A 115,343-nucleotide genomic window follows, 5' to 3' on the forward strand; every position below is an offset into this window, starting at 1 on the left:
GGAGCTTCGCCTGTTCCGCTACGAGCGGGCCCCGTTCTGCCGCGAGGCCGCAGGCATGTGGGTCAAGGGCCTTGCGGACGGAACGTGCGGGGAAGGTGCAGACCTCGCCCTCACAGCGGTTCAGTGTGAAGAGGGCGACACCCTCGTCATGCCGATGTGGCGCCAGGCCCGCGCGACCCCCGTGGACGAGTGGGGCCCCTGGCAGCAGATCGATGCCGGCGGCTGCGGCGTCGACCTGCTGCCCGTGCTCACCGAGGCCGACTTCCGCCGCCTCCCGCTCCCCGCACCCGTACTCACCCTGCAACCCGACCGCGGCTGGGTCCTGATCAACATCGAGACCATCGTCTCGACCGACCCCACCCCGGTCACCCTGCGCACCGAGCTGCTCGGCTACGGCATCACCGTGGAGGCCACCCCCACTCGCTGGACCTACGACTTCGGCGACGGCCACACCCTGAGCACCCGATCACCGGGCCACCCCTACCCCCACCACGACGTCTTCCACGAGTACGAGAACCCCGGCACCACCACCATCACCCTGAACGCCGAATGGACCGGCCGCTACCAGATCGACGGCTCACCCATCTGGCGCGACATCAACGGCACCGCCAACACCACCACCACCTCCCCACCCTTCACCGTCGAAGAACGCACCAGCCGCCTCGTCGCCGACCTGTGCACCGACAGACCCAAGCCACCCGACTGCTGACGCAGTAACCGGAGGAGGTCGTTGCACTCGCTGGACGGGATCGGCGGCGTGCTTATGGCCTGCTCGACGGTGCGAGATCCTGGCCGTCAGACGGCACGCATGGCGATGCCCGTGTCGGTGGACCCCCAGATCTGGTCGGTCGACCGGGCGTCGTGCGCGAGCGCACCCGCCCCGTCGGCCAACGCTTGGTCCAGCACCGTCAGCACCAGGGAGACGTTGCCCAAGGCGTCCTGGACGATCCCAGACCCGAGGGCATCACCAGCGGCGGTGCACTCGGCCCCCGCGACTCCGGCATGAACACCGACCGCGGCGGCGAACGAGGCAACGGCACCGTCGTCGACCCTCAGATCAACCACGGCTACACCACTGAACCCGAGTTGAGTGGGTCATCTGGGCACCTCGACCGCAAACGTCGGACTCGGTTCGGCCGGAGCCACGAGATCACGGCCGCGCAGTTCCCCCAGGGCTCGGGGATCGGGCTGCGGATTGAATGTGCCGCGTGCGATCGGCACCGAACCGCAGTACTCGTCGGTGAGTGCCTCTCCCGTGGACAGCGTGTACGGCTCCTTCAGCCCCGCGGCGCCCGTGATTCGCCGCTGGCCGTCCGGTCCCTGCTCAAGCCGGAACTCGAAGGCCTGCGGCCATGGCTCCGGGTACTCGTCGTCAGCTGTGGGACTGATCGCCAAGTCGTCGGCACAGCCGACCACCATGGCCTTTGTCCCGGACGGTTCGACGTCGACAGCGAGCGGTGTGAAGGGCCGCGGTCCGAGCACGACGAAGGCCCGGCCCTCATCGAGACGCCGCGAGGCTGCGTGAGCGAACCAACGCACGTGGTCCTCGCGCCAGGTGCCGGCCATTGACCGATCGGTGAAGTTGGAGCTGTTGACCGCGGTCGCGTAGGCGAGCTCGCCTGCTCTGACTGCGCGAACCCAGGGATCCTCCTCGATGGTTCCCGACGGAGCACTCTGCGCCCATCGGACATCGGCGGTCGTCACCGGTGTCGGGCTGTCCTCACCGCAGCCGGACGCCGTGATGGGAACTACGACTGCCAGGGCCAGCGCCGCAGCCAGACGCTGCGTGCGTGACGTCGTCTGGTTCTTCACGTGGTATCTCCCTTGACGCCGTCCGCCGCGCTCGATCGCATGGCGCCGACGATGAGGTCGTAGTCGGACACGAGCTCACGAGCGACGTCGTCCGCTGGTTCTGATGAGACGTCCCCGGCATGTCCACTGGACTTGTCCCACAGACCGAGGCGGCGGTACTCGGCCACAGACGTGCTGAAGAACTCCTCGAGCGATCCCACCCCATGCGGCACCGCCGAGTCGGTGCCGCTCGGCAGCGCACCACCGGTGAGCGCGGCCTCACCCAGCTTCTGCAGGGTGTCGAGCCCCGCATCCACACCGATCGACGTCAGGGGGCCGACGGGCGAAAGCGCGACGCCCACGTCGACCACGTGGCGGCCGGCGTCGAACGCTGCTCGGGTCTGCTGGTCCTGGAGGTACTGCTTGACCTCGGTCGCTGAGTAGGTCGCTCCATCGATACCACCCCACACCGCGACCAGAGCGTCCAGCCCTGCCGCAGCAGATGCGGGGCCGTGGGTGATTCCTGCCTGGACTCGCACCTGGTAGTCCAGGGCAGCGCCATGCAGGGCGAGACGACCTTCGACCTCGCCGGCCACAGCTGTGAGCACGGGGCGGAGCCAGTCCCGAGAGATGCGCGCGGTCGGGACGGTCGCTTCGAGATACGGCACCGTGACGTCATGCCATCGCAGGCTGATCTCATCCCCGGAGAAGCCGCTCTCGAAGCCCACTTCGACGAGGCCAGGAAGCTGCCCCGCGATAGCGGTCGCGAGGGTCTCCGCACCGTGCGCGGACAGGCGGCCGGGCACCAGCGCTCGGTTGGTGCTGAGTTCGTAGAGGACGTGGGTGTTGATCGCAGCGACCTGGCGGTTCACTGCGAGGTTGCCGGGTTCTGCCTGGACCCCAGCCCACAGTGCACCGATCCCGGCGAATCCGTCGGACGCACCCACGGCCCAGCCTCGGTCATGGAACCAGTACGTGATGCGGTCAACGGCAAAGGCTTGGTCCGGAGCTGACCAGTCGATTCCCTCTCCCGTCAGCCAGTGCCGCGCCGCCTGCGGGTACGCCCCGAGCGTCTCGAAGACCCTCGCCGCGGCATCGTGCGCCGCACCTCCGTCGAGCGACAGCATCCCGGCGGTGTCGAGCGCGTGGCCGGGAGCTCCCGGTCCGTCGCGCCACGGCCCGCCGTTGCCTCGCTCGATGGCATCCAGCAGGTTGGCCATCGCCACGGTGAACGTCTCGCTCATCCGTGCGCTCTGCGGGTCCGCGAAGACGTAGCCGATCGCGGAGAGCGTGCCGTTCATGCTCGACGCGGCCCGCACCATGTCGCCCGCGTACGCCGCAGCCTCGGCAGACGACCACGTCGACGACGCTGACGCCAGACCGGAGCGCAGCGCACCCCCGGCGGCCGCGAGCGAGGAGTTCCGGTCCGTCGCCCCGACGACCATCTGCTCGCCCAGCATCGTCAGCAATCGCACCACCCCGGCGCCGCCGATCGCGACGAAGACCCCGGACATCAGCTCACCGTCCGCGCCCCATGCCTCGAGGAAACCTGTGAGCGCCGCGAGCGTCCGGGTGTCCGCGGGGTGGTTGCTCACCTGCTCGGCAGCCTCCGCGAACCACTGCGCCATCACCCGCCGCTGCGCCGCGCTCACCGTCCCCGCCGCGCTCGCCGCAAGCGCCTGTACCAACGGCACGTCGACGATCGCGTCGACGCCCGTCCCGGGCGCGTAGGCGGCCATCACCTCGACGCCCACGAGCCGTGCCGCGGTCTCCCGGTCGAGCTCCTCGCGCTCGTCGCAGCACCTGGCGAACACCCGCAACCCCTCTGCCGCGTCCCCCACCGCTGCCCGCCACACCCGCAGCTCGTAAGCAGCGTCCGGCACAGCCGCGAACGCCGGGACGTCCGTCCACGCCCACGGCACGGCCGCCACCCCACCGGCCAGCGCCGCCACCGCGTACCGCTCCCGCGCCGCCACCGCGCGCACCCGCGCCGTCTCCACCTCGTGCCGGGCTGCCATCACCCGACGCTCCAGCCCCCGCAACGCCGCCCCGTACCCGGCCAGCACCCCGGCCACCTGCCGGCATCCACCAGCGGCGTCGTCCCACCCCGACGCGAGCCGCCCCGACCGCTCCCCCAAGGCCGAGGCCCACTCCCCGACCGACGCCCCCACCAACCCGTCCCCAGCAGCCCGCACGGCGACCGCACGAGCCGCGAACCGCTCCGCGCGCGCGAGGTAGCCCACGACCAACCCGTCGACGGCCTCGACGTCACCCGCTTCCGGCGAACGCTCCAGCACCCCGAGATCCACGCACACCCCCTGGCGACAACCGGACGAACCGGGCACACCGTAGCGACACCCCGGCCCCGTCGCTCGGGTCATCCACAGGAACCCAGCCCATCTCCACATCCGCCCCGAACCGCGGTGACCCTCAGCCCAGCGCCACCGACGGCGTCGTTCCGCCGGCCAGGCCGTCGCACCGACGCGGACGGCCCGCACGCGGCCGGAAGATCCGGCGGCGTGCGGGCCGTCCCTGCGCGACGACGCGCGCACCGGCAGGCGAGGTCAGCCCACGTGCGAGCCACGTCGGCGGCGCACCGTCACCAGGACGGCTCCGCCGAGCAGCAGCAGCAGGGCTGCGGCACCGAGTCCAGCGACCTGCGCACCGGTGACGGCCAGTGGGCCCCCTGCCGCGACCGGCGGGGCTGCCGCGACACGGACCGTGACCGTCGTGGTCGTACGTGCCCCGGTCGCGTCGGTGGCGGTGTAGGTGAACGTCGCCTCACCGACGAACCCCGGCGCCGGGGTGTAGACGAGCTTGCCGTCCACGATCTCGACGGTGCCGGACTCCGGCTGAGTGACCTCGACGATCGTCAGCGGACCGCCCTCGGGGTCGGAGTCGTTGGCCAGCACGTCGATCGTCACGGGCGAGCCCGCCGTGCCGTCGGCGGAGTCCGGCGTGACGACCGGTGCGCCGTTGCCGACGGTGACGGACGCGGTGCCGGCGGTGGTGTCGGTGCCGTCGGAGACGTCGTACTCGAACGTGACCGTGCCGGACCACCCCGCCGGCGGGGTATAGGTCACCACACCGTCGACGAGCGTGACGGTGCCGCGCGGCGTGCCGTCCGCGTCGACAGGGGCCCGGACCTCGACGACCTCGAGGGGGTCGCCGTTGGCGTCGGTCGCGGGCGTCAGGACGTCGACCACCACGGGCGTGCCGTACGGCGTGCTGACGGTGTCGAGTGACGGGACGACCGGTGCGGCGTTGGCCACGGTGACCACGAGCGTGCCCTCGTCACTGCCGCCAGCACCGTCGGTGACGGTGTAGGTGACGGTGACGTCGCCCTTGAAGCCGGTGGCCGGGGTGACGGTCAGGCGGCCGTCGTCCTCGACGGTGACGGTCGCGCCCTGGTCGGCCGTCGCACCGGTGACCTGCAGGCGCTGGTCGGTGCCGGGGATGTTCGGGTCGGTGTCGTTGCCGAGCACGTCCACCGTGATGGGGGTGTCCGTGGCGGTCGTGGCCGTGTCGTCAACGGCGACCGGGGCGGCGTTGGCCACGGTCACGCTGACCGTGCCGGTCGTCGTGCTGGTCGCGTCGGTGACGTCGTACTCGAACGTGACCGTGCCCGCGAAGCCGGGCGCCGGGACGTACCGGACCTGACCGTCCTCGACCGTGACGGTGCCCTGCGCCGTGCCGCCCCCGTCCACCGGCGCGGTCAGCGAGCCGGGCACGACGCTCAGCGGGTCACCGTTCGCGTCGGCGTCGTTGGCGAGCACGTCGATGAGCACGGACGTGTCGGTCGGTGTCGTCACCGGGCCGTCGTCGCCCACCACGGGGCTCGCGTTGGCCACCGACACCACGAGGATGCCGGTGTCCTGCCCGCCCGCACTGTCGGAGACCGTGTAGGTGACGGTGACGTCGCCCTTGAAACCGGTGGCCAGCGTCACGGTGACGCGACCGTCCTCCCCGATCCCCGCGGTGGCGCCGTTGTCGGCGGTGACGGTCGTGACCGTCAGCTCCTGCGTCGAGCCGGGGATGTTCGGGTCGGTGTCGTTGGCCAGCACGTCCACCGTGATGGGGGTGTCCGTGGCGGTCGTGGCCGTGTCGTCAACGGCGACCGGGGCGTCGTTCGCGACGACCACGGTGACGGTGGCCGTGTCGGCGGCCGTCGCGTCGCTGACGGCGTACGTGAACGTCACGGTGCCGGCGAACCCGGGAGTCGGGCTGAACCGCACCTGGCCGTCCTCGATCGCCGCGGAGCCGCGCACGACCCCGTCGGCGTCCCGCGGCACGGACAGCGACGCCGGGACGACGGCCAGCACGTCGGCAGAGTTCGCGTCGATGTCGTTGGCGAGCACGTCGATGAGGGTGCTCGTGCTCGAGGCGATCGTGACGGGGCCGTCGTCGCCCGCGACCGGTGCCGCGTTGGCCACCGACACCACGAGCGTGCCCGTCGCCGTGCCCGCACCGTCGGGGCCGTCGGTGATCGTGTACGTGACCGTGACGTCGCCGCGGAAGCCCGCGGCCGGGGTCACTGTGACGCGACCGTCCGGCCCGATCCCCGCGGTGGCGCCGTTGTCGGCCGTGACGGTCGTAACCGTCAGCTCCTGCGACGAGCCGGGGATGTTCGCGTCGGTGTCGTTGGCCAGCACGTCCACCGTGATGGGGGTGTCCGTGGCGGTCGTGGCCGCGTCGTCGACCGCGACCGGGGCCGCGTTGGCCACGGTCACGCTGACCGTGCCGGTCGTCGTGCTGGTCCCGTCGGTGACGTCGTACTCGAACGTGACCGTGCCCGCGAAGCCGGGCGCCGGGACGTACCGGACCTGACCGTCCTCGACCGTGACGGTGCCCTGCGCCGTGCCGTCCCCGTCCACCGGCGGGGTCAGGGAGCCCGGCACGACGCTCAGCGGGTCACCGTTCGCGTCGGAGTCGTTGGCGAGCACGTCGACGAGCACGGACGTGTCGGTCGGTGTCGTCACCGGGCCGTCGTCGCCCACCACGGGGCTCGCGTTGGCGACCGACACCACGAGGATGCCGGTGTCCTCGCCGCCCGCACCGTCGGACACCGTGTAGGTGACGGTGACGTCGCCCCTGAAACCGGTGGCCAGCGTCACGGTGACGCGACCGTCCTCCCCGATCCCCGCGGTGGCGCCGTTGTCGGCCGTGACGGTCGTGACCGTCAGCTCCTGCGTCGAGCCGGGGATGTTCGCGTCGGTGTCGTTGGCCAGCACGTCCACCGTGATGGGGGTGTCCGTGGCGGTCGTGGCCGCGTCGTCAACGGCGACAGGTGCGTCGTTCGCGACGACCACGGTGACGGTGGCCGTGTCGGCGGCCGTCGCGTCGCTGACGGCGTACGTGAACGTCACGGTGCCGGCGAACCCGGGAGTCGGGCTGAACCGCACCTGGCCGCCCTCGATCGCCGCGGAGCCGCGCACGACCCCGTCGGCGTCCCGCGGCACGGACAGCGACGCCGGGACGACGGCCAGCACGTCGGCAGGGTTCGCGTCGACGTCGTTGGCGAGCACGTCGATGAGGGTGCTCGTGCTCGAGGCGATCGTGACGGGGCCGTCGTCGCCCGCGACCGGTGCCGCGTTGGCCACCGACACCACGAGCGTGCCCGTCGCCGTGCCCGCACCGTCGGGGCCGTCGGCGATCGTGTACGTGACCGTGACGTCACCGCGGAAGCCCGCGGCCGGCGTCACGGTCAGACGCCCGTCGTCCTCGACGAGGACGTTCGCACCGAAGTCGGCGCTCGCACCGGTGACCTGCAGGCGCTGGTCCGTGACGGGGATGTTCGGGTCCGTGTCGTTGGCCAGCACGTCCACCGTGATGGGGGCGTCCGTCGCGGTCGTGGCCGTGTCGTCGACCGCGACCGGGTTCGCGTTGGCGACCTCGACGGTGATGGTGCCGGTCGCGGTGTCCGTGCCGTCGCTGACCACGTACGGGAACGTCACCGTGCCGGAGAAGCCGTCCTGCGAGGTGAACGTCGCGACGCCGCCGGTGAGGGTGACGGCCCCGCGCAGGTTGCCGTCACCGTCCACGGGCGTGCCCGCGCTGATGACGACGAGCGTGTCGCCCGGGTTGGCGTCCGACGCCAGTGCCGGCAGGTCGACGTCCACGGGGGTGCCGTAGGCCGTGGTGACGGAGTCGTCGTCGGCCACGGGTGCCGCGTTGGCGACCGTCACGGTGATCGTGCCCGTGTCCTCGCCGCCGGCGCGGTCGACGACCGTGTAGGTCACGGTCACGTCACCCTCGAAGCCCGGCGCGGGGGTCAGGGTGAGGGTCCCGTCGTTGTTGAGGACGACGTCCGCGCCCTGGTCCGCGACCGCGCCCGTGACGGTGAGCTGCTGGTCGGTGCCGGGGATGTTCGCGTCGCTCGCGTTGCCGATGGCGTCGAGGACCACCGGGGTCCCGGACGCGGTGGTCTCGGTGAAGTCACCGGCGACCGGTACGGCGTTCGCGACCACGACCGTGGCGGACCCGGCCACGGTCACGTCGCCGTCGGTGACCTCGTAGGTGAACGTGACCGTCCCCGCCCAGCCCGTCGGGGGCGTGTAGCGGACCTGGCCGTTCTCGATGGTGACGGTGCCGCGGGCGGTGCCGTCGCCGTCGACCGGCGTGCCGAGGCCGTCCGGGACCAGCGTGAGCGTGTCGCCGTTCGGGTCGGTGTCGTTGGCGAGGACGTCGACGAGGACCGAGGTGCCGGTCGCGAGGCTGACCGGGCCGTCCGGCAGCGCCGACGGCGCACCGTTCGCGACCTCGACCGTCAAGGTGCCGACGTCCGTGCCGCCGGCGCCGTCCGTCACCGTGTAGGTGACGGTGACCGTGCCGACGAAGCCGGTGGCCGGGGTCACGTCGAGCGTGCTGTTCGCGTGAGGGTTCACCGTCGCGCCGTTGTCCGCGGACGCGGCGGTGACCGTCAGCGCCTGGCCGGGGACACCCGCCGCGACGTTCACGTCGGTGTCGTTCGCCAGCACCGGCACCCCGCTCAGGACACCGTTCTTCGCGACGGACGCGACGTCGTCGACCGCGACCGGCGCCGTGTTGGCGGTGGTGACCGTCACCGTGGCCGTCGAGCTCAGGCCACCGGCGTCGGTGACGCGGTAGGTCAATTCGTCCTCCCCGGCCCAGCCGGCGGCCGGGGTGTAGCGGACCGTGCCGTCGTCGAGCGCCACCGCGCTCCCCTGACCGGGCTGGGTCACCACGGTCACCGTCAGGTCACCGTTCTCGGGGTCGGTGTCGTTGTCGAGCACGGGCACGACCACGTCCGACGAGCCCGTGGGCACGTTGGCGGTGTCGCCGTTCGCGACGGGCCGGCCGTTGACGATGATGGTGACCGTCACCGGGGAGGACACCCCGGCCGGGGACTGGTCGTCCCGCACCCGGTACACGAAGATGTCGGTGCCCACGAAGCCTAGGTACGGGGTGTAGCTGCCCGTGCCGGACGCCGCCATGCTGTACGCCCCGTGGCTCGGCGCCGGCAAGATCCCGGCGATCTGGATCGCGTCGCCGTCGGGGTCGGAGTCGTTGGCCAGGAGATCCAGTGCGACCGTCCCACCGGCGTTCACGGTGTAGGTGTCCGGCTGCGCGACGGGGAGCCCGTTCGCGACCGTGACGGTCACCGTGGCGGTGTCCGAGCCGCCGCGGGTGTCCTGGACGACGTAGTCGAACGTGTCCGTGCCACGGAAGCCGGGGCGCGGCGTGTACACGACCGAGCCGTCGTCAGGGGCGATCGTGACGGTCCCGCCCTGCGTGCTGGTCGGCGTGACGGACCGGACGCTGATCTGGTCGCCGTTCGCGTCGGTGTCGACGTCGAGGACGTCGATCGTCACCGGCGTGCCACCGGTCGTGGTCGCGGTGTCGTCGTGGGCGACGGGGGCGTCGTTGACGACGACGACCTGCACCGACGCCGTCGACCGCAGGCCCGTGCTGTCCTCGATCGTGTACGTGAACACGTCGCGGCCCGCGAAGTCGTCGCGCGGGGCGTAGGTGACGGTGCCGTCGGCGTTGACGGTGAGGGCGCCGCCCGCGGCGTCGGTGACGGCCTTGACGCTGAACGTGTCGCCGTCGGCGTCGCGGTCACCGTCGAGCACGGCGATGTCCAGCGTCCGCTCGATGGGACGCGGCCGGAACGTCAGCACGTGCGGGGTGGCGACCGGCGGGTTCTCGCCCGCGTCCGGCGTGGCCGTGACGACGTCGGTGACGACGTTGGAGACCGACGACGCGGACGCGTAGGTCGTCTTGCCGCGGTACGTCATCGCCGCGCCGTTGACGATCTGCGCACCGTGAGGGATGTCCGCGTCGACGACGACGCTGAAGGACACCGTGTGCGGGGCGTCGGCCAGCTCCGGGGTGATCGGGATGTCTCCCCCGCCGCCGGCCGACGCGCCCGCGCCCAGGTGCGCGACGACGTGACCGCGCGGTGCGGCGTCGTAGTACCCGGCGTCGTCGTCCTGCGCGTCGGTGACGGGGACCCCGTCGATGGCCAGGGACTCCGGCACGTAGGACGTGCCCGTGGGGATCGCGTCGAAGAAGCGGCTGTCGGCTGCCGTGTCCAGGCCGATGTTGCTGACCGGCACGGTGTACCGCAGGACGTCCCCCGGCCGCAGCGGGCCGTCGTTGACGTCCGTGACCGACTTGTTGCCCAGCAGGGTCGGGTCGTACAGGTCGGTGGCGAAGGTGACGACACCGGGGAAGTACTGGTCGAGGGACGTCGTCAGCGTGATCGTCGCGCTCGTGTCGCCGTTGTTGACGACCGGGCGAGCGACGCGGAAGACGTCGGCGTCGAACCCGAGCTGGTTGACGAACGCGGGGTTGCGGCGGCCGTCGTCCACACCGAAGCGGCTGATCGAGGAGTTGAACGAGTTGCCGACCGGGTTGCTGAGGTCGCTGAGGTCGGTGCCGTTGAGCTGCAGCTGGTCACCCGTGTAGCCGCGGTCGCCCTCGTACGCCACGACGCCGACCGACGTGCGGATGTCACCGTTCGGGGGCGTGATGAATCCGCTCACCGTGAACGTCGGCAGGGCGTCGCCGATGCTGACGGAGCCGAAGCCGTCGAAGATCGTCAGGTTGCGCGCCGGCGCCGCGGGGTCGGAGACCGCGACGACCAGCGCCCACCCGGCGTACTGGTTGGTGCCATCGGAGGACGACTGGACGTTGCCGACCGTGTACGTGCCCGAGCCGGCCGCCTGCACGATCGCGGTGACGTCCAGGTGTGCCTGGTACGCGGTGCCGTAGTCGTCCTTGACCGCGACGTCCACCGCGTCGACGTCGGCGGTGACCTCTCGGTAGCCCGCGGCGCCGGGGACGCGGAGCACCGCCTCGTCGCGCAGCGCCACGCTCTGGTTCGGCCCGCCCGAGCCCGTGCGACCCGCCCAGTACAGGCGCGCCCACAGCACGCTGCCGCCGTCCGGAACCGTGAGGTCCGCCGAGGAGGAGTTGAACGTGTCCGCGGAGGCGTCGACGTCGACGAACTGCATCGACGTGAAGTCGTTGTTGTTCAGGTCCGAGCCGGTGCCGGCGCGTGCTTCCGCGCACGTGCGCCTCGTCGCGCCCGTCGCGGCGTTGCACGTCATGAGCGTGTTCGCCGCCATGAGGATCTCGCCGTTGGTGTTCGTGGTGAACACCTGCTTGAACTGGCGGTACTCCGCCGCCGCCGCGGGCGACGCGATGCCGACGAGGGTGAGCGGCGCCGCGACGAGCGCACCGGCGAGGAGGGCTGCGACGCGTGCGACGAAGCGTCCCCGTCGCCGAGAGCCGTCGTGAGTCGTGCTCTGCCGACGCGCGCGTGCCGCTGCCATCTGTCGCCCTCCGGCGCACCCGAGAACGGGCGCGTGCTGGTCAGTTGTCCAGGTCAAAGAACCGACGGTAAAGGGTTCGCCGGGCGGGCGTGCGGCAGGAGACGGCAATTGCGGCGAACGCGGCGGGTGAGATTTCGGCGGCGGATTGGTCCGCGCATTTGCCGCGTCGTTCCGGAGCGGCCTGACCGGACTCCACGACGTCGACTCCGCACCGCTGCGGGCCCACGCCGAGCAACGCGTCCGCTACGGCCTCGACGGCGATCCACTCACCATCCGCCTCGGCGTGGCAGCGGCCGCGCGTGCCCGCCTCGCGGCCTTCGACGCTTGACGGGGCCACTCGGTGAGCGCCAGCCCCAGGACGTGGAGCCCCGCACCCCCACCCCTCAGTCCAGCGGCGCCGACCACCGCAGCAGCGCCCCGCGCCCCGACGCGGGCCGCAGCAGCGCGAACGACCCGCCCGACTCCTCGGCGCGCTGCGCGAGGTTGCGGGTACCCGACGAGCGCGTGCGCGTGGGCGGCACGCCGACCCCGTCGTCCTCGACCTCGACGACCACCTGCCCGGGGTCCCCGGTCGTGACGGCCAGCCGCACGGACACCGCGTGCGAGCGCGCGTGGCGCGCCACGTTCGACAGCCCCTCCCGCACGACCGCGACGACGTTGTTGGCGCGGCCGGGCGCGACGACCTCGTCGATGCCGCCGGTCACCACCCGGTCCCCGGCGAGGGGGTCCACGGAGACCCCGTCCACGTGCACGCTGAGGTGCGGGGCGAACCCGAGGGAGGACCGCGCGAGCTCGACCTCGGCGACCACGCGCTCGACGAGCGGGATGGTGGCGCCGGGGTCGTCGAGGGTCCGCACGATGACGCGGATCTGCCGAATGCCGGCGTCGACGTGCCCGACGACCTGCTCCAGCACCTGCGACGCCTCCGCGGAGACGGGCCCGGACGGGTCGGAGCGCAGCGCCTCGACCTGCATCCCGGCGGCGAAGAGCTGCTGGATGGCGAGGTCGTGCAGGTCGCGCGCGATGCGCGTGCGCTCGTCGCGCACGGCGGCGTGACCGCGCAGCCGCTGGGCCTCACCGAGCACGAACGCGAGCGCGGCCTGCCGCGCGAACGACTGCGCGAGGGTGAGGTCCTCGTCGGTGAAGGGTGCGGCGCCCGTCCGCCGCAGGAGCACGAGCACCCCCATCCCCTCGCCGTGGGCGTGCAGGGGTGCGAGGAGCGACGGCCCGTACCCGACGAGCGCCGGTGAGTCACCGGCGTCGGCGACGAGGCACCCCGTGCCGTCGTCGAACGCGGCGCGCACGCGCTCCTCGGTGCTCATGTCCGCACCCAGCAGGGACCTGCCCGCGGGGGTGACGATCTCGACGAGCAGCTCGTCCTCGTCGGCCCCGGGCAGGACGATCGCGGCGACGTCCGCGTCGGCGACCTGCACCGCGGCGGCGGCGACGCGCTCGAGGACGTCCTCGGCGTCGGCGCCCTCGAGGAGCATCGTGGTGATGTCCTGCGCGGCGGTCAGCCACTGCTGGCGGCGGACCTCCAGCGCGTACGACTGGGAGTTGAGGACGGCCACGGCGGCAGCGGCGGCCAGCGACAGCACCACCGCCTCGTCGTCGGGGCCGAACCCGCCGGCCTTCTCCGACAGGTACAGGGTGCCGAAGCGTTCGCCCCGCACGCGCACGGCGGCACCGAGGAACGACCCCATCGGCGGGTGCCCGGCGGGCAGACCGCGGAAGTCGGGGTGCTGCGTGAGGTCGTCGAGCCGAAGGACCCCCTCGTCGGGGATCGCGCCGAGCACCCCCCAGGCGTGCGGCGGGTGCCCGAGCGCCGCGACGACCGAGTCCGTGAAGCCGCTCTGCACGAACTCGACCGACGCGCCGTCCTCGTCGACGATGTTGATCGCCCCGTACCGCGCGCCGGTCAGGCTGGTGCTCGCGGCCACGAACCGCTCCAGCAGGCTGCGGGTGTCGAGGTCGCCCGCCATGTCGAGGATCGCCGAGAGCAGCGCTGACGCGACGTCGTGCTGCGGGGCGGGGCGGGCGACTGCCTCGGTCAAGGACTACCTCCTGGTGACGGACGAGCCACACGATAGGCAGTCATGGGACCAAGGTCCCAACGTGCACGGCTGCGGCACGTCACCCGCACCGCTCGCACCCGGCGCACGGCACGTGCGCCGGCCGCGCGGCGTCGTACCGCTGCGCCGTCCAGCACCCGCAGGACCAGGACAGCTCCCCACACGACCGCCACCTGGAGGAACGCGGGGTTCCAGTACTCCGCGCGGCCGGCCCGCCCGGTGAACACCGTGGACCGCCCGAAGTACCGGCGGATCGACTCCCCGAACCCGGCGCCGGGCAGCGGGGTGTCGTCGAAGGGGACGGGCCTCGGGGTGGCGTGTGATCGTCATGCCCGGGACGCTAGGGGTGGCCGATCACCCTTTGGTCCGGTTTCTCCCCATCTGTGGATAACCCTGTGGTCAAGGGTGAGACCCGTGCCCCCTCCCCCAGCACGGCGTGCGCCAGCAGCGTCGCCCCGGCGACCGCCGCGGGCATGGTCACCACGGCCCCGCCGGGCACCAGGAAGCACAGCTGCGTCGCCGCGCCGAACCCGATCGTCTGGCGCCGGTGCGCCCGCAGCAGCCGGTTGCGCTCGCGCCGCGGCACGCCGCGGGACACGAGCGCGCGCGACGTCAGCTCGTGCGCCAGCACCCAGCCGGTGAGCAGGAGCCCGCCGACCCACCCGAGCGCGGTCCCGACGACCGGCACGATCCCCACGGTCCCGGCGAGCACCGCGACGACGAGCCCGCGTCCCATGAGTGCGAGCCCGTCCTCCGCACCGCGCCAGAACCCCGTGTCCCCGGCCGGCACCGTCCCGGTCTCGGTGACCTCGACGGCCCGCCAGATCCGGTCGTAGAACGGCTCGCCGACGGTCAGCGTCAGCGCCGTGAACGTCACGACGACGAGCACGACCGCGGCCGCGAGCACGACGGCCTGCGCGGCGACCTCGGCGGTCCGCTCCCACGTCGGCGACCAGTCGTCGGCGAACGGCGTCAGCCACTCCGCGACCGTCCCCAGGTGCATCACCAGCAGGACGATCGCAGCGAGCACGACGAGGCCGACCACCGCCGCGGGCACCAGGCCGAGCGCCATGACCCGCGGCTGCCGCCGCCAGTAGCCCCACCCGCGCAGCAGCAGCCGGGCACCGTCGAGCACCTCACGCATCGCCCACCTCACGCATCTCCCACCTCACGCATGGTGTCGCGGCGGAGGGCCGTCACCCCTCGGCCGTCCCGCGCGCCACCGCCGACGCCCGCGACGACTTCCGCGTCAGCAGGTGCAGCACGACCCCCACCGCCAGCAGCACGCCCGCGAGCGCCCAGTGCTGCGGCTCCTGCCGCGTGAGCAGGACGAGGCACGAGATCACGGCGAGCACGGGCACGAACGTCGGCGCCCGGAAGTGGTCGTGGTCGACCTGGTCGCGGCGCAGCACCAGCACCGCGATGTTGGTGGAGAGGAAGACGAAGAGCAGCAGCAGCACGACGGTCGACGCGAGGTCGACGAGCTCACCGGTGACGGCCAGCAGGATCGCGACGAGCGTCGTGACGACGATCGCGATGCCGGGCGTGCGGCGCTTGGACAGCACGCGCGCGAGCGGCCCGGGCAGCAGCCCGCGCTCGGCCATGCCGTACGCGAGGCGGCTGGCCATGATCATGGTCAGCAGCGCGCCGTTGGCCACGGCGATGAGCGCGACGACGGCGAACACCCCCGGCGGGACGAGACCCGCGACCCGGACCACCTCGAGGAGCGGGCCCGTGGACTCGGCGAGGCGGTCCGGTGCGACGACGGCCGGCGCGACGAACCCCAGCAGCAGGTAGACCACGCCCGCGGTGAGCAGCGACCCGAACAGCGCGCGGGGGTAGACGCGCGAGACGTCCGTGATCTCCTCGGCCAGGTTCGCCGACGTCTCGAACCCGACGAACGAGTAGTAGGCGATGAGCGCGGACGCGAGCACCGCGGTGGCCACGCCGGTCTCGGCGGGCGGCGCGAACGCGCCGCTCAGGTCGGCGTCGCCGCGGCCGATCACCCAGGCGCCCAGCAGGATGACGACGACGAGCCCGGTGGTCTCGATCAGGGTCATGACGATGTTGGCGCGCAGCGACTCCTTGATGCCCCACGCGTTGACGAGCGCGACGAGCACGAGGAACACCACGGCCGCGGGCACCTGCGGCACGTCGACGAACGCGGTGAGGTACTCCCCGGTGAACGCGAGCGACAGCCCCGCGGCGCTGACGACGCCCGCGGACAGCATGCAGAACCCGACGAGGAACGCGACGAGCGGGCTGCGGTACGCCTTCTCGGCGAACACCGCGGACCCGCCGGCCTTCGGGTACTTGGTGACGAGCTCGGCGTAGGAGAACGCCGTGAGCAGCGCCATGACGAGCGCGATCCCGAACGCCAGCCACACGAGCCCGCCGGCCTGCCCGGCCATCTCACCGATGAGCGCGTACACCCCGGCGCCGAGCACGTCGCCGAGGATGAACAGGAACAGCAGCGGGCCCGTGATCGCCCGGCGCAGCCTGGGAGCGCCTGCGGTCGTCTCGTCCGTCGTCTCGCCGGTCACGCGCCCGATTCTGCGGCAGCCCCTCTCGACGCGCGCGCCGAACGCCGCCGCAGGGCCTGCGACACGGCGTAGATCCCCACCACGACGGCCACCAGCCCGGCCGTCGCCGCGAGCTGGGCGCGCGCCGCGTCGTCGGTGAGCATGAGCACGACGACCCCCGCGAGCGCGACCAGCGTCGCCCCCGTCAGCCACGGGTAGCCCCACATGCGCAGCGGCAGCCCCTCGGGGCCGGCGGCGGCCTCCAGGCGGGGCCGCAGCCGCAGCTGCGACACGGCGACCAGCACCCACACCACGAGCAGCGACGACCCCGCGGCGTTGAGCAGGATGCCGAGCAGCGCGTCGGGCAGCAGCCGGTTGAGCGCGACGGCGACGAGCGCCAGCACCACCGACACCACGACCGCGACCCACGGCACGTCGCGCCGCGACACGCGTTGCAGCACGCGCGGCCCGTCGCCGCGCCCGGCCAGGGAGTACGCCATGCGGGACGTCGCGTAGATGTTGGCGTTGAACGCGGACAGCAGCGCCAGGACGACGACGACCTCCATGAGGCGCGCGGCCCCGGGCAGCCCGGCGAGCTCGAGGACGGCCACGAACGGCCCGTCGACGAGCTGCGGGGCGTCCCACGGCAGGACGAGCACCATGACGGCGACCGCGCCGACGTAGAACAGCAGGATCCGCCACACGATCGACCGGGTGGCGCGCGCGACGGCCCGCTGCGGGTCGCGCGCCTCGGCGGACGCGATGGTGACGATCTCGATGCCACCGAACGCGAACACGACGACGAGCAGCCCGGCCGCGATCCCGGCGGCGCCGGTGGGCGCGAACCCGCCGTGGCCCAGCAGGTTCGACGTCCCGACGGGGTCGGTGCCCGGCAGCCACCCGAGGGCCAGCGCGACGCCCACGACGAGGAACGCGACGATCGCGACGACCTTGACGAGCGCGAACCAGAACTCGAACTCCCCGAACTGCCGCACGCCGACGAGGTTGACGACCGCGAACACCGCGACGGCCGCGAGCGCGACGCCCCACTGCGGCACGCCCGGCACCCACCCGGTGACGATGCGGGCGACGCCCGTGATCTCGACGCCCAGCACCATGACGAGCGTGAACCAGTAGACCCAGCCGAGCGTGAACCCGGCCCAGCGGCCCAGCGCACGCTCGGCGTACACGGAGAACGACCCGCTCGCGGGGACGGCCGACGCCATCTCGGCCAGCATCCGCATGACGAGCACGACGAGCAGCCCGGCGACGGCGTACGACACGAGCACGGCCGGCCCGGCCACGGCGATCCCGACGCCGCTGCCGAGGAACAGCCCGGCGCCGATCGCGGACCCCAGGCCCATCATCGTCAGGTGCCGCGCCCGCAGGCCGTGGCCGAGGGCGCGGTCGGGGGCGCGGTCGGGGGACGACGGGTCGACGGCGGCGTCCGCCTGGAGGACACCGCCGCCCGGCGGGTCGGAGGGTGCGGACGTCATGCGGTGGGGACCTCGGGTCGTGGGGACGCGGCCGGCGGGGCCGCACCTCCACGGTAGCCGCGGCGCGGGCGAGCACGGCGGCACCGTCGGCACGCCGACGGCCGCGGCTGTTCCACCGCGCACGCACGGCCCCCTAGTGTGGCAAGGATCACCCCGGGGGCCGGGGGGCGACGCCGGGGGGCGGCCGCATGACCAGCACGCAGGAGACCGTCGCACCGGCCGCCGCGCCGGCGCGGATGTCGCTGCCGACGCTCACCGCCATGGTCGTCGGCGGCATGGTGGGGGCGGGCGTGTTCTCGTTGCCCGCGCGGTTCGGCGTCGCGACCGGCGTGCTGGGCGCGCTCATCGCGTGGGCCATCGCGGGCGCGGGCATGCTCATGCTCGCGTTCGTCTTCCAGAACCTCGCCGTGCGCAAGCCGGACCTCGACTCGGGCGTCTTCATCTACGCCAAGGCGGGGTTCGGGGACTACGTCGGCTTCAGCTCGGCGATCGGGTTCTGGGCGTCGACCGTTGCGGGCAACACCTTCTACTGGGTGTTCATCACCGCGACGCTCGGCACGTTCGTCGACGCGTTCGGCGACGGCGACACGCTGCCGGCCGTCGCCCTGTCGACCGTCGGCGTGTGGCTGTTCCACTACCTCGTCGCACGCGGCGTGCGGGACGCGGCGGTCATCAACCGCATCGTCACGGTGTTCAAGGTGCTGCCGATCCTCACGTTCGTCGTCGTGCTGCTCCTCTCCTTCGACGCCGGGGTCTTCGCGGACAACTTCTTCGCGTACGACGACCTGGGCACCATGGGCGAGCAGGTCAGGAACACGATGATCATCACGACGTTCGTCTTCCTCGGCATCGAGGGCGCGAGCGTGTACTCGCGGTACGCCCGGCGGCGCGAGGACGTGGGCCGCGCCACCGTCCTGGGCTTCCTGTCCGTGCTGTCGGTCTTCGCGCTCGTCACGCTGTCGTCGTACGCGGTGCTGCCCCGCGCGCAGATCGCCGCCACGCGCCAGCCGTCGATGATCGGGGTGTTCGAGTCCGTCGTGGGCCCGTGGGGCGCGACGTTCATCTCGGTCGCCGTCGTCGTGTCCGTGCTGGGCGCGTACCTGGCGTGGACGCTCATGGCCGCCGAGGTCATGTACCACCCGGCGCGCAACGACGACCTGCCGGAGCTGCTGGGCCGCGAGAACCGCGTCGGCACGCCCATCATGGCGCTCGTCGCGACGTCCATCGCGGTGCAGGCGCTGCTGCTGCTCACGCTGCTCGTGTCCGACGCGCTGAACTTCATGCTCGACCTGTGCACGAGCCTCGCGCTCATCCCGTACCTCCTCGCGGCGGCGTACGCGCTGAAGATCGCCATGACCGGCGAGGGCTACGAGGGGGTCGACCCGCGCACGCGGCGCACGCACACGATCGTCGCGGGCGTCGCGACCGGCTACACGCTGCTCCTGTTCGTCGCCGCCGGGCTGGAGTTCCTGCTGCTGTCGACCGTGATCCTCGCGCCGCTGACCCTGCTGTACGTCCGGGCGCGCAGGGAGCACCGGCGGCGGCTGTTCACGCCGCCCGAGGCGGTGCTGTGCGCCGTGGTCGTCGCCGGGGCGGTCGTCGGCGTCCTGGGCCTGGCGACGGGCCGGATCGAGCTGTGAGGCGCACGTGACGTCACCCGACGGAAGGACGAGCATGAGCCAGACCGTGTCCGCGGGCTACGGCGTCCACTCGGAGGTGGGCCGGCTCCGCAAGGTGATGGTCTGCCGCCCGGGGCTGGCGCACCGCCGGCTCACGCCGACCAACAGCGACGAGCTGCTGTTCGACGACGTGCTGTGGGTCGAGAACGCGCAGCGCGACCACGCGGACTTCGTCAACAAGCTGACGACCCGCGGCGTCGAGGTCGTCGAGCTGCACGACGTGCTCGCGCAGACCCTGCAGGTGCCCGGCGCCCGCGACTGGCTGCTGGACCGCAAGATCGTGCCGAACCGCGTCGGCCTGGGCCTGGTCGACAGCACCCGCGCCTACCTCGAGGAGCTGGCGCCGGCGCGCCTGGCGGAGCTCCTCATCGGCGGCCTGGCGACCATCGACCTGCCCCCGGAGCACCGCCCGCCCGCGATCGGCCTGGCCCGCGAGTCCACCGGCGCGCGCGAGTACCTCATGCCGCCGCTGCCCAACACGCTCTACACGCGCGACACGACGTGCTGGCTGTACGGCGGCCTGACCCTCAACCCCCTGTACTGGCCGGCACGGCACGACGAGACGCTCATCTACCAGGCGATCTACCTGCACCACCCGGACTACGTCGGCTCGCGCGTCTGGTGGGGCGACCCCGGCAAGGAGTGGGGGCAGGCGACGTTCGAGGGCGGCGACATCATGCCCGTCGGCAACGGCGTGGTCCTCATGGGCATGAGCGAGCGGACGTCCCGCCAGGCGATCACGCAGGTCAGCGCCGCGCTGTTCGCGCAGGGGGCGGCCGAGCGCGTCGTGGTCGCCGGCATGCCGAAGCTGCGCGCGGCGATGCACCTCGACACCGTGTTCACGTTCGTCGACCGGGACGTCGTCACGCTGTACCCGACGATCACGGACGCGGTGCACACGTTCACGCTGCGGCCGTCGGACGCCCGCCCAGGATTCGACGTCGTCGACGAGGGGTCCGCCGCGTTCACCGACGTGGTGGCCCGCGCCATGGGCCTGGACGCGCTGCGGACCATCGACACCGGCGGCGACGTCTACGAGTCGGAGCGCCAGCAGTGGGACTCGGGGAACAACGCCGTCGCGCTCGAGCCGGGCGTCGTGTTCACCTACGACCGCAACACCCTGACCAACACGCTGCTGCGCAAGGCGGGCATCGAGGTCATCACGATCGTCGGCGCGGAGCTGGGCCGTGGCCGCGGCGGCGGGCACTGCATGACGTGCCCGATCGTGCGGGACCCGGTGGAGTGGTGAGGCGCGCCGCGCATCGCCGCTGCCTGGGCCGCGGTGCCTGCACTTTGCATGCAAACACAGTAATATGACGGCATGAGCGTGTCCCTCACCGTCCGCGACGTGCCCGACGACGTCCGCGACGAGCTCGCCGCGCGCGCCGCGCGCAGCGGCCGGTCCCTGCAGGAGTACCTGCGCGCGACGCTGACCGAGCTCGCGGCCCGGCCGACGGCGGCCGACGCCGTCGCGCAGGCCCGCGGCCGTGCGCTCGCGTACCCCGACGTCAGCGCCGAGCAGATCCTCGACGACCTCGACGCAGGGCGGCGGTGACCGCCGCCCTGGTCGTGGACGCGTCAGCCGTCCTGGCGGTGCTCATCGACCCGGGCCCCCGGGGCGAGCGGGCCGCGGCCCACATGGCCGGCGCTCAGCTCGCCGCGCCCGACCTGCTCGGCTACGAGGTCCTGAACGTCCTGCGCCGACGCCGGGCGGCGGGCCACCTCACCGAGAACCAGGCGACGCTCGCCGTGCGCACGTGGTCGCAGCTGCCGGTCGACCTCTGGCCCCTCGCCCCGCTGCAGCCGGACGTCTGGCGGCTCACGCACAACCTCTCCGCCTACGACGCCGCCCACGTCGCCCTCGCCGCCCACCTCGAAGCACCGCTGCTCACGGGCGACCGCCGGCTCGCGGGCGCACCTGGCGTGACCTGCGAGGTCGTCGCGATCTGACGCGGCCGGCCGACGGTGGGACGCAGGTGCGGTCGTCAGGGCGTCGGGTCGTCGCCCGTCGGGTCCGACGGGTACAGACGACGGGCGCCGGTGTCCTGGTTGTCGCCCGGGGGCGGCTGGGTGTCGGGGCCGGTGGCGCCGGGCAGCGGCTGGTTCTCCGCGTCCTGCGTCTCGGGTCGCTGCGATGCCGGGTGGACCGTCTCCTCGCTCATGGCTCCACCCTGCGGCCGTCGTCCGGGCACCGCCACCCGAGGGCGGCGGGACCCGGCGACGTGCCTGCGGGTGTCCTCCGCCGCGCGTCAGCCGCCGACGACCCCGCACGCGATGCGGTCACCGGAGTCACCGGTCTTGAGCGTGTCCGCGTCCGGGCCGTTCGGCGCGTACCGCTCGGGGATGTTCGCGAAGTTGTCCGGACCGGCGTGCACCATGACCGCCGTGCCGTCGTCGTCCATGAGCTCCTCGAGCGTCACGGCGTCCGTGGACGCGGTCAGGCGCCCCGCACCCGTGGAGTCGACGAGCAGCGACGGCAGGTCCCCCTGGTGCGCGGCGTGGTCTGCCACGTCCGCGCCGAGGTGGCCACCGGCGGACAGGAAGTCCCCGACCTTCGCCGGGTCGGTCGGGTCCGGGCTGTCCGGCTCGCACACGCCGATCGTGTGCAGGTGGAAGCCGTGGAAGCCGGGCGGCAGGTCACCGGCGGCGACCTCGATCTCGAGCGCGCCGTCGTCGTCGTCGAGCCACACCGTGCCGACCTCGCCGCCGTCCGGGTCGACGAGCATCACCTCGGTGCCGTCGTCGTCCTCGTCGGTCATGGCCGGCGTCGTCGCCTCCTGCTGGTTCATCACCGGGTCGTCCTGCTCCTCGCCTGACGCGCTGCAGGCCGCGAGCGCCGCGGCCGCGGCGACGGCGACGGTCGCCGCCCTGAGAGTCCCTCGCATCGTGCCCCCCGGATGTCGGTGCTCGGTCCTCCTCCACGGTACGAAACGTCCGGAGCGGGCGCCCGGCGAGCGCGGGACGCCTCGCGCCCCGGGGGCCGCGCACGTCAGCGGAAGCGTGCCGCAAACTGGCCCGGCGTGAGCCCCGTGACCCGGCGGAAGTCGCGCGTGAAGTGCGGCTGGTCGGCGTAGCCGAGCTGCGCGGCGACCTGCGCCAGCGACACCTCCCCGTCCCGCAGCCGTTCGGCCGCCTCCTGCAGCCGGCGCCGCTGGATCAGCCACTTGGGGCTCAGCCCGGTCCGGCGGCGCACGAGCCGCTGCAGCGCGCGCTCGGCGATGCCGAACCGGTCGCACAGCTCCTCGACGCGCAGCAGCGCGGGGTCGTCCTCGACGGCCGCGACGAGCCGGTTGACGAGCAGCCCCTCGTCGTCGACGGGCAGGTGGGCGCGCAGCAGACCGGCGAACGCGTCCATCGCCTCCCGCTGGGCACCTGGCCGTTCTGGGCCCGCCGCCATCGCCGCCCTCACCTGCTCCGCGAGCCGGTCACCGGCCGCCCCGAGCACGTCGCCGAGCTCCTCCGCCCGGTCGGTCCACCGGTCGACCGGGCCGCCCGTCAGCAGCGCACCCGCCGCGGGCTGCAGCATCAGCCCGACCGCCCAGCCCGACCCGCTCAACGTCGTCGTCGCCAGCCCCGACACCACCCCGGAGAAGCGCGCGTAGTGCGGCGCGACGACCATGAGGCACACCGGGTACTGCAGCACCTGCTGGTGCGACTCCGCCCCGGCCGGGACGTCCCAGACCGGGATCCAGAACCGGCGCGCGAGGTCCGCCAGGTCGTCCGGCACCGCGTGCCGGTGGATCCGCCACGTCCGGTCCGTGGGGTCGACGAGGTGCGCACGCTCGACGGGGTCGAGCCCCGTGACGGCTTTCATCAATCCCCGCCTCCCCCACCGCACCTACCGTCGGAGGATGACGACCTCCACGACCCACCCTGCACCCGACCTCCGACAGCTCACCGCGGCGTTCGGCGCCGTGTGCGACCGGCTCCCCGCGGACGCCTGGGCCCGCCCGTCCCCGTGCGAGGGCTGGACCGCGCGCGACGTCGTGCGCCACGTGGTCGACACCGAGCGCGACTTCCTCGACCAGCGCGGCGTCCCGCTCGCCCCGATCGACCTCGGCGGGGACCCGGCCGCCGTGTGGCGGACGCACGCCGCGGCGCTCGCCGACGCGCTGGCCGACCCGGCCGTCGGCGGGCTCGAGTACGACGGGCACTTCGGGCGCACCACCGTCGCGGAGTCCCTGCTGCGGTTCTACGGCTTCGACCTCGTCGTGCACCGCTGGGACGTCGCCACCGCGGCGGGCCTCGACGAGCGGTTCACCGACCAGGAGCTGGCCTTCGTGGAGGCGTGCGCCGCGGGCTTCGGCGAGACGCTGTACACCGAGGGCATCTGCCGCCCCGCGCTCGACGTGCCGGCGGACACCGACCGGCAGACCCGCGTGCTGGCGCTCGTGGGGCGGCGCGCGGCAGGCTGAGGCGCTGCCGACGTCGCCACCCGGGAGGACCACGATGCCGTCACCCGCCGACGAGGTGCCGATCACCCCCGACGTCGTCGCCGCGCTGCTCGCCGAGCAGCACCCGGACCTGGCGCACCTGCCGCTGGGACGTCGGTACGCAGGCTGGGACATGGCGATGTACCGGCTGGGCGAGGACCTCGCTGTCCGGCTGCCGCGCCGGGCGGCCGCGGTCGGGTCGATGGCGACCGAGCTGCGGTGGGTGCGGGAGCTGGGGACGGCATGGACGTTCCCGACCCAGCAGGTCGTGCGGGCCGGTGAGCCCGGAGCCGCGTACCCGTGGCCCTGGGCCGTCGTGACCTGGCTGCCGGGCGCGACCGCCGCCGAGGTGCCGCTGGACGCGTCCGCCGGCGCGGACCTGGGGCGCGCCCTCACGCAGGTCCACGTGCCGGCCGCGCCCGACGCGCCGTACAACGACGAGCAGTCGGTCCCGCTGTCCGCGCGGGTCCACGTCGTGCTGCGGTCGCTCGCGCACGTCGAGGAGCACGCACCCGCCCGTGGCCTGCGCCTGGACCGCGAGCGCGCCGAGCGCCTGTGGGCCGACGCCCTGGCCGCGCCCGTCGACGTGCCGCGCACGTGGATCCACGCGGACCTGCACCCGTACAACCTGCTGAGCGTCGAAGGTCGCTTCGCCGGCGTCCTCGACTGGGCGGACATCGCCGAGGGCGACCGCGCCACGGACCTCGGGTTCCTGTGGCTCGTGCTGCCGGCGGCCGGGGTGCGGGCGGCGTTCGACGCGTACGGCGGGCTGTCCGACGCCACGACCGCGCGGGCGCACGGCACAGGGCTCGCGCTGGCCGCAGGCTGGGTCCAGTGGGACGAGACGACGACGCGCGAGATCGGCTGGCGCGCGCTCACGGAGCTGGGCGTCCTGCGCCCGGCCTGACGACAGGACTGGATCACTCTCTCACGGGAGGGTGAGCACCCCTCCCTGGGGGCGAGAGAGCAATCCAGCACCCCCCGGCCCGCCGGCCGCGGCGGCGGCTGACGCGTCGACGTCCCCCAAGAGCCTCGTCCCGGGACGGTCGTGCTGCCAGGATCGAGCGCATGACGACCGACGACTGCATCTTCTGCCGCATCGCCGAGCACCCGCTCGACTCCTCGGTCGTGCACGAGTCCGTTACGGTCCTGGCGATCATGGACATCGACCCGGTGACGCCGGGGCACGTCCTGGTCCTGCCCCGCGCGCACCTGCCGGCGCTCGCGGACCTCGACGACGACCTCGGGGCGGAGATGTTCGCCGTCGCGCGGTCCGTCGCCGCCGCGCTGCGACGCTCGCCGCTGCGGTCCGAGGGCGTGAACCTGTTCTACGCCGACGGCGAGGCCGCGTTCCAGGAGGTCTTCCACTCCCACCTGCACGTGTTCCCGCGGTTCGCCGACGACGGCTTCACCCTCGGGGCCCGATGGGGCTCGCACCCCTCACGCGCGGAGCTCGACGCGAACGCCGCGACCCTGCGTGCGGAGCTCGCCCGGCCCCGCCCGGCCGAAGCGTGACCTGCCCGCAACACGCCTGACACACCCGCCTCGTAACGTCACCGCACCGCACCCGTGGACACGGCGCGCGCACGGCGTCACGCTGTGTCCACCCGGCTCACGAGGCCGCGCGATTCGCCGCACCGACAGGCGCACGGCAGGACGGACGCACGCGAGGAGGCCGGGATGTTCGACCACGTCGACCCGTTCATCGGCACCGACGCGACCGACCTGCCCACGCCCGGCGGCCTCGCGGCGACGTGGTGGTCGCCCAAGCCGCAGGTGGGCAACACGCACCCGGGCGCGACGTACCCGTTCGGGATGGTGTCGGCGTGCGCGTACTCGGGGGCGTATCCGACGGGCTACGGCCGGTACGACCTGTCGACCGAGGGCCTGCCACCGGTCCTGCACGACCGGCTCGTGGCCAGCGGGTTCACGCACTTCCAGCAGTCCGGCACGGGCGCAATCCGCAAGTACTACAACTACTTCCGCGTCACGCCGATGATCTCGCCGCTCGACGACCTCGGCCGCACCTGGGAGATCGTCGACGAGGAGGCGCAGCCCGGGTACTACGCGGCGACGCTCGAGTCCGGCATCCGCGCCGAGATCACGGTCGGCCCGAAGTCCGCGGTCCACCGGTACACGTTCCCCGCCCACCACGACGCCCGGCTCGTCATCGACTTCTCGCTCGGTGGGCTCGACATCCCGTACGGGCGGACCATCCCCCTGCGCGCCCACCTGGGCTCGGTGAGCCCCGGGTGCGCGGAGGGCGAGATCGTCGTCGAGGGCGCGCCGCTGGCCGTGCGCGTCGAGTGCGACGCGCAGCACTGGCGGCAGCTGCTCTGGTACGACCGGCGCCTCATGCCCGGCGGCACGCGCCTCGACTTCGACCGCATCCGGCCCACGACCCTGCGGCCGTTCGGCCTCATGTGGGCGGGGCCGACCGAGCCGGGGCAGGTCGTCGAGCTGCGGTTCGGGTTCTCCCTGCGTGGCGTCGACCAGGCGGCCGAGACCCTCGAGCGCGAGTGCGGCCCGGACCCGCGGCGGTCCTTCGAGCGGCGGCGCGACACGACGCAGGCCGTGTGGCGCGAGCACCTCGGCAAGGTGCAGGTCGACACCCCGTCGTCGGACAAGGCGACGGTGTTCGGCACCGCGCTCTACCACTCCCTCATCAAGCCGTGCCTCGCGCCCGACGAGTCCCCGTTCTGGCCCACGCCCGGCCCGTTCGCGTTCGACCTGTCGACCATGTGGGACATCTACCGCACGCACCTGCCGCTCATGACGGCGCTGTTCCCGGACCGGGCCGTCGAGCTCGCGAACGCGCTGCTGCAGATCGCCGAGGAGGAGGGCAACCTGCCCATCGGCTACCGCATGGCGCGCGGCGCCGACCGCTTCAGCCGGCAGGGCTCGGCGCTCGCGCACACGTTCCTCGCCGACCTGTGCGCACTGGGCCTGCCCGGCATCGACTGGGACTGGGCGCTCGTGCACATGAACGACGACCTGCGCCGCACGTACGGCGAGGAGTTCCTGCTGCACGGCCGCACGCACCCCATCAGCCACACGCTCGACCTCGCGTTCGGGTACTGGTGCACCGCGATCGTCGCCGGACGCGTGGGCGACCTGACGCTCGTCGAGCAGTTCGGCCCGCTGGCCGCGCGCTGGCGCAACGCCTACGACCCGGCGACGGGGCTGCTCGTCGACTCGACGTACTACGAGGGCGGACGCTGGAACTACTCGTTCCGGCTGATGCACGACATGGCCTCGCGCATCGCGCTGACCGGCGGGGACGACGCGTTCACGACCATGCTGGACGAGTTCTTCGGGTTCGGCGCCGACCCCGTCAAGCAGCCGGGGCTGCACCCCGACGTCGACGAGATGGCCGCGGGCTACGGGCTGCACCGGTTCGAGGGGCTCAACAACGAGCCCGACATGGAGGCGCCCTGGGCCTACATGTACGCGGGCCGTCCCGACCGCACCGCGCAGGTCGTCCACGACGTCGTCCAGCAGCAGTTCGGGACGGGCCGCGGCGGGCTGCCCGGCAACGACGACTCGGGCGGGCTGTCGTCCTGGTACGTGTGGGCGACGCTCGGGCTCTTCCCCGTCGCGGGGCAGAACCTGTACCTGCTCAACGCGCCCGCGTGGCGTGAGGCACGCATCGACGTGGGCGGCCGGCCGCTCACGGTGGAGACGACCGGCTTCGCCGAGCCCGAGCCCGGCGGTCCGGCCCAGCACGTGCAGTCCGTCCACCTCGACGGTGTCCCGCTCGACCGCCCGTTCCTCACGGGCGGCGAGCTGCACTCCGGGGGGCGGCTGCTCATCGGCCTCGGCCCGGAACCCTCCGGGTGGGGCACCCAGCACCGACCACCCAGCGCGCCCGCGCCGCACGTCGACGTCCCGCTCCCCCGCCTCACCCGCCCCTGACGACAACTGGATCGCTCTCTCACGCCCAAAGGGGAAGGCCACCCCACCCCCGGGCGGGAGAGAGCAATCGAGCCCCCCTCTCCCGCGAGAGAGCGATCCGGTCACCCCGATCCACCGAGAGGACGACGCCGTGGACCCGATCTCCGCCGCACGCCCCGACCGCCGCCTCGTCATCGTCGTGCGCGCCGACCCGGTGATCTGCGGTCACTCGGGCGAGGCCCGCAACCTCGCCGAGGCCGCGCTGCAGCGGGGCTTCGACGAGGTCCGGATCGTCACCTGGCCGGTCGAGCGGCTGCAGGAGGCGGGCCTGCCGCTCAAGCCCCTGGACGGCGTCATGCCGTACTCGCCGGGGATCGTCGTGGACCGTCCCGAGCCCGTCGGTGACTACAAGGTCCCCGACGGCCGGTACCTCGCGGGGCTCACCGGGCGGCTCGTCGAGCTGTTCACCGACGGCGTCCCGACCGTCGCGATGTCGCTGTACCTGTCGCCGCACGCCACGGCGGTCGCCGACGCGGTCGCGGTCGCGCGCCGCACGGGGCTGCCGGTGGACGTCGTGACCGTCGCCGAGGCCGTCGGGTCCGACGTCACCAACGTCGTGCGCGAGTGCGTCCAGCAGGACCGGTTCGGTGCCGCGGCGCACGTGCTCGCGCAGTACCTGTCGCACGACGTCGTGCTCGCGGTCTCGCAGTACACCCGGGACCTCGTGGTCACCGAGGCCGCGGCGATCGACGCGCGCCACGGCACCCGGTTCGCGCAGCAGTGCGACGAGCGCGTCGCCGTCTCCTACCCCGCGATCGACGTGGGCACGTACCTCGCGCGCGACGAGGACGAGACCGACCGCGTGCTCGCCGACCGGGGCCTGACGCGCGACGGGTACGTGCTGTTCCTGTCGCGGCTCGCGCACGCCAAGGGCGTCGACGACCTCATCGACGGCTACGCGCGCTCGGGCGCGCCGAGCGCCGGACGCCGCCTGGTGATCGCGGGCAACGGCCCGCAGGCCGCCGAGCTGCGTGCGCACGCCGCCCGCACGCCCGTGGCCGGCCTCATCACGTTCCTCGACGACGTCCCCGACGACGAGAAGGGCCACCTCATGGCCGGCTGCACGGCGTTCGTGCTGCCGTCCAAGCCGCGCCCCGAGTTCGTCGAGACGTTCGGCATCGCGCTGGTCGAGAAGATGCTGTCCGGCGGTGGACCTGTCATCACGACCGCGACGGGCGGCATCGGCGAGGCCGTGGGCGACACCGCGATCATCGTGCCCGTCGACGCCCCCGACGCGATCGCCGCGGCGCTCGACGACGTCCTGGCGATGGACCGCGCCGAGCGTGCCGCGTGGTCCGAGCGTGCGCGGGAGTACGCGCTGCGGTTCGACCGCGGCGTGGTGCTCGACCGGATCCTCGACCGGGTGGACGCGCTGACCCGGTCGCCGGTGCCGGCGTGAGGTGAGGCACCGACGCCCCCTGTCAGCCGAGGGTGTCGGCCCTCAGGACCCGACCGCTGCGAGCACCCCACGCTCCTCGTCCGGCGTGAGCCCCGCGCGTCGCGGCCGGTCGACGCCGCGCGCGACCTCGTCCGCCAGGACGCGCGAGATCGTGTCGCGCAGCGGCCGCAGCGTGCCGCCGGCGGCCAGGTACGCCGACCCGTCGCGGAGCGCGAACCCGGTGTGCTCGGCGGGCAGCCACAGCGGCAGCGACCGCGGGCCCGCCCAGTACCGCACGTCGTGCGCGAGGAGGGTCGCGTCGTCGACCGGGACCACCTCGGCGTCCGACGCCGCCGCGTCGCGGACCTCGGCGAGGACGTCGGCGAGCGGGACGGGCCGGCCGACCGCGTCGACCGCGCCCGTGGTCCGGTCGCGGCCGGCCGCGACCAGCCAGGCCGCGAGGTCGTCGACGTCGATCACCTGGACGTGCCGACCCTCGGGCGTCGGCACGAGGACGCGCCCGCCGCGGCGCAGCCGGGCCGGCCAGTAGCCGAACCGGTCGGACGGGTCACCGGGCCCCACGATCAGGCCGGGCCGCGCGAGCAGCAGCCGGTCGCCGAGCCGTGCGGTGCTCGCCCGCTCGGCGGCGACCTTGGCGTCCGGGTACGCGGTCAGGTCCCGCGGCTCGACGAGGGCTGCGGACTCGTCGGCGCCCGGCTCGTCGGCGCGCGCGTACACCGACACGGACGACACGAGCGTCCAGTGCTGCGCCCGCTCCGCGAGCGCGTCCAGCGCCCCGGTCACGAGCGCCGGGTCGTACGCGATCTCGACGACGTCGTCCCAGTCGCCGGCCAGGGCGTCGTACGCACCGGGTTCCCGCCGGTCGGCGCGCACGAGCCGCGCCCCGGCGGGCACGTCACCGGACTCGCCCCGCGCGAGGCACACGACCTGCGCGCCGTCCGCGAGCGCGGCCCTCGCGACCGCCGAGCCGAGCCATCCCGTCCCTCCGAGCACCAGCACGCGTCGCATGCGCCCAGTCAACCGCGCCGACGCGCCGCGGGGGCGCCGGGGCTCACCGGACCCGGGCGAGCGCCTCGAGCGCCGCGACCGGGTCCGGGCCCGTGGGGAACAGCACGCACGACGTCGCTCCGGCCGCGCCGCGAGCGGCGATGCGCTCGCGGACGTCGTCGGGCGTGCCGGCGAGCGCGAGCTCGCGCACCCAGGCGTCGGGCAGGGCGGCGGCGAACGCGGCGGGCGACGCGCTGCGGGCGCGCAGCGCCGCCAGGTCCGCCGCGAACGGCAGCGGCGCGACGTGGGGCGACCAGTCGGGCTCACCGACCCACGCGAGGCCGGGCCGCGCGACGTCGAGGGCGCGGGCCCGGTCGTCGTCGACGGCCGCGACGTCGTAGGTCACGACGCGGGTGCCCGGGGCCGCGACGTGCTCGACCGCCGCGCGCACGTACGCGGGCGCGCACGGTTCGGCGAGCACGACGCCGTCGGCGACGCGGCCCGCAGCCGCGAGCGACCGCGGGCCGCGCACGCCCAGCAGCACGTCGGGCACGACGTCCGGGACGGACGACGGATCGAGCGCGACCCCGTCGAGCACGACCGGCGCATCGGATGCGGTTGTCACCCGCTCACCGCGCAGCAGGGCCCGCAGTGCGCGCGTGTACGCCTCGAGGTACGTCAGCGGACGCGCGGGCCACGCACCGACCGACCGCATCCAGTCCGGCATGCCGTGCCCGACGCCGAACGTCACGCGCCCGGGGAACAGCCGCGCGAGGGTCGCGGCGTCCATCGCGGCGAACGCGACGTCGCGCGCGGCCGCCGGGACGATGCCGATGCCCACGTGGATCCGCTCAGTGGCCGCCAGGACGGCTGCGGCCTGCGCGGCACCACCGCGGAAGCCGAGGTCCTCGACGACCCACAGCTCGTCGAAACCGAGCGCCTCGGCGCGGCGGGCGTGCTCGAGGACGCGGTGGGCGGGCAGGTCACGGGGCAGCAGGACCCCGACGGACGGCGGCGGCATGGTGCCATCCTCCCCTGCAACCTCCGCCCTCCGTCCGCGGCGGGGTGTGCGCTGCACGGCGCCGCCTGACGCGTACCCAGGTAAACCGGTCATCGCAGGACCTAGGTCCCGGCAACCCCCTCGACCTCCTGGGGCAAGGCGTCGATCCTGAGCGGCGGCGCCGTTCCGTGGACGCCAGTGACCACCAGGAGGACACGCCCATGCGCGTGCGCAAGATCGCCTCGACCACGACAGCGCTCGCCCTGGTGGCAGGAGGTGCCCTGTGGTCGGCCGCCCCGGCGTCGGCAGCGACGGCGTCCGCGTTGGCGTCCGCGATCTTCGCGACGCCCTCGGTGGTGAGGTCGGCGACCCTCAGCACGGTGAACGCCGCGACGACGGCGGTCCGGAGCAACAACCTCGCGGGCTTCCCGAGCCGCGCCGGGGGGTCGTACGCGGTGCTCTCGACAGGAGCGGCGAGCGCCCTCAGCGGAACCACGCAGTCGACCTCGCCGAACACGCCGTACGTGATGACCCCCGTGCGTGGCGGCGCCCACGACGTGACGACCCTGGAGGTCACGATCGACGTCCCGACCGGCATGAACTGTCTCCTGGGCGTCACCTTCCGCTTCCTCACGGACGAGTTCCCCGAGGAGGTCGGCAAGGAGTTCAACGACGCGTTCATCGCCGAGGTCGGGGCCAGCACGTGGTCGGTCAACCCGGACTCGTCGATCAACGCGCCGAACAACTTCGCCTTCGACACGATGGGCCGCCCCATCAGCCTCAACGCGGGCCTGTTCGCGTCCAGCACCGCGGCGCGTGAGGCCGCCCGGACGGTCTTCGACGGCGCCACACCGCAGCTGACGGCCCAGGTCCCGCTCACCGGCGGCAGCCAGGAGAAGCTGTACTTCTCGATCTTCGACATGGGGGACGCGGCCGTCGACTCGGCGGTCCTCATCGACAACCTGCGCATCGGCACCGTCGACGACCCGGCCACGCAGTGCCGCAAAGGCGCGACGACCAACCCGACGGAGATCCGCGTCTCGGCGACCGCACCCACCCAGGTCGACGACTTCGGCACCGCCGACGACACGTACACGATCCCGGCCACCGACGGCGTCACGTACAGGGTCGGCGGCACCACGGTCGCTGCCGGGACGTACCCCGGCAGGGGGACCGTCGTCGTCACCGCGACCGCCAAGACCGGCTACGTGCTGTCGGGCCCGACGCAGTTCGCCCTGGTGTTCACGGACCTCAGGGAGGCCACCGCCACGGAGCCGACCTGGACCGACACCTGGGGCACCGCGAACGACACGTTCCGGATCCCGTCGGTCCCGGGCGTGCGGTACGCCGTGGGCGGCATCGCCCGCGCCGCGGGGACCTACCCCGCCGTCGGCACGGTCACCGTCGACGCCACCGCGACCACCGGGTACGGCCTGAGCGGCCCGACGCAGTTCACGCACACCTTCACCGACATCCGCCAGGTCACGGCCGCCGAGCCCACCTGGCACGACACCTACGGCACGGCCGAGGACACCTTCACGATCCCCTCGGTCACGGGCGTGCAGTACGCCGTCGACGGCACGCCCCTCGCCGCGGGTGCCTACCCGGCCACCAACACCGTCACGATCGACGCGACCGCGACCGCGGGCTACGTCCTCGTCGGCCCCTCGCAGTTCACGCGCACGTTCACCGACATCCGCCAGGTCACCGCCGCCGAGCCCACCTGGCACGACACCTACGGCACCGCCGAGGACACCTTCACGATCCCCTCGGTCACGGGCGTGCAGTACGCCGCCGACGGCGCGCCCCTCGCCGCAGGCGCGTACCCGGCCACCGGCACCGTCACCATCGACGCGACGCCGACCGCGGGCTACGTCCTCGTCGGCCCCTCGCAGTTCACGCGCACCTTCACCGACATCCGCCAGGTCAGCGCCACCGCGCCCACGCACGTGGACACCTACGGCACGGCCGAGGACACCTACACGATCCCGTCGGTCACCGGCGTCGAGTACGCCGTCGACGGCGCCCCCGTCCCCGCGGGCAGCCACCCGGGCTCGGGCACGGTCGTCGTCACCGCCACGGCCACCCCCGGTTACGAGCTCACCGGCCCCTCGCAGTTCACGTTCACGTTCACGGACGTCGTCCTGGCCACGGCCGTCGAGCCCACCTGGTACGACACGTACGGCACGGCCGACGACACGGTCACGATCCCGTCCGTGAGGGGTGTGGAGTACGCGGTCGACGGCGTCCCCGTCGCCGCCGGTGCGCACGCCGCGAGCGGCACGGTCGCCGTCACGGCCACCGCGACCGCCGGGTACGAGCTGACGGGTCCGTCGCAGTTCTCCTACGCCTTCACCGACATCCGCCTCGTCACGGCCGTCGAGCCGACCTGGGCCGACACGTACGGCACCGACGACGACACCTACACGATCCCGAGCGTCACGGGCGTGCAGTACGCGGTCGACGGCGACCCCGTCGCCCCCGGCACGTACCCGGCGAGCGGCACGGTCGTCGTCACGGCCACCGCGACCGCCGGGTACGAGCTGACAGGTCCGTCGCAGTTCTCCTACGCCTTCACCGACATCCGCCTCGTCACGGCCGTCGAGCCGACCTGGGCCGACACGTACGGCACCGACGACGACACCTACACGATCCCGAGCGTCACGGGCGTGCAGTACGCGGTCGACGGCGACCCCGTCGCCCCCGGCACGTACCCGGCGAGCGGCACGGTCGTCGTCACCGCGACCGCCACCACCGGCCACGAGCTGACCGGGGCGTCGGAGTTCACGCGCACCTTCACCGACATCCGGCTGGTCACCGCCGCCGAGCCGACCTCGGTCGACACCTACGGCACCGACGACGACACCTACACGATCCCGAGCGTCACGGGCGTGCAGTACGCGGTCGACGGCAGCCCGGTCGCCGCCGGCACCTACCCCGCCACCGGGACCGTCGTCGTGACGGCCACGGCCACGACGGGCCACGAGCTGACCGGGCCCTCGCAGTTCACGCTCGTGTTCACCGACATCACCCTCACCACGGTCGTCGCACCCACGTGGCACGACGTCGACGGCACCGCGGACGACACGTTCACGCTGCCCGTGGTCGACGGCGTCGTGTGGACGCGGGACGGTGACGTGCTGACCCCCGGCACGCACCCCGGCAGCGGCACGGTGACCCTGGTCGCGACCGCGGCACTCGGGCACGAGCTGACGGGCACCACGACGCACTCCTTCACGTTCACGGACCTGGAGCACGTGACGGTGCCGGCCCCGACCGCGACGGACCACCCGGGCACCGCGCGGGACGTCGTCACCGTCCCCGCGGCCACCGGTGTGACCTACCTGCTCGACGGCGTGCCGCTCGCCCCCGGCGACCACGCGCTCACGGGTGACGTCGTCCTGGAGGCCGTGGCATCGGCACCGCGGTACGTGCTGGTCGGCACCACGACGTTCCCGCTGCACCTGTCCGGCACGGACGTCCCCGGCGCGCCGACGATCACGCAGGTCACCGCGGGCAGCCGCAGCGTGAACATCGAGTTCGCGGCTCCCGACGCGACGGGTGGCACCCCCGTGACGGGCTACGAGTACTCGCTCGACGGCGGCACCACGTGGCTCCCGGTCGACCGCTCGCCGCTCGTCGTCACGGGTCTCGTCAACGGGACGCAGTACCGCGTCGCGGTACGGGCGGACAACGCGCTCGGCGCGGGCGACGCGTCCACGGTCGTCACGGTGACCCCGGTGCCGGCCCCGCTGGAGGTGCCCGACGCCGACGGGACGCTCGGCCTGCCCGCGCTGACGCCCGACGAGGCGGCGGTCTGGTTCGACGGCGTCCGCGAGCCGAGCACGGTGACGACCGAGGCCGGCACGCGCACGGTCACCGCGGACGGCGTCCGCGTGACGCTGACGGGCCTCGACGCCGCGGGCCGACCGGGCGCTGCGGCCGGCCGGGTCGTCATCGCACCGGACGGCTCGGTGACCGTCACGGGGTCCGGGTTCGCCCCCGGCGAGCTGGTCGACGTGTGGCTGTTCTCCACGCCCGTCCTGCTCGGCACGGTGCGCGTCGGGGACGACGGCACCTTCGCGGCGCGGTTCGCGCTCCCCGCGGGCGTCGCGGCCGGGCAGCACACGCTGCAGCTCAACGGGACCACCGCCGACGGCGCGCTCGCGAGCGTCGCCTCGGGCGTCCTCGTCGAGGCGGCACCGGTCGCGGCGCCGGTGCCGGCACCCGCGTCGGGCGCCCCCGCGGGCGCCGCGCTGGCGGTCACCGGCAGCTCGGTCACGGCGGGCACGCTGCTCGCGACGGCCCTGCTGGTCGGCGGCGGGCTCGCCGTCGCGTTCGCCGCGCGCCGGCGGCGCAGCGCCTGACGGGCACGCCCGAGCCGACGGGCCGCCGCGACCTCGCGGCGGCCCGTCGTGCGTCCGGCGACCGCGGCGCGTCGGCGCGGCACGTCAGCGCCCCGGTGCCTCCGCCGCCTTGACCGCGAGCACCGGGCACCGCGCGTCGAGCAGGATGCGCTGCGCGGTCGACCCGAGAAGGAGCTTGCCGACGGGCGAGCGGTGCCGGATGCCGATGACGAGCAGCGACGCGCCGACCTCGTCGGCGACCGCGACCAGCTCCCCGGGGACGTCGCGCACGACGGCCTGCCGGACCTGCGCCTCGACGCCCAACGACTCGAGCAGCGCCTGCACGTCGGTGACGTCGGAGGCGGCGGCGAACCGGTCGTCCACGGCGGCGGTGCCGGTCGTCGCGTTGACCACGAGCAGGTCCTCGCGGTGCGCGAGCGCCTCGCGCGCGCCCCGCAGGAGGGCCGCGTGGCCCCGGGCGTCGGGCGTCCAGCCCACGACGACGGTCATCGCCTCACCTCTTCCTCGAGCTCGTCGACCTCGTCCGCGAGCCGTTCGGGTCCCTGCCGGCCGGGGATCAGCCGCAGCACGAGCGGCCAGAGCAGCAGGGCCGCGACGACGACGTAGACGACCACCGCGACGGGCTCGCTCCACAGCGCGGACACGTCCCCGCGCGACAGCTGCAGCGCCTGGCCCAGCTGCTCCTCCAGGCGCGGCCCGAGGATCACGCCCACGATGAGCGGCAGCACCGGCAGCCCGAACCGTCGCATCGCGAAGCCGAGGACCCCGAACAGGACGAGCAGCGCGACGTCGAACCACTGGAAGTTCACGCTGTACGCGCCGAGCACCGCGAAGAACAGGATGCCCGCGTACAGGTAGGGCCGCGGGGTGCGCAGCAGCCGCGCCCACAGCGGCGCGAGCGGCAGGTTGATGACGAGCAGCAGGGTGTTGGCGACGAACAGGCTGGCCAGGAGCGTCCACACCAGCTCCGGCTCGGCCTCGAAGAGCTGGGGGCCGGGCTGCAGCCCGTAGCCCTGCATCGCGGCGAGGATGACGGCGGCCGTCGCGGTGGTCGGCAGGCCGATCGCCAGCAGCGGCACGAGCGTGCCGGCGGCGGACGCGTTGTTCGCGGCCTCCGGCCCGGCGACCCCCTCGATCGCGCCCTTGCCGAACTCGTCCCGGTGCTTGCCCGCCAGCCGCCGCTCGGTGACGTACGACAGGAACGTCGGCATCTCGGCACCGCCCGCGGGCAGCGCCCCGAACGGGAAGCCGAACGCGGTGCCCCGCAGCCACGGCTTCCACGACCGCCGCCAGTCCGCACGGTCCATCCACGGGCGTCCCACGGGGATGATCTCGAGCGGGCGCCGACGCAGGTGGGCCGCGACCCACAGCGCCTCCCCGACGGCGAAGATCGCGACCGCGACGACGACGATGTCGATGCCGTCGGCCAGCAGCGGGTTGCCGAACGTGAGGCGTGGCTGCCCGGTCGCGGTGCCGACGAGCCCGATCGTCAGGCCCAGCGTCAGCGCGATGAACCCGCGCAGCCGCGAGCTGCCCAGGACGGTCGTCACCGCGATGAGCGCGAGCACCATGAACGCGAAGTAGGACGGCGCCCCCAGGACGACGACCCACTCGGCGACCGTCGGCGCGAGCGCCACCAGCAGGACCGTGCCGATGGTCCCGGCGACGAACGAGCCGATCGCCGCGGTCGCGAGCGCCTGCGCCGCACGCCCCGCCTTGGCCATCTTGTTGCCCTCGAGCGCCGTGATGACCGAGGAGGACTCCCCCGGCGTGTTCAGCAGGATCGACGTCGTCGACCCGCCGTACATGCCGCCGTAGTAGATGCCGGCGAACAGGATGAGCGCCGCGCTCGGCTCGACGTTGTACGTGACCGGCAGCAGGAGCGCGACGGTCATGGCCGGGCCGATGCCCGGCAGCACGCCCACCGCGGTGCCGAGCAGCACACCGACCACGGCGTACAGCAGGTTCTCCGGGGTGACGGCCAGGCTCAGGCCCGTGAGCAGCGCGTCCATCACAGGATCCCGTCCAGCACACCCGCCGGGATGGGGATGCCCAGCCCGACGTAGAACCCGTACCAGGACCCCACCGACATGACCGCGCCGATCAGCAGGTTGCGCAGCCAGTGCCGGTTGCCGAGCACGGTCGCGGCCCCGGCGAACAGCAGCGCACCGACGATCGCCCAGCCCAGGACGTCGAGCAGCGCGATGGTCGCGACGAGCACGCCCGCGAGCCCGGCGAGCGTGCGCCAGTCCGTGCCCTGGTCGAGGTCGACGTCCTCGCCCGCCTCGCCCTCGGCACGGTCGCCCCGGGCCGTCGCCACCACGAGCAGGACTGCGAGCACGACGAGCGCGGACCCGATGACGTAGCCGAACGCGGCGGGCCGCACCACCTGGTCGGCGAAGCCGGGGCCGAGGCCTGCGGAGTCGACGACCGTCCCGACCCCGACGACCGCGAGCACCGCGGCGAGGCCGTACTGCGCGCGGTCCACGGTCGGCGCCGGGGCGTCCTCACCGGGCGCGGTGGCGGCGCGACCCGCGTCGTCGGCCGCGCTCACAGCAGGCCCAGCTCGTCGAGGGTGCTGGACACCCGCTCGTCCTGCTCCTCGAGGAACTCCTCGAACTCGTCACCCGTCACGAACGCGTCGACCCAGCCGTTGGTCTCCAGCGCCTCCTGCCACGCGTCGGTCCCGTGCATCTCCTCGAGCAGCGCGATGTGCGCGTCGCGGACCTCGTCGGGGATGCCCGGGGGTGCGAGCACCCCGCGCCAGTTGGTGAAGACGAGGTCGATGCCGGACTCCACGAGCGTGGGGGCGTCGACGGCCGCGAGCCGCTCGTCGCCGGAGACGGCGAGCACGCGCAGCGACCCGTCGGCGATCTGCCCCTCGAACTCCGCCAGGCCCGACGTGCCGACGTCGATCTTGCTGCCCAGCAGCGCCGTCGTCAGCGGGCCGCCGCCGTCGTAGACGATGTAGTTGACCTGCGTCGGGTCGACGCCGACGGCGTCGGCGAGCTGCATGGGGAACAGGTGGTCCGGCCCGCCCGGGCTCGACCCGCCGCCGATCCGCACACCGCCCGGGTCGGCGCGCCACGCCGTGACCAGGTCGTCCACCGTCTCGAACGGCGAGTCGGCCGGGACCAGCAGCCCCTCCTGCTCCTCGATGAGCTGCGCGATGGGAGTCGCCCCGCTCACGCGCGCGTCGGACCCGTTCGTGTACGTCGCGCCCACCACGCCCAGGCCCATCGTCATGAGCAGGTCCTGCGCGCCACGCTCGTTGACCAGCCGCTGCATGGCGACCGTCCCGCTCGCACCCGTGACGTTGCTGACCTCGAACCGGCCGGTCAGGCCCGCGGTCTCCATGACGCGCGTCGCGGCGCGACCCGTCTGGTCGTACCCGCCGCCGGGCGCGTTGGGGATCATCATGCGCAGCCGGCGGTTCTCGCCGCCGTCGTCACCGCGCGTGACGCCGCAGCCGGCGAGCGTCAGCACCGCGACGAGGACCGCCGCCAGCAACGCCACCCCACGCCCGGCCCGCCCCGCCCGGTCCGTGACGACCCCCATGCAGAACACCCCCTCGTGCCTGCGTCGATCCTCATCCCTGCGGGGCAGACCGGCACGTCGAGGGGCGGGTTCCTCGTGTCCGGCTCGGCCTCAGCCGTCGAGTCGCGGCACCGTGAACGTCCACCCGTCCGCGCGTAGGCGCGGGATCACGCGCCGGACCGCCTCGACGGTCGCGCTGCGGTCGCCGCCGCCGTCGTGCAGCAGGACGACGCCGCCGGGCTCGATGCCACCGAGCCGCTCGACGAGCACGTCGGCGGGCGGGGCCGGGTCCCAGTCCTCGACGGCCAGCTGCCAGTCGAGCGTGCGCATGCCGAGCTCGGCGGCGACGACGATCGCCTGCCCGTAGTGCCCGAACGGTGCCCGGAAGAACGGGACGGGTGCGTCGGGCACGACCGCGTGGATCGCGTCGAGCGTGCGCTGCAGGTCCGCGCGGACGGCATCGGGCGAGAGCTGCGCGAGGTCGTCGTGGCGCCACGAGTGGTTGGCCAGCACGTGCCCGTCGTCGACGATGCGCCGCACCAGGTCCGGGTGCGCCGCCACCTGCACGCCGACCAGGCAGAACACGGCCGGGACCTGCTCACGCGCCAGCAGGTCGAGCAGCTCGACCGTGTCCGGCGGGTTCGGGCCGTCGTCGAAGGTGAGCGCCACGGTGCGCGCCGTCGCGGGGGCGGCGACGAACCGGATGACGTCGGCGAGGCCGGGTGCGTTCTCCACGCAGGCATCCTGCCCGAGCGGCCTACCGGTGTGCGGGACCCTCGCCCGGGGCGGCGTCTCAGCCCGCGACGTCCGCCTCCGTGAGCACGACGCGCTCGACGTCGTCGTCCGTGGCGCGGACCTCGAACGAGCCGTCGGCGACGTCGAACGTGAGCGTCGCGCGGGCGTCACCGGCGGTCCGCACGAGCGTCCCGCGCGTCCCGTCGAGGTCCCACGCGAAGTCACCGCCGAACGCCGGGTGCGTCGCGCGCAGCCGCAGCCCGGCGAGCTGCCCGCGGACCGCGGGGTGCGTCAGCGCGTCCTCGACCTCGCCCGCGGTGAAGTGGTGGCGGTTGACGTCGCGGCCGACGCCGGTGACCGCCAGCAGGTCCATGTCGTTGGACCCGGCCAGCAGGCCCACGTAGTAGACCTGCGGGATGCCGGGCACGAACAGCTGCAGCAGGCGCGCCAGCACGTAGCGTCGGTCGTCGCGGGCCAGGGCGTCGTAGAACGTGCAGTTGACCTGGTAGAGGTCGAGGTTCGACGCGGCCGCACCGGTCGCCTGGCGGGACGTGCCGCCGCTGTTGTCGTGGATCCGCTCGACGAGCGCGTCGATCTTCTCCGGCGCCAGCAGGCCCGGCTCGCCGGGGCGCAGGTCGGACGGGCCGACGTCGACGATGCCGATGCCGTCGTGCGTGTCGAGGACCGTCACCGTGTTGGCCGGGCGGATCCGCAGCCAGCCCGCCAGCGGCTCCAGGTCCGCGGCCGTCAGCGCGTGCAGCACGAGCGGGGGCAGCGCGAAGTCGTAGACCAGGTCGACCTTGCGGGCGATCTCGATCTGCTGCGTGTGGTGCCCGTGCACCTCGACCAGCACCTGCGCGCCGCGCTCGCGCGCCTGCTCGACGATGCGCTCGGTGTACGCGTCGGTCGCGGGCGTCATGAAGCAGTCGGTGCCCGCCTCCTTGCCCGTGTACCCCACGGCGTCCAGGCGCAGCATCGTCACGCCGCCCGCCGTGAGCGCGTCGACGACCGACGTCAGGTAGTCCCAGGCCTCGGGGGTGCGCAGGTCGATGTCGACCTGGTCGGGCGTGAACGTCGTCCACACCAGGCGCCGCTGCCCGCCGAGCGTCATGGCCGTGAACGGCAGGCCCGGACGCGGGCGGTAGATGCGCGCGAGGTCCTCCTCGGACGCGCCGTCGGGGAACACCGCGCCGAGGGTGAGGAACATCGGTGCGTGCGGCGAGGCGTCGCCGTGCTCGCGCACGTCCCGGAAGCGAGCGGACTCTCCCGACACGTGGTTGACGATGACGTCGGCCATGACGTCCCGGCCGGCGGCCAGCGCGCGCACGTCGTCCCACGTGCCGAGGCGCGGGTCGACCTCGGTGTGGTCGCGCGGGTCGAACCCGGCGTCCACGCCGTCGAACGGGGTGTAGAACGGCAGCACGTGCACGCCGTCGAAGGCCCCCGCGAGCGGCCCGTCGAGCAGCGCGCGCAGGCCCGGCAGGTCGCCGGCGAGGCGGTCGGCGTACGTGATCAGCTGGGGGCCGCGGTGGGTCACGGTGAAGGCTCCGTCATCGGTGCAGGTGCTCGGGCCGGCAGGTGCCGGGCCGTGGGTGGAAGGCTGTGGGTGGCAGGCCGCGCCGCCCCCGGCAGGGGGGCTGCGGGGGCGACGCGGCGGTCAGGGGGCGTCGGACGTGGCGGCCGGCGCGGTGGCGAGGCGGTCGAGCAGACGCGCCAACCATCGTGCGCGCGCGTGGCGCGCGTCGCGCGAGACGGGCGCCTCGGGGACCAGGCCGTCGAAGCCGTGGCAGCCGCCGGGCCACACGTGCAGCTCGGCGTCGCCGCCGTCCGCCCAGATGCGTGCGGCGTACGCGACGCACTCGTCGCGGAACGTCTCCGCCGAGCCGACGTCGACGTACGCGGGCGGCAGCCCGCCGAGCGTCACCGCACGCGCGGCCGATGCGGACGGCGGGGTCTCCGGCCCGCCCGCGGCGTCGCCGAGGTACGCGGCCCACGCGGTCGCGTTGGCGGTGCGGTCCCACGTGCCGACGCCGGCCATCTGGTGCCCCGACGCGCTGTCGTTGCGGTCGTCGAGCATGGGGCACACGAGCAGCTGGCCCGCGAGGCACGGGCCGCCGCGGTCGCGCGCCAGCAGCGCGAGCGCGGCCGCCAGGCCGCCACCGGCGCTGATGCCCGCGACGACGACGCGAGCGGGGTCGAGCCCGAGGGCGTCGGCCTGCTCGACGAGCCACACGAGCGCCGCGTACGCGTCCTCGACGGCCGCGGGGTACGGGTGCTCGGGCGCCAGGCGGTAGTCCACCGACGCGACGGCCCAGCCGGGCCCGGCCTGCGTAGCGGCGGCGACGTCGTCGGACACCGTGCCCACCACCAGCCCGCCGCCGTGCAGGTGCAGCAGGACCGGCACGGGTCCCACGACGTCGGGGCGCAGCAGCGCGACGCGCACGGCGCCGTCCGGCCCGGGGGCCGCGTGCCACGTGAGCGTGCGCCCGGCCGCCACGGCGACCTCCTCCAGCACGGGCGGCAGGGCGCGCGCCCGCAGCCCGGCGATCTCGTCGGGGGCGAGCGTCGTCACGACGTCGCCCGACCGCGCCGCCGCCAGGGCGGCCGCGACCGCCGGGTCGAACGGCGGACGGGTGGTCGTCGTCATCCCTTCAGCGCCCCCTGCATGAGCGCCGAGACGAACTGCCGCTGGAAGGCGAGGAACACGATCAGCGTCGGCGTGAGGATGAGCAGCGAACCCGCGCACAGCAGCGGGATGTCCGTGCCCCACTGGCCCTGGAAGGCGCCCAGCGCACCGGCCATGGTGCGGTTCTTCGGGTCGTCGACCAGCACGACGGCGAGCAGGAACTGGTTCCACGTCCACAGGAACATGAGGATGCCCAGCGCCGAGAGGGCCGGCCGCGACAGCGGCACGTGCACGCGCGTGAACAGCTTCCACGTGTTCGCGCCGTCGATCCGGGCGGCCTCGGACAGGTCCGGGGGCATGGTGACGAAGTGCGCGCGCATCCACATGACGGCGAACGGCATGTACAGCCCCAGCAGCGGCAGGATGATCGCCCACCGGGTGTTCAGCAGGCCCAGGTCCCGCATCTGGTAGTACAGCGGCACGATGATCGCCTGGAACGGCAGGGTCAGCCCGAGGACGAACCCGAGGAAGATCCACCGGTGGCCCGGGGGGCGCAGGTGCCCGAGCGAGAACCCGGCGAGCGTCGCGATGAGCAGCGCCGCGGGCACGACGCCCGCCTCGATGAGGAAGCTCGACCACAGCAGAGCCCACATGTCGGCGGCCTGGAAGGCGTCGACGAAGTTCGACCAGTACGGCGTCTCGGGCCACTCCAGCCCGGAGGGGTACGTGCCGGGCTTGTGCAGCGCGGTGACGAACAGGCTGATGAACGGCACGATCGTCACGGCCATCAGCAGGACCAGCAGGGCGCGGCCGAGCCACGCCTCACGACGCGAGACGATCATCAGTCCTCCTCCTTCGTCAGACGCTGGATCGGCAGCACGACGGCCAGCACGAGCGCCATGAAGACCACGGCCAGCGCGGACGCCTGGCCGACCTCGCGGGAGAAGAAGCCGAGGTAGTAGATCTCCAGGCCGGGGACGAGGGTCGAGTTGGCCGGCCCGCCCTGCGTGGAGATGTAGACGATGTCGAACGCGGCGAGCGCGGCGATGACGGTCACGGTGACGCACACGCCGATCTCCTGGCGCACGCTCGGCAGGGTGATCGCGAAGAACTCGCGGATCGCGCCGGCACCGTCGATGCGCGCGGCCTCGAACAGGGCCGGGTCGATCTTCGTCATGGCGGACAGCAGCAGCAGGAGGCACAGGCCCAGGGCGACCCAGGCACCGATCACGCCGACCGCGCCGAGCGCGGTGCTGGTGTCACCCAGCCAGGCGCGGGTCACGGAGCCGAGGCCGACGGCGCGCATCAGCTCGTTGACGACGCCGTCCGTGGCGAGCATCCACGTCCACATGATGCCGGCCGCGACCAGCGGGATGACCTGCGGCAGGAACAGCACGGTGCGGGACACCATCGCGAGGCGGCTGGTGGCGAACTTGCGGATCGTGGCCGCGGTGAGCAGGCCGAGGATCACGGGGACGAAGCTGAAGTAGATGATCAGCTCGAGCGCGTTGACGATCGACCCGAGCAGCTCCGGCTTGTCGACGAGGCGCGTGTAGTTGCCGACGCCGGCCCACGTCGCGGCGCCGACGCCGTTCCAGTCGTAGAACGAGTACTGCACCGTCAGCACGAGCGGGCGCAGCACGAACATCACGTAGAAGGCTGCCGCCGGGACCACGAGGCCGAGAGCCACCCAGCCCCGGCGCAGGCGCCGCGCCCGAAGGGCGCGGCGCCTGGCCTCGAGGCTGGTCGACGCAGGAGCGGCGACCTCGCGGCGACCGGGCCGACCGGCCGTCCGCATCCTGTTCATCAGCCGTTGATCTCGCTCTCGTAGTCGGTCTGGACGGCCTGCAGCAGGCCCTCGGCGGTCTGGTCACCGGCGACGAGCTTCTGCAGGTTGGGGGTCCAGCTCTTGGCGTAGATGGCGCCGGTGGCGTTCGCGATGAACTCCATCGAGCCGTTGTCCGCGGCGATGGTGGCGCCCGCCGCGAGGGTCTGGCCGGTCACGGACTCGGGGTCGACCTCAGGCATGAAGGCGTCGGCCGGGCCCATGGGGTGCGAGCCGCCGACCTCGACGGCGATCGCGCGCGCCTCGTCGTTCGTGGCGATCCAGTCGAAGAAGAACGCCGCGCACTCCGGGTTCTCCGCCTTGGACGAGATGCCGAACGTCAGCGGGGCCGACATGGCGCCGACCTTGCCGCCCTCCTCGACCGGGGGCATGAGGAAGAAGCCGGCCTTGCCCGCCATCTGCGAGTCGAGCGTGCCCGACTCCCAGTCGCCGTTGAAGATGAACAGGCTCTCTCCGTCGATGAAGCGGCCCATCATCTGCGCGTAGTCGAGCGAGTTGATGTCCTCGGCGAAGTAGCCGGCGTCGATCCACTTCTTGAGGTGCGCGGCGGCCTCGACGTTGCTGTCGGTGTCGATGCGCGCGTCCGGCTGCTGGAAGGTCCAGTCGTTGATCGCGTCCACGTCGCCGTAGGAGGCCATGAGCAGCTGGAGCGGGAACGCCAGACCCCCGGTGGCACCACCGTTGAACTGCGTGGACGGGGTGATGCCCGCGTCCTTGGCCTTCTGCATCCACTCGTCGAGCTCGGCGAGCGTCTTGGGGGCCTCGGTCATGCCGATCTGCGCGGCGAGCTCGGTGTTGTAGAAGACACCGGTCATCGAGTAGTTCTTGCCCATGGCGTACAGGGGGCCGTCACCACGGCGACCCTCCTCGTCGACCCGCATCTGCGCGAGCTGCGAGGCGGGCCACTCGTCCCAGCCGAAGTGCTCGGCGGCGGCGTCGAGGTCGTAGAGCAGGCCGTCACCGACGAGGTCCGACATCTGCGGCAGGCGCATGAGGTCCGGCGGGTTGTCGGCCAGCACGCGGGGGGCGTTCTGGGTGATGACGGCGAACTGGTCCTCGCGGACGTCGAACGTGACGTTCGGGTACTGCTTCTCGAACTCCTCGAACAGCGCGGTGGAGAGCGGGAAGCCGGTCTCGAGGTAGGCGCTGAGCGTGACGTCGCCCTCGCAGGTCCAGTCACCGCCTGCAGCGGTCGCGGTGCCCTCGGGCGTCGCGTCGTCGGTCGTGTCGCTGCCGGGTGCGCTGCACGCGGTGAGTGCGAGGATGCTTGCCAGGAACACAGAGGCGGCAGCTGCCGCGCTCCGAGGCTTTCCAGTCGATCGAGACACCGATGTCTCCCTCTTCAGTGAGGCGGCACCGGGGGGCTCGGCGCCGTTGCTAAATCGTCTTAGCACGCCCATGCTTGCTACTTGCGGGAGAGGTGTCAAGCCGCGTCAGGTCACGGATGCGTGACGGCACGACGCCGATCCGGGCGAAGTCGGACACGTGACCAGGTGGGAGCGTGACCGGCGGCCGGCGACCCGGCCGCCCCTAGGATCGCGGAGACGAAAGGACCGATGTGACCCGACGCGTGACCCTCGCCGACGTGGCCCGCGCCGCCGGGGTGTCGTCCACGACGGCCTCGCTCGTGCTGTCCGGTCGAGGCTCCGAGCTGCGCATCTCGCCCGGCGTGCAGGAGCGGGTCCGCGACGCGTCCGCCGACCTGGGCTACCGCCCCAACATCGTGTCCGTCGGGCTGCGCAAGGGCACCACGCGGACGCTCGGGCTCGTCTCCGACACGGTCGCGACGGGCCAGATGGCCGGCGACATGATCAAGGGCGCCATCGAGGCCGCCCGCGACCACGGCTACATGCTGTTCATCGGCGAGACCGAGGGCGACCCCGCCATCGAGAGCGCCCTCATCGACGCGATGCTCGACCGGCGCGTCGACGGGATCGTGCTCACGTCGATGTTCACGCGCACGCGTGCGGTGCCGGCCGCGCTCGAGCGCCTGCCCACGGTGCTGCTCAACACCCTGCCCGCCGGGCCGACGCGCGCGCCCGCCGTCGTCCCCGACGAGGTCGAGGCGGGCCGCGCCGCCGCGCGCGTGCTCCTCGACGCCGGGCACCGCGACATCCACCTCGTCGGCGCCGGCCCCGGGGCCGACGACGTGCCGCCCGACACGGTCGCGGGCGTCGAGCGCCTCGCCGGCATCCGCGAGGTCCTGCACGCGGCAGGCCTCGAGCCCGCGTCGAGCCACCTGTGCGACGACTGGACGCCGCCGCAGGGCTGGGCCGCGACCCACGACCTGCTCGCGCACCACCCGCGGCCGCGCGCCGTCATCTGCTTCAACGACCGCCTGGCGTTCGGCACGTACCAGGCCCTGCAGGAGAGCGGCCTGCGCATCCCCGACGACGTGTCCGTCGTGTCCTTCGACAACTACCCCATGGCGGACTGGCTGCGACCGGGCGTGTCGTCGTTCGCGATCCCGCACGAGGCGCTCGGACGGCGCGCGGTCGAGCTGCTGCTCGCCGAGGTCGCCGGCACCCCCGCCGTGCCCGTGGTGCACCGCCTGCCGGTGCCGCTGGCCGCACGGGGCTCGGTCGCCCCGGCCTGACGACGCCGGACGGCACCGGGCGGAGCTGCGCGGCACCAGGCGGCAACGCACCGGACACAGCACCGGGCCGCCCCCGTCCGTGGACGAGGGCGGCCCGGTGTTCAGGTCACGCGCCGCGAGCGATGCGCACGCGCTGGCGCACGAGGAACGTCCCCACGGCCATCGCGGCGAGCGCGAGAGCCGCCAGGAGCGCCGGCTGCTCCGCCCCCGTGGCGGCCAGCTGGCCGCTCGCACCCGACGGTGCGCCTGCTCCGGCGACGGCGCCCGAGCCGGTCGAGCCGGTCGAGCCGGTGCCAGCGGTCCCGTCGGTGCCGGCGGCGCCGTCCGGGTCGTCGGTGCCCGGGACGTCGGTGCCCGGGACGTCGGTGCCGGGGTCGGTGCCCGGGTCCGTGCCCGGGTCCGTGCCCGGGTCGGTGCCCGGGTCGTCCGGGCCCTCGACGGCCCGGTTGCGGTCCTGGGCCAGCAGCCACTGCAGCGTCGCCGGGTCCTCGAACGTCGGCGCAGAGGCGAGGTGGTGGTCCGGCAGCGTGAACGCGGCGTTGCCGTACTCGGTCCACCGCACCAGCTCGGCGATCCGGTCCGCCGGGACGCCGAGGTCGGTGTAGGCCGCGACGAGGGAGTCGTACGACGCCCGGGCCTGCGCGACCGGCAGCAGGTGGTCGTTGGTGCCGTGCGTGATCCACATCGGCACCTCGCCCGCGGCGATGCGCGCGAACTCGTCCGCGTCACCCGGGAACCCACCGGTGAGCAGGCCGCCCGCGAACAGCTCGGGCCGCTCGGAGAACATCTCCCACATCAGCTGCGAGCCGTAGGACACCGACGTCGCGTACACGCGGTCGCCGTCGACGGCGAAGCGGGCGAGGAAGTTCTCGACCAGCTCGATCGCCTGCGCGCCCTCGGTCACCTTGCCGGTGCGCACGTTCTGCGGCGCGAGGACGATGACGTCCTCGTCCGTGCCCGTCCACGACTCCTGGAACCAGGCGGTCGAGAGCATGTCCGACGCGAGCTGCACGCCGATGTTCTGGCCGTCGTAGCCCATCCCGTGGCCGGGCAGGGCGATGACCAGCGGGTAGGAGCGCGCCGGGTCGTAGCCCTCGGGCAGGCGGTAGGCGTACTCGACGGGTCCGGTCGTCGACGGGAACGTCGCGAGGACGAACTGGTCGACCTCACGGTCGATCGCGTCCTCGGTGAGCGGGTGGGCCACGGTCTCGTCGCCGGCGGCGAGCAGGGCGCCGTCGGTGCCGTGCACGTCACCGAGCTGCGTGACCTGGGTGAGCTGGTCCGGGTTGACGCGGACCGAGCACATGAAGGTGGGGCACAGCGAGACGATGACGGTCCAGCCGCCGACGGGCGAGTCCTCGAGGTCCAGGACGACGAACCGGCCCGGAGCCTCGGGACGGTCGGACGTGAGGAGACGAGCCGGGTCGTCGGTCGTGAAGACCGATGCCACGGAGCGCTCGACCAGGTCCGGCAGCGTCTCGATCCCGTCGAACCGGAAGTTGTAGCCGGAGTCCTCGACGCGGAAGTCGGCCCCGGTCAGCGCCGAGGCGTCGACCGGCGCGGCGTACTCCAGGACGACCTGGGTGACCTGCTGGCCGTACGAGCCGACCTCGGTCACGGGCGTGACGGCCAGGACGGGACCGGCGGCCGCGACCACCGGGCCCGTCTCGTCCTCAGGCGCCGGCGCGGCGGCCGCGGGTGCCGCGGCCAGCAGGGTCGCCGTGCCCATCGCGGCGAGGGTGATGAGGGCGGTCGTCGTGACGCCACGGGGGCGTCGGTCCGACGAGGCGCCCCGGGTCAGGGGTCTCCACATACGTGTCTCCTTTGACAGACGGGCCTGACCGCCCGGCACCCCCCAGGCAGCGGCTCGATCGGTGCAACTGCGTTGCTACACCGATTTAGCACCCTAGGTGAGACGGCGTGAGACAGCAACGATCGCGACCGAACGGACCGCGGGACGCGGCGCGGCGAGGTCTTGCCCCTCGACAGGACCGTGCGGGCCAGTGTGGTCACGGTTCGGGGCATCTCCGAGGTCCGGCGGACCGGAAATGGCGCACGAGGAACCACTTCAGATAGCAATGCCAGAGGCTCGCGCCGCGCAGCTGCTCGACACACCGCGCGGAGTGCGAATGGACCAAGAGGTCCGCGCGAAGCTCGTGGGATGGTGAGGGGGTGCGGGCCCGCGACCAGTGGGCCACTGTCCGGGGTGCATCCTCCAGCAAGGAGAAGCCGTGGTCGATGAGAGCTCGAGTGGCTACGACAGGATCGTCGAGGTCGAGAAGCTCCCGCGGCGGCACACCAGCGACGGCCGTGTGTGTGTCACGGGGTACGCCGCGAACATCGCTGGACGGGTGGGCAACCTGTGGGCGTTCTTCACCGATCTGGAGCCGGCTGCGGCGTTCATCCGCGCCGGGCGCATGTCCGCTCCCGACATCAGCAGCGTCGGTGTCCATCGTGCGGCGCGCGAGGTCAAGTTCGTGGAGAGCCGCATGGGCGACGAGGTCACGCTGTACCTCGGGGAGTACCTCCAAGCCGGGCGCAACGAGGAGACGGTGCGGCGATGGCTGCGCGGCGTCCACCCCGCCAGCTCGTCCTACCTGCCACCAGAACGCCGCTGAAAGCAGCCCCCGGCCCGTGGGAACGCGGAGGCGATCAAGATCGCTGCGGCGCGGCGCACGGTACCGGCGCAGCGGACCACGGCGCGCACGATGAGGTACAGCCCAGCTCGTCGAGGGGTGGCGCGACGTGCTCCTCCAGGGGTGACGGTGTGGCTGTGGTGGTCATGTTGTTCCTGCGGGGCGTGTCGGTCGGCCGGTGAGCGCCGGTGCCTTTCGGGCCTCACCGGCAGGCGCGAGGTAGCGCATCGGCCAGAGGCTCCGTGCAAGGTCGGCGTCGCCGCCCCGACCACCACACCCAGCCACCCTTGGTGCGGAGCACCGTCCCGCACCCACCACCCAGACCCGCGGCGGGGCGGGCCCTTCACGGAGGAGGCCGGGGTGCTACCGGCCTCGGCGAGACGGACACGAGGCCCAACCAGGCGGACGGGGCCGCCGGGTAGCGCTGGCCGCGCAGCGGCTCGACCGGGGGTTCTTGGACGGCTCGCCGCGCGTCGAGCGGGGTCGCCGTGGGCACCTGGTACACGTGGCGCCGTGGATCTCTACTCGGCGGTCTTGACCACCGCACCCTTCATCCTGCTGGCGTTGTCCGGAGGGTTGGTCTTCGGCCCGATGCCCGTCGGGGGGCGCCATCGGGCGTGGCGCCTGCAGCGCGTCAACCTGCTGGTCGACGGCATTGCAGTCCTGAGCGTGCTCACCGGGGCGGCGGTCTCGCTCCTGGTGCTCGCGGAGCAGGTGAGTCGGACCGACAACCTGCGGCTGGTGGTGATGTACGCGGGGATGCTGAGCCTTCTCATGCTGGGTCTGCACGTGACGTCCGACGTGCTGACCCGCTACGTCCAGGACAGGGACCGGATGGACCAACGGGACGACCGCACATGAGGCGGTCCGACCAGCACGTGCCTGGTGCTAGAGGTGCTTGAGTCGCGACCGGAGCTCGCCAAGGTCGGTCACCGCCCGTTGTGTCAGGCGACGAGGTCGATGACCTCGTACTTCGACGGGTCCGGCTGGGCCGCGATGCGCTGCTCAACGATCGCGATCGCCTCGGCGACCGAATCGGCCGCGCTGCCCGGGCCACGCAGCTCAAGGCTTGCGGTCTGCATTCCGTACAGAACCTTCTCCAAGCGACCGTCAGGACCGTACTGCCCACCAGCGGTGCGAATCAACGCCAGAAACCACGGTCGCCGCTGCCAGGGTGTCGACCCGACCGACAGCCGGGCCCAGGGCAGGTCATGTCGGGCCGGTCAGGCGGAGCGGCGGGCCCGCGCCCGCACGACCCACCAGACGATCCCGCCGACCAGCGCGCCGAAGCCCACGGCGCTCAGCCCGAGCACGCCGAACACCCCGAGCACCGTCCCCCAGATCGCACCGAAGAACGGCCCGAACGGCTTGTCGGGGGCCAGCGCGACCCACGCGCCCGGAACGTCGGTGGGCGGCACCGCCATGTCGTACGTCCCCGTCTCCGTCGCCGTGAACGCGCCGACGGTCACGGCGACCAGGCCGCCCACGCCGCTCTCCATGTTGACGCCCGGGGAGTCGTCCGCCTCGATCACGGCGCCGGACGGCGCGAGCAGCAGCACGTCCTCGTCGAGGTCCGGACGCTCGTCGTCGCGCACGGCGTCCCGCGGCACAACGAGGTACACGGCGTACCGCTCGCCGGCGGTCAGGTCGACCCTGGCCGCACCCGGGGCGTCCGCGGACGCCAGGACCGCCGACCCCGGCCGCCCGTCACGCGTGAGCACGTCGCTGCGCACCGCGCCGACGAAGCCCGCAGCGGCGACCACCGCCAGCACGAGCGCGACGACCAGCAGGACGACACCCGTGACCGTCAGCGTGACGGGTCCTGCGAGGGAGGTCCGGCGGGGTGCGGGGACGGGGGACGACGGGTGTGCGCTCACGTCGCCGAACCTACCGCGCGCCCTCGTACCCCGGACCGGACGAGAACCACCGCGGTCTAGAGCAGGTCCCGCGTTCGGAACGCGCCCCGCAGCGCGGGGACCCCGCTCAGCAGGCAGGCCACGGCGACCAGCCCGGCGCCCATCGCCACGAACAGCAGGAGCAGCCACAGCCCGGGATCCGCACCCGAGCGCGTCGGAGCGATCCCGACCCAGGCGCCGGGGCTGTCCACCGGGGGCACCGTGAGGACATACGTCCCGGCCTCGGGCGCGGTGACCAGCGCGACGACGCGCTCCTCCCACTCGAGCACGCGTGAGCGGTACGTACCCCCGGGCGCGGCGAGCTCCACGGCCGCGCCCGACGGCGCGACGAGGGTCGCGTCGCCGTCGAACCTGGGAGGCAGGCCCGGCCTCACGGGAGCGGCGAGGTGCACGTGGTAGGTCGCACCGGCGTCGAGCGTGACGGTCGTCGTCCCCGGCGCACGCACCGACGCCAGCACCGCGCCCGCCGGTCCGCCCGTCGGCGAGATCAGCGGCAGGCTCTCCGGGTAGCCGACCGCACCCACCGCGAGCGCCACGCAGGCGCCGACGGACACCAGGCCGGCGAGCACGCCGAGCACCAGCGTCCGCAGCGCGTGGACCACCTCGAGCGTGTGGACCGCGCGCAGGACGAAGGCCATCAGATCGACGCCACCCACAGCCCGTCGCGCGCCCGCGTCATCGCGACGTACAGCTCACGCAGGCGGAAGTCGCGGCGCTCACGGTCCACGTCGTCCAGCTCCTCGGCCTTCTCGGTGATCCACGACGCGACCAGGTCGACCACGAGGACCTGCTTGAACTCCAGGCCCTTGGCGCGCTTGATCGTGCCCACCTTGACGCGGTTGACGGGCACGCCGTCGTACTTCTCGAGGTTGACGACGGGGACACCCGCCTTCTTCAGCGCCTCGGTGGCCGCCTCGACGCCGCGCCGTGACAGCGAGAGCACCCCGACGTCGCCGAAGTTGGTGCCGACCTCGGCGACCACCTCGTGCACCCGCAGGACCATGCGGCGCTGCCGGTCGGCCTCGCCGGCGCAGCGCACGTACACCGGCTTCGGCCCGCTGCGCAGCACCTGCGTGGGCCGGTCGCCGCGCGCGGTCGTGCCCTCGATGTCCGCGAACTCGTCGTCCTTGACCAGCAGGGACGCGAACTGCAGGATCTCGCGCGTGTTGCGGTAGTTGACGTCGAGGACCGAGCCGCGGCCGGCGACGGACACGCCCGCCTCCGCGAGCGTGAAGCCGCCGGGGTAGATCGTCTGCTGGCCGTCACCCACGAGCGTCAGACCGTCGGGGGCGTCCCCGACGAACGCGTGCAGCATGCGGATCATCACGCACGTGAGGTCCTGCGCCTCGTCGACGACGACCGCGGTGTACCGGCCGGTCGGCGGCTCGCGCCGCAGCTCGGCCTCCGCGAGCGAGATCTGGTCGGCGAAGTCGTGCACGCCGCGGTCCCGCAGCTCCTTCTCGTACGCCTCGTAGAGCAGCCACACGACGCGTCGCTGCTGCGGGCCGAGCCGGTGACGGCGCCCGAGCCGGGGCAGGTCCGCGTACTGCTCCCAGCGCGTCAGGCCGCGACCCTTGATGACGTAGCTGACCTCGTCGTGCCAGTACTCCTGCTCGTGACGGTCCGTGTCGATGACGCTGCCGCCCGCAACCTTGCCCCACGCCGCGGTCCACGCCGACGCGATCTGCCGGCCGTCGATGCGGTGGGTGACGCCGCGCTCGTCGAGGATGCGCTTGGCGGTCTCGTGCACGCCGGCGAACTCGACGCGGTCCACGACGTCGGGGGCGAGCCGCGTCAGCAGCTGGCGCAGCACGTCGGGCAGCGTGCGGATGTACGTGGTGACCAGGACCTTGCCCTCGCGGGTCCGCGCCAGGTACGCGGCACGGTGCAGCGCGACGACCGTCTTGCCCGTGCCGGCGGCGCCGCGGATGCGGGCGGGCCCGTTGTAGGACCGGCGCACGATGCGGGCCTGCGTGGGGTGCAGGAAGGCCATCCACTCCTCGACGGGCTCGGCCATGAGCCCCTCGAGCATCGCCCGCTGCACCTCGGCCTCGCTGAGCAGCGGCTCGTCGACCGTGAGCAGCGGCTCGCCGGCCGTGAGCAGCACCGGACCGCGCGGGGCGGGCAGGACGGGCTCGGGGAGCGTCGTGCTGACGGGCGCCGGCCCCGCGACGTGCGTGAACCACTCGAGGCACCGCGCGAGCACCGCGTCGACCTGCCGCGTCCCCAGCCGCGAGCCGCGGCGCGCGATCTGGCGCAGCACGTCGCGGTCGCCCACGACGTGCACGGGCCCGACCCGCTCGTCGACCCCCGACCGCCCCGCGAGGACCGCGACGGCGTGCACCTCACCGGGGGCCAGGCCCACCTCGGCGAGCTCACCCTCGGTGCGGTACGCCAGGTCGGCGAGCGTCATGAGGTCGTCGGTGACGTCCTCCTGACCGCGGTGGATCCGGTCGTCGGCGATCGTCACGTCGGCCCAGGCCTTGGTGTCGACGATGAACACGCCGCCCGGCCCGACCACGACCATGTCGACCTGCGCGCGCCGGCTGCCCGGCCACTGGCGGTCGGCCAGCAGGTGGTAGCCGGCGGCGGCGAGCGGTGCCAGGGCCGCGGCGGTGCGCTGCTCGGTCGCGGACGCGACGCCGTAGCGCGACGCGCTCGCGCGCGCGTCGGCCGCGGCCCTGTCGTGCGCGGCAGCGAGCGCGAGCTGTCGGCTCGCCTCCTGCGCCGCGGAGTCACCTGCAGGCATGCGTCGTCGTCCCTCCCACTCTCGGACTCCCGTGCTATCGGTCCGAGCGCCCGACGCCATGAGGTCCGGGGAGGTCGACCACCCGCACGCGTGGTGCGGGGGTGTCAGCGGGTCGCGGGCGCGGGGCTCGTCGAGCGGCCGGCGAGCCGCGGCACGACCGCCATGGCAGGCACGAGCATGAGGGCCGGGACGAGGAACGCCGGGCCCAGGCCCGTCACCTCCGACAGCAGACCGATGACGACGGCCCCGAGCAGCGCGCCCGCGTAGTTGAAGAGGTTGATGCGCGCCACGACGTCGTCGAGCCGCGCGGGCGCGAGCTCACCCGCGGCCGAGAACGCGAGCGGCACGAGCGTCCCGGCACCGATGCCCGCCAGCGCGAACCCGAGGACCGCGGCGCCCGGGCTGGGCACGAGCGCGACGACGAACAGCCCGACGGCCGCGATGGCACCCGTGGGTGCCGCGACGCGCACGCGGCCGTAGCGCCGGACCAGCGGGTCGCCCGCGAGGCGCGCGAGGAGCACCGCGCCCTGGTAGGCGGCGTAGCCGAGGGGCGCGACGGCCCCCGACGCGAGGAGCTCGTCGTGCAGGTAGACCGTGCTCCAGCTGCTCACGGCGGAGTCCACGACGAACGCCACGGCGACCAGCGCACCGAAGAGCCAGATGCCGGCGCGCGGCAGGGGGGTGCGCGCGGTCTCGGCGGGGGCGTCGGGAGGGGCGACGCCCGTGCGTGCTCCGGGCGCGATGCCGTCGGCGTGGTGGGCACCGTCGGTGGCCACGGCCTGCGGGCCGGCGGGAGCCGTCGTCCTCGGCAGGAGCGAGGGCCGCACGACGAGCGCGACGCCGGCGGCCACGACGACCGCGACCAGCAGGGCCGACACGGCACCGGTGGTCGTGCCGAACCGCGCGAGCCCCGACTGCGTGAGGGCCGCGAGGATCGCCGCGACGGTCAGGCACGCGAAGAGGGTGGACAGGATGGCCCGACCGACACGGTGCTGCAGCGCGACGCCCTGCATGTTGCACGACGCGTCGACCATGCCGAGGCCGAGCGCGAACACCACGAACGACCCGACCAGCGACGGCACCGACGTCGCGGCGGCGACGAACGCGAGACCGACCGCCTGGGCCAGCAGGCCGACGACGACGGCCGTGCGGCTGGACCACCGGCGCGCGAGCCGTTCGGCGGACACCGAGCCCGCGGCGGCCAGCAGGGCGCCCATGAGCAGGACCAGCGCGATCGTGTCGTCCTCGATGCCCGTGCGGGCCTTGAGCCCGGGCAGCGCGGTGACGACGGTCGCGTACCCGAAGCCCTGCGCCGCGTACGTGGCGCCGACCGCCACCCGCGCCCGCCTGACGGCAACCTCCTGCATCGGTCCCCCTTGTCCAGGGTGCCTGGCCCGGCACCGAGGTGACCCTACGACGTCCGCACCGCGGCGCGCGCGTGCACCGCGTCCGGCTCGGCGCGTCGGGCTCGGGCGCGTCGGGCTCGGGCGCGGGCCGTCCCGCGCGCCCGGCTCAGGTCGGGCGGCCGACGGGCCGATACGTCGGCATGAGGTCCTGGTGAGCATCGGCAACGAGCCGGTCGTCACGCGCCGCGGGTCGCCCGCGGTGCGCAGCGGCGCGCGCCGCGGCCTGCCGTCGTGGGCGCGACGCCGGGCCGCCGACCCGCAGGCCGCCGCGGCGGTGACCGCGGTGCTCCGCAGCCTGGAGCCGGACGGCTGGACGACCCTGGACGCCCTGCACGGCCCGGGACCGGCCGGCGCGGGCCACGTCGTCGTGGGACCGGGCGGCGTCGTCGTCGTGGGCATCCGCCCGTGGGCGGGCGACGAGGGTCCCGACGGGACGGAGCACGCCCCGGCGCCCACCGAGCGCGCGGCGGACGCCGTCCGGGCCGCGGCGGTCGTTACGACGCTCCTCGCACCGCGTCACCGCACGGCCGTGCGCGCGCTCGTGTGCCTCCCGGGCCCGACGCCGCCGGCCGCCGACGTGGTCGAGGGTGCCACGGTCGTCGGGCGCGACGACCTCGCCGCGCACCTGCGGGCGCTGCCGGAGCGCCTGCACCCGGCCGACGCCGCGGGCCTCGCGCTGCACCTGCGCCTGCACCTCGGCAGGCCCCACCGCCACGACGTGCTGACCACGGCTGCGCTCGACGCCGATGTGCGCGTCGCGCGTCGCCGCGTGGTGCGACCGCTGCCGTCCGGCCGCCCGGCCGGGTCCGGCGGGCTGCCCGGGCGCGGCGGCGGACCGCTCGCGCCGGACGGCACCTCACCGGCCGCTCCCCCGCCGCTGCCCTGGCCGGACCGGGCGGCCGCGACGCCCGGCCACCCCCGCGCCGACCTGCGCGCCGGGCACCTGACCCCGGCCGGCGTCGCGCTGCGGGCCGCGGTCGTCGTGGGTGCCACCTGGCTGGCCTGGGCGTTCACGACGGCGCCGCTCGGCCTGCTCTGAGGCGCGCGCCGGTCGCGGGCGCGCGGACCTCGCCGTGCGTGGCCCGTCAGTGCGCGGCGGGCTCGCGCAGCTCCTGACGGGTCTCGTCGGCCGCGTCCTCGCGGGCCGCGGCGGCCCCGTCCCGCCGTGACTGCTCCGCGCGGGGCTGCGGGACGACGGCGTCGACGACCATCGCACCCTCGGACGGGCCCTCGAGCGCGACGGGCTCCGGCATGGCCCCGACCCGCGCGAGCGGGGCGACGGGTGCGGACGCGAGGCGGCGGTGCGCCCGGACGTACGCCGGGACGAGGCCCGCGACGGCACCGAGCCACGCGAGCGGGTTGCCCCACACGACGCCCTCGAACCCGAAGGCCGCTCCCAGCACGACGGCTGCGCCGACCCGCATGACGAGCTCGACGAGCCCCGTCAGGGTGGGCACCATCGTGTGCCCGAGCCCCTGCAGCGCACCGCGCAGGACCATGAGGACGCCGAGCACGACGTAGAGCGCGCCGTTGACGACCAGCAGGTAGGTCGCGAGCTCCACGACGTGCTGCTCGCCGTCGCCGACGAAGAGCCCGACGAGGCGGCCGCCGGCCACGATCAGCACGGCGCCGAGCACGACCGACGCGGCGACCGCCATCCACACGCCCTGCACGACGCCCGCGCGGATGCGGTCGGGTCGGCCGGCGCCCAGGTTCTGCGCGACGAACATCGACATCGCGAGCCCCAGCGACGACAGCAGCGTGACGGCGAGCATGTCGACGCGGCCGGCGGTGGTGTAGGCGGCCACGGCCTCGGGGCCGAGCGAGTTGAGGCGGACCTGGACGGCCAGCGCCCCGATGGCGATGATCGACGCCTGGAACCCCATCGGCAGGCCGAGCTGCAGGTGCCGGGCAACGTCGGCCCGCGTCACGCGCCAGTCCTCGCGGCGCACGTGCAGGACCGGGACCCGGCGCCACACGTAGAGCAGGCACAGCGCGACGGCGATGCCCTGCGACGCCACGGTCGCGAGGGCGGCGCCCCCGACACCGGTGCCGAGGCCGCTCACGAGCGCGACGACCAGGCCGATGTTGATCACGCAGCTGACGGTGAGGAACACCAGCGGCGTGCGTGAGTCGCCGGTCGCCCGGATCACCGAGGACAGGAAGTTGAAGAACATCGTCGAGGCGGCGCCCAGGAAGCTGATGAGCGCGAAGGTCGTCGCCTCCGGCAGGAGCTCCTCCGGGGTGCGCAGGAGGCGCAGCGCGGGCTCGGCGAGCAGCGGTGCCCCGACCGTCAGCACGGCGGTGATCAGACCGGTCAGCAGCGCGCCCGTGGCCACCGAGCGGCGGACGGCCGCGTGGTCCCCGGCGCCGAAGGCCTGGGCCGTCGGGATCGCGAAGCCGGACGTGGTGCCCCAGGCGAACCCGATGAGCAGGAACAGCAGGCTGCCCGTGGCGCCGACGGCGGCGAGCGACTCGACGCCCAGGACGCGGCCGACGACGATCGCGTCGACGAAGTGGTAGAGCTGCTGGACGACGTTGCCGATGAGCAGCGGCACGGCGAACGTCGCGATGACGCGCCACGGGCTACCGGTGGTGAGGGCTTTCGACATGACGAGGGGACTCCGCGCTGGTGGGGCTGGGTTGCTGGGGGCGCGGTGGTCGGTGCCTGGTCGCGTCAGTGCCTGATCGTATCGATACGATCGCCCGCTGAGCAGGGTGAACCTGCGCACATGAGCCGTCCGGGCCCTCCCGTCGCCGTGCCCCGGGGCGACCCCGGGGCACGCGCCCACCACGCGGACGTCAACGGCAGGCCGCGTCCTCATGGTCACGCGTCCGACTTTGACGTGGGGACAACCCTGCCGTGGGCCGCGGCGGACCCGCGGCAGGGCTCACCTTGACCGATGTGACCTCGGCGACGTCACGCCCGGACGACCGAGCCCTCCGGCGTGATCTCGTCGGCGTCGACGTCGTCGAACCAGCGACCCTGCGGCCCCAGGTAGCGGAACCGCACGGTCGAGCCCGCCGGCACGACGACCGACGTGCTCGCCGTGCCGTTCGAACGGCGGCGCAGGGGGTGGACGCCGGGCGTCCAGTCGTTGAACGTCCCGACGACGCTGACGGGACCGTCCAGGACGGTCGACGGCAGCGCGAACGTCAGGGTGCAGGTGGCGGACTTCACGGAACGGGACTTCTTGAGCACGGGCGGCTCCACTTCCCCTCGGCCGGGCGACACGGACGGGTGAATGGTGACGCGGCCATGTTTCCGGGACCGCCGCGACACGGTGACCCCCGTGTGACGGCTGGGTGTCCCGACGGCGTGTCGCAGCCTCAGGGCGCGACGTACGCCGTGTAGGTGGTCCCCGCGGGCAGCTCCTGGTAGAACGTCGCGTCGAACGCGGCGTCGCCGCCCCCCGCCAGGTCGAAGGCGTACCCGCGTCCGACCGCGACGACCTCGCCGTCGGGGCTGGTGGCGACCACGACGACCTGCGGCATCTCCGTGCCCTCGTCGAGCGTGCTCGACACCGTCCCCTCGACGGTCACGCCCCAGGACTCGCTGCGCACCGTCAGCTCGCCCACCGTGAGCCGGCCGGCCCCCGGGGTGTACGTCACGGGCTGGAGCAGCGGCAGCCGGACGTCGACGCGGTCCGGCACCTGGTCGCCGAGCTCGCGGAACGTGCCCGACACCGCCGTCCGTCCCGGCAGCGCGTCGGCGTACGCCCACTCCGCGACCAGGAGCGTGCCGTCCGCAGCGAGCGCCTCGACGGACATCTCGGTGGACCCGAACCTGTGCGCGGGGTTCGGGTTGTCGACGACCGCGACGTACCACCAGACGCCCGGCTGGTCGGGCTCCGGGCCGAAGTCGACCTGCTCGACCGTCAGCGGCTCCCAGGGCGGCACGACCGACGGGTCACTGCCGGCCGCGTCGTCACCGCCCGCGTCGTCGTCGGTCCCGCCGTCGACGGCCCGGTCGTCCTGCGCGACGTCGCCGGGTCGCGCGTCACTCCCGTCCGAGGACGTGGTCGCGACCACGACGTAGGACGCCTGGGCCACCACCGCGACGAGCACCGCGACGGTCCCCAGCACGACGCCGGCGGTCGCCCGCCCGACCGACGCGGGCCGCACGCCGCCGCGACGACGCCGCGCCGCGAGCCCCGCCACGAGCGCGACGACGCCCAGGGGCAGCGCCACGACGCCGACGAACGGCACCCAGGCCAGGACGAGCGCCACGATGCCCAGGACCAGCGCGGCGGTCCCGGGCCGGCCGGGTACGCCGCCGGCACCGTCGCCCGGGCCCCGTGGCGCGCCCTGCGGGGACCACGCGGGCGGGGGCGGGGGTGCGGGCGTGCCGTGCGGCGGGTGCGTACCGGGCGTGCCGTCGGGCGGGGGCGTCCCGTAGACCGGGGGCGCCCCGGAAGGCGACGTCCCGTACGGCGGGGCGGCACCGTACGACGGGGCGGCACCGTACGACGTCGGCGTCAGCGTGCCGGCGGGCGCACGCGGGACGGACGGCGCGGCGAACGGCTGCAACGGTGCGTGGCCCGCGTCGACGGCGAGCGGCGGCGGGGGCGGCGGCACCGCACCCGACGTCGAACCCCACGTCGGCGATCCCGACGCCGTCGGTCCCTCGGTGCTCACGTCGTGCCTCCCGGGCGCGGTGCGTCGCGGCCGGCCAGACCGGCCAGCATCGCGTTGTACTCGTCCATCTCGTCGTCGCCGTCACGGTCGACGCGGCGGTCGCGGCGACGGGCCGTGCGCTCGTCGTCGTGGGTCCACTGGACCGCCACGACGATGGCCAGCGCGAGCGTCGGGATCTCACCGATGCCCCACGCGATCGACCCGCCGAGCTGCTGGTCCCGGATCGCCGACGGCCCCCACGGCCGGCCCGTCAGTCCGAACCAGTCCGCCACGAGCAGCCCCTCGCCACCCACCAGGGCCACGCCGAAGAACGCGTGGAACGCCATGGTGGCGAACAGCAGCAGCAGGCGCATCGGGTACGCCGGGCGCGTCGGGCCGGGGTCGATGCCGGCGAGCGCGTTGACGAACAGGTAGCCCGCGAGCGTGAAGTGCACGACCATCGCCAGGTGGCCCACCGGGGAGCGCAGCGACCACTCGAACAGGCCCGAGTAGTAGAAGACCACCATCGACCCGGCGAAGTTCAGGGCCGCGACCAGCGGGTTCGCGAAGAAGCGGCCGACGCGGCTGTGCACGAGCGTCAGGACCCACTCGCGCGGCCCGCGCGACACGTCGCCGCGCAGCGTCGTGGCGCGGGGCGGCACCGCGCGCAGCAGCAGCGTCACGGGCGCCGACAGCGCGACGAACAGCGGCACCACCATGACCAGCACCATGTGCTGGATCATGTGCGCGCTGAACAGGACGTGGCCGTAGACGGACGGCCCGCCGGAGGTCGTCCAGGCGAACAGCAGCACGCCGACGACCCAGGAGGCCGTGCGCAGCCACGACCACGTGTCGCCGCGGCGTCGCAGGCGCCGCACCCAGCGCAGGTAGACGACGACGCCCGCGGCCGCCGCGCACGCCATGAGCACGTCCCAGCGCCACTCGGTGAGCCAGCGCAGGGCCGTCGGCTCGGGCGGCAGGGGGTGCCCCGTCAGGACGTACGCGGGCGACGTGTCGGCCGCCGCGGTCTCGGGCACCGGCGGCGGGGACGAGCCGAGGGCGACGGCCACACCCGAGACGGCGCCCATGACCGCGAGCTCGACGAGCACGACGCGCCAGAACAGCACGCCGCCGCGCGGCCCCGCCAGGTGCGGGATCGTCGCGCGCCGGTGCGCCAGACCCAGCAGCGCCAGGGCACCGAACAGCAGGACCTTGACGATCAGCAGCACGCCGTAGCGCGTCTGCAGGCCGTCCCACCCGCCGAGCCGCAGGACGCTGTTGACGACGCCGCTGACCGCGACGCCGACGACGCACCACCCGGCGACCACGGAGAACCGGGCGACCGCAGGCACGACGTCGGTCCCGAGGCGGCGCACCAGGACGGCGAGCGCCGCGAGCGCGCCGATCCACACCGCGGCGCTGACCAGGTGCAGGACCATCGCCGACGTCGCGAGCTCGTGGCTCGCGGCGCCCGCCGCGTGGCCCGTCTGCCCGAGCTGCCAGAGCGCGACGAGCGCGAGCGCGGCCGTCCACGCGGCGCCCGTGGGCGTCGCGACGACCAGCGCGAGGGCCGTGACGACGGCGGCGACCGTCGTGACGGACAGCAGCGTGCGTCCCAGGTCGATCTGCGTGACGAACAGCACGAGCTCGTCGCCGAACGACGGCGCCGTCGGCGAGGCCCCCGCGACCGCGGCGTACGCCAGGACCAGGTGCACGACCGACAGGACCGTCCACGCACCTGCGGCGACGCCCGCGAGGACGAGGCTGCGGGGGTAGGCCGAGCCGTCGACCGCTGTGCGCCCGACCGCGGCGCCCGGCCCTGTGGCCGGTGTCGCGGCGGGTGCTGCCGGTGTCGCGGCGGGCGTCGCGGTCCGGCGCGGCAGCACGCACACCGCGAGCAGCAGCGCGCCGACCGTCAGCGAGGCGGCGAGCTCCGTGAGCGTCTCGACGACCGGCAGCCCCCACCGCACGAGCGGACCGGGGTCGCCGATCGCGACCGCGGTCGCGACCCCCGAGAATGCGACGCCGACGAGGACCGCGACCGTGCCGGCGGCCGCGAGCACGCCGAGCGCGCCTCGCCGTACCAGGGTCTCGCTCTCGTCCACCGGAACAGCCTAGGCGTGCCTCACGCGCCGGCGGACGACCCGTCGTCCGCGCGGTCGGCCGACGTCCCGGTCGCGGGCCCCGCCGCGACGTCACCGCCCTGCGCGGCGCGTCGGCGGGACGCGACGACCGCGGCCGTGCCGGCGACGGCCACGAGCGCAGCCGTCACGGCGACCCACACCCACGGCGAGGTGCCCTCCTGGTCGAGCGGGCCCCCGACGGCCGTCATCGTGACGTCGCTCGTCGGTGCGGGCTCGACCGTCTGGTCGTCCGTCGCCGCTGCGTCGGGTGTCGCGGCGGCGGTCTCCGGCGCCTGCGTCGGCTCCGCGGCCGCCGGCGCGGTGACCGCGAACGTCAGGCTCCCGGACAGCGGGTGGCCGTCGGCGGAGGTCACGCGCCAGTCCACAGCGTACGTGCCCGCAGGCAGCGGCGTCGCGACCAGCGGCTGGACGACCGACGCGTCGACGAGCTGCGCCGGGCCGTCGCTGACGACGACGCCGTCCGGTCCCGTCACGACCACCTGCGTCCCGAGCTCGACGGCCGGCTGGTCGAACGTCAACGTCACCTGCGTGGGCGGCGTCGCGACGGTCGACCCCTCCGCCGGGTCGGTCGAGCGCAGCGTGTTGTGCGCGGCCGCGGGGGCCGCCCCGAGCACCGCCATCAGCAGCACGAGGGCGGCGAGGACGCCGCTCCGGCGCGCGGCACGAGCGCGCAGGGTCGGGACGACGCGGGGCACGATGACCACCTTCCGGCAGGGACGACAGCCCGTCGATCCCATCACGCGGGCACGGGCGGGGACGAATCAGGTGCGCTCCCGTGCCGCACGGCCGGGGGCGCCCCGCCTTCAGGCCGTGAGAGAGCGATCCGGTCTGCGCCCGTGCGCCCCGCCGACGCGTTGCTGCCCCGGGACGTCGCGGAGCACGCCGCTGCTCTCACGCCGCCGCCACGGCCCACGGACCGGGGCGACGGCGGCGCATGGGCACGGGCAGGGTCAGCGCGGTCGCCGCAAGCGCCGCGGTGAGCAGCAGCGTAGCCGCGACGGCGGGGCGTCGGTCGCCCGTGACGGCGGCGGCCGCCTCCTGCGGCACGGGGGCGCTCCCCGCGGCCGGGACGTCCGCGGGGACCCCGTCGGGTGCGGCACCGGACGCCGCGGCGCGGTCGGCCGCCGCGACCAGGGACGCGACCGTGTGCGGTGCGTGCGGGTCGGCCGGGTCGAGCCCCGCGGCCTCGAGCGTGGCGGCGTCGAGGCCGGCCGCCACCAGCGCGTCGAGGTCCCACGCCGCGGCACGCACGGCGTCGAGGTCGATGCCCGCGGCCCGCAGCGTCGCGAGGTCGACCGCTCCCGTGCCGCCCGCCGAGCCCGCCGCCGGCGCGACCGCGTCGGACGCGCCCTGATCCCTCACGTCCTGGTCCGGCGCGTTCACGACGCCGGTCGCACCGTGGGCGACGTGGCCGTCGACGACCGCGACGGCGCCGGACGGGGCCGCGAGCATCGTGAGGACGGGCAGGAGCGCGACCGCGAGCAGGGCCGCCGCGAGCACGGCGACCACGCGCGTGCCGCGGCCGCCCGACGTGCGGGCGCCCAGCACCCCGGCGACGAGCACGAGCGCGGCGAGCGCGCCCAGCACCGCGGGCCCGGGCACGTGGCCCCCGGCCAGGCAGTGGCCGGTGACGGCGCCCGCGAGCACGGCGGCGGTCAGGCCGACCCCGCGGGCGAGCACCACCGGGGTGCGGCCCGCGAGCGTCGTCGTCACGTCGGCCGACATCCGCAGAACATCGCCCGCCGGTGGCCCCCCGTCCACCCGCCGAATCGCTTCAGTCACCCGCCTGGGGCAGGCGTCGCGCGTCGAGACCGGGCTGCGTCGTCCCCGGGGGCCGGGTCGACGACTCGAGCCGGTCTCGACGAGGGCCCGTCCCACGGGCCGGGACGGGAGCCGCCGGCGACGGTCCCGGGCGGCGTCAGCCCCAGACCAGGGCCTGGGCCGGGTCGGCGAGGACCGCGGCGACGTCGGCCAGGACGCGGCTGCCGAGCTCGCCGTCGACGAGCCGGTGGTCGAAGCTCAGCGCGAGCTGCGTGACGTGGCGCGGCTTGACCTTGCCCTTGTGCACCCACGGCTGCTGCCGGATCGCGCCGAACGCGAGGATCGCGGCCTCGCCCGGGTTGAGGATCGGCGTCCCGGTGTCGATGCCGAACACCCCGACGTTGGTGATCGTGATGGTGCCGTCCGACATGTCGGCCGGCGACGTGCGCCCGGCACGGGCCGTCGCCGTGAGCTCGCCGAGCCCGCGCGCGAGGCCCAGCAGGTCGAGGCGGTGCGCGTCCTTGATGTTCGGGACCACGAGCCCGCGCGGGGTCGCCGCCGCGATGCCGAGGTTCACGTAGTGCTTGTAGACGATCTCCTGCGTCGTCTCGTCCCACGACGCGTTGATCTCCGGCCGCCGGTTCACGGCCATGAGCAGCGCCTTCGCGGCGACGAGCAGCGGCGTGACGCGCACGTCGGCGAACTCGCGGTCGGTGCGCAGCCGCTCGACCAGCTTCATGGTCCGCGTGACGTCGACCGTGTGGAACACCGTGACGTGCGGCGCGCTGAACGCGCTGGAGACCATCGCCTCGGCGGTGCGCTTGCGCACCGACTTCACCGGGACGCGCGTCTGCCGGCCGTCCGGGCTGACGACGCCGCCCGCCGCCCACGGGCGGTCGTCGCCGGGGTAGGTGGCGAGCTCGCGGCCGTCCGCGCGCACCGAGTGCGCCAGCACGTCCTCGCGCGTGACGATGCCGCCGGGGCCCGTGGGCGTGACGGCGTCGAGGTCGACGCCCAGGTCCCGCGCGAGCTTGCGCACGGGCGGCTTGGCGAGCGCGTGCGCGGTCCCGTCGGGCCGGTTCGTCGACCCCTCCGGCGCGGGGGCCGGTGCGGCGGCGGCCGCGGGGGCGGCGGCGGGCGCGCGGGTCGGCGCCGCGGCGCCCGGTGCGGGTGCCCCCGTCCGCGGCCGACGCGCCGACGACCCGTCCGCGACGCCGTACCCGACGAGCACCGCGCCGGAGCCACCGCCCGAAGCACCACCGGCGGCACCACCGGCCGCGGCGCCGGCCGCCGACACACCTGCCGACACCGCCTGCGCCTCGTCGCGCGCCGCCTCGACCTCGTCCGCTCCCCCGGGCTCGGCCGACGACCGGCTCGGGTGCGGGTGGCGGGCGCGCACGCCCTCGGCGCCCGCGGCGGGCCCGGCGGCGGGTGCCGCACCGTCCGGGTCGACGTCGACCTCGATGATCGGCGTGCCGACCTCGACGGTCGCGCCGACGTCCACGAGCAGGCGCGTCACGACGCCCGTCCACGGGCACGGCAGGTCGACGAGCGACTTGGCCGTCTCGATCTCGACGATCGTCTGGTTGACCTCGACGCGGTCACCGACCGCGACGTGCCAGGTGACGATGTCGGCCTCGGTGAGGCCCTCACCGGCGTCGGGCAGGGGGAACTGCTGGTACGTGGGCACGCGAGGCTCTCCGGTGGCGGGTCAGAACGCGAGGGCGCGGTCGACGGCGTCGAGCAGCCGGTCGAGCCCGGGCAGGTAGTCGTGCTCGATCTTCGCGACGGGGTACGGGGTGTGGAAGCCGCCGACCCGCAGGACGGGTGCCTGCAGGTGGTAGAAGCACTCCTCGGTGATGCGCGCCGCGACCTCCGCGCCCGACCCGTACAGCACCGGCGCCTCGTGGGTGACGATGCACCGGCCGGTGCGCCGCACGGACGCGGCGACCGTCGCGGTGTCGAGCGGCGAGATGGTGCGCAGGTCGACGACCTCGATGCTCGTCCCCTCGGTCGCGGCGGCGTCCGCGACCTTGAGCGCCGTGGCGACCGTCGGGCCGTACGCGACGATCGTGACGTCGGTGCCGGCCCGCACGACGCGCGCGTGGTCGAGGTCCGACGGGCTGCCGTGCGGTGCGGGCAGGGGTGCGTCGAGGTCGACGTCGCCCTTCTCCCAGTACCGGCCCTTGGGCTCGAGGAAGATCACGGGGTCCGGCGACGCGATCGCCTGCTGGATCATCGTGAAGGCGTCGGACGCGTTCGACGGGGACACGACGCGCAGGCCCGGGGTGTGCGCGAAGAGCACCTCGGGCGACTCGCTGTGGTGCTCGATCGCGCCGATGCCGCCGCCGTAGGGGATGCGGATGACGACGGGCAGCCGCAGCCGCCCCTGCGAGCGGTAGTGCATGCGCGACAGCTGGGTCGTGATCTGGTCGAACGCGGGGAACACGAACCCGTCGAACTGGATCTCGCACACCGGCCGGTAGCCGCGCAGCGCGAGGCCGATGGCGGTGCCGACGATGCCCGACTCGGCGAGCGGGGTGTCCACGACGCGGTCGTCGCCGAACTCGGCGAAGAGCCCGTCGGTGACCCGGAAGACGCCCCCGAGCCGCCCGATGTCCTCGCCCATGAGCAGCGTGCGCGGGTCGTTAGCCAGCGCCCGGCGCAGGCCCAGGTTGAGGGCCTTGGCCATGGGCAGCCGCTGCGTGCCCGTCGGGAACGGGGCCGGCGCGGGTGCCGGCGGCAGCTCGGTGAGCCGTGCGCGCTCGCTGGTGACGGTCATCGGTGGCCTCCTGCCGTCTGGCGGCCGTCGTGGTCGACGAAGGACTGCTCGTACTGCGTGAACCACGCGCGCTCGGCGTCGACGACGGCGTTCGGCGTGGCGTAGACGTGGTCGAACATCGTGTGCGGCGACGGGTGGCCCATCGCCCGGACGGTCGTGCGGATGTGCTCGCCGAACGTGTCGGACTCCGCGGCGAGCTGCGCCTGGAAGACCTCGGGCAGCTCGCCCGTGCGCTCGAGGTGCACGCGCAGCCGCTCGATCGGGTCGCGGCGGCGCCAGTGCTCCTCCTGCTCCGACGTGCGGTAGCGCGTGGGGTCGTCCGACGTCGTGTGCGCGCCCATGCGGTAGGTGAAGGCCTCGATGAACGTGGGGCCGCCGCCGCTGCGGGCGCGCTCGAGCGCCTGGCGCGTGACGGCGTACGACGCGACGACGTCGTTGCCGTCGACGCGCACGGACGGGATGCCGAAGCCCGGTGCGCGGTCGGCGATCGGCACGCGCGCCTGGCGCGTCGTCGGCTCGGAGATCGCGAACTGGTTGTTCTGGCAGAACAGCACGACGGGCGCCTGGTTGACCGACGCGAACACGAGCGCCTCGCTGACGTCGCCCTGCGCGGTCGCGCCGTCGCCGAAGTACGTGACGACCGCGGTGTCGCGCGTCGGGTCCCCCGTGCCGACGAGGCCGTCGCGCTGCACGCCCATCGCGTAGCCGGTCGCGTGCAGCGTGTGCGAGCCGATGACGAGCGTGAACAGGTGGAAGCCGTGGTCGGCCGGGTCCCAGCCGCCGTGGTCGACGCCGCGGAACAGCCGCAGCAGGTCGGTCATCTCCAGGCCGCGCACGTGCGCGACGCCGTGCTCGCGGTAGGAGGGGAACACGTGGTCCTGGGGGCGCAGCGCGTGGCCGGAGCCGACCGCCGCGGCCTCCTGCCCGAGCGACTGCGCCCAGAGCCCGAGCTCGCCCTGGCGCTGCAGGGACGTCGCCTCGTTGTCGAAGCGGCGGGTGAGGACCATGTCGCGGTACATCGCGCGCAGCCGGTCGCCGTCGAGGTCGTCGGCCCACGCGTCGTACTCGGGGTGCGCGACGCGCTCGCCTGCCGGGGTGAGCAGCTGGACGAGACCGTCGTCGGTCAGGGGGCCGTCGGCCGCGGGTGCGGACGTGCTCACGCGGTTCTCCTTCGCCTGGGGTGCGAACCTACGTCAGCGTAGGCTACGGAGGCGTAGGTTTCGACGGGAAGAGTCCGACAACCCTCACCGCGCGCGGTTGTCGGATCCCCACACCCGTCGCGCGCCCCGGCGCGCGGCGCCGGGCACCGTCCGCGCGCTCGGCCCCCTCACGCGCGGGCCGGCTCCAGGGCCTCCACCTGCGCGAGCACCTCGTCCGCCGACGGGCCCCCGTCGTGCTCCACCCACTGCAGCGTCCCGACGACGGCGTCGAACATCGCCTCCACGCCCAGCACCGGCAGCGCCTCGGTGTCCCCGTCGGTCAGCACCGTGAACGTCAGCAGCCCCCACACGCCCGCCACCTGCGGGTGCGCCACGTAGTACGCGACCCGCACCGACGGCTGCGGGCGCCCGATGCGCCCGCTGTCCACCACCGCTCGCACCCGCACCGCCGGGCCGCCGCCCACGTCGAGGAGGGTCCCGTCCTCCCCCGCCTCGGCCAGCACCTCGTTCAGCAGGTCCTGCGCGTCGACCGTCGGCTCGTCCTCCAGGACCGTCAGCAGCAGCGAACCGGGCAGCCGCATGCCGCCGTACTCCGTGAGCGGCAGCAGCACCGACTGCGCGCCGGCGTCCGCGGCCTCGTCCACCGCACCGGCCAGGCTCTTGCGCAGCTCACGGCGCCATGGCCCGGCCTTGTCCCGCGGCAGCGAGTCCGGCACGAACCAGCGCACCACGTCCTCCACGACGCGGTGGCGCAGCCGCTCCGTCCCGGGCGAGGTCGGCACCCGCAACCAACCCTGTGGCACCAGGATCTCGACGTCGATCACGGCACGCTCCTCTCCTCGTTCTCCAGGACGATCCCCGGCACCCCGTCCTCACCGGGAAGCAGCAGCGTCGCGACCCGCTGCATGAGGTCGGCGACGCCCTCCCCCAGCGCCCCGGCGAGGCCCAGGTCGTCCGTCCATGTCGACAGGACGACGTCGACGCTCGACGCGGGCCGGTCGCCGTACGCCGGGACCTCCGCCCGCAGCGCGGCGTCGACGCGGCAGGACGCGACGCCACCCGGCTCGCGGACGAGGGCGGCCACGCGGACGCCGTCACCCGCCGCGGTCGTGACGTAGTCGACGACGGGCGGCCGGCCGTCACCCTCGGAGCCGCGGGTCCCGACCGTGTCCATGAGGTATGTCGGATCGTCGGCGACGGGGGTGCGGAACTCGACGGCCACGGGTATCGGAGCCCACAGGGGCCGGTCCGCCTCTGCGACGAAGCCTGCGCCCCAGACCACCCGGACACCCGCGGGACACTCGGCAGCACGGCCGCACAGCCACAGCGCAGTCGCTCGCCCGATGGCCTGCGGTGTCATCTCCGCTTGCGCCTCCGCACGTAGCTCGACCGGCAGGGACGCGACGTCCGGACCGTCGGTCCAGGCCGCGAGCTGCTCGGCTGTGGCGGTCAACCAGTCCGCGAGCTGGTCGCCCGGGGTGTCGGTCGCCGGCACCCACGCCCACGTCCACGTGACGTCCGGCACCACGAGCGCAGGGCTCACAGATCCTCGATCTTCCCGAACTCGCCGGTCTTCTGGTCGCGCCAGTCGCGCCACTCGGTACGGAGGCCGGTCCACACCAGCCCGGGCCCGAAGGTGAAGGCCGAGTTGCCGAACGTCCACGCCACCCACCACTTGGACGCCGACCCATCCACCACCAGACGCGCCTCCTTCAGACTCCGGTACTGGGAGATCCCGCTGACGCCCTTCCACCAGTCCTTCCCGAGCGCCCCCGCGCCACGCAGCGAGGTGGCCTGGCCCCACATCCGCCCCGCCTCCCTCAGCTGCTCGAGCGACGACCGCCCGAGCCCGACCTCGGTCGGCACGTGCGGGCGTCGGAACACCGTGGAGATCGCCTTGGACAGCAACCCGAGCCCTTCGGACCGGGCCTTGGACCCCGCGGCTGCAGGGTTCACTCGCACGACCACCTTCCCCTCGCCGACGGGCTGCTGCAACGACTTCGGCGGCACCTTCAACGTCCCGAAGTTCTTCGTGTGCGCCGCAGCCTTGGCTGAGCGTGTCACCGTCGTCACCCACGCCGCGCCCCCGAGGAGCACGACCCCGAGGATCGCGAAGATCAGGTCCGGCAGCCCCTCCTCATTCTTCGCGTAGAGGATGGCGGCGGCGACCAAGCCTGCCACCGCGACGGCGGCCGCCACCAGCAGGAGCGCCGCCACCCCCGGGAAGATGAAGCACAGCACCGCCAGGACCATGCCGATGATCGAGAGGATCCTGCTGATCTTCTTCAGCACGGCGGTCGCCTTGTCCCACCCTGAGTCGGTGAGGCCGTCGTCGTACCTCCGGGCGCTCACGGCGTGGCCGAGGCGCTTGCCCGCGACCTGCAGCTGGTCGAAGGCGGTCTGGACGCGACGCTTGGCGGCGGCGAGGTTCGTGTCCGCCGTCGCGATCCCCTGGCGCTTGCGCACGTCGGCCGCCACGTCCGCGTCGTCGAGCACGCCGCCCTCGTCGGGCTCGCCGTCGGGCAGTGCCTCGGCGGTCGCGAGCGCGCCGGCCGCCGCCTTGCCGTCGGCGAGGCCGGCGCGGGTCTCGACCAGGGCCTCGCTCAGCTCGGGCTCGTAGACCGCGACCTCGCGCGCGACGTCCGCGTACCGCACCGCGGCCTTCGCGAGCTTCTCGTGGACCTCCGTGGCCTTCTTGCGCAGCTCGTCGGCGTACTTGCCGCGCAGCTGGTCCTCGCTCGCGGTGATGCGATCGAGCCGCGCGACGGCGCTCTCGATGGTCTCCGCGATGCCGTTGTAGCGACGCCGGGCGTGGGCGACCTGGTCCAGGTCGCCGCCGTCCACGGGGTCCTTCGACCAGCCGACGACGCCCCACTCGTCGCTCACTTCTCCACCTCAAGGCTGTCGGTCAGCGACTGGTCGATCTCGGCCCACTTCTCGTCGGCCGCCCGCGCGGCGTCGCGGAGCTTCTCCATGTCGGTGACCAGGACGTCACGGTTGGCGGTCCAGTTGTCCGCGAAGTCACCCATCGTCAGGTTGGCGTGGTGCTGCCCCCAGGCCCGGGCCGTGTCGTTCTCCAGGTCGAGGGCCCCCTTGAACTCGCCGACGAGCATGTCGAGCTCCCTGACGAGGTCCGCGAGGTCGGCCCTCACGACGAGGTCGGCCATCAGACCAGCTCCTTCCGTGGTGTGACGGGTGCCAGCGGCACCTGCGTGGTGAGGTACGTGCCGTCGCCGAGGTGCACGAGCGCGGTGCCGGGCACCACACGGGCGGCGAGCTGCGAGCGGGACAGGCGGGCACCGACGAGGTCGCCGTCGGCGAGGTTCTGCGGTGACAGCAACGCACCGCGCCGGTTCTTCTTGACGTCGGCCTGCCAGCCGGTGAACCCGGCACCGACGCTGCCGATCTCGCCACCGAGGACGACGCCACGGCGGTCGTTCGACGCGCGGCGCACGAGGCGGCGCAGCCACTCGCGCGCCGGGGCGTCGCGCCACGCCTCCGCGTCGTCCACGAGCAGCACCACGGGACCGTCGCCGTCGTCGACCAGCGGTGCGAGCGTCGCCTCGTCGGGGGCGTCGTCGAGGATGACGGCACGCACGCCGGGGCGTCCCGCGAGGTCGCGCAGGGGTGAGCGCAGCGGCGCACCGACGACCAGCTCGACGCCCGCCCGCAGCAGCGACTCCGCCACGACCGCGAGCAGGGTGCTGCGCCCCGAGCGCGCCGGACCGGCGACGAGGAACGTGGGCACGTCGACGGCGAGGTCCGCGCCGACGGGCTCGAGCTCGTCACCACCCACACCGAGCAGCGCCCACAGGGGCCGCGGCTCGACCGCGGCCCACGCGTCCTCGAACGTCAGACGCGTCGGCATGGCGGCGATGCGCGGCGGGCGGGCCGCTCGCGGCACATGCTGCTCGCGGGCGGTCAGGCGGTCGGCGAGCGCGTGCAGCGCCGCCACCTGAGCCGGCCCCGACGGGTCGTCCGCCAGCAGCGCGACCTGCGTCTCGACGGCCCCGGGGACGCGCAGCCCCCGCCCGGGCGGCAGGTTCTCCGGGAAGGACCGCGCGGGCAGGCCCGCGAGCGTCGCGTCGGTGCGGTCCGCGAGGCGCAGCACGAGCTTGTCCTCGCACAGCGACGCGATGCGTCCCCCGAGCAGCGTGTGGTCGCCCGCGATGACCAGGTGCACGCCCGCGCTGGCCCCCTCGCGCAGCAGCGCGTGCACGGTCTCGGCGAGCGCGCCGCCGTCGTGCTCGCCGAGCGTCGTCGTGAAGCCCTCCCAGCGGTCGACGAGCAGCAGGACGTGCGGGAGCCGCTCCCCGGGCGCGGCCGCCGCGCGCTGCTCGGACACGTTCGCGAACCCGCCCTCGCCGAGCACCCGCTGCCGGCGCTGCACCTCCGCCTGCAGGCGCGTGAGCAGCCGGGCGGCCCGGTCGGTCTCCGTCCGCTGGACGACGGCGCCGCAGTGCGGCAGCCGGGTCAGCGCGAGCAGCGCGCCGTTCCCGCAGTCGATGCCGTACAGGTGCAGGTCGGCGACGCCCGTCGCGGCGCAGGCGGCGGCCGCGAACGTCCGCAGGGCCTGCGAGCGCCCGGACCGCGCCGCGCCGGCCACGTGCAGGTGGCCGAACGTGCCGAGGTCGGTGACGACGTCCTCCTGCCGCTGCGCGCGCGGCAGGTCGCGACGCCCCCACACGAACGTCGGGTCGGCGGTCCGCCGCGGTGCGTCGGCCAGGGGCAGGACGTGCGTGGCGGGCAGCGGGGCCAGCCACGGGCGCCGCTGCTCGGGCACGCCGAGCATGTCCGCCGCGAGACCGATCGCGCGGACGAGCACCGTCAGGTCCGTGACCTCGCCCTCCGCACGCTCGCCGCGCGGGCGCTCGGGGACCGGACGCCCCAGGTCGGACCAGGACACCGGGCGCAGGTAGGGCGCGGGGACCTCGGCCCGCCGCAGCGGCCGCCGACCGCCCACGCGCGCCGCCTGGAACGGGATGAGCGCGCTGTGCCCCAGTCGGGCGAACGCCCGGCCCGGCTGGCTCGGTGCGATGCCCGCGGCCTCGCGCGCGTCGATGACGTCGGTGCTGTCCCCCGCGTCGGTCACGCGCAGCGCGATCCGCAGGTTCGTGTTGGCACGGATCTCCGCCGACACGACCCCCGACGGCCGCTGCGTCGCCAGGAGCAGGTGGATCCCCAGGGACCGCCCGCGCTGGGCGATGTTCACCAGCCCGCTGACGAAGTCGGGCAGCTCGCGTGCGACGGACGCGAACTCGTCGATGACGATGAGCAGGCGCGGCATCGGGTCGAGCGTCCCCCGGCGGACGCGCGCCTCGAGGTAGTCGTCGAGGTCCTTGACGCCCGCGGCGGCGAGCACGCGCTCGCGGTGCGCGAGCTCGGCACCGAGGGACGTCAGCGCGCGCTCGACGAGGTGCGGGTCGAGGTCGGTGACCATGCCGACCGTGTGCGGCAGGTCGACGCAGTCCTTGAACGCGGCGCCGCCCTTGTAGTCGACGAGCACGAAGTTCATCGCGTCGGGCCGGTTGGCCACCGCGAGCGACGCCACGACCGTCTGCAGCAGCTCGGACTTGCCGGAGCCGGTGGTCCCGGCGATGAGACCGTGCGGCCCGTGCTCCGCCAGGTCGAGCGGGAACGGCCCGTCGAGGGACACGCCCACGACCGCGCGCGTCGTGCTGCCGCCCGCACCCCAGCGCGCGGCGATCGCCGCGGGGCCGGGCTCGGCGAGGTCGAGGACGTCCAGCAGGCGTGCGGCCGACGGCAGCGCCGCCTCACCGACGGCCTTGCTCGTGTCGCGCAGCGGCGCGAGGCTGCGCCCGACCGCGGTGAACCAGTCGTCACCCACCTCGTCGACACGGACGTCCTCGATCTGCGCGGCGCGCTGCTGGCGCAGGGTGCCGCCGCGGCCGGGGGCGCCGACGACCACCGCGGCGCACTCCTCGGGCAGGGTCCGCTCGTCGGCGTCGACGCAGACGCAGTGCACCCCGACCGCCGGGCCGTCCTGGAGGATCGTCACGACACCCGGCAGCGCACGCAGCCGCAGCGCACCGTCGAGCACGACGACGACGTCGGGGTCGGGCAGCGCGGCGCGTGCGCCGGCGCCCAGCCGCGCGCGCTGCCGCCCCTGGATGAGGTCGAGCAGCTCGGCGACACGGCGCGCGAGCGTCTCGGCGTCCGAGCCGACCAGCGCCAGCGACTGCTGCCCGAGCACGGGCCGCACGTGCGGCAGCCACGTCGCCCAGCCCCACCACCGCTCCCCCTCGGGGTCGGTCAGGACGTAGAGCTGCACGTCACGCGGGCTCTGCAGCACCGCGAGCTGGGCGACGAACCACCGTGCGAGACACCGCGGCCAGTCCCCGGGTCCTGCCAGTCCGACGACGCCGGCCTGCGCGATCGACAGCGCCGCCGGCACGTCGGCGGACGTGCGGGGCTCCTGCTTGCGGTGCAGGCCCTCGCCCTGCGTGACGACGAGCGTGCTCGGCAGGTCCGCCGTGCCGACGCGCACGAGCAGGTGGTCGGGGTCGGTGCGCCGTCGCTCCCACAGCCGCGCGCGCGGCGACGTGGCGACCAGCAGCAGCTCGGCCGCGTCGGGGCTGGCCGAACGGCGGTCGGCGCGCTCGGTCGCGAGGGCCTCGAGCACCTCCTGCTCGACGCGCGCGAGGTCCGCCTGGTGCTCGGCGACCCGGCGCCGGTGGCCGATGCGTCCGCCGCGGCGGTTCGACAGCCAGCTGCCCAGCACCATGACCGGGGACATCGCGGCGAACATCAGGTACATGGGGTTGCGCATGATCAGGGCGATGGCGGTCGCGCCGACCGCGGGCAGCAGCGCCGTCAGCCACGGCATCACGGCGGGGGGCTGCGCACGGGGCTCGGGCGGCAGCTGGAACTCGGTGCGCCGCTGCGGCGGCAGCAGGCGCGGCGGCCGGTTGTAGTCGAGGTGCTCGCCCTCGGGCGACGGTTCGAGGACCGCGTCGGGCGCGGCCGCCGGGTGCACCTCGAGCAGGCGCTCGCCGACGTGCAGCAGCGCCGACCCGCGCCACGTCGTGCCCCCGACGGGCAGCGGCTCGCCCTCCAGGAGCACGGGGCCGACCGGTCCCGCCGACGGCACCTCCCACGGCTCGAGGTGCACGCGCGCGTCGAGCGTGACGCGGACCGTCACGAGCACCACGGGCGCCAGGTCCAGCACGACCGCGCCCGCGCCGTCGACACCGAGGTCGTACGAGCCGGCTCCGAGGTGCCACACGCGACCCGCGTCGGGCCCGGCGACCACGCGCAGCGTCATGAGCGCGGGAGCCGGCGGCGGCGTCGGGTCCGGGCCGCCGAGCCACAGCACGGCCCCGTCGCGGACGCCGCTGCCGGCCAGCGGCGCTGCGGCGTCCACGACGGTGCGGCCCACGTGCAGCGTCGTCAGGTCCAGCCCGTCGCACGGGTGGCGCGACGGGTCGAGCCCGTCGACCGCGTTCTTCACGACGTCCCGGACGCAGGTCGACGGGTCCGCGTCCACGACGACGTCGCTCGCCCAGGCACCCGGCCTGGCCAGCGTGATCATGAGGCGCATCGCGGATCCTCCGGCGCGGGACGGGCGGGACGCGGTCAGCTGCGCAGCGAGCTCGCCATCTGCGTGTCCACGTCCTGCAGGGCCGTCACGGCCTGGTCGAGCCAGCTCGAGAGCGACTCGAGCGTCGTCATGAGCTCGTTCGCCGCCGTGACGAACTCGGTGTTGACCTCGTCGAACCGGACGGACGCCTGGTCGGTGACGAAGCCCGAGGCGACGAGCGAGTTCACGAGCGACTTGGTGTCCGACAGGCGCGCGTCGACCTCCGCCTTGTTGCTGCGCAGCCTGCTCGCGCTGTCGCTCATGTCGGCGTACGTGATGTTCAGGTTCGGCATCGGTGGTCCCTTCGGGTCGAGCCGGCACCCGGTCGCCACGACGGCGCGGTGCCAGCGCCCACGACGCTAGGAACGCCCGGTCGGTCCGGTCCACCACGTCGCCGCCCTGCTGGGCCCGCGGGCCCAGGGCGGGTTTGTCCCGCTCCGTCGCGGCCCCCGACGATCGGCACGAGAGTCGGCGCCCACGTGTCGTCGGCCGGCAGCCGCGACTCGGGGAGCACACATGGAACGGTCTGGCCTGCGGGGACGGCCCCGGGGTGCGCGCACCGGCCGGGCCACGGCGGTGCGGCTGGCCGTCGCGCTCGCGGTCACGGTCCCGCTCGTCGCCGGGGGCACCGGCCCGGCGACGGCCGTCGCCCTGGCGGGCACGTCGGGCACGACGACGGTCGACGAGCAGGCCGGTGACGTGACGTACTACGTCGTCCAGGACTCGTGGGAGGGCCAGCCCGAGTTCCTCTTCTCGATCGCCGAGCGGCTGCTGGGCACCGGTGACCGCGCGCTGGAGATCTACGAGCTCAACGAGGGCCGCGCACAGCCCGGCGGCATGACCGTCAGCGACCCCAACGTCATCCGCCCCGGCTGGGTGCTGCTGCTGCCGCCCGACGCGGTGGGCGACGGTGTCGTCGTCGGCCCCCTGCCGACGCTGCCACCCGTGGCCGTCCGCCCGACGCCCACGCCGAGCCCCGCGCAGGGTGCCACCGAGCACGCGTCGGGCAGCGGCGCCACCGACGGGTCGTCGGCCGCGGCGTCCGACGACGCACCGGCGACCTCGCTGCCGTCGTTCGACCCGGGGACGGTGGCGCTCGTGGCCCTCGCGGTGAGCGCGGGCATCGGGGTGCTCGTCCTGCTGGTCGGTGTCGGGGTGGGCGTCGTCCGCCGCCGGCGCGCCCGACGCGATGCGCCCCCCGCCCCGGTCGTGCACCGCGAGGACCCGGGCGCCTGGACGATCGACCGCACGACCCGTGCGCTGGCCCGCGCGTGCGCCGACGCGGGGCGCGCGGTCCCCGGTGTGCACGCGCTCGTCCTCGCGGACGACGAGGTCCACCTGCGCCTGCGCACGCCCGACGTGCACCCCCCGGCCGGCTGGTCCGCGACCGACGACGGGCGCACGTGGACGTCGCCGATGCGTCCGCTGCAGGACGTCGCGCTCGACGCGCACGTGGTGGCGCCCTTCCCGGGCCTGGTGACCCTGGGCGACGACGTGCGCGGGCGCGTCCTGGTCGACCTCGCGCAGGCCGGCCCGGGGATCTGCCTCGAGGGTGACGCCGCCGAGGCGACGCGGCTCGCGGAGCGGTGGCTGCACGAGCTGGCGAGCAGCCCGTGGTCGCGGCACGTGCCGGTCGTGGCGGTGGGGCTCGGCGGGTCGTCGTACGGGCGGCTCGACGAGGCCGGGGGCGCGATCACCGCGGCGGCCGGCGGTGTGCTCGTCGTCGCCGACGCCCGTCGCCGCGACGCGGACCGGCTCGCGCTGCTGGCCGAGGACCCGGCGTGGGCGGTCGTCGTGGTGGGTGCCGCCGGGCGGGACTGGGCGCGTTGGCGTCTGACGCTCGACGCCGAGGGCGTCGCGACGGGCGGCCCCCTCGACACCGACGTGCACGTCCGGACCGGTGCCCCGCGCCTCGAGCTCGTCTGAGCCGGCGACGTGCTGCGGCTGCACCTGCAGGGCGTCTGGAGCGGATCTGGAGGACGCCTGGAGGACGCCGACGCAGAGTCGTCCCATGACGACGACACCGACGGCCGGCTACCGGATGCGGATCGCGATCTCCAGCCCGGAGATCGAGGCGCGCATCCGCGGCGTCTTCGCGAGCCGCGGTCTCGACGTGGTGCTGGACGACGCACCGCCGACGTTCGAGGTCACGGTCCTGCCGGGCGCCGGGGCGCGCCCGGCACCGACGGCCGTGGGCGACGCCCTGCACCACCTCGTCGGGGCGGTGGCACCGCGGCTCGCGACGACGCCGAGCGCGCGCTACCGCCTGACGCTCGCGACCGCCGAGCGCGACGACGACCCCGCGCCGGCGCGCCGCGACGCCACCGCGGTGGCGGACCTGTCGCCGCGCGAGTCGCAGGTGATGGCGTGCGTCGCCCGGGGCCTGCGCAACACCGAGATCGCGGACGAGCTGGGCGTCACGGTGAAGACCGTCAAGAACCACGTCAACCGGATCTTCGGCAAGCTCGGCGCCGCGGGCCGCGTGGAGGCCGTGCTCATCTGGCAGTCGGCGCGGACCTCGTCGGCGCGCGCCCCGTCGGCCCGCACCCCGGCGCCGCGCACCGTGTCGACGCTCCGGCCCGTCGCGGCCGCGCTCGCCGGGTAGCGCTACCGCAGCGCGGCGTCGACCGTCATGCGTGCGAGGAACTCCTGGACCGCGCCCGCCTCCTCGGCACCCAGCTGCCGGAACCTGTCGAGCGCCCGTTCCGCGTCGCGCCGCGCCTCCTGCTCCCCCGCAGGCCCGTCGCGGGCGGCACGCACGCGCGCGAGGCCGAACAGCGCCAGCGCCTCGTGGTAGAGGTCCCCCATGTCCGCGCACAGGTGCAGGACGTGGGCGAAGCGCCGCTGCGCGGCGTCGTGGTCGCCGAGCCCGTCGGCCGCGAGCCCCAGGTTGACCAGCAGGTTCGCCTCCAGGACGCGGTGCCCCTCGACGCGCGCGATCGCGAGCGCCGGCTCCCCGTGCCGCACGGCCGCGTCCCAGTCGCCGAGCTCGGCGTACAGCTCGCACAGCACGTCGCCCGCCGCGACCTGGTAGTAGCCGTCACCGAGGTCCCGCGCCGCGGCGTGCGCTTCGTGGGCCGCGACGAGGGCCGCGTCGTACTGGGCGGCCTCGCGCAGCGTGGACGCGAGGTTGCTGACGACGCTCACGCGGTACCACCACCTGTCACCGTCGAGCAGCCGCAGCGCCTCCCGCAGCCGCTGCACGGACGCGTCGTTGCGGCCCAGCCGCGAGCAGGCCACGCTCTCGTGGTTGAGCAGGACGGCCTGCGCGCGCGTGTCGCCCAGCGCACGTGCGGAGCGCGACGCGACGCGCAGCGAGTCGAGCCACTCGGTGGCGCCGGCCGCCGCGTAGTACGTCTCGAAGAGCAGGGCGACCATCTGCCACACCAGCCGGTGGTGGCCGTGCGCGTGCCCGTCGCGCACCAGCGCCGTCATGTTGGCGAGCTCGGCGAGGGTCCAGCGCAGCAGTGCCGCGGCGTCCGCGAGCAGGGGCAGCTCGTGGCGCGGCGGTGGCGGGTCGAACTGCAGGCGCCGGTGGTGGGTGCTGGCGACGAGCGTGCACACGTACCAGGCGAGCAGGCGCTCGCGGGCGTCCGCGCGCTCGTCCTCGCCGAGGCGCTCCGCGAGCTCGGCGGCGTGCGCACGCGTCAGGTCGTGCATGGCGTACCGGCCGTCGACCGCCTCCAGGAGGTGGTGGTCGTGGAGCTGGTCCAGCAGCTGCGCGGCACGCGCGGGCGCGACGTCCACGAGGGCCGCCGTCGCGAGCACCGACGTGCTCTGGCACGGCAGCGCCGCCAGCAGGGACAGCGTGCGCCGCTGCTCCGCGTCGAGCGCGGCGGTCGAGGTCGCCAGGACGCCGCGCACGGACGCCGACGGGCCGTCGTCGAGGTCCAGCACGTCGAGCCGGTGCCGGGAGTCCACGAGCCGCGCGACCATCGCGCCGATCGACGCGCCCGGGCCGGCGTGGACCTGCTCGGCGGCGATGCGCAGGGCGAACGGCAGCGCGTCGCACAGCTCGACGAGGCGGCGGGTCGCGTCGGGCTCGCGGGCCACGACGTCGGCACCGATCGTCCCCTCGAGCAGCTCACGCGCCTCCGCGGGCTCGAAGCGGGCGAGTGGCACGCTCCGGGCGCCGTGCCGGACCGCGAGGCCGCCCAGCCGGTCGCGGCTGGTGACGAGCACGAAGCACGACGGGGACCCCGGCAGCAGGTCCTCGACCTGCTCGGTCGACGCGGCGTTGTCGAGCACCACGAGCAGGCGGCGGTCCGCGACCATGCTGCGCCACAGCGCGACGAGCTGGTCGTGCTGCTGCGGCGCGGACAGCACCCCGAGGGCCGCGAGCAGCTGACGCAGCGCGGTCGACGGCATGACGGGTGGGTGACGGGGGTCGAAGCCCCGCAGGTTGACGTAGAGCTGACCGTCGGTGAAGCGGTCGCGCAGCATGTGGCCGGTGCGCACGGCGAGCGTCGTCTTGCCGACGCCACCGACCCCGACGACCGACACGACGCGCGGGCCGTCGGGCCCCGCGGCCGCGCGCAGCACCTCCACGAGCTCGCGCGAGCGGCCGACGAAGGCCGCGAGGTCCGGCGGGAGCTGCGCGGGGGCCACGCGGGGGTCCGCGGGCGGCTGCGCGGCGGGCAGTGGCGGGTCCTCGAGACCGGCCGGCCGGTCGGACGTCGGCGGGCGCCGGAGGGCCGGGTGCCGCGCACCGGGCACGGCGAGGATCCGCGCGTGCGCGGCGCGGGCGGCTGCGCCCGGGTCGATGCCGAGGCCCTCGGCGAGCTGACGCCGCAGGTCGTCGTACTGCTCGAGCGCCGCCGCCGTGCGTCCGCTGCCCGCCAGCGCGGACATGAGCGCGCACCGCAGGCGCTCGTCGTAGGGGTACGTCGCGACCTCGAGCATGAGGCGGTCGGCCGCGTCCGCGAGCACCGCCGGGCCCGCTCCGGACGCGACGAGCAGCTCGGTGCGCTCGACGAGCAGCCGCACCCGCAGCTGCGCCAGGTGCGTGCGCTGCTCAGCTGCGAACGGCCCGGGCACGCCGGCGAGCACGTCGCCCGAGGGCCACAGGCCGAGGGCGGAGTCGATCCCGACCAACGCCCCTCGCAGGTCGGACGCCTCGCGGGCGTCGCGCGCGCTGCGAGCACGGCGCTCGACGTCGAGCGCGTCGACGGCATCGGCCGGGACCGCCAGCACGTAGCCGGTCGGTGTGCGGCGCAGCACGTCGGGCCCCAGCACGCGACGCAGCCCGGACACGTACGTGTGCACGCTCCCGCGGGCGCTCGCCGGTGCGCCCTCGCCCCACGTGCCGTCGACGAGCGCGTCGTGGCCGACGGCCCGCCCCGCGCGCAGCGCGAGCCCCACGAGCACCGCGCACTGCTTGGGCGCGCCGAGGTCGACCGGGCGGTCGTCGACCAGGGCGTGCGGCGCACCCAGCAGGCGCAGGCGCAGCGACGTGGACGCAGGTGGCACGAGGCTCCTCGGGAGCACGACGCGGAAGGTGCCGGCCGGGCAGGAGGGAGAGAACGGGGCGAACGGGACGTACGTGTGACCGGTTGAGTTCTACTGGTCGCGTCGGCCGGGCGTCAACGTGCCCTCTGACTGGCGCACCCGTTCGCGCGAAACCGACTGTGACACCGGCCACCGTCGCCGCACGTGGCTCACGCGCGGGGCCACGTCGGCGTGGCGATCGTCACGTCCGACGTTCCCGCATCCTGGACGTGGTGGTGCGTCCGTCCGGGCGCCGCTCGACGGTTCCTGCGGTGGCGCACCGACGCCCGGTGGTCCACGCTCGGCAACGACCACCCGGAGGATCCGTGACCGCAGAGCCCCCGCAGCCGCCGCCGCCGCCGACACAGAGTCCGCCCTTCACCGACCGCGCCCCGACGTCCGCCCGCCGCTCGGCAGGAGCCGCCGCCCTCGTCGGCGCGGGCGTCATGGCCGCGGTCGACGAGATCGTGTTCCACCAGGTCCTCGCGTGGCACCACTTCTACGACCGCGGCACGCCGGACGCCGCGCTGCTGTCCGACGGCCTGCTCCACGCGGCCGAGCTCGTCGCCGTGGTCGCGGGCTTCTTCCTGCTGCTCGACCAGCGCCGTCGCGGTGCGCTCGCCGTCCGGGCGGCGTGGTCCGGCTTCTTCCTGGGCGCCGGCGCGTTCCAGCTCTTCGACGCCCTGGTCGACCACAAGCTGCTGCGCGTCCACCAGGTGCGCTACGGCGTGGACCTGCTGCCGTACGACGTCGCGTGGACGGGCAGCGCGGTGGTGCTCCTCGCGGTGGGCGCGTTGCTGTGGGCGCGGCAGCGTGCCACCACGAACGGGCCCGCGTGAGCGCTGCGGTGACGCTCGCGCACGGGCCGCACGCCGGTCACGGTGCGTCGGCGTGGACCCCGGACATGGTCGTGCCCGTCGTCCTCGCCGTCGTCGCCGCCGTCGCGTACGTGACCGCGACCCGTGCCTACCACCGCCGGCGGCTGCGCCCCTGGCGCACGGCTCGCACCGTCGCGTGGGTCATCGGGTGCGCACTGGTGGCCGCCGCCTCCTCACCCGTGCTCGTCGTCGTGCCGGGCGACGCGAGCCGGCACATGGTCCAGCACCTGCTGCTGGGCATGCTGGGCCCGCTCGCGCTCGTGCTCGCCGCACCCCTGACCCTGCTGCTCGGTGTCGCGCCGCCGGCAGCCCGGCGGGCCGTCGGCCGGGTGCTGCGCGCCCGGCCCGTCCACGTGGTCGCGCACCCGGTGACCGCGGCCGTCCTGCACGTCGGCGGCATGGCGGTCCTCTACCTGACGCCGTTGTACGCGCTGACGACGCGCTCGGCCGTCGCGCACGCGCTCGTGCACGCGCACTTCCTGCTCGCGGGCTACCTGTTCGCGTGGGCGCTCGCCGGTCCGGACCCGGCGCCGCGGCGCCCCGGCACGGCGACCCGCGTCGCCGTGCTCGTCGTCGCCGGCGGGGCGCACGCGGCGCTGGCCAAGCTGCTCTACGCGCACGCCGACCGCCTGCCCCCGGGTGGTGTCCACACCGTGGCGGAGGTCGAGGCCGCGGCGCAGTGGATGTACTACGGCGGGGACGTCGCCGAGATCCTGCTCGCGGTCGCGGTCCTGGCGGCCTGGTACCGGTCGCACGCACGCCGCGACCGCCCGGCGCCCGGTGCGCTCAGTAGCGCCCCTGCCCGCGCAGGCGCTCGTTCTCCTTCAGCACGGGCCACGTGCTGAAGGCGAACACCAGGAACATCACGAGGTTGAGGACGGGCACGAGGCCGACCAGCACCCACCACCCGGAGTAGCCGGCCTTCTGGATGATGCGCACGTACGCGATGAGCATGATCACGTAGGCGACGATGAGGACGGCCAGCCCGATGCCCCCGGCCAGCCAGTCGGTCCACTGCGTGGCCGTCTCGACGCCCTCGGAGGGGTCGACGAGCGCCGGGAGACGCATCAGCACGGTGTCCATGCGTCCATGGTGCTCCCGGCCGTCCGGCTCGGCGAGGCGAGCACGACCGGGCCGGACCGGACATACGTCCAGGTCAGCGCGGTGCGTGCGCCGCCGCGACCTCGAGGAAGATGTCCGTCGCCTCCGACTCGCCCACGCTCACGCGCAGGCCCTCCCCGGCGAACGGCCGCACGATCGCACCGGCCTGGGCGCAGCGCTCCGCGAACGACGTGGTGCGGTCGCCGAGGGCGAGCCACACGAAGTTCGCCTGGCTGTCGGGCACGTCCCAGCCCTGCGCACGCAGGCCCGCGAGCATGCGGACCCGCTCGGCGACGATCGCGTCGACGCGGACGAGCAGCTCGGTCTCGGCGCGCAACGACGCGAGCGCGGCGAGCTGCGCGACGTGCGAGACCCCGAACGGCGTCGAGGCCGTGCGGATCCCCGCCGCCAGCCGCGGGCGGGCCACGGCGTACCCGACGCGCAGCCCCGCCAGGCCGTACGCCTTGGAGAACGTGCGCAGGACGACGACGTTGGGGTGCTCGGCGAGCAGCGCCAGCCCGTCGGCGGCCTCGGGATCGCGGACGAACTCCACGTACGCCTCGTCGACGACCACGAGCACGTCCCGCGGGACGGCGGCGAGGAACGCCCGCAGCTCGGCGTCGCGCACCGCCGGGCCCGTGGGGTTGTTGGGCGTGCAGACCAGGACGACGCGCGTGCGCTCGGTGACCGCCGCCGCCATCGCGGGCAGGTCGAGGCGGCCGTCCGCGCCGACGGGCACCCGGACCTGCTGCGCGTGGGCGAGCGTGACGGCGATCGGGTACGCCTCGAAGGAGCGCCACGGCAGGACGACCTCGTCGCCCGCCTCGCACACCGCCATGAGCACGTGCCCCAGGACCGCGACGGACCCGGTGCCGGCCACCACGGACTCGGGGGCGACCCCCAGCCGCTGCGCGATCGCCTCGGTGAGCTCGGTCGCGTACATGTCGGGGTAGCGGTTGACGTCGACGGCGGCGTCGGCGATCGCCGCGACCACCGACGGCAGGGGCGGGTACGCGTTCTCGTTGGACGACAGCTTGTACGCGGCGGCCCCGACGGCGGCACGCGCACCCGGGACGTACGCCGGCATCCCGGCGAAGGCACGACGGAGAGGAACGCGACTCACGGGCGCCAGCATGCCACCCCTCACACCCACACCCCCACCCACACCTGCGAGAGAGCAATCCAGTCACGCCGCCCCGTGCCCGACGTCGGGGTGCTCGGCGAGCAGCGCCAGTCCGTCGGAGAGCGATCCGGTCGCCCGGCGGGCACGCGGGCGGCGGGTCTGGTCCTGCGCGATCCACCCCTGACGGGGCAGGATCAGGGCCATGGGATTCGTCGTGCGCGTGCTCGTCAACGGTGTCGCCATCTGGCTGGCCACCGTCATCCTGCCCGGCCTGACGGTGATCGGCGGTGACTCGACCGCAGGCTCGGTCGGCGTCATCCTGCTCGTCGCCCTCGTGTTCGGCATCGTCAACGCGATCGTCAAGCCGGTGGTCGCGCTGCTCTCCCTCCCCCTCTACATCCTCACGCTCGGGCTGTTCACCCTCGTGGTGAACGCGCTCATGCTCATGCTCACGGCGTGGATCACCGGGCAGACGTCGTGGGGGCTGCGGATCGACAACTTCGGCACCGCGGTCCTCGGGGCGCTCATCGTGTCGCTCGTCAGCTTCGCGCTGTCGTCGATGACGTCGAGGGACTGAGGACGCTCCACGCCCGTCCCGTGGCCGCCGGCGACCACGGGACGTCCGGCGCGGGCGGCCACGGCGGCTGCGCCCCGAGCGGTGCGGCGGGTGCCGCGTCGAGCGGTCGCGCGACCGTCGGCGTCGCGGGGGCGACGGGGTCCGGCGGCGGCCCCACCGCGACGGTGACCTGCGTCGTCGTCGCGCTCACGCGCTGCTCGCCCAGGACGTCGGTGAGCGCGCGACGCACCGGGTCGTCGGCGGGCAGGTCGCCGAGCGCGTCGTCGACGAGTGCGCCGGTCCGCACGTAGCCCGCGACCGCGTGCGCCTCGGTGAACGACGGCCGCAGGGGGCCACCCGTGGCCGCGAGGTCCCGCACCACCGACAGCGTGCGCGGTCCCCCGCGCTCGCCGACCTTCCCGTCGAGGATCGTCACGGCGTCCTCGCGGTGGCGCAGCGTGAGCGTCGCGGCGCCGGGCGGCGGGACCGCCGGGACGTCGGGCGACCCGGCGGTGACGACGAGCCGCACCGCGTACGTCCCGACCGTCGCCGCTGCCACGCTGGTCGCGACCATCCCGCCCTGGCTGTGCCCGACGAGCGCGACGGGCTCGTCGGCGCCGATCCCCGCCTCGCCCATCGCCGCGACGACGGCACGGGTCATGACGTCGGGCACGCCGCCCTCGAGCGCGAGGTTGGTGCCGTTGTCCGTGGGCACGTCGCCCGTCAGGCCTGCCGCCCGGGTGCCGGGGACGGCCACGACCCACGAGCGCGTGCCGTCGGCGTGGTCGAGGCGCTGCACGGTGAGCGTCGCCAGCGGCGTCCCCGGCTCGCCCGTGGGGGTGCCGTCGTCATACGTGCGCGCGACGAGGTCGACCAGGTCCTCGACGCCGCGCGGTGCGGCGAGGTCGGGCGGGTCGGTGCGCGGCACCAGCCGCACGTCGCGCGCCGGGAGCACGCCCGCGACGTGCGCCGAGAACCGCCGACCGGGTCGAGGTGCGGCCCGTGCGCACCCGTCATCGAGCCCAGCGCGGCCGCGAGCAGCTGCAGCACCAGGGCCCCGCGCCCGTCGGCGACGACGCGCTGCGGCACCGACGCCAGCCGGTCGAGGTCGTCGCGCACCTCCCCCGGCGACAACGCCCCGAACGGGTCGACCGCGAGCTGCCGCGCCTCGTCGAGCAGCAGGCCCCCGACCGCGACCGCCACCGCCGCGCCGCTGAGCAGGACGGGCCCGAACGGTCCGGTGCCGACGACGAGCCCGAGCAGCCCGACGACGCCCGCCCACCGGGCCTGCGCCTCGCTCTCCGCGAGGTCGTAGGCCGCGGCGGCGTCACGCGTCCGCGTCGCCAGCTCCCCCACGCCCTGCGCGAGTGCGGCCGGGCCCCACCGCACCTCCCGGAGGGTGTCGAGCGCGTCGAGCAGGGCACCCGCCTCCGGCACGTCGCCCGCGAGCGCCGCGGCCTGCCACGCCGCGGCCCGCAGCCGGGCGTCCGCGACGTCGAGCCCGTCGCGCGCGGCCCGCAGCCCCTGCGCGGCGACGACGAGCTCGGCAGCGTCGACGAGCACGTGCCGCCCGCCGCCGAGCGTGAGCGAGCGGCCGTCCCTCACGCCCACGCCACGCTCCTGACCCCCAGCGGCGCCACTCTCCCCGCGACGCACCGCTGCTCGGCCCGCCGGGCGGCGTCCACGAGGCGGTCCGCCGCGTCCAGCGCGTCGAGGCACCGCCGCAGGTCCGTCAGCAGGTCGGCGCGGCGTGCCTCGGCGGCGTCCGCCGCGTCGCCCGCCCACGTCGCCGTGCCGGCGCGCACCACCGCGACCTGCGCCGCCCAGACCTCGGCGCGCACGTCCATGAGCGCGGCGGCGATGGCAGTGGTCGACATGACCCCGACGCTAGGGACGGACGGCCACCCGCGGGCGCGGACCCGTCGGACCCGGGGACGAGCCCGCGGACCGGGGCGCCTGTGGTCGGCTCGCGCGCCGCCCGGTCACCCCAGCCGGTCGGGCCGCGCGCGCCACCACGGCCGCGCGGGCCGCGCGAGCGCCAGGACGGACAGCCCGACGACCGCCGCCAGCCCGGCGAACCGCCACGCGCCGCCGTCGGCGCCGGCCGCCACCGCCCCGGCCAGCAGCGCGAGCACCTGCGCGGCCCCCTGCACGACGAGCGCCGCGCGCAGGTCGTCGGCCAGCACCGCGAGCTCGACGCGCGTGCGCCACCCCGTGCGCGCCGCGACCGCCGCGAGCCGCAGCAGCGCGTGCACCAGCAGCACGAGCGCCGCCAGGACCAGCGGCGACGCGGGGTCCGCGACGAGCACCCGCACGCCCACGACCAGCACGACCACGGCCGCCACCGGCCAGCGCGGCAGGACCGCGGGCAGCACCCCCACGGCCACCATCGCGACCAGGACCTCGAGGGGCACGACCCGCCCCGGCATCGTCGCCGCGACCACCACGGCCGCGACGCCGACGAGCGCGAGCGCCGCCCGGAGGGTCAGCGCGGACACGGTCGGCCCGGTGACCACGTCCACCTCCGGCGGCTCGCCGCCCCGCCGCGGCGCCCGCGCGGCCGGTCCGAGCCGGTCCAGCACCCACGCCCCGAACCCCTCGGAGCCGAACCTCGCGCTCATCGCGGCACCCCCGCTCCCGCGTGCCGCCGGGCGCGCCGCGCGAGCACACGCAGCGCCACGGCCGGTTGGTCGCGCCAGGTCACGAGCTCGACGTCCTGGTCGGCGAGCTCGGCCATGCGGTCCTCGCGCGTCAGGGTCATCATGCGCAGCGCGAGCCGCTCGCGGTCGTACAGCCCGGACGTGCGCAGGCGGGGCAGCACGTCGACGGCGACGACGCGGTGGCCGGCGGTGCGCCAGCGTGCGGCGACGGCCGCCGACTCGTCGTCGAGGAACGTCGAGAACACCACGACGAGGGCCCCCGACGGCAGCCGCGGCGGCCGCAGCCGAGCGGTCGGCTCGCCCTCGGGTGCGGTCAGCGCGAGCGCGTGCCGGATGCGGTCGAGCTGGCGGCGTCCGCCCCCGGGAGCGACGGGCCTGCGGCGCACACCGAGGTCGTCGAGCCCGACGCGGTCGCCGCGCTCGAGGTACGCGCGGGCCAGGGACGCGGCGGCCTGCCGCGCGCGGTCCAGGGACGTGGCGTCCTGCGCGCGCGGTGCGACGGACCCGCGCCAGGTCCGCGGGTCGGGGCCCAGGTCGTCGCGGGAGTCGACGACGAGCATCACGACGGCCTCGGCCTGCGCGTGCTCGCGCCGCACGTACAGCTCGCGCAGGTCGGGCGAGCGGCGCGCCGTGACGCGCCAGTCGATGCGGCGCAGCCGGTCGCCGGGCACCCACGGGTGCACGTCGCGCAGCCCGCCGCCCTCGCCGGGCCGGCGCGACTCGTGCGGGCCGGTCAGGCCGCGCAGCCGCGTGGGCAGCGGCAGGTCCAGCAGCGGCGTGGTCGCGGGCAGCACGACCGTCGAGCGGGTCACGGTCGGGGTCGGCTCGGCGACGGACGCGCCGTCGGGCCCCACGCCCTGCACGTCGGCCGACGCGACCTCCTGCGGTCCGGTGCGCACGGTGCGCGCGACGACGGTCAGGCGCCGCGTGCCGTCGACGCGCACGAGCACGTCGGCGCCCGTGCGGCCCTGCCGCGTCGTGGTGACCGCGGCCCAGGGGCCGGGGCCCTCGACGACCAGGGTCGCGCGCAGCCGGCCCGCCCGGCCGAGGGCGTCGGGGTCGTCGTCGTCGCCCGTCTCGAACCGTGCCGTCGACGCCCCCGACGGCCGCCCGCGCAGCGCCCGCACCGCGAGGACCAGCGGTGCTGCGCCCAGCACGGCCACGTCGGGCCGCGCCGCGAGGACGCCCACCACGAGCAGCACCAGGCACGCGGCGGACGCGCAGGTGACGGCCAGCGCGGGCGACCACGGCCCGGCACCCGGCCCGTCCGTGCCTGCCGGACCTGCAGGGTGCGACCCCCACGTCGGCGGCCGCGCGGGCGGCGGCTCGGGCACGCTCACGCGCGGCGTGCCGTCGTCGGCCCGGCGACCTGCGCGAGCACCTCCTGCACGACCGCCTCGGGTGCCAGCCCTGCCGCCCACGCCTGCGGCGTCAGCGACAGGCGGTGCGCGAGCGCGGGCGCGGCGACCGCCTTCACGTCCTCCGGCGCGACGTAGTCCCGCCCGTCGAGCACCGCGAGCGCGCGGGCCACGAGGACCAGCGCCTGCGACCCGCGCGGCGACGCCCCGACCTCGACGGCCCGGTGCGCGCGCGTCGCGGCGGCGAGGTCGACGCAGTACGCGAGCACGTCGCCGTCCACCGCGACGGCCTCGACGCCGGCCTGCATGGCGAGCAGCGTCGGCACGTCGACGACCTGCCGGACCGACGCGCCCTCCTGGCGGCGCGCGAGGCGCCGGGCCAGCACGTCGACCTCGGACGCGCGCTCGGGGTACCCGACGGCCAGGCGCACCATGAACCGGTCGAGCTGCGCCTCGGGCAGCGGGTACGTCCCCTCGTACTCCACGGGGTTCGACGTGGCGACGACGTGGAACGGTGCGGGCAGCAGGTGCGTCGTCCCGTCCACGCTGACCTGCCGCTCGGCCATCGCCTCGAGCAGCGCGGACTGCGTCTTGGGGGCGGTGCGGTTGATCTCGTCGGCGAGCAGCAGGCCCGTGAAGATCGGACCGGGGCGGAACTCGAACTCGGACGTCGCGGGGTCGAAGACGCTGGAGCCCGTGACGTCGGACGGCAGCAGGTCCGGCGTGCACTGGATGCGCCGGAAGTCCAGGCCGAGAGCGGTGGCCAGGCTGCGCGCCGCGAGCGTCTTGCCGAGCCCGGGGACGTCCTCGAACAGGACGTGCCCGCCGGCCAGCAGCGCCGCGAGCGCGACGCGCAGCGGCTGGCGCATGCCGACGACCGCGGTGGCGACCTCGTCGAGGACGGCGCTGCCGCTGCGCGCGACCTCGGCGACGGGCAGCGGCTCGGGGGTCGGCGTCATCGGGGGCTCCTCGGGTGGGGCTCGGGGTCGGGCTCGGGGTCGGGTCGCGACGTCGCGGGGCGTGAGCGGGTGGCGCCCAGGCGTTCCAGGACGTCGAGGGTGTGGACGAGGTCGCGGACGGTCGGCAGCGGGTGCGTCCGGCGGGTGAGCGTCGCGCGCGCCCGGGCGCCGATCAGCGCCGTCACGGCGTCGGCCTGCTCGGGGGCGTCGAGGTCGAGGCCGTGCCGGGCGACGCGTCGGGCACCCGCCTCCCGCAGCCGGCGCAGCGCGCGCTCGCCGGCGCGGCCGTCGCGGCCGACCATGGTCCACGCGAGGTCGAGCACCTCGCCGCGGGCGCCGTCGCGCGCCTCGTGGCGCCGGCGCGTGGGCCGTGGCTCGGCGGCGCCGTCGACGCGCTGCAGGACGGCGACGAGCGTCGCGGCCGCGAGGGCGACGACGACCGCCGACGCCGCCCTCATGCCGAGCGCCCACACCACGACGCCCACCCCGGCGCCGCCCGCGAGGGGACGCCACACGACGGCCCACGCCGCCCGGGCCGCGGCGCGCACGCGGGTCACGGCGTGCCCCCGTCGTCGTGCGGGGTCGGGCCGGTGCCGGGCTCGGGGTCCGGGTCGGCGGCGCCGTCCGCACGCGGCACGAGGCCCCGCCCGACGACCGCCAGCAGGTCCCGCGCACGTCCCACGTCGTCGACGTCGACCCCGTGCGCACCGAACCGCGCGGCGAGGTACAGGGTCAGCAGCTCACGCGTCGCGGTGGGGTCCGCGCGCGTCGCGCCGAGCACGCGCACGGCGAACTCGCTGGCGGTCTCCGCACGGTCGCGGACGACGCCGGTGCGCGCCGCCGCGGTCTCGACCGCGACCCACGCGCCGATCACGGCGTCACCCGGCGGGACGTCGTCCTCGAGCGCGCGCGTCGCCGCCCGCACGCCCTCGCGCAGCACCTCGACGGCCGTGTCGCTCAGCTCGTCCCCGGCCTCGTCGCCGGGCTCGACGTCGTCCCCGGGGTCCTCGGCGCGGTCGAGCCGCCAGCCGCGCAGCGCGCGCCGCAGCAGCAGCGCGACGCCCGTCAGGATCGCCAGCACCACGAGCGTCTGCACGGCACGCACCAGCCACACGAGACCGGTGGGCGGCGTGGGGTCGTCCAGGTAGTCCTCCGAGGGCGGGGGCGTCACCGTCGTGGTGATCGTGGGACCCGGCGGCGGTGTGAACGTCGGCTCGGGCCCCGACCGCGACTCGAGCGACAGCGGACCGCTCAGCGCCGCGCCCAGCACCCCGACGACGACCAGCAGCGCGGCGAGGACGGTGGCCACGCTGGTACGACGTGCCGGCACAGGACTCCTCGGTGCGGTCCCCGGCGCGGGGACGCGTCATGGGGGGATCGACGGGGCGCCAGGCTATCGGTGCGTCGGGTGTCCGCACACGACAGCGCGCCGGTCCGGGCGAGACGTGCGCCGCGGTCTGCGGTGTGTCACGCCCGCCCGGTCGCCCTCAGCAGGTGTGCCCCGGCTCGCACCACCGGTGCGCGACGTCGACGACGAGCCGTGAGGCCGCCCCCGGCCCTGCGAGGACGAGCGCCCGGAACGGCAGCCGTGAGCGCACGCCGAGGCCGACGGTCGTGACGCCCTCGAAGCTGCCGGCCCACCGCACGTCACGGAACGTGGTGTAGCCGGCCGTGTCGACGAGGGCGCCGCCGGGCGTGAACCAGGAGTCCGTGGGGACGACGCCGACCCGGGCGACGACCTCCAGCCGTGCACCGCCCTGGACGGGGACGACGAACCCGGAGCCGTCCTGGACGACCTGGTCGACGTACCGCACGGACCAGCCGGTGAGCGGGGCGTCGACGTCGAGCACGAGCCGGTCGTAGCAGGCGTGCCGCCCGGCGCGGACGTCCGTGAGGGTGCCGGCGGACATGTCCCCCGCGGCTCTGTCGAGCGACCCCCACGTGAGGCCGCAGTAGGGATGTGCTGCGGCGGCGGGCGCGAGCGCCAGGCCCGTCACCGCCGTCAGCAGCAGCGCGAGCAGGACGCGCAGCGAGCGGTTGCGCATGATGGCCCTCCTTCTCGAACGACGTCGGTCGAGCGGGGCGCGGACGGTCCCGGCCCCCCCAGGGAGGAGGCGGGAGCCCCACGGTCTGATGCACCGCGCCGCCCTCCGTCCGGGAAGTGGGCACGCAGGCGACCACAGGAGGGCGACCCGGCCCGATTCGTGACCACTTCACGCCGGGGCGGGGTGAGGAGGCGGGAGGGGTGCCGCCCGGGTGGGCAGCGCTGCGTCGGGGCGTTGCTAGCCTCGGAACGGTGACCAGGTGCCTGCTGTGAACGACGTCCTCGACGAGCTGCGCCGGCATCCCGACCTCGAGGCACCGAACCTCTTCGCGGTCGACGCGAGCGACCGGCTGGTCCTCGACGAGGCGGCGCCCCTGCTCGCGGGTGCCGCCGACGGGACCGTCGTCGTGGTCGGTGACCGGTACGGCGCGCTGACGCTCGGCGCGATCTCCCGGCACGGCGTCACGGGCGTCCGCGTCCACCAAGACCGCCTGACGGGTGAGCGGGCGCTGCACGCCAACGCCGAGCGGCTCGGCCTCGCGGGGTTCACGTCGCACGGGCTGACGCCCGAGCTCGTCGCCGGCGCGCAGGTCGTCCTGCTGCAGCTGCCGCGCTCCCTGGACGCGCTCGACGAGATCGCGGCGCTCGTCGCGGAGCACGCCGACCCGTCGGTCGTCGTCGTGGCCGGCGGGCGGGTCAAGCACATGACGACCGCCATGAACGACGTGCTGCGGCGGTACCTCGCCGTGGTCGAGGCGCGGCTCGCGCGGCAGAAGTCACGGGTGCTCGTCGCCTCGTCGCCGCGCCCGGCCGGCGAGCGCCCGGTGCGGCGGTGGCCCGAGCGGGCCGAGCACGACGGCCTGGTGGTGTGCGCTCACGGCGGCGCGTTCGCGGGCACGGGCATCGACATCGGGACGCGCGCGCTGCTCGCCCACCTCGACGAGGTCCCGCAGACCACGGGCACCGCCGTCGACCTCGGGTGCGGCACGGGCGTCCTGGCGGTCGCGCTCGCGCGGCTGCGACCCGGCCTGGCGGTGGTCGCCACCGACGAGTCCGCCGCCGCGGTCACGTCCGCGCACGCGACTGTCGAGGCGAACGGCGTCGCCGACCGGGTGACCGTGACGCGCGCCCTCGGGACCGAGGGGATCCCCGACGCGAGCGTCGACCTCGTGCTGCTCAACCCCCCGTTCCACGTCGGCGCCGCGGTGGCACCCGCGGTGGCGCGCACGCTGTTCGCCGACGCCGCACGCGCCCTGCGCCCGGGCGGTGAGCTGTGGGCGGTGTGGAACTCCCACCTGCACTACCGGCCGACGCTCGAGCAGGTCGTGGGCCCGACGCGGCAGGTGGGGCGGGACCCGAAGTTCACGGTGACGGTGTCGACGCGAGGATGAGAAGAGGGCTGTTCGCCGCCGCCGCCCGCCTGCTGCGCCCGACGGGGACAGGCCCCGCCCTGCGTCATCGGCACCCGCTCCGCTGATTCGCTGATAGCGGCCGGTCCGCCAGAATCTCCCTCCGCCGCGCGCCTGCTGGCGATGGAAACAGGCGCTCCAAAACTTCGTAGGCGTGACGGGCCGCGCGCACCAGACCATGACGACGGGGCGCGTGCCTCATCAGAACGTCTCCCACTTGGTTCGCCTTGGATTCAGCTTGCCCCCCGGCACTCCCCGTAGCAGCATCTTCGTGGCTTTGCTACATCATTCAGCTTTTCGCGCGTGACGCGACGGTGCCACCGGGCACCGGACGGCCGTCGACCCGCCTGTCACCGACCTCGTCAGCCGCGACACCTCATCAGACGTCGTCCCCCGACCCAGCGACGATGTCTGCTCGTTGCGCATCGACAACGCCCGTCTCCAGGAGCCGGTCCATCTCGTCGTCCTCGACGGGCCCGAAGACGTGCCACGGGGCTCCCGCGTCGTACCTCAAGGCGTAGTGGCACCTTCGCAGACGCAACGTGACGAGGCCGGGATCGACACCTGCCAGATGGCTGAAGTGCACCGCCAGAGGTTCCGAGTCGTCGGTCTCGTGGCCGGAAAGGTACACCCAGCTGCCGCTCCGCCGCGCCACGAACGTCACGGTACATCCAGCCTCGAGGACCTCGGCGGAAGTCGTCACCACCTCCTTCGAGCGCGGCGTGCGTGCCGAACCGATGCCGAACATCCTATTTGGCCCCCTTGCCGTTGTTGCATCTGGCGCATATCTCACGTCGATTCCATGGCGAATTGTTACCGCCACGGGACCTCGCCTGAAGGTGGTCCTGCTCTACCTGCCTGATGGTCTTGGGCTTTCCCTTGACTGAGCGTGAGGCTGACCGGCGTGGTGATCTCGCGCTCGCGATCCGCTGACTCCTCACGGTTCTCGGATGTCGCCGACGACCACGAAAGACGGAGGACAACATCCCTCCGATGCTGCGACGCAGGACGGGCTCGTGCCCATCATGAGGCAGGCGGATGAGCCTGGTACCCGACCGTCCCGTCTCGACGGCGCCACCATCGCGCACCTCCGGACCGCGGACCCGAGCCTCGATCCGGTGAGGGTGAGGGGTTCGGCGAAGAGCCGGACGAGCACGGTCTGGTCGAGGTCATGACGACGGCGAGGCGGGGGCGCGCCAAGCGCGCAGCACGGACCGCACCTGTCGACGCACCTCGGGGTCGGGTGCGTCGTGCAGCGCACGGATGGCCGTCAGGGCCTCACGGTGCCCAAGGCGACGCAGCGCGGCGATCGCGGTGGCCGCGACCGTCGAGTCGTCGAGCAGCTCGACGAGCAGGCCGCGCACGGCGGGGTCACGTGTCCGTCGCAGCTCCTCGACCACGGGGCTGCGGGCGTAGCCGAGCGGGCGCTCCTGGGCGAGCTCGAGCATCGTCGCCGCGGTCCGCGGCGACGCCAGCTGAGAGATCGCCGAGCCGAGCGAGAACCGCATGTCGTCGTTCGCGTCGCCGGGGCCGTCGTAGGTCGGGGCGTAGTGGTAGCCCTGCAACGGACCACGGAAGCGCCGGACGAGGTCGGGCAGCACCTGGTCGACGACCTCAGGCACCGCCATCGCGTGTGCCGCCGCTGCAGCCACAGCCAGGAACCGCTCCTCGTCGAGCGCACGACGCAGGACGGGAAGAGCTCGGGCGGCATCCTGCGGTCGAACGCGATAGTTCTCCAGGTCCGAGACCTCGACACCCTCCGCCCGCAGGGCGTCGAGCACGGGCCGCACCCGCTCGCCGTAGTAGTCCTGCTTCTCGTCCACCATCCTCCTCGGCTGTGTCACATCCGCGTCCGGACCACTCGGATGTCGGGTTGTTGCGGATCGCGCTACTGACTCGTGTCTTGCCGTTGACCCAGAGCACCACCGTGCCACCTCGTGACCTGGCGATAGCGACCGAGTCCTTCAGCTGCGACTCATGTGCTGGTAGCGAACGTTCTTCACCTCGCGGATGGTGCGGTTGACGACAAAGTCCGAGGCGAACGGCGTCGCCGACCGGGTGACCGTGACGCGCGCCCTCGGGACCGAGGGACTGCCCGACGCGAGCGTCGACCTCGTGCTGCTCAACCCCCCGTTCCACGTCGGCGCCGCGGTGGCGCCCGCAGTCGCGCGCACGCTGTTCGCGGACGCTGCCCGCGCCCTGCGCCCGGGCGGTGAGCTGTGGGCGGTGTGGAACTCGCACCTGCACTACCGGCCGGAGCTCGAGCAGGTCGTGGGCCCGACGCGGCAGGTCGGGCGGGACCCGAAGTTCACGGTGATGGTGTCGACGGGGCGGTAGACGTCGAACCACTGCCGGACGGCGACGGTGGGAAGCGTTCGCGGACCGCTGCGGTGGCGCGCCGCGCCGGCGTGGCCCCGGACGACGTGGTCGGCTTCCTCGCCGTCCACGGGCGCGACACCGCCGGAGCACTCGCGCTCGTCCCGGAGGGTGCAGCGCCCGACCGGCCGCGCGTCCCGTTGCGCATGCTCGACGACGGCGAGATCGGCGCCCTCCTCGAGGAAGCGACCGAGCAGGGCACGGCGGACCAGCCGACGTCCATCGTCGGCCTCGAGCCGAAGATCGTCCTGGCCGTGACCGCCGACGGCTTCGCGCTGCCGACACCCACGGGGCCATCCACGGACGGCAACGTCGTACTTCTGGCCCCCGCCTCAGGCTCCCGACGCGCGTCGGACCTGCGTCTCGATCATTCGGGGAAGAGCATGGGCAAGAGCCGCGACGATCACCTGGACATCACTCTCGGCGGGCACCGGGAAGAACGCGTCGTCCTCCTCGACCCTGTAGTGAAGCGCAAGCTCATCGTTCGCCCAGGAGACGACACCGTCGCCCACCACCGTGCGAATGGTCTGCCAGGACTGCTGCACGAGCTCGACACGATGCTCAGGATCCGACGCATGCATGAGCATCGTCGTGCCCCGCGTAGTCGCCCACTCATACATGTCCGGCCCGCGCGCACCGGCACCAGCCTCGAAACGGACCGCGAACCGCCGCCTCACACCGTCGAGCCGATAAGCGCGCCCCCACCCCTCGATCTGCACCCACAGACCGACGTGGCAGCCTGGAACCGGAACGAAATGCCATCCCAGTCGACTCCCCTTCATCCGTTCTCCGCCTAGCGCTGTGCATAAGGGATCCACAGCCTCGACGAGAAGACGGGCAAGCGTCCGCCGCGAATCGATCAAGGTCTTTGATGCAGACACTCAGACCCGCACCAACAGGCGCTGGTGACCATACTTCTTTGCGATCCATTTGTCCTTCGCGCTGCACCGGACCATACCGGGCCCTCCCCGACTTTACTTCCATGGTGTAGGGCTTGACCCTGACACTCGTGGTGCCGGTCAGTGAACGCCGGCGCACATCCGAGGTCGGGCAGACGGTCGGCCAGGTGCACCCTGCGCTCGCGACGCGTCAGTCGAGCGTTTCGAGTTTTCCGTCGGCCCCACCGCGTTCCAGCGCGGCGGGGCGCTCGGCCGCAACTCCGGGAACGTCCGGGAAGTGCCTACCAAACAGCGAATGCGCCCGAAGTTCGATGAAGTCACGACTCCACATGGGAACCTGGAATTCCTGAATCATAGCCGCCAATTCCGCGACAGGCGGCCCTTGCACTTTTGAGCACCAGCCGATCAGGCCGTCACCACCATTGTCCGTTATCGTCTTCACATGGGCCAGTCCATAATCCGCGATCGGAGAGCTGGAGACAACCTTGCAGTCCGGCGGCGTCGGACCGCACCAGTCGAGCAAACCGACGACAACAGTCACCCGCGACCCAAGCCCGTGACAGTTCCATAGGACTACTCCACACGTGAGCCACCCGCCCCGCCGCGTCGGCATCACCCAGTAGTCCCCTCTGTCGACGCCTAGGTTCGTACGAGGGCGGATCGGAAAGACACGGCTCATGCCGGTACCCACTAGGAATGAATCCCCTCTGACGCTCTCGCGCCTACGATCTACCGCCTACTGGCCAGGTACTTATTCGCTGCGGCAATGTAGCTCTTTCGCTTCGGATTGAGGCGGGAGATCGGAGCTACCCTGTCTAGGATTGGGCGGTACCGCTGGTGGGCCAGCTGCCCCAAGCCGCGCGCGGAGAGACTACATACTCCCTGCCCTTGCCGGGGCCCATCCCCGTGTTCTTTCGAGCAGCCCTCACGAACTTCACGGCATCGCGTGCGTCACGCCTGGCGTTGACGACTGACCGCGCGACCCGCGCCACTGCCGCATGCGCCCTGCGCCCGGGTGGTGAGCTGTGGGCGGTGTGGAACTCCCACCTGCACCGGCCGACGCTCGAGCAGGTCGTGGGCCCGACGCGGCAGGTCGGGCGGGACCCGAAGTTCACGGTGACGGTGTCGACGCGGCGGTAGACGTCGAACCACTGCCGGACGGCGACGGTGGGAAGCGTTCGCGGACCGCTACGGTTTCCACCGTGAAGGCGAACGAGTTCTGGGACGTCGTCGACGCCGCGGCGCTCGACGCACGCGCGCACGGCACGACACCTCCAGAAGCCCTCCGTATCCGGCTCGAGCCCCTGCGCACCGCTCAGATCCGCGCCTTCCACCGTCACACGGAGAGGGTCGCCGCGCGGGCGGGCGCCTCCGACCTGTGGGCGGCTGCCTACCTTCTGCCCGATGCCGGCAGCGACGACGGTTTCATCGACCTGTGCACGTGGCTCGTCAGCCAGGGCCGCGGGACGTACGAGGCTGTACTGAGCGACCCGGACCGGCTCGCCGACGTCGACGACCTCGACGACCAGCTCGGGCAGGCAGAGGAGTGGTCGTACGTCGCCGAGGAGATCCTCGACGAGCGCGACGCCGACCTGCCCGACGAGGACGGCCCGGGCGCGGAGGCCGCACCGCTCACCGACGAGCAGGTCGAGACGCTGGCGACACGTTTTCCGAGGCTGTGGGCGCGCTACAGGGGTGGCCAGCCCTGACCGGGGACATGACCGGACGACCCAGCACTCGAGAAGTCAGGTCGCCCGTCGGTCCAGACGACGGTCATCGACATGACTCACCTCGACCGTCGGCGACCTCTCGACCTGCTCCGCGCTCTCGTAGGGCCCTTCGCTGACGATCCGTACGTCGCGAAGCCGCGGGAGCCGACTCAACGGCAGCAGGTCGACGGGCCTCTCGGGAGAAGGGGCGCTGCCGGGGGACAGGAGGAGCGTCTCCAGCCCGACGAGCTGGTCGATACCGGCGAGCGAGCCGAGCGGCGCGTCCATCAACCTCAGCTCCCGGAGGGTCCGGGGCGGATCGTCGCAGCGGAAGTCGAAGGGCTCGCGAGCGCCACGCTTCATCTCGAGCTGCAGGAACGAGAACCGGCGCAGGCGACGAGCGTGAGCAGCGCGGCGAGCGCGACGGACGTCCACGAGCGCTTCACGGCGACAATCCCCCTCGACCGCACCGATGTGGCCGCGTTCACGCTATCCCCGCGCCGACGCCCTGTCGTCCTTGACGGCAGCCCACGGTGCGACTCATCGGCAGACATCGGTCGTTCCCCGCCGAGCGCGACGGGTGTCAGGCCGCGACGGCCCGGCGCAGACGCACGAGCATCGCCGCCGACGGCGTGACCTTGCCCGTCGCATAGGTCGACAGCCGGGACGCCGACGTCCCGACGTCGGCGGCCAGCTGCGCCTGCGTCCGGCCCGAGCGGGCGACGAGCTCCCGGACCTCGGTCGCGACCTCCGCCCGCTCCGAGGCCTCCGCCTCGGAGCGTGCCCGTGCGACGACGTCCAGCATCGCCTCGGACACCCCGAACGGGTGCGCGACCGCCACGGCCTGCTCGACGTACCGCGCCACCCGGCCCCACGGGCGCCGCCGGATCGCGACGGCCAGCCGACGCCACTGCGGCAGCCCTCCGCGCTCGAGCGCGGTGAGGACCGCCTCGAACGGCCAGGTCTCGACGGGGTCGGAGACGTCCGCGTCGACGTTGCGGAACACCAGTGCCATCACGCCTCCTCGGTGAGCATCGCGACGGCGATGCGTCGGCACGCCGCCACCACGCTGGCCCAGTCGTGCCAGCGTGGGTCGAGACCCTTGTAGCGCGGCAGGTCCCGCAGCGTGGCTGTGTCGGCGGGCCGCGGATCGGCAAGCTGCCGGACGAGCTGCGACGCGACACCCTGGCCGTCCGGGCCGTGCTGGTCGGCGTAGTAGTCGTCGATGCCCGCCAGGACGTGTGCCGCGTGCTCGACGCCGTACCGGTCCGCGAGCGCCACGACGTCGAGATGGTCCCGCACCTGGTTGCGCTTGACGACGAGGAAGCCCTTGATGCGCAGCGTCTCGTCGGGCGTCGGGACGCGCACCGACGCCCCGGAGGGCAGGTGCAGCTCGTCGACCTCGAGCGGGACGCGGCGGATGAGCTGGCGCACGCCGGCCTCGATGTCACCTAACTGACCGAGGATCAGCTTCCCGGGGCGGACGCGGTTGGTCACCCAGTCGCCTTCGCGCTCCAGTGCGTCGAGCACCATGTCGAACCGGTCGCGCAGGTCCCGCCGACGTGGTCGAACGACACGCGGTCTTCCACATGTCGATCGAGGCGGCGAGCCCATCGGCGGAGATGTACTGCAGCCTCGGCTTTCTGTCCCGCCCGTCGATTCTTGGTGACCTGCGGGACGGTGCACGAGGCCGCGTGCCGAGGAACCGCTCGTCACCTCCACGGAGACAGCCGCTCAACGGGCGCGAACATCTCCTCGCCCTCGATCCACTCGAAGAGCATCTCGAAGTACACGAGCGGGTAATCGAACTCAGGATCGGTGTACGGACTGACCGTCCTGCACACCCGGTCGCTCAGATAGCGAAATCCGATGGCACTGAAGTGATCGGTTGCCTCGCGAGTACCGGGCTCCAACGCGTCTCGCGGCAGCGCTCTTCTCATACGCGGATCAAACAGCGTCATCACGGGTAGCACCGTCGACAGATAGAGGACGAGCCCGCTCGACCCGCCGGCTTGAGTTATCTCGTAGGCGCAGGACGTATGCATGTTCGAGTTCGTGATCACCACGAAGTCGAGCGAGGTCTCCCGAATCAGCGTGTCCCACACGCCATTATCGGCCAATACACGCGCGCTGCCGTGTGACCACGTAGGAATCCTGTGCGACCCCACTGCGCCTTCAAGGAAGGCGTTGAGCACTCGCGCCTCACTACTTAGGGAACCCATGCCACCCTCTCCTCGACGGGACCACGATGACATCCCTAGTCATCCGACCCTTCGCCGTCACGCCCACCACAACGGGAGCGCGCCAGATCTTCCGCCCAGATGTCCCTACCGGAGTTCCACGCCGGACGGCCATCGAGATGATTTTTCGCGCGCTGGCCAACCCGAAGAAGACGCTCTTGGCTCTTGGGTCCGCAACGGATGCCACGCGGTGTTTGTTAGTCCCTTTTACGTGCTTCTTCAGCGCTCCATCGGCGATGTTGCAGGCGGGAGCCGCGTTGTGGACGAGCTGGTCTGCCTGGTCAAAGTTGGCGGTGACGTAGTACGTGTGTTCCCTGCGCCGTGCAGGTTTGTGGACGGTCCGGTTCGCGAACACGCCCAGGTCGCTGGTCTGGACCAGGACACGCTCGCTCCCGTCGGACGCGCGGGTGGTGTCTCCGACAACGAGGTCACCAGCGGCGACCCACCCCTGATCCTGCACCCGGTACGGGTGGTTGTCCGTGGCCAACACACCCGCAATGTCACCGTCGAACCACAGGGAGATGAGGCGCTTGTCCCCGGTCGACGTCAACGGGGTGATGACCACCTGCGCCGAGGTCTGGCCCGTGTCAGGATCACCAGCCAGGACCAGGTCACCGATCTTCAGGTCCTCGATCGGTCTCAGCGACCCGTCGGCCATCCGCACCACGTGCCGGCGAGATCCTTGACGAGCGGAGCCGACCTGCCCGACGAGGAGGGCACGGGCCCGGACCCCGCACCACTCACCGGCGAGCAGGCTGAGGCGCCGGCGCCGCGCTTCCCGAGTACGTGGGCGCGGTGCAGGAGCGAACAGCGCTGAGCCGGGTTGCGCCCCGGCACAGCGCGCGCGGTGGGTCGCCGCACCTCACCGACGTTCGACGGTCTCGTCCCTGCGCCTGATCTCGAGCCCACCGATGACCGCGACCTCGAGCTCAGGAAGCCCGTGCAGGGCGTCGACACCGCTGAGCGGACCCGTGACGAGGCCCATCCGCACGGTCCTGAGCTCGCGCAGCTCGCCCAGCGGGGTGAGGTCGAGCGGTGCGCTCGCGCTGCGCGCGTCCTTGGGCCTCATCCACAACCGGCGGAGGTGAGGCAGCCGTTCGATGCCTGAGAACCCGTCGATGCCGCAGTCGTGGACAGTGAGCGTTCGCAGGCCTTCGGGCGGCTCGGCACAGTCGAAGCTGAAGGGCGCCCCCGCGACGGCGCTGCCGAGGTCGAGACGCACGTGCTCGAGGCGCCGCATGCCGCTCGCGAGCTCGAGCGACGACATCGGCGCCGGTGCGAGGTACAGGTCGGTCAGGAGCGGCAGGTCGCGCAGGGGGCCGTCGATGTCGGTCGGTGCCGCGACCAGCCTCCGCACGTTCCGGAGGTGTGACACGTGCGGGGTCTGCCGGAACCTCGTCCGCCACGCGATGTCGAGGTGCTCGACGGACGCCAGCGCGGCGGGCGGGATCGGCGGGACGACACCGCGCGCCGCGACGAACAGGACCAAGGGCTCGAGCTCGACGAGCCACTCCAGCGTCGACGACCGCCGGTCCCAGCACCTGCTGGTGAGCGTGACGCCTCGCACCCGCCGGCGGACCAGCTGGTGGATGGTCGCGGCCGTGGGGGGCTTGTCGAGCTCGACGGTCGGCACGCGGCGACCGTCGCCGACCGCGAGGGTCGAGATCCTCACCCGTGCACCTCCGTGCTGCCGCAGCGCTGATCCCGCCGGCGACGATCGTCCCAGACACCGGCGCCGTGGACGAGATCGGCGGGGCCCACGTCCTCCGGACGGCATGCGCCCGGCCGCCTCGCCTCTGGGACACTGGCCCCATGCCGCTCGACGACGCCCCCGCCCCCCGCGTCCCCCTCGCCGACGTCACCCCCGCCATCGCGCTGGGCCCGCTCGACGGGCGCTACCGCCCGACGGTCGCGCCGCTCGTCGACCACCTCTCCGAGGCGGCGCTGAACCGCGCCCGCGTCGAGGTCGAGGTCGAGTGGGTCATCCACCTGACGTCGCACGCGGTCGTCCCGGGCGCCCCGGAGCTGGCACCCGACGAGCAGCAGTACCTGCGCGACGTGGTCGCGACGTTCGGCGCCGACGAGATCGCCGAGCTCGCGGAGATCGAGCGGACGACGGTGCACGACGTGAAGGCCGTCGAGTACTTCCTCAAGCGCCGCATCGCCGCGGCGCCGGACGCGCTGCGCGCCGACACCGTGCTGCCGCGGGTGGGCGAGCTCGTGCACTTCGCGCTCACGAGCGAGGACGTCAACAACCTGTCGTACGCGCTGATGGTGCGCGGCGCCGTGCACGAGGTGTGGTTCCCCGCGGCCGTCGCGCTGACGGACGAGGTCGCCGTGCTGGCGGCCGAGCACGCGGACGTGCCCATGCTCGCGCTGACCCACGGGCAGCCGGCGACGCCGACGACCCTGGGCAAGGAGCTCGCGGTCCTCGCGCACCGCCTGCGGCGCCAGCTGCGCCGCATCGCGTCGGACGAGTACCTGGGCAAGCTCAACGGCGCGACGGGCACGTACGGCGCGCACCTCGCGGCCGTCCCCGACGCGGACTGGCAGATGGTGTCGCGCACGTTCGTCGAGCACCTGGGCCTGACGTGGAACCCGCTGACCACGCAGATCGAGTCGCACGACTGGCAGGCCGAGCTGTACGCGGACGTCGCGCGCTTCAACCGGGTGCTGCACAACCTGGCCACCGACGTGTGGACGTACATCAGCCGCGGCGTGTTCACGCAGATCCCGGTCGCGGGGGCGACGGGCTCGTCGACGATGCCGCACAAGGTCAACCCGATCCGCTTCGAGAACGCCGAGGCGAACCTCGAGATCTCGTGCGCGCTGCTCGACACGCTGGCCGCGACGCTGGTCACCAGCCGCCTGCAGCGCGACCTGACGGACTCCACGACGCAGCGCAACATCGGCCCCGCGTTCGGGCACTCGCTGCTCGCGATCGACAACGTGCGCCGGGGCCTGCGGGCGCTGTCGGTGGACGTCGCGATGCTGGCGCGCGAGCTCGACGCGAACTGGGAGGTGCTGGGCGAGGCGGTGCAGTCGGCGATGCGCGCGGCGTCGGTCGCGGGCGTCGCGGGCATGGACAACCCGTACGAGCGGCTCAAGGAGCTGACGCGCGGGCGCCGGCTGACGGCGGACGACATGCGGTCCTTCGTCGGCTCGCTCGGCCTGCCGGCTGACGTCACGGAGCGGCTGCGCAACCTCTCGCCCGCCTCGTACACGGGGATGGCATCCGCGCTGGTCGCCCACCTGGAGTAGCCTGCTGTCCGGTTCGTCCGGATCGGGGCGGCAACGCCCCCCGAACGCGTCACTCGTTCGGCCTAATTGCCCGCCCTGCGGTGGGAGCGGTTCCTGTCGATACGTTTCGATACCTGGACATGTGCCCTGGATCGGGTCAGAATCGTCGGCGTCGTCGGAATCCTCCCCTTCAGTCCGATCCGGCAAGGAAGCCCAACGTGACACTGATGCAGAAGGCGATCACACCGTCGCTGGCGCACGCCCATCTCACGCAGGGTCACGACCGCATCGCCGGTTACGTGGTCCGCGCAGAGGACGTCGCGTTCGCGACCACCCCCGCCCAGCTCTTCGAGGTGCACGGCCTGGGCTACCCCGGCTCGCCGTTCAGCCCGTACGACCGCTCCATCGACATCCTGCGGTTCGAGTCCTCGCCGCAGCTGCAGTACCGCGACGTCCCGGGGTACATCGTCCCGCTCTGGTGGCTGCGGCACTCCCGCATCCCCCCGGGCGCCGAGCTGATCCGGGTGCACGACGACGGCACCTCGACGCTGCTGGCCCGCTACGGCGACGTGGGCACCGGGTGGACCGTCACGCAGCTCGGTGCACCTCGTCCGGCGCTCGCGTCGCTGTCGCGGTGCGTCGGGCCGGTGGCCAAGTGGCACGGCGCCTACCTGGAGGCGGACGTGGTGGACGGCGGGCACACGGTCGTGCTCGCGCTCGCCAACCCGCCGCTCGCGGAGACCGGCTTCCACCAGTCGCCGTCCGGCCGCTGGTACCGGCGGGTCGCCCGCGAGGACGTCACCGAGCTGTTCGAGCTCGACCTGACGGCCCGCTGGAACGGCCTGTCGGTCCGCGTGGTCGACCAGTGGCAGGACGCCCAGCGCTACGTCGTGGCCCGCATCTCGCACCTGGGCGACGACATCGAGCGTGCCGAGCGCCTGCACCTCGAGCGCGTCGAGGCCGGCGTCTACGAGGCCATCGTCTACGCCGCCGAGCTCACCGACATCGAGACCAACCAGGTCGTCCCGCACACGTGGGCGCCCGGTCCGGCGGCGCAGCAGCGGCACTGGGCACATTCGTAGATCTGGTCGGTGAATTTTCACCCGCAGAGCGCCACGTTCGCGTAGCATCTTCAGACATACCGGCACGAACCCGAGCGGCACTCCCCGGAGAGCCCCGGTCCCCCGGTCGGCCCGCAGGGGTCGACCCACCGACCGCACCGGGCCTGGTCCTCCCCCCCGACCAGGCCCGGTGCGCTTTTTCTTGCGTCTGACCGGGCGAAACGTGTCGTGCTCGCCGTGGGCCGCCGCGGTCGACCGCGGCCCGGCTCGCACGTCCCGCTCTCCTGACCCAGGCTGGACCCGTGCCCAACCGACTCGCGAGCGCCACGAGCCCGTACCTGCTGCAGCACGCCGACAACCCCGTCGACTGGTGGGAGTGGGGCGATGACGCCTTCGCCGAGGCCCGCCGCCGCGACGTGCCGGTCCTGCTGTCCGTCGGCTACGCGGCCTGCCACTGGTGCCACGTCATGGCGCACGAGTCGTTCGAGGACGCCGCGACGGCCGCCTTCATGAACGAGCACTTCGTCTGCGTGAAGGTCGACCGCGAGGAGCGGCCCGACGTCGACGCCGTCTACATGGGCGCCACGCAGGCGATGACGGGCAGCGGCGGGTGGCCCATGACGGTCGTCACCGCCCCCGACGGCCGCCCCTTCTTCTGCGGCACCTACTTCCCTCCGCGACGCGTGCAGCACATGGCGTCGTTCCCGGAGGTGCTGGCCGCCGTCGCCGCCGCGTGGACCACGCGCCGCGAGGAGGTCATGAGCAGCGCCGGCACCATCGCCGACGCCCTCGGGCAGCGACCCGTCGCGGGCGGCGACGGGCCCACGGGCGGCGACCTGGTCGACGAGCGGGTCGTCGCGCGGGCGCTGGGAGCCCTGAGCGCGTCGTTCGACGAGCGCGACGGCGGCTTCGGAGGGGCACCCAAGTTCCCGCCGTCGATGGTGCTCGAGTGGCTGCTGCGCCACCACGCGCGCACCGGTGACGCCGACGCCCTGGCGATGACGCGCGCCACGCTCGACGCGATGGCCCGCGGCGGCATGTACGACCAGCTCGCCGGCGGGTTCGCGCGGTACTCCGTCGACGCGACGTGGACGGTCCCGCACTTCGAGAAGATGCTCTACGACAACGCGCTGCTGCTGCGCGTGTACCTGCACGCGTGGCGGCTCACGGGCGACCCGCTGGCCCGCCGCGTCGTCGAGGAGAGCGCCGACTGGCTGCTGGCCGACCTGCGCACCCCCGAGGGCGGGTTCGCCTCGGCGCTGGACGCCGACAGCGAGGGTCGCGAGGGCGCGTTCTACGCGTGGACCCCGGGGCAGCTCCGCGACGTGCTGGGAGACGACGACGGCACCTGGGCGGCCGACGTCCTCGCGGTCACCGACGAGGGCACCTTCGAGCACGGGGCGTCCGTCCTGCAGCGGCGGCGCGACCCGGACGACGACGCGCGGTTCGCCGCGGTGCGCGACCGCCTGCGCGAGGCCCGCGAGGCGCGCCCCCGCCCGGCCCGGGACGACAAGGTCGTCTCGGCGTGGAACGGGCTGGCGATCGCCGCCCTGGCCGATGCGGGCGCGCTGCTCGACCGCCCCGACTGGCTCGACGCCGCCCGCCGGTGCGGGGCCCTGCTCGCGGACCTGCACACGCGCACCGACGCGGACGGCGGCGACCGGCTCGTGCGGACGTCGCGCGACGGCGTCGCCGGCAGCGCACCGGGGGTGCTGGAGGACTACGCCGACGTCGCCGAGGGCTACCTGGCGCTCGCGGCCGCGACGGGCGAGCACGCGTGGACCGCACGGGCGCAGCGGCTGCTCACCACCGTGCTCGCGCACTTCCGCGACGACGACGGCAGCCTGTTCGACACCGCCGACGACGAGACCGACCCCGTCCTGGGCGCGCTGCGCCGCCCACAGGACCCCACCGACGGGCCCACGCCCGCCGGACCGCCGGCCGCCGCGGCGGCGCTCGTCACGCTGGGCGCCCTGACCGGTGACCTCGCGCTGCGCGAGGCCGCCCTCGCGGCCCTGCGGGACCCGCTGCGGCTGGCGGCGCGCTACCCGCGGGCGACGGGCTGGGCACTGGCGACCGCGGAGGCGCTGCTCGACGGCCCGCGCGAGGTGGCCGTCGTCGGCGCGTCCGGCGACCCGGCGGCTGCGGCGCTGCACCGGACCGCGCTCGCGTCGCCCGCACCCGGGCTCGTCGTCGCCGTCGGCGACCCCGCCGACCTCGGCGACGAGGCCCCGGCGCTCCTGCGCGACCGCCCGCTCGTCGACGGGCGCGCCGCGGCCTACGTGTGCCGGGGGTTCGTGTGCGACCGCCCGACGACCGACCCGGACGCGCTCACGCAGCAGCTGCGCACCTGACCTGGTGGGCATCGCCCTTCGCGCTCGAGGTCTCAGCGCCCGCGGCCCCGACTCTCACGGACGCCCCCGTCCTCGTCGTCCTGAGCCTCGACGATCCGAGTCACGTCGACCTCGTCCGGCGTCGGCGGAGCGCTCTGGTCCACGACCACGTGGTGCCGCTCCTTCTCCTCCTGGTAGTAGGAGTAGCTGGGCTGGAACACCTCGACGAGCTGGCCCAGCCCCGACGCACCACCGCCGGGCGCACGCTTCGTGCCGAGGTAGATCCACCCCTTGTGCGATGCCCACGCCGCGACCGCGCCGATCACGCCTGCGACCACCGCGACGATCCACCACTCCATGTCCGTCATCTCCCGTCTCACGCGCGAGCAGCGTCGGCCGGACGGTACAGCCGTCCCCCGAGGAACCCTGCGCGGGCGGCCCCGGGGCGGCCAGGACGGCCGCCGGCCCGGCCCCCACGGGGACCGGGCCGGTGACGCGCCGGTGTCGGCGATGGTGTCAGTCGGTGGGGTGACCGCCGTGGACGGTCCCGCGCCAGGCACCCGTCTCGGTGCGGCGGCCCTCGATGAACTCCTTGAAGCGGTGCAGGTCCTTCTTGACCTGCCGGTCGTCGGCGCCGATCGCCGCGCCGACCTTCTCGCGGAAGCCCTCGGGCTGCCACTCGATGTGCGTCGTGATCCGCGTCGAGGTGGGCCCGAGCGGCTCGAACGTCACGCGGCCGGCGTGCGTCGTGCCGTCGACGCTCGCCCACGCGACGACCACGTCGGGCTGCTGCTCCAGGATCGCGGCGTCGAACTCGCGGTCGATGCCGGCGATGCTCGTCGTCCAGCGCGTCAGCGTGTCGCTGATCTGCTTGATCTCCTCGACGCCGTCCATGAAGTGCGGGAACTCCTCGAACTGCGTCCACTGGTCGTACGCGGTACGGACAGGGACGTCGACGTCGATGGTCTCGTCGATCGTGGCCATGAGGTCTCCTCCGTTGCGTGCCGGATGATGCCCGGACGACGCTACGTCGACCCCGCACGGCCCGCGCGGCGAGAGCGCGCGGTCGGGTGACGTCAGGGAGGCGTCGGAGCGACGTCCGGGACCTCGATGGCGGCGAGCTCTGCGAGCGCGCGGGCGTAGCCGGCGGCGTCCCCGACCCGCGCGGCGGCCCGGGCGGCGACCGTCGGTCCGTGCAGCAGGGAGCGCGTGCGCCGCCGCAGCGAGCGGGCGCGCGTCTCGTCGCGGTCCGACGGCGGCAGGGCGTCCAGCGCCGCCTCGAGCCCGCCGAGGACCCGGGTGCGCTCCGCGAGGACGGCGGGGTCCCACTCCCGCACGCGCCGGTCGGCCTCGAAGTCCTCGGCCGCCTTCAGCACGACCTCCCGCGCGTGGCCCAGCGCGGCGTGCTCCGCCGGGGCGTGCTCCGCGACGGACTGCAGCGTCACGAGGGCGACGCCCGGCAGGGTGCGGACGTCGGGGTCGACGTCGTGGCGCAGCGCGAGGTCGACGACGGTGAGCGGCTGCGGCGACCCGCGGCGCACGGCGGCGAGCGCCTCGACCCCGAGCACGGCACCGGCCGCACCGGAGCACGCGACGACGAGGTCGGTGCGTGCCACCTCGGCGAGGAGGTCCGCGCCTGCCGGCAGCGCCCTGACGCCGCGCGCCGACGCGAACGGCGCCGCCCGCCCGCTGGGGGAGAACACGCGCACGTCGCGCACACCCCGGGCCTTGAGGGCGGCGAGGCTGGCCCCGGCGTAGGAGCCGGTGCCGACGAGCACGCAGCGCACGGCCGACCAGTCGACCTCGCCGTCGGCCTGCGGGAGGGTGCGCGCGGCGAGGTCGAGCGCGACCCCGACGACCGACCGGCCCGTGGAACCCAGGCCCGTCGACTTCTCGACCGCGCGCGAGGCCCGCGAGGCGGCCTGGAACAGCGCCTCGAGCGTGGACGTCGTGGTGCCGTCCCGGCGCGCGGTCGTCAGGGCGCGGCGCACCTGGCCGGCGATCTCGCGCTCCCCCACGACCATCGAGTCGAGCCCCGCGGCGACCGCGAACAGGTGCTCGCTCGCGTCGGCGCCGACCAGCGGGTGCAGCTGCTCGGCCACGTCGTCGACGCTGTAGCCCGACCGGGAGGCGACGGCCTGCGCGACGGCGTGGCGCGCGCGGGGGGTGTGGACGGTGTCGTCGACATCCAGGTACAGCTCGAACCGGTTGCACGTCGCGAGGACGACGGCACCGGTCACGGCGTTGGTCGCGGCGACGAGCTCCCTGCCCACGGCGTGGACGTCCGACTGCAGACGCTCCAGCACGGTCAGATCGAGGGAGTGGTGGCTCGCGACGAGAGACAGGAGCACCACGGGAACCGATTGAATCATCCCGGGAAATGTCCGGCACAATCCTGGGTGTGAGTCTTACCCCACACCATCCGCTCCTCGACGGCCGCACCGGTGATTCCGCGCTGGTGACGGCGTATTCCGGTACCCGTCCCGAGCGTCTGCCGGTCTGGTTCATGCGCCAGGCCGGGCGTTCGCTCCCCGAGTACCGCGCGTCGCGCGCGGGCACCGCGATGCTCGACGCGTGCCTCGACCCGGACCTGGCCTCCGAGATCACGCTGCAGCCCGTGCGCCGCCACGGCGTCGACGCGGCGGTCTTCTTCTCCGACATCGTCGTGCCGCTCCGGCTGGTCGGCGTCGACGTCGAGATCGTCCCCGGCACCGGCCCGGTCATCGCCTCGCCCGTGCGCACGCTCGACGACGTCGCGCGCCTGCGCGACCTCGGCCCGCTGGACGCCGCACGCCTCGCACCCGTCACCGCGGGCGTCGAGCGGACCGTCGCGCAGCTCGACCGCACACCGCTCGTCGGGTTCGCGGGCGCGCCGTTCACGCTCGCCGCCTACCTGGTCGAGGGCGGGCCGTCGCGTGACCACCTCGCCGCGCGCCGCCTCATGCACGCCGACCCCGCCGCGTGGGCCGCGCTCATGGACTGGACGGCCGAGGTGACGGGCGCGTTCCTCGCCGCGCAGGTGACGGCCGGTGCGAGCGCGGCCCAGCTGTTCGACTCGTGGGCCGGGGCGCTGTCGCTGGCCGACTACGCGGCGCACTGCGCGCCCGCGTCGGCGCGCGTGCTCGCGCAGGCGAGCGCGCTGGGCGTGCGGACCGTGCACTTCGGCGTCGCGACGGGTGAGCTGCTCGTCGCGATGCGCGACGCGGGCGCCGACGTCATGGGCGTCGACTACCGCCTCCCGCTCGACGAGGCGTCGGCGCGGCTGGGTGGCGCGACGCCGCTGCAGGGCAACGTGGACCCCGCGCTGCTGTCCGCGCCGTGGGACGTCCTCGAGGCGCACGTGCGCGACGTCGTCCGACGGGGCGCGGCGGCGCCCGGGCACGTCGTGAACCTCGGCCACGGCGTGCCGCCGGACACGGACCCGGCCGTGCTGACGCGGCTCGTGCAGCTCGTCCACACGTTGTGAGCCAGGACGTCGCGCAGGGCCCCGACCCGGCGGGCACGGGCTCGTCGGGGTGGGAGGCCGTCGTCGTCGGTGCGGGCGTCGCCGGGCTCGTCGCGGCGCGCGAGCTGGCGCGCGCGGGCCTGCGGACGCTCGTGCTCGACGAGCGCGAGGCCCCTGGCGGTGCGGTCCGCGGGCACGACGTCGCGGGCCTGCGGCTCGACGCGGGCGCCGACTCCTACGCGACGCGCAACGGCTCGGTGGCCGCGCTGCTGGGCGAGCTGGGCCTCGGGGACGACGTCGTGGCGCCCGAGCCGCGGGGCGCCTGGACGCACCTGACCAGCGGCGATGGTCCGTTGCCGCGCACCGGGCTGCTGGGCGTGCCGGCCTACCCGCTGGCCGCCGACGTGCGACGCACGCTCGGCACGGCGGGCGCGGCACGGGCCGCGCTCGACCTCGTCCTGCCGGCGCGCGTGGGCGCCGACGCCCCGACGCTCGGCGCCCTGGTGCGTGCCCGCATGGGCGACGCGGTGGTGACGCGGCTCGTGCAGCCCGTCGTCGGCGGCGTGCACGCGGCCGACCCCGACGACCTCGCCGCGGAGGCGGCCGCGCCGGGGCTGCGCGAGGCGCTCGCCGCGTCCGGCGGGTCGCTCGCGCGGGCGGTGCGCCGGCTGCGGGCGTCGGCCCCGGCGGGCACCGCGGTCGAGGGCGTGGCGGGCGGCGTGCACCGCCTGGTCGACGCGCTCGTCGCCGACGTCACCGCGCACGGCGGCGTGGTGCTGACCCGCACCCGTGCGGAGTCGGTGACGCGCACGGCGGACGGCACCCTCGCGCTCGGGACGCGGGACCTCCACGACCCGCCGCGGCCGTCGCGCGACCTGCGCACGCAGCGCCTCGTCGTGGCCACGCCAGGTGCCGCAGGCCTCCTGGACGGGCTCGACGGTGCGGACCTGCGCGACGTGCGGCTCGACGACGGCGCGCCCGTCACGCTCGTCACGCTGGTGCTCGACGAGCCCGCGCTGGACGCCGCGCCGCGCGGTACGGGCGTCTTGGTGGGGCGGGGCGCCGACGACGTGCGCGCCAAGGCCCTCACGCACGCGAGCGCCAAGTGGGGCTGGGTCGCGCGGGCGGCGGGGGCCGGCCGGCACGTCGTGCGGCTGTCGTACGGGCGTGCGGGTGACGAGGCGCGCGGTGACGTCCTGCCGACGGGAGACGCGCTCCTCGACCTCGCGCTGCGGGACGCCGCGACCCTGCTCGGCGTGCCGCTGGGTCGCGGCACGCTGCACGGGTCGGCGGTGGTGCGGTGGACGCAGTCGCTGCCGCGCCCGAGCGCCGGGCACCGGGCGGCGGTGGCCGCGGTGCGGCAGACCGTCGACGCGATGCCGGGGGTCGCGGTGTGCGGGGCCTGGGCGGCGGGCAACGGGCTCGCCTCGGTGGTCCCGGACGCACGCGCGGCGGCGCGGTCGCTGCTCGTCGACACCGGGCCCGACGCCTCCTGAGCGCGCCGTCCAGCGGCCGAGCCGAATCTGTCCGCCGCTCTCGACAAACGAGATGACGGTACGTCAGAATTGCGCGGCGGGAATGACGTGGATCACCATTCCGGGCAGGCCGGCTGACATTCTGACAATACGTCAGATCGATGCGCCCGGTCATATTCCTCTCTCACCTGCGGGAACTCCCGCGGCGGCAGGCTGTTTCGACATCCGCGCGCCCGACGACGACACTGGACGCATGCCTCAGCAGGTGCGCATCGGCACGCGCGCGAGCGCCCTGGCCCTCACGCAGACCGGCCACGTCGCGGACGCGCTCGCCGCCCTCGCCGACCTCACGGTCGAGACCGTCCGCGTGCGGACCGAGGGCGACCGCGTCCGGGCGTCCCTGGCGACCCTCGGCGGCACGGGCGTCTTCGTCACCGCGCTGCGCGACGCGCTGCTCGACGGCCGCTGCGACGTCGCGGTCCACTCCCTCAAGGACCTGCCGACCGGACCCGCCGACGGTCTGGTGATCGCCGCCGTCCCGCCCCGCGCCGACGCGCGCGACGCCCTGTGCGCCCGCGACGGCCTGACGCTCGCGACGCTGCCCGCCGGTGCCCGCGTCGGGACCGGGTCCCCGCGCCGCGCCGCACAGCTGCGCGCGCTGCGGCCGGACCTGGACGTCGTGGACATCCGCGGCAACGTCGGCACCCGCCTGGGCCGCGTGCGCGGGCTCGACCCCACCACGGTCGCCGACGGGCCGCACGTCGGCCCCGACGCCCCGCACCCCGGGGTCGCCACCGACGCGCCGCGCGGCGACCTCGACGCGGTCGTCCTGGCCGCCGCGGGCCTGGGCCGCCTGGGACGCCTCGACGCCGTGAGCGAGTGGTTCGACCCCGACGTCCTCGCACCTGCCCCGGGCCAGGGCGCTCTCGCGGTCGAGGTCCGCACGGGCGACGCGTCGGGCGACACGCCCCTCGCCGACGCGCTGCGTGCCCTCGACGACGCCCCGACGCGGCGTGCCGTGGTCGCCGAGCGCGCCGTGCTGGCCCGCCTCGAGGCCGGCTGCGCCGCACCCATCGGTGCGTGGGGCCGCCTCGACGACGCGACCGGGACCCTCGTGCTCGACGCCGTCGTCGCCGCGGTCGACGGCTCCCGCGTGCTGCGCCTCGCCGCCCGCGGTCCCGCCGCCGACGACGCCGACGCCGACACCCTGGGACGACGCCTCGCCGAGGACCTGCTCGCAGCCGGCGCCGCCGACCTCGCCCCCCTGGGGGAGGTCCGGTGAGCGCCGCCGGACCCGAGACCACCGCCCCCACGGGCCCCCTCACCGGCTGGCGCGTCCTCGTCCCCCACCCTCCCCTCCCCCGCCAGCCCTCCACCCCCCAGCCCGCGAGAGAGCAATCCCGTCACGGCGACACGGGCCCCACCGCAACCGGATCGCTCTCTCACCACCTGGGGGCGGCGGTGAGTCCCGCCGCGATGGCGCTGCTCGCGGTCGGTGCGGAGCCGCTCGTGGTGCCGCTGGTGCGGACCGTCCCCCTCGACGACCTCGTACCGCTCGACGACGCCCTGCTCGCGCTCGGCGCGGGCTGGTACGCGTGGCTCACGGTGACCAGCCAGGCGGCCGTGGCGGTGCTGGCCGAGCGCGCCGCCGCGCACGACGACGGGCTCGCGGCCCTCGTCGCGCGGGCGGGCGTGCGGGTCGCGGCGGTCGGCCCGGGCACCGCGCGCGCGCTCGGGGCGCTGGGCGTGCCCGTGGACGTCGTACCGCCGGTCCGCTCGACGGCCGTGGACCTCGTCGCCGCCCTCGTCGCCGCCGACCCGAGCGCGCCCCGCGCACTGTTCCCCCGCGGCGACCTCGCCGCCGGCACGCTCGCCGACGGGCTCACCGACGCCGGCTGGTCCGTCGACGACCCGGTCGTCTACCGCACGGTGCCCGCCGGCCCCCCCGACCCGCAGGTGGCGGCAGCGTGGGCCGCCGGCGACGTGCACGCGGTCCTGCTCACGTCGGCCAGCACCGTGCGCGCTCTGCTCGACCACCTGGGCCCGCCCCCGCCCGCGACGCGCGTCGTCGTCATCGGGCCGAGCACGCAGGCCGAGGCGGACCGCCACGGGCTGCGCGTCGACGCGGTCGCCGGCCGCCAGACCCTCGCCGGGCTCGTCGACGCGCTGGCCGACCACGTCGCACGCACGGGCGCCACGCCCGGCACGCCACCCACCCCCACGGAGGACACACCGTGACCACCCCCACCCCCGGCCGGCTGCGTCCGCGCCGCCTGCGCCGCACCCCCGCGCTGCGCCGCCTGACCGCGCAGACCCGCCTGCACGCGGCCGACCTCGTGCTGCCCGTCTTCGTCCGCGAGGGCCTCGACGAGCCGCACGCGCTGACGTCGATGCCCGGGGTGCTGCAGCACACGCGCGACTCGCTGCGCCGGGAGGCGGTGCGCGCGGCCGAGGCCGGGATCGGCGGGATCATGCTGTTCGGCGTCCCGGCGCACCGCGACGCGATCGGGTCGGGAGCCACGGACCCGGACGGCATCCTCAACGTCGCCATCGCGGACGTGGTCGCCGAGGTCGGCGACGCGCTCGTCGTGCAGGCCGACCTGTGCCTCGACGAGTTCACCGACCACGGGCACTGCGGCGTGCTGACCGCGGACGGCACCGTCGACAACGACGCGACCCTGGAGCGGTACGCCGCGATGGCGCTCGCGCAGGCGCAGGCCGGCGCCCACCTCGTGGGGCTCAGCGGCATGATGGACGGCCAGACGGGCGTCGTGCGGGACGCGCTGGACGCGGCCGGGCACCACGAGGTCGCCGTCCTGGCGTACGCGGCGAAGTACGCGTCGGCGTTCTACGGGCCGTTCCGCGAGGCCGTCGAGTCGCAGCTCGACGGCGACCGGCGCACGTACCAGATGGATCCCGCGAACCGTCGCGAGGCGGCGCGGGAGGTCGCGATCGACGTGGCCGAGGGCGCCGACGTCGTCATGGTGAAGCCCGCGATGTCGTACCTCGACGTGCTCGCGGACGTCGCGGCGTCCACACCCGTACCCGTCTGGGCATACCAGGTGTCCGGTGAGTACGCCATGATCGAGGCGGCGTCCGCACGGGGGTGGATCGGCCGTCGGAGTGCTGTCACCGAGTCCGTGCTCAGCATCCGTCGCGCCGGTGCCGATGCCGTCCTGACGTACTGGGCGACGGAGCTGGCCGGATGGCTGGCAGAGGAGCGGTGATGACGCAGGTGGAGGACGACACAGTGGTGCTGGGGCAGGCCCCGGCCTGGACGGCCACCAGCTCGGAGGCCTTCGTGCACGCCACGTCCGTGATCCCCGGTGGCGTCAACTCGCCGGTGCGCGCGTTCGGGTCGGTCGGCGGCACGCCGCGC

The 115,343-nt window shown here is 74.3% G+C and carries 102 protein-coding genes and 2 pseudogenes (2 of these 104 only partly in view); 34 read left to right on the forward strand and 70 right to left on the reverse strand.

Going from position 1 to position 115,343, the window contains the following annotated elements:
- Window positions 1-709, forward strand: the 3' portion of a protein-coding gene (locus KKR89_RS16530; protein WP_251140932.1) for a hypothetical protein. 185 nt of this gene lie to the left of the window's left edge; only the last 709 of its 894 coding nucleotides appear in the window; its start codon lies beyond the left edge, outside the window; it ends in the stop codon at window positions 707-709.
- Window positions 710-795: 86 nt separating this feature from the next.
- Here the strand turns inward: KKR89_RS16530 and KKR89_RS18430 are convergent, their stop codons facing one another.
- The 8 genes from KKR89_RS18430 to KKR89_RS16570 all read right to left on the reverse strand — a co-directional run bounded on the left by KKR89_RS18430 (window position 796) and on the right by KKR89_RS16570 (window position 17,681).
- Window positions 796-933 carry a hypothetical protein gene (locus KKR89_RS18430; protein WP_251140933.1) on the reverse strand — a complete coding sequence of 46 codons (138 nt, stop codon included), beginning with the start codon at window positions 931-933 and terminating at the stop codon, window positions 796-798.
- Window positions 934-1,095: 162 nt separating this feature from the next.
- A complete protein-coding gene (locus tag KKR89_RS16540) occupies window positions 1,096-1,812 on the reverse strand; it encodes a hypothetical protein (RefSeq protein ID WP_214765620.1) in 717 nt (238 codons plus the stop codon).
- Window positions 1,809-4,100, reverse strand: coding sequence for a hypothetical protein (locus tag KKR89_RS16545; protein ID WP_214765622.1), 2,292 nt, complete (start codon window positions 4,098-4,100; stop codon window positions 1,809-1,811). The genes KKR89_RS16540 and KKR89_RS16545 overlap by 4 nt, the downstream gene beginning before the upstream one ends.
- Before the next feature lie 255 nt (window positions 4,101-4,355).
- Window positions 4,356-11,591, reverse strand: a complete 7,236-nt coding sequence (locus KKR89_RS16550; protein ID WP_214765625.1) for an Ig-like domain-containing protein — start codon at window positions 11,589-11,591, stop codon at window positions 4,356-4,358.
- A gap of 383 nt (window positions 11,592-11,974) precedes the next feature.
- Window positions 11,975-13,645 carry a GAF domain-containing protein gene (locus tag KKR89_RS16555; RefSeq protein WP_243882958.1) on the reverse strand — a complete coding sequence of 557 codons (1,671 nt, stop codon included), beginning with the start codon at window positions 13,643-13,645 and terminating at the stop codon, window positions 11,975-11,977.
- A 358-nt stretch (window positions 13,646-14,003) separates the two neighbouring features.
- On the reverse strand, window positions 14,004-14,819 hold the full coding sequence (locus KKR89_RS16560) for an EI24 domain-containing protein (protein WP_251140934.1): 816 nt from the start codon (window positions 14,817-14,819) through the stop codon (window positions 14,004-14,006).
- 40 nt (window positions 14,820-14,859) lie between these two features.
- A complete protein-coding gene (locus tag KKR89_RS16565; RefSeq protein WP_208196423.1) occupies window positions 14,860-16,206 on the reverse strand; it encodes an APC family permease in 1,347 nt (448 codons plus the stop codon).
- Window positions 16,203-17,681 (reverse strand): amino acid permease, encoded by a 1,479-nt coding sequence (locus KKR89_RS16570; RefSeq protein WP_243882959.1) that lies wholly within the window; start codon window positions 17,679-17,681, stop codon window positions 16,203-16,205. The genes KKR89_RS16565 and KKR89_RS16570 overlap by 4 nt, the downstream gene beginning before the upstream one ends.
- A 188-nt stretch (window positions 17,682-17,869) precedes the next feature.
- Between KKR89_RS16570 and KKR89_RS16575 the strand changes: the two genes are divergently transcribed.
- The 4 genes from KKR89_RS16575 to KKR89_RS16590 all read left to right on the forward strand — a co-directional run bounded on the left by KKR89_RS16575 (window position 17,870) and on the right by KKR89_RS16590 (window position 21,310).
- The gene (locus KKR89_RS16575) at window positions 17,870-19,321 is read left to right on the forward strand and encodes a basic amino acid/polyamine antiporter (protein ID WP_208196424.1); all 1,452 of its coding nucleotides are present in this window, start codon (window positions 17,870-17,872) and stop codon (window positions 19,319-19,321) included.
- Between the two features lie 34 nt (window positions 19,322-19,355).
- Window positions 19,356-20,609: an arginine deiminase gene (locus tag KKR89_RS16580; RefSeq protein ID WP_208196425.1), complete on the forward strand. Its 1,254-nt coding sequence runs from the start codon at window positions 19,356-19,358 to the stop codon at window positions 20,607-20,609.
- 72 nt (window positions 20,610-20,681) lie between these two features.
- On the forward strand, window positions 20,682-20,915 hold the full coding sequence (locus tag KKR89_RS16585; RefSeq protein ID WP_208196426.1) for a FitA-like ribbon-helix-helix domain-containing protein: 234 nt from the start codon (window positions 20,682-20,684) through the stop codon (window positions 20,913-20,915).
- Entirely contained in the window at window positions 20,912-21,310 is a 399-nt protein-coding gene (locus KKR89_RS16590; protein WP_208196427.1) for a type II toxin-antitoxin system VapC family toxin, read from the forward strand. Before KKR89_RS16585 ends, KKR89_RS16590 begins: the two co-directional genes overlap by 4 nt.
- Window positions 21,311-21,345: 35 nt before the next feature.
- Here KKR89_RS16590 and KKR89_RS16595 read toward each other — a convergent pair whose 3' ends face one another.
- The 3 genes from KKR89_RS16595 to KKR89_RS16605 all read right to left on the reverse strand — a co-directional run bounded on the left by KKR89_RS16595 (window position 21,346) and on the right by KKR89_RS16605 (window position 23,174).
- On the reverse strand, window positions 21,346-21,522 hold the full coding sequence (locus KKR89_RS16595; protein ID WP_208196428.1) for a hypothetical protein: 177 nt from the start codon (window positions 21,520-21,522) through the stop codon (window positions 21,346-21,348).
- Between the two features lie 87 nt (window positions 21,523-21,609).
- Window positions 21,610-22,245: a superoxide dismutase family protein gene (locus KKR89_RS16600; RefSeq protein WP_208196429.1), complete on the reverse strand. Its 636-nt coding sequence runs from the start codon at window positions 22,243-22,245 to the stop codon at window positions 21,610-21,612.
- Between the two features lie 104 nt (window positions 22,246-22,349).
- Window positions 22,350-23,174 carry a helix-turn-helix domain-containing protein gene (locus tag KKR89_RS16605; RefSeq protein WP_208196430.1) on the reverse strand — a complete coding sequence of 275 codons (825 nt, stop codon included), beginning with the start codon at window positions 23,172-23,174 and terminating at the stop codon, window positions 22,350-22,352.
- Window positions 23,175-23,211: 37 nt separating this feature from the next.
- Here KKR89_RS16605 and KKR89_RS16610 point away from each other — a divergent pair, with 37 nt between their 5' ends.
- The 5 genes from KKR89_RS16610 to KKR89_RS16630 all read left to right on the forward strand — a co-directional run bounded on the left by KKR89_RS16610 (window position 23,212) and on the right by KKR89_RS16630 (window position 29,146).
- Window positions 23,212-23,775, forward strand: a complete 564-nt coding sequence (locus KKR89_RS16610) for a TIGR03086 family metal-binding protein (RefSeq protein ID WP_208196431.1) — start codon at window positions 23,212-23,214, stop codon at window positions 23,773-23,775.
- Window positions 23,776-23,809: 34 nt separating this feature from the next.
- Window positions 23,810-24,700: an aminoglycoside phosphotransferase family protein gene (locus KKR89_RS16615; protein WP_208196432.1), complete on the forward strand. Its 891-nt coding sequence runs from the start codon at window positions 23,810-23,812 to the stop codon at window positions 24,698-24,700.
- Window positions 24,701-24,861: 161 nt separating this feature from the next.
- Window positions 24,862-25,308 (forward strand): HIT family protein, encoded by a 447-nt coding sequence (locus tag KKR89_RS16620; protein WP_208196433.1) that lies wholly within the window; start codon window positions 24,862-24,864, stop codon window positions 25,306-25,308.
- A gap of 165 nt (window positions 25,309-25,473) precedes the next feature.
- Window positions 25,474-27,708, forward strand: coding sequence for a glycoside hydrolase domain-containing protein (locus KKR89_RS16625; protein WP_208196434.1), 2,235 nt, complete (start codon window positions 25,474-25,476; stop codon window positions 27,706-27,708).
- Between the two features lie 130 nt (window positions 27,709-27,838).
- Complete coding sequence (locus KKR89_RS16630; protein WP_208196435.1) at window positions 27,839-29,146, forward strand: glycosyltransferase; 1,308 nt, start codon at window positions 27,839-27,841, stop codon at window positions 29,144-29,146.
- 42 nt (window positions 29,147-29,188) lie between these two features.
- Here KKR89_RS16630 and KKR89_RS16635 read toward each other — a convergent pair whose 3' ends face one another.
- The gene (locus KKR89_RS16635) at window positions 29,189-30,154 is read right to left on the reverse strand and encodes an NAD-dependent epimerase/dehydratase family protein (RefSeq protein WP_208196436.1); all 966 of its coding nucleotides are present in this window, start codon (window positions 30,152-30,154) and stop codon (window positions 29,189-29,191) included.
- A gap of 43 nt (window positions 30,155-30,197) precedes the next feature.
- Window positions 30,198-31,154 carry an LLM class flavin-dependent oxidoreductase gene (locus tag KKR89_RS16640; RefSeq protein WP_208196437.1) on the reverse strand — a complete coding sequence of 319 codons (957 nt, stop codon included), beginning with the start codon at window positions 31,152-31,154 and terminating at the stop codon, window positions 30,198-30,200.
- Window positions 31,155-31,354: 200 nt separating this feature from the next.
- Here KKR89_RS16640 and KKR89_RS16645 point away from each other — a divergent pair, with 200 nt between their 5' ends.
- On the forward strand, window positions 31,355-35,500 hold the full coding sequence (locus tag KKR89_RS16645) for a fibronectin type III domain-containing protein (protein WP_208196438.1): 4,146 nt from the start codon (window positions 31,355-31,357) through the stop codon (window positions 35,498-35,500).
- Window positions 35,501-35,584: 84 nt separating this feature from the next.
- On the opposite strand, the gene KKR89_RS16650 is transcribed toward KKR89_RS16645, so the two are convergent.
- The 10 genes from KKR89_RS16650 to KKR89_RS16695 all read right to left on the reverse strand — a co-directional run bounded on the left by KKR89_RS16650 (window position 35,585) and on the right by KKR89_RS16695 (window position 45,524).
- On the reverse strand, window positions 35,585-35,989 hold the full coding sequence (locus KKR89_RS16650; RefSeq protein ID WP_208196439.1) for a universal stress protein: 405 nt from the start codon (window positions 35,987-35,989) through the stop codon (window positions 35,585-35,587).
- Window positions 35,986-37,512: a tripartite tricarboxylate transporter permease gene (locus tag KKR89_RS16655; RefSeq protein ID WP_208196440.1), complete on the reverse strand. Its 1,527-nt coding sequence runs from the start codon at window positions 37,510-37,512 to the stop codon at window positions 35,986-35,988. The genes KKR89_RS16650 and KKR89_RS16655 overlap by 4 nt, the downstream gene beginning before the upstream one ends.
- Window positions 37,512-38,054, reverse strand: coding sequence for a tripartite tricarboxylate transporter TctB family protein (locus KKR89_RS16660; protein ID WP_208196441.1), 543 nt, complete (start codon window positions 38,052-38,054; stop codon window positions 37,512-37,514). The genes KKR89_RS16655 and KKR89_RS16660 overlap by 1 nt, the downstream gene beginning before the upstream one ends.
- Complete coding sequence (locus KKR89_RS16665) at window positions 38,051-39,058, reverse strand: Bug family tripartite tricarboxylate transporter substrate binding protein (RefSeq protein WP_208196442.1); 1,008 nt, start codon at window positions 39,056-39,058, stop codon at window positions 38,051-38,053. Before KKR89_RS16665 ends, KKR89_RS16660 begins: the two co-directional genes overlap by 4 nt.
- 90 nt (window positions 39,059-39,148) lie before the next feature.
- Window positions 39,149-39,772: a polysaccharide deacetylase family protein gene (locus tag KKR89_RS16670; RefSeq protein WP_208196443.1), complete on the reverse strand. Its 624-nt coding sequence runs from the start codon at window positions 39,770-39,772 to the stop codon at window positions 39,149-39,151.
- A 58-nt stretch (window positions 39,773-39,830) separates the two neighbouring features.
- A complete protein-coding gene (gene gtfA / locus KKR89_RS16675; RefSeq protein WP_208196444.1) occupies window positions 39,831-41,309 on the reverse strand; it encodes a sucrose phosphorylase in 1,479 nt (492 codons plus the stop codon).
- A gap of 120 nt (window positions 41,310-41,429) precedes the next feature.
- The gene (locus tag KKR89_RS16680; protein ID WP_208196445.1) at window positions 41,430-42,419 is read right to left on the reverse strand and encodes an alpha/beta hydrolase; all 990 of its coding nucleotides are present in this window, start codon (window positions 42,417-42,419) and stop codon (window positions 41,430-41,432) included.
- Entirely contained in the window at window positions 42,416-43,240 is an 825-nt protein-coding gene (locus tag KKR89_RS16685; protein ID WP_208196446.1) for a carbohydrate ABC transporter permease, read from the reverse strand. Before KKR89_RS16685 ends, KKR89_RS16680 begins: the two co-directional genes overlap by 4 nt.
- Window positions 43,240-44,196: a carbohydrate ABC transporter permease gene (locus KKR89_RS16690; RefSeq protein ID WP_406565534.1), complete on the reverse strand. Its 957-nt coding sequence runs from the start codon at window positions 44,194-44,196 to the stop codon at window positions 43,240-43,242. The genes KKR89_RS16685 and KKR89_RS16690 overlap by 1 nt, the downstream gene beginning before the upstream one ends.
- Window positions 44,197-44,204: 8 nt before the next feature.
- Window positions 44,205-45,524 carry an ABC transporter substrate-binding protein gene (locus tag KKR89_RS16695; protein WP_251140935.1) on the reverse strand — a complete coding sequence of 440 codons (1,320 nt, stop codon included), beginning with the start codon at window positions 45,522-45,524 and terminating at the stop codon, window positions 44,205-44,207.
- A 278-nt stretch (window positions 45,525-45,802) separates the two neighbouring features.
- Between KKR89_RS16695 and KKR89_RS16700 the strand changes: the two genes are divergently transcribed.
- A complete protein-coding gene (locus tag KKR89_RS16700; RefSeq protein WP_208196449.1) occupies window positions 45,803-46,840 on the forward strand; it encodes a LacI family DNA-binding transcriptional regulator in 1,038 nt (345 codons plus the stop codon).
- A 106-nt stretch (window positions 46,841-46,946) separates the two neighbouring features.
- Here the strand turns inward: KKR89_RS16700 and KKR89_RS16705 are convergent, their stop codons facing one another.
- The gene (locus KKR89_RS16705) at window positions 46,947-48,569 is read right to left on the reverse strand and encodes a hypothetical protein (RefSeq protein ID WP_208196450.1); all 1,623 of its coding nucleotides are present in this window, start codon (window positions 48,567-48,569) and stop codon (window positions 46,947-46,949) included.
- A 502-nt stretch (window positions 48,570-49,071) separates the two neighbouring features.
- Between KKR89_RS16705 and KKR89_RS16710 the strand changes: the two genes are divergently transcribed.
- Together KKR89_RS16710 and KKR89_RS16715 are read left to right on the forward strand one after the other, a co-directional pair.
- Window positions 49,072-49,458, forward strand: coding sequence for a hypothetical protein (locus KKR89_RS16710; RefSeq protein WP_208196451.1), 387 nt, complete (start codon window positions 49,072-49,074; stop codon window positions 49,456-49,458).
- 531 nt (window positions 49,459-49,989) lie between these two features.
- Complete coding sequence (locus tag KKR89_RS16715; RefSeq protein WP_208287325.1) at window positions 49,990-50,337, forward strand: hypothetical protein; 348 nt, start codon at window positions 49,990-49,992, stop codon at window positions 50,335-50,337.
- Window positions 50,338-50,420: 83 nt separating this feature from the next.
- Here KKR89_RS16715 and KKR89_RS16720 read toward each other — a convergent pair whose 3' ends face one another.
- The 5 genes from KKR89_RS16720 to KKR89_RS16740 all read right to left on the reverse strand — a co-directional run bounded on the left by KKR89_RS16720 (window position 50,421) and on the right by KKR89_RS16740 (window position 55,508).
- Window positions 50,421-50,558, reverse strand: a complete 138-nt coding sequence (locus KKR89_RS16720) for a hypothetical protein (protein WP_214765631.1) — start codon at window positions 50,556-50,558, stop codon at window positions 50,421-50,423.
- Window positions 50,559-50,699: 141 nt separating this feature from the next.
- Window positions 50,700-51,353, reverse strand: coding sequence for a hypothetical protein (locus tag KKR89_RS16725; RefSeq protein WP_208196454.1), 654 nt, complete (start codon window positions 51,351-51,353; stop codon window positions 50,700-50,702).
- Window positions 51,354-51,409: 56 nt separating this feature from the next.
- The gene (locus tag KKR89_RS16730) at window positions 51,410-52,030 is read right to left on the reverse strand and encodes a hypothetical protein (RefSeq protein ID WP_208196455.1); all 621 of its coding nucleotides are present in this window, start codon (window positions 52,028-52,030) and stop codon (window positions 51,410-51,412) included.
- On the reverse strand, window positions 52,030-54,141 hold the full coding sequence (locus tag KKR89_RS16735; protein WP_243882960.1) for a nuclease-related domain-containing DEAD/DEAH box helicase: 2,112 nt from the start codon (window positions 54,139-54,141) through the stop codon (window positions 52,030-52,032). Before KKR89_RS16735 ends, KKR89_RS16730 begins: the two co-directional genes overlap by 1 nt.
- 104 nt (window positions 54,142-54,245) lie before the next feature.
- Window positions 54,246-55,508 (reverse strand): MFS transporter, encoded by a 1,263-nt coding sequence (locus tag KKR89_RS16740; protein ID WP_208196457.1) that lies wholly within the window; start codon window positions 55,506-55,508, stop codon window positions 54,246-54,248.
- A gap of 190 nt (window positions 55,509-55,698) precedes the next feature.
- Here KKR89_RS16740 and KKR89_RS16745 point away from each other — a divergent pair, with 190 nt between their 5' ends.
- Window positions 55,699-56,586 carry a hypothetical protein gene (locus tag KKR89_RS16745; RefSeq protein WP_208196458.1) on the forward strand — a complete coding sequence of 296 codons (888 nt, stop codon included), beginning with the start codon at window positions 55,699-55,701 and terminating at the stop codon, window positions 56,584-56,586.
- A gap of 46 nt (window positions 56,587-56,632) precedes the next feature.
- On the opposite strand, the gene KKR89_RS16750 is transcribed toward KKR89_RS16745, so the two are convergent.
- The 15 genes from KKR89_RS16750 to KKR89_RS16820 all read right to left on the reverse strand — a co-directional run bounded on the left by KKR89_RS16750 (window position 56,633) and on the right by KKR89_RS16820 (window position 75,904).
- The gene (locus KKR89_RS16750) at window positions 56,633-58,159 is read right to left on the reverse strand and encodes an MATE family efflux transporter (RefSeq protein ID WP_208196459.1); all 1,527 of its coding nucleotides are present in this window, start codon (window positions 58,157-58,159) and stop codon (window positions 56,633-56,635) included.
- Window positions 58,160-58,467: 308 nt separating this feature from the next.
- Window positions 58,468-58,749, reverse strand: a complete 282-nt coding sequence (locus tag KKR89_RS16755; RefSeq protein WP_208196460.1) for an isoamylase early set domain-containing protein — start codon at window positions 58,747-58,749, stop codon at window positions 58,468-58,470.
- A gap of 128 nt (window positions 58,750-58,877) precedes the next feature.
- A complete protein-coding gene (locus KKR89_RS16760) occupies window positions 58,878-60,185 on the reverse strand; it encodes a hypothetical protein (RefSeq protein WP_208196461.1) in 1,308 nt (435 codons plus the stop codon).
- Entirely contained in the window at window positions 60,182-62,269 is a 2,088-nt protein-coding gene (locus tag KKR89_RS16765; RefSeq protein ID WP_208196462.1) for a cytochrome c oxidase assembly protein, read from the reverse strand. The genes KKR89_RS16760 and KKR89_RS16765 overlap by 4 nt, the downstream gene beginning before the upstream one ends.
- A gap of 20 nt (window positions 62,270-62,289) precedes the next feature.
- Window positions 62,290-63,003: a copper resistance CopC family protein gene (locus tag KKR89_RS16770; RefSeq protein WP_208196463.1), complete on the reverse strand. Its 714-nt coding sequence runs from the start codon at window positions 63,001-63,003 to the stop codon at window positions 62,290-62,292.
- 196 nt (window positions 63,004-63,199) lie between these two features.
- Entirely contained in the window at window positions 63,200-64,033 is an 834-nt protein-coding gene (locus KKR89_RS16775; RefSeq protein ID WP_208196464.1) for a hypothetical protein, read from the reverse strand.
- A 193-nt stretch (window positions 64,034-64,226) separates the two neighbouring features.
- Window positions 64,227-65,759: a dihydrolipoamide acetyltransferase family protein gene (locus KKR89_RS16780; RefSeq protein ID WP_208196465.1), complete on the reverse strand. Its 1,533-nt coding sequence runs from the start codon at window positions 65,757-65,759 to the stop codon at window positions 64,227-64,229.
- 21 nt (window positions 65,760-65,780) lie between these two features.
- Window positions 65,781-66,851, reverse strand: a complete 1,071-nt coding sequence (locus KKR89_RS16785; protein ID WP_208196466.1) for an alpha-ketoacid dehydrogenase subunit beta — start codon at window positions 66,849-66,851, stop codon at window positions 65,781-65,783.
- Window positions 66,848-68,011 (reverse strand): pyruvate dehydrogenase (acetyl-transferring) E1 component subunit alpha, encoded by a 1,164-nt coding sequence (gene pdhA / locus KKR89_RS16790; protein ID WP_208196467.1) that lies wholly within the window; start codon window positions 68,009-68,011, stop codon window positions 66,848-66,850. The genes KKR89_RS16785 and pdhA overlap by 4 nt, the downstream gene beginning before the upstream one ends.
- A 167-nt stretch (window positions 68,012-68,178) precedes the next feature.
- Entirely contained in the window at window positions 68,179-68,835 is a 657-nt protein-coding gene (locus KKR89_RS16795; RefSeq protein WP_208196468.1) for a hypothetical protein, read from the reverse strand.
- A complete protein-coding gene (locus tag KKR89_RS16800; protein WP_208196469.1) occupies window positions 68,832-69,554 on the reverse strand; it encodes a hypothetical protein in 723 nt (240 codons plus the stop codon). The genes KKR89_RS16795 and KKR89_RS16800 overlap by 4 nt, the downstream gene beginning before the upstream one ends.
- Window positions 69,551-70,897, reverse strand: coding sequence for a hypothetical protein (locus KKR89_RS16805; protein ID WP_208196470.1), 1,347 nt, complete (start codon window positions 70,895-70,897; stop codon window positions 69,551-69,553). Before KKR89_RS16805 ends, KKR89_RS16800 begins: the two co-directional genes overlap by 4 nt.
- A complete protein-coding gene (locus KKR89_RS16810) occupies window positions 70,894-71,178 on the reverse strand; it encodes a hypothetical protein (protein WP_208196471.1) in 285 nt (94 codons plus the stop codon). Before KKR89_RS16810 ends, KKR89_RS16805 begins: the two co-directional genes overlap by 4 nt.
- Window positions 71,178-75,572, reverse strand: coding sequence for an FtsK/SpoIIIE domain-containing protein (locus KKR89_RS16815; RefSeq protein WP_208196472.1), 4,395 nt, complete (start codon window positions 75,570-75,572; stop codon window positions 71,178-71,180). Before KKR89_RS16815 ends, KKR89_RS16810 begins: the two co-directional genes overlap by 1 nt.
- A 35-nt stretch (window positions 75,573-75,607) precedes the next feature.
- Complete coding sequence (locus KKR89_RS16820) at window positions 75,608-75,904, reverse strand: WXG100 family type VII secretion target (RefSeq protein ID WP_191784887.1); 297 nt, start codon at window positions 75,902-75,904, stop codon at window positions 75,608-75,610.
- Between the two features lie 223 nt (window positions 75,905-76,127).
- On the opposite strand from KKR89_RS16820, the gene KKR89_RS16825 reads away from it, so the two are divergent.
- The gene (locus tag KKR89_RS16825) at window positions 76,128-77,537 is read left to right on the forward strand and encodes a LysM peptidoglycan-binding domain-containing protein (protein ID WP_208196473.1); all 1,410 of its coding nucleotides are present in this window, start codon (window positions 76,128-76,130) and stop codon (window positions 77,535-77,537) included.
- Between the two features lie 85 nt (window positions 77,538-77,622).
- Window positions 77,623-78,216, forward strand: coding sequence for a helix-turn-helix transcriptional regulator (locus tag KKR89_RS16830; protein WP_208196474.1), 594 nt, complete (start codon window positions 77,623-77,625; stop codon window positions 78,214-78,216).
- 2 nt (window positions 78,217-78,218) lie between these two features.
- On the opposite strand, the gene KKR89_RS16835 is transcribed toward KKR89_RS16830, so the two are convergent.
- Window positions 78,219-81,080 carry an AfsR/SARP family transcriptional regulator gene (locus KKR89_RS16835; RefSeq protein ID WP_208196475.1) on the reverse strand — a complete coding sequence of 954 codons (2,862 nt, stop codon included), beginning with the start codon at window positions 81,078-81,080 and terminating at the stop codon, window positions 78,219-78,221.
- Between the two features lie 344 nt (window positions 81,081-81,424).
- On the opposite strand from KKR89_RS16835, the gene KKR89_RS16840 reads away from it, so the two are divergent.
- Window positions 81,425-81,937 carry a DUF2243 domain-containing protein gene (locus KKR89_RS16840; RefSeq protein WP_251140936.1) on the forward strand — a complete coding sequence of 171 codons (513 nt, stop codon included), beginning with the start codon at window positions 81,425-81,427 and terminating at the stop codon, window positions 81,935-81,937.
- On the forward strand, window positions 81,934-82,821 hold the full coding sequence (locus KKR89_RS16845; protein ID WP_208196476.1) for a cytochrome c oxidase assembly protein: 888 nt from the start codon (window positions 81,934-81,936) through the stop codon (window positions 82,819-82,821). The genes KKR89_RS16840 and KKR89_RS16845 overlap by 4 nt, the downstream gene beginning before the upstream one ends.
- On the opposite strand, the gene KKR89_RS18435 is transcribed toward KKR89_RS16845, so the two are convergent.
- The 3 genes from KKR89_RS18435 to KKR89_RS16860 all read right to left on the reverse strand — a co-directional run bounded on the left by KKR89_RS18435 (window position 82,763) and on the right by KKR89_RS16860 (window position 84,404).
- The gene (locus KKR89_RS18435; RefSeq protein ID WP_208197321.1) at window positions 82,763-83,059 is read right to left on the reverse strand and encodes a DUF805 domain-containing protein; all 297 of its coding nucleotides are present in this window, start codon (window positions 83,057-83,059) and stop codon (window positions 82,763-82,765) included. The genes KKR89_RS16845 and KKR89_RS18435 overlap by 59 nt on opposite strands.
- Window positions 83,060-83,132: 73 nt before the next feature.
- Window positions 83,133-84,212 (reverse strand): histidinol-phosphate transaminase, encoded by a 1,080-nt coding sequence (gene hisC, locus KKR89_RS16855; protein WP_208197239.1) that lies wholly within the window; start codon window positions 84,210-84,212, stop codon window positions 83,133-83,135.
- 51 nt (window positions 84,213-84,263) lie between these two features.
- A complete protein-coding gene (locus tag KKR89_RS16860; protein WP_208196477.1) occupies window positions 84,264-84,404 on the reverse strand; it encodes a hypothetical protein in 141 nt (46 codons plus the stop codon).
- On the opposite strand from KKR89_RS16860, the gene KKR89_RS16865 reads away from it, so the two are divergent.
- Window positions 84,403-84,777 (forward strand): phage holin family protein, encoded by a 375-nt coding sequence (locus KKR89_RS16865; RefSeq protein WP_208196478.1) that lies wholly within the window; start codon window positions 84,403-84,405, stop codon window positions 84,775-84,777. The two genes, KKR89_RS16860 and KKR89_RS16865, sit on opposite strands and share 2 nt — an antisense overlap.
- Here the strand turns inward: KKR89_RS16865 and KKR89_RS16870 are convergent.
- From KKR89_RS16870 to KKR89_RS16910, 9 genes are all read right to left on the reverse strand, one after another.
- A complete protein-coding gene (locus tag KKR89_RS16870; protein WP_208196479.1) occupies window positions 84,740-85,555 on the reverse strand; it encodes a lipase family protein in 816 nt (271 codons plus the stop codon). The genes KKR89_RS16865 and KKR89_RS16870 overlap by 38 nt on opposite strands.
- On the reverse strand, window positions 85,480-86,367 hold the full coding sequence (locus KKR89_RS16875) for a hypothetical protein (RefSeq protein ID WP_208196480.1): 888 nt from the start codon (window positions 86,365-86,367) through the stop codon (window positions 85,480-85,482). The genes KKR89_RS16870 and KKR89_RS16875 overlap by 76 nt, the downstream gene beginning before the upstream one ends.
- On the reverse strand, window positions 86,358-86,633 hold the full coding sequence (locus KKR89_RS16880; protein WP_208196481.1) for a hypothetical protein: 276 nt from the start codon (window positions 86,631-86,633) through the stop codon (window positions 86,358-86,360). Before KKR89_RS16880 ends, KKR89_RS16875 begins: the two co-directional genes overlap by 10 nt.
- Window positions 86,634-86,738: 105 nt before the next feature.
- Entirely contained in the window at window positions 86,739-87,377 is a 639-nt protein-coding gene (locus KKR89_RS16885; RefSeq protein ID WP_208196482.1) for a hypothetical protein, read from the reverse strand.
- Window positions 87,374-88,756 (reverse strand): DUF58 domain-containing protein, encoded by a 1,383-nt coding sequence (locus KKR89_RS16890; RefSeq protein WP_208196483.1) that lies wholly within the window; start codon window positions 88,754-88,756, stop codon window positions 87,374-87,376. The genes KKR89_RS16885 and KKR89_RS16890 overlap by 4 nt, the downstream gene beginning before the upstream one ends.
- Entirely contained in the window at window positions 88,753-89,733 is a 981-nt protein-coding gene (locus KKR89_RS16895) for an AAA family ATPase (RefSeq protein WP_208196484.1), read from the reverse strand. The genes KKR89_RS16890 and KKR89_RS16895 overlap by 4 nt, the downstream gene beginning before the upstream one ends.
- The gene (locus tag KKR89_RS16900) at window positions 89,730-90,290 is read right to left on the reverse strand and encodes a hypothetical protein (RefSeq protein ID WP_208196485.1); all 561 of its coding nucleotides are present in this window, start codon (window positions 90,288-90,290) and stop codon (window positions 89,730-89,732) included. The genes KKR89_RS16895 and KKR89_RS16900 overlap by 4 nt, the downstream gene beginning before the upstream one ends.
- Window positions 90,287-91,063 (reverse strand): DUF4129 domain-containing protein, encoded by a 777-nt coding sequence (locus tag KKR89_RS16905; RefSeq protein WP_208287300.1) that lies wholly within the window; start codon window positions 91,061-91,063, stop codon window positions 90,287-90,289. The genes KKR89_RS16900 and KKR89_RS16905 overlap by 4 nt, the downstream gene beginning before the upstream one ends.
- Window positions 91,064-91,220: 157 nt before the next feature.
- Entirely contained in the window at window positions 91,221-91,778 is a 558-nt protein-coding gene (locus tag KKR89_RS16910) for an AMIN-like domain-containing (lipo)protein (protein WP_208196487.1), read from the reverse strand.
- 268 nt (window positions 91,779-92,046) lie between these two features.
- On the opposite strand from KKR89_RS16910, the gene KKR89_RS16915 reads away from it, so the two are divergent.
- Window positions 92,047-93,168: a class I SAM-dependent methyltransferase gene (locus tag KKR89_RS16915; RefSeq protein ID WP_208197240.1), complete on the forward strand. Its 1,122-nt coding sequence runs from the start codon at window positions 92,047-92,049 to the stop codon at window positions 93,166-93,168.
- Between the two features lie 397 nt (window positions 93,169-93,565).
- Here KKR89_RS16915 and KKR89_RS16920 read toward each other — a convergent pair whose 3' ends face one another.
- The 3 genes from KKR89_RS16920 to KKR89_RS16925 all read right to left on the reverse strand — a co-directional run bounded on the left by KKR89_RS16920 (window position 93,566) and on the right by KKR89_RS16925 (window position 95,009).
- Window positions 93,566-93,934, reverse strand: coding sequence for a hypothetical protein (locus KKR89_RS16920; RefSeq protein WP_208196488.1), 369 nt, complete (start codon window positions 93,932-93,934; stop codon window positions 93,566-93,568).
- Window position 93,935: 1 nt separating this feature from the next.
- A complete protein-coding gene (locus tag KKR89_RS18660; RefSeq protein ID WP_372438576.1) occupies window positions 93,936-94,172 on the reverse strand; it encodes an HNH endonuclease in 237 nt (78 codons plus the stop codon).
- A 183-nt stretch (window positions 94,173-94,355) separates the two neighbouring features.
- A complete protein-coding gene (locus tag KKR89_RS16925; RefSeq protein WP_208196489.1) occupies window positions 94,356-95,009 on the reverse strand; it encodes a HEAT repeat domain-containing protein in 654 nt (217 codons plus the stop codon).
- 214 nt (window positions 95,010-95,223) lie between these two features.
- On the opposite strand from KKR89_RS16925, the pseudogene KKR89_RS16930 reads away from it, so the two are divergent.
- Both KKR89_RS16930 and KKR89_RS16935 read left to right on the forward strand, forming a co-directional pair.
- Window positions 95,224-95,523: pseudogene (locus KKR89_RS16930) on the forward strand (methyltransferase); the annotation flags it as partial.
- Between the two features lie 53 nt (window positions 95,524-95,576).
- Window positions 95,577-96,359 (forward strand): HipA domain-containing protein, encoded by a 783-nt coding sequence (locus KKR89_RS16935; protein WP_208196490.1) that lies wholly within the window; start codon window positions 95,577-95,579, stop codon window positions 96,357-96,359.
- A gap of 292 nt (window positions 96,360-96,651) precedes the next feature.
- Here the strand turns inward: KKR89_RS16935 and KKR89_RS16940 are convergent, their stop codons facing one another.
- Window positions 96,652-97,002: a hypothetical protein gene (locus KKR89_RS16940; RefSeq protein ID WP_208196491.1), complete on the reverse strand. Its 351-nt coding sequence runs from the start codon at window positions 97,000-97,002 to the stop codon at window positions 96,652-96,654.
- 443 nt (window positions 97,003-97,445) lie between these two features.
- Between KKR89_RS16940 and KKR89_RS16945 the strand changes: the two are divergent.
- Both KKR89_RS16945 and KKR89_RS16950 read left to right on the forward strand, forming a co-directional pair.
- Window positions 97,446-97,601 (forward strand): annotated as a pseudogene (locus KKR89_RS16945) (methyltransferase); the annotation flags it as partial.
- Window positions 97,602-97,663: 62 nt separating this feature from the next.
- Window positions 97,664-98,170: a DUF4240 domain-containing protein gene (locus KKR89_RS16950; RefSeq protein WP_208196492.1), complete on the forward strand. Its 507-nt coding sequence runs from the start codon at window positions 97,664-97,666 to the stop codon at window positions 98,168-98,170.
- A 36-nt stretch (window positions 98,171-98,206) separates the two neighbouring features.
- On the opposite strand, the gene KKR89_RS16955 is transcribed toward KKR89_RS16950, so the two are convergent.
- The 6 genes from KKR89_RS16955 to KKR89_RS16980 form a co-directional block, all read right to left on the reverse strand.
- Window positions 98,207-98,605, reverse strand: coding sequence for a hypothetical protein (locus KKR89_RS16955; protein ID WP_208196493.1), 399 nt, complete (start codon window positions 98,603-98,605; stop codon window positions 98,207-98,209).
- Window positions 98,606-98,753: 148 nt separating this feature from the next.
- On the reverse strand, window positions 98,754-99,185 hold the full coding sequence (locus tag KKR89_RS16960) for a helix-turn-helix domain-containing protein (protein ID WP_208196494.1): 432 nt from the start codon (window positions 99,183-99,185) through the stop codon (window positions 98,754-98,756).
- Window positions 99,185-99,703, reverse strand: coding sequence for a hypothetical protein (locus KKR89_RS16965; protein WP_208196495.1), 519 nt, complete (start codon window positions 99,701-99,703; stop codon window positions 99,185-99,187). The genes KKR89_RS16960 and KKR89_RS16965 overlap by 1 nt, the downstream gene beginning before the upstream one ends.
- Window positions 99,704-99,882: 179 nt before the next feature.
- The gene (locus KKR89_RS16970) at window positions 99,883-100,275 is read right to left on the reverse strand and encodes a hypothetical protein (protein WP_208287292.1); all 393 of its coding nucleotides are present in this window, start codon (window positions 100,273-100,275) and stop codon (window positions 99,883-99,885) included.
- 100 nt (window positions 100,276-100,375) lie between these two features.
- Window positions 100,376-101,068 (reverse strand): polymorphic toxin-type HINT domain-containing protein, encoded by a 693-nt coding sequence (locus KKR89_RS16975; RefSeq protein ID WP_208196497.1) that lies wholly within the window; start codon window positions 101,066-101,068, stop codon window positions 100,376-100,378.
- Between the two features lie 204 nt (window positions 101,069-101,272).
- Window positions 101,273-102,082 (reverse strand): leucine-rich repeat domain-containing protein, encoded by an 810-nt coding sequence (locus tag KKR89_RS16980; RefSeq protein WP_208196498.1) that lies wholly within the window; start codon window positions 102,080-102,082, stop codon window positions 101,273-101,275.
- Window positions 102,083-102,222: 140 nt separating this feature from the next.
- On the opposite strand from KKR89_RS16980, the gene purB reads away from it, so the two are divergent.
- The 3 genes from purB (at window position 102,223) to KKR89_RS16995 (ending at window position 107,065) form a co-directional block, all read left to right on the forward strand.
- Window positions 102,223-103,671: an adenylosuccinate lyase gene (gene purB, locus KKR89_RS16985; RefSeq protein ID WP_208196499.1), complete on the forward strand. Its 1,449-nt coding sequence runs from the start codon at window positions 102,223-102,225 to the stop codon at window positions 103,669-103,671.
- A 206-nt stretch (window positions 103,672-103,877) separates the two neighbouring features.
- A complete protein-coding gene (locus tag KKR89_RS16990) occupies window positions 103,878-104,732 on the forward strand; it encodes a hypothetical protein (protein ID WP_225214773.1) in 855 nt (284 codons plus the stop codon).
- Between the two features lie 281 nt (window positions 104,733-105,013).
- Complete coding sequence (locus KKR89_RS16995; protein ID WP_208196500.1) at window positions 105,014-107,065, forward strand: thioredoxin domain-containing protein; 2,052 nt, start codon at window positions 105,014-105,016, stop codon at window positions 107,063-107,065.
- Between the two features lie 32 nt (window positions 107,066-107,097).
- Here the strand turns inward: KKR89_RS16995 and KKR89_RS17000 are convergent, their stop codons facing one another.
- From KKR89_RS17000 to KKR89_RS17010, 3 genes are all read right to left on the reverse strand, one after another.
- Window positions 107,098-107,403, reverse strand: coding sequence for a hypothetical protein (locus KKR89_RS17000; protein ID WP_208196501.1), 306 nt, complete (start codon window positions 107,401-107,403; stop codon window positions 107,098-107,100).
- Between the two features lie 157 nt (window positions 107,404-107,560).
- Window positions 107,561-108,028, reverse strand: a complete 468-nt coding sequence (locus tag KKR89_RS17005) for an SRPBCC family protein (protein ID WP_208196502.1) — start codon at window positions 108,026-108,028, stop codon at window positions 107,561-107,563.
- A gap of 92 nt (window positions 108,029-108,120) precedes the next feature.
- Window positions 108,121-109,398 carry a glutamyl-tRNA reductase gene (locus KKR89_RS17010; RefSeq protein ID WP_208196503.1) on the reverse strand — a complete coding sequence of 426 codons (1,278 nt, stop codon included), beginning with the start codon at window positions 109,396-109,398 and terminating at the stop codon, window positions 108,121-108,123.
- Window positions 109,399-109,424: 26 nt separating this feature from the next.
- Between KKR89_RS17010 and hemE the strand changes: the two genes are divergently transcribed.
- The 6 genes from hemE to hemL form a co-directional block, all read left to right on the forward strand.
- Entirely contained in the window at window positions 109,425-110,510 is a 1,086-nt protein-coding gene (hemE, locus tag KKR89_RS17015; RefSeq protein ID WP_208196504.1) for a uroporphyrinogen decarboxylase, read from the forward strand.
- The gene (gene hemG, locus KKR89_RS17020; RefSeq protein WP_208196505.1) at window positions 110,507-111,985 is read left to right on the forward strand and encodes a protoporphyrinogen oxidase; all 1,479 of its coding nucleotides are present in this window, start codon (window positions 110,507-110,509) and stop codon (window positions 111,983-111,985) included. Before hemE ends, hemG begins: the two co-directional genes overlap by 4 nt.
- A gap of 232 nt (window positions 111,986-112,217) precedes the next feature.
- Window positions 112,218-113,246: a hydroxymethylbilane synthase gene (hemC, locus tag KKR89_RS17025; protein ID WP_208196506.1), complete on the forward strand. Its 1,029-nt coding sequence runs from the start codon at window positions 112,218-112,220 to the stop codon at window positions 113,244-113,246.
- A gap of 179 nt (window positions 113,247-113,425) precedes the next feature.
- A complete protein-coding gene (locus KKR89_RS17030) occupies window positions 113,426-114,202 on the forward strand; it encodes a uroporphyrinogen-III synthase (protein WP_208196507.1) in 777 nt (258 codons plus the stop codon).
- Window positions 114,199-115,191 carry a porphobilinogen synthase gene (gene hemB, locus KKR89_RS17035; protein WP_208196508.1) on the forward strand — a complete coding sequence of 331 codons (993 nt, stop codon included), beginning with the start codon at window positions 114,199-114,201 and terminating at the stop codon, window positions 115,189-115,191. The genes KKR89_RS17030 and hemB overlap by 4 nt, the downstream gene beginning before the upstream one ends.
- Window positions 115,191-115,343, forward strand: partial view of a glutamate-1-semialdehyde 2,1-aminomutase gene (hemL, locus tag KKR89_RS17040; protein WP_208196509.1) — the 5' end (the start) only. 1,218 nt of this gene lie beyond the right edge of the window; only the first 153 of its 1,371 coding nucleotides appear in the window; the start codon lies at window positions 115,191-115,193; its stop codon lies beyond the right edge, outside the window. The genes hemB and hemL overlap by 1 nt, the downstream gene beginning before the upstream one ends.

Source organism: Cellulomonas dongxiuzhuiae (assembly GCF_018623035.1).
Taxonomy (GTDB): Bacteria; Actinomycetota; Actinomycetes; order Actinomycetales; family Cellulomonadaceae; genus Cellulomonas; species Cellulomonas dongxiuzhuiae.

What these genes read in the sequence shown, in the direction of transcription:
- KKR89_RS16920 (WP_208196488.1), bottom strand. Translation starts at nt 93,934, where the DNA reads ATGTTCGGCATCGGTTCGGCACGCACGCCGCGCTCGAAGGAGGTGGTG.
- KKR89_RS16910 (WP_208196487.1), bottom strand. Translation starts at nt 91,778, where the DNA reads ATGCGCAACCGCTCGCTGCGCGTCCTGCTCGCGCTGCTGCTGACGGCG.
- KKR89_RS16550 (WP_214765625.1), bottom strand. Translation starts at nt 11,591, where the DNA reads ATGGCAGCGGCACGCGCGCGTCGGCAGAGCACGACTCACGACGGCTCT.
- KKR89_RS18435 (WP_208197321.1), bottom strand. Translation starts at nt 83,059, where the DNA reads ATGGACACCGTGCTGATGCGTCTCCCGGCGCTCGTCGACCCCTCCGAG.
- KKR89_RS16965 (WP_208196495.1), bottom strand. Translation starts at nt 99,703, where the DNA reads ATGGTGCTCGACGCACTGGAGCGCGAAGGCGACTGGGTGACCAACCGC.
- KKR89_RS16990 (WP_225214773.1), top strand. Translation starts at nt 103,878, where the DNA reads ATGCAGAAGGCGATCACACCGTCGCTGGCGCACGCCCATCTCACGCAG.
- KKR89_RS16720 (WP_214765631.1), bottom strand. Translation starts at nt 50,558, where the DNA reads ATGCAGACCGCAAGCCTTGAGCTGCGTGGCCCGGGCAGCGCGGCCGAT.
- KKR89_RS16635 (WP_208196436.1), bottom strand. Translation starts at nt 30,154, where the DNA reads ATGCGACGCGTGCTGGTGCTCGGAGGGACGGGATGGCTCGGCTCGGCG.
- KKR89_RS16730 (WP_208196455.1), bottom strand. Translation starts at nt 52,030, where the DNA reads ATGGCCTTCGTCCTGCGCGCGGTCCACACGCTCGAGGTGGTCCACGCG.
- hemC (WP_208196506.1), top strand. Translation starts at nt 112,218, where the DNA reads ATGCCTCAGCAGGTGCGCATCGGCACGCGCGCGAGCGCCCTGGCCCTC.
- KKR89_RS16830 (WP_208196474.1), top strand. Translation starts at nt 77,623, where the DNA reads ATGACGACGACACCGACGGCCGGCTACCGGATGCGGATCGCGATCTCC.
- KKR89_RS16575 (WP_208196424.1), top strand. Translation starts at nt 17,870, where the DNA reads ATGACCAGCACGCAGGAGACCGTCGCACCGGCCGCCGCGCCGGCGCGG.
- hisC (WP_208197239.1), bottom strand. Translation starts at nt 84,212, where the DNA reads ATGCTGGCGCCCGTGAGTCGCGTTCCTCTCCGTCGTGCCTTCGCCGGG.
- KKR89_RS16865 (WP_208196478.1), top strand. Translation starts at nt 84,403, where the DNA reads ATGGGATTCGTCGTGCGCGTGCTCGTCAACGGTGTCGCCATCTGGCTG.
- KKR89_RS16655 (WP_208196440.1), bottom strand. Translation starts at nt 37,512, where the DNA reads ATGGACGCGCTGCTCACGGGCCTGAGCCTGGCCGTCACCCCGGAGAAC.
- KKR89_RS16740 (WP_208196457.1), bottom strand. Translation starts at nt 55,508, where the DNA reads ATGCAGGAGGTTGCCGTCAGGCGGGCGCGGGTGGCGGTCGGCGCCACG.
- KKR89_RS16810 (WP_208196471.1), bottom strand. Translation starts at nt 71,178, where the DNA reads ATGGCCGACCTCGTCGTGAGGGCCGACCTCGCGGACCTCGTCAGGGAG.
- KKR89_RS16690 (WP_406565534.1), bottom strand. Translation starts at nt 44,196, where the DNA reads ATGCGGACGGCCGGTCGGCCCGGTCGCCGCGAGGTCGCCGCTCCTGCG.
- KKR89_RS16885 (WP_208196482.1), bottom strand. Translation starts at nt 87,377, where the DNA reads ATGAGCGCGAGGTTCGGCTCCGAGGGGTTCGGGGCGTGGGTGCTGGAC.
- KKR89_RS17005 (WP_208196502.1), bottom strand. Translation starts at nt 108,028, where the DNA reads ATGGCCACGATCGACGAGACCATCGACGTCGACGTCCCTGTCCGTACC.
- KKR89_RS16640 (WP_208196437.1), bottom strand. Translation starts at nt 31,154, where the DNA reads ATGCCGCCGCCGTCCGTCGGGGTCCTGCTGCCCCGTGACCTGCCCGCC.
- KKR89_RS16645 (WP_208196438.1), top strand. Translation starts at nt 31,355, where the DNA reads ATGCGCGTGCGCAAGATCGCCTCGACCACGACAGCGCTCGCCCTGGTG.
- KKR89_RS16625 (WP_208196434.1), top strand. Translation starts at nt 25,474, where the DNA reads ATGTTCGACCACGTCGACCCGTTCATCGGCACCGACGCGACCGACCTG.
- KKR89_RS16860 (WP_208196477.1), bottom strand. Translation starts at nt 84,404, where the DNA reads ATGGCCCTGATCCTGCCCCGTCAGGGGTGGATCGCGCAGGACCAGACC.
- KKR89_RS16615 (WP_208196432.1), top strand. Translation starts at nt 23,810, where the DNA reads ATGCCGTCACCCGCCGACGAGGTGCCGATCACCCCCGACGTCGTCGCC.
- KKR89_RS16880 (WP_208196481.1), bottom strand. Translation starts at nt 86,633, where the DNA reads ATGTCGACCACTGCCATCGCCGCCGCGCTCATGGACGTGCGCGCCGAG.
- KKR89_RS17000 (WP_208196501.1), bottom strand. Translation starts at nt 107,403, where the DNA reads ATGGAGTGGTGGATCGTCGCGGTGGTCGCAGGCGTGATCGGCGCGGTC.
- KKR89_RS16605 (WP_208196430.1), bottom strand. Translation starts at nt 23,174, where the DNA reads ATGAAAGCCGTCACGGGGCTCGACCCCGTCGAGCGTGCGCACCTCGTC.
- KKR89_RS16960 (WP_208196494.1), bottom strand. Translation starts at nt 99,185, where the DNA reads ATGGCACTGGTGTTCCGCAACGTCGACGCGGACGTCTCCGACCCCGTC.
- KKR89_RS16620 (WP_208196433.1), top strand. Translation starts at nt 24,862, where the DNA reads ATGACGACCGACGACTGCATCTTCTGCCGCATCGCCGAGCACCCGCTC.
- KKR89_RS16975 (WP_208196497.1), bottom strand. Translation starts at nt 101,068, where the DNA reads ATGGCCGACGGGTCGCTGAGACCGATCGAGGACCTGAAGATCGGTGAC.
- KKR89_RS16820 (WP_191784887.1), bottom strand. Translation starts at nt 75,904, where the DNA reads ATGCCGAACCTGAACATCACGTACGCCGACATGAGCGACAGCGCGAGC.
- KKR89_RS16775 (WP_208196464.1), bottom strand. Translation starts at nt 64,033, where the DNA reads ATGTCGGCCGACGTGACGACGACGCTCGCGGGCCGCACCCCGGTGGTG.
- KKR89_RS16580 (WP_208196425.1), top strand. Translation starts at nt 19,356, where the DNA reads ATGAGCCAGACCGTGTCCGCGGGCTACGGCGTCCACTCGGAGGTGGGC.
- purB (WP_208196499.1), top strand. Translation starts at nt 102,223, where the DNA reads ATGCCGCTCGACGACGCCCCCGCCCCCCGCGTCCCCCTCGCCGACGTC.
- KKR89_RS18660 (WP_372438576.1), bottom strand. Translation starts at nt 94,172, where the DNA reads ATGTTGTCCTCCGTCTTTCGTGGTCGTCGGCGACATCCGAGAACCGTG.
- KKR89_RS16685 (WP_208196446.1), bottom strand. Translation starts at nt 43,240, where the DNA reads ATGATCGTCTCGCGTCGTGAGGCGTGGCTCGGCCGCGCCCTGCTGGTC.
- KKR89_RS16705 (WP_208196450.1), bottom strand. Translation starts at nt 48,569, where the DNA reads ATGGGCACGGCGACCCTGCTGGCCGCGGCACCCGCGGCCGCCGCGCCG.
- KKR89_RS16600 (WP_208196429.1), bottom strand. Translation starts at nt 22,245, where the DNA reads ATGCGAGGGACTCTCAGGGCGGCGACCGTCGCCGTCGCCGCGGCCGCG.
- KKR89_RS16595 (WP_208196428.1), bottom strand. Translation starts at nt 21,522, where the DNA reads ATGAGCGAGGAGACGGTCCACCCGGCATCGCAGCGACCCGAGACGCAG.
- KKR89_RS16665 (WP_208196442.1), bottom strand. Translation starts at nt 39,058, where the DNA reads ATGGGGGTCGTCACGGACCGGGCGGGGCGGGCCGGGCGTGGGGTGGCG.
- KKR89_RS16610 (WP_208196431.1), top strand. Translation starts at nt 23,212, where the DNA reads ATGACGACCTCCACGACCCACCCTGCACCCGACCTCCGACAGCTCACC.
- KKR89_RS16585 (WP_208196426.1), top strand. Translation starts at nt 20,682, where the DNA reads ATGAGCGTGTCCCTCACCGTCCGCGACGTGCCCGACGACGTCCGCGAC.
- KKR89_RS16680 (WP_208196445.1), bottom strand. Translation starts at nt 42,419, where the DNA reads ATGACGACGACCACCCGTCCGCCGTTCGACCCGGCGGTCGCGGCCGCC.
- hemE (WP_208196504.1), top strand. Translation starts at nt 109,425, where the DNA reads ATGTCCGGCACAATCCTGGGTGTGAGTCTTACCCCACACCATCCGCTC.
- KKR89_RS16750 (WP_208196459.1), bottom strand. Translation starts at nt 58,159, where the DNA reads ATGTCGAAAGCCCTCACCACCGGTAGCCCGTGGCGCGTCATCGCGACG.
- KKR89_RS16785 (WP_208196466.1), bottom strand. Translation starts at nt 66,851, where the DNA reads ATGACCGTCACCAGCGAGCGCGCACGGCTCACCGAGCTGCCGCCGGCA.
- KKR89_RS16650 (WP_208196439.1), bottom strand. Translation starts at nt 35,989, where the DNA reads ATGACCGTCGTCGTGGGCTGGACGCCCGACGCCCGGGGCCACGCGGCC.
- KKR89_RS16895 (WP_208196484.1), bottom strand. Translation starts at nt 89,733, where the DNA reads ATGACGCCGACCCCCGAGCCGCTGCCCGTCGCCGAGGTCGCGCGCAGC.
- KKR89_RS16815 (WP_208196472.1), bottom strand. Translation starts at nt 75,572, where the DNA reads ATGCGCCTCATGATCACGCTGGCCAGGCCGGGTGCCTGGGCGAGCGAC.
- KKR89_RS16570 (WP_243882959.1), bottom strand. Translation starts at nt 17,681, where the DNA reads ATGACGTCCGCACCCTCCGACCCGCCGGGCGGCGGTGTCCTCCAGGCG.
- KKR89_RS16825 (WP_208196473.1), top strand. Translation starts at nt 76,128, where the DNA reads ATGGAACGGTCTGGCCTGCGGGGACGGCCCCGGGGTGCGCGCACCGGC.
- KKR89_RS16735 (WP_243882960.1), bottom strand. Translation starts at nt 54,141, where the DNA reads ATGCCTGCAGGTGACTCCGCGGCGCAGGAGGCGAGCCGACAGCTCGCG.